General features: G+C 63.5%; 91 protein-coding genes and 2 pseudogenes (1 of these 93 cut by a window edge). 51 read left to right on the forward strand and 42 right to left on the reverse strand.

Features of this window, described 5'->3' with window-relative positions; translation table 11 throughout:
* Together HWY05_RS31970 and HWY05_RS31975 are read right to left on the reverse strand one after the other, a co-directional pair.
* Positions 1-345: the 5' portion of a phospholipase A gene (locus HWY05_RS31970; RefSeq protein WP_244146754.1), read on the reverse strand. 918 nt of this gene lie to the left of the window's left edge; the window shows 345 of its 1,263 coding nt (coding positions 1-345); it begins with the start codon at positions 343-345; the stop codon falls past the left edge of the window.
* Positions 346-556: 211 nt separating this feature from the next.
* On the reverse strand, positions 557-1,861 hold the full coding sequence (locus tag HWY05_RS31975) for an Nramp family divalent metal transporter (RefSeq protein ID WP_176060840.1): 1,305 nt from the start codon (positions 1,859-1,861) through the stop codon (positions 557-559).
* 502 nt (positions 1,862-2,363) lie between these two features.
* Here HWY05_RS31975 and HWY05_RS31980 point away from each other — a divergent pair.
* The 5 genes from HWY05_RS31980 (at position 2,364) to HWY05_RS32000 (ending at position 7,831) form a co-directional block, all read left to right on the forward strand.
* The gene (locus HWY05_RS31980) at positions 2,364-3,464 is read left to right on the forward strand and encodes a polyamine ABC transporter substrate-binding protein (RefSeq protein WP_035545938.1); all 1,101 of its coding nucleotides are present in this window, start codon (positions 2,364-2,366) and stop codon (positions 3,462-3,464) included.
* 147 nt (positions 3,465-3,611) lie between these two features.
* Positions 3,612-4,724: a polyamine ABC transporter ATP-binding protein gene (potA, locus tag HWY05_RS31985; protein ID WP_244146761.1), complete on the forward strand. Its 1,113-nt coding sequence runs from the start codon at positions 3,612-3,614 to the stop codon at positions 4,722-4,724.
* Positions 4,721-5,653, forward strand: coding sequence for an ABC transporter permease subunit (locus HWY05_RS31990; protein ID WP_176060842.1), 933 nt, complete (start codon positions 4,721-4,723; stop codon positions 5,651-5,653). Before potA ends, HWY05_RS31990 begins: the two co-directional genes overlap by 4 nt.
* A complete protein-coding gene (locus HWY05_RS31995) occupies positions 5,653-6,471 on the forward strand; it encodes an ABC transporter permease subunit (protein WP_176060843.1) in 819 nt (272 codons plus the stop codon). The genes HWY05_RS31990 and HWY05_RS31995 overlap by 1 nt, the downstream gene beginning before the upstream one ends.
* Before the next feature lie 385 nt (positions 6,472-6,856).
* On the forward strand, positions 6,857-7,831 hold the full coding sequence (locus HWY05_RS32000) for a LysR family transcriptional regulator (RefSeq protein WP_176060904.1): 975 nt from the start codon (positions 6,857-6,859) through the stop codon (positions 7,829-7,831).
* Here the strand turns inward: HWY05_RS32000 and asnB are convergent.
* From asnB to HWY05_RS32020, 4 genes are all read right to left on the reverse strand, one after another.
* Entirely contained in the window at positions 7,798-9,666 is a 1,869-nt protein-coding gene (asnB, locus tag HWY05_RS32005; RefSeq protein WP_176060844.1) for an asparagine synthase (glutamine-hydrolyzing), read from the reverse strand. The two genes, HWY05_RS32000 and asnB, sit on opposite strands and share 34 nt — an antisense overlap.
* A 122-nt stretch (positions 9,667-9,788) precedes the next feature.
* Positions 9,789-10,682, reverse strand: coding sequence for a TauD/TfdA family dioxygenase (locus HWY05_RS32010; RefSeq protein ID WP_176060845.1), 894 nt, complete (start codon positions 10,680-10,682; stop codon positions 9,789-9,791).
* Positions 10,679-11,740: an isocyanide synthase family protein gene (locus HWY05_RS32015; RefSeq protein WP_176060846.1), complete on the reverse strand. Its 1,062-nt coding sequence runs from the start codon at positions 11,738-11,740 to the stop codon at positions 10,679-10,681. Before HWY05_RS32015 ends, HWY05_RS32010 begins: the two co-directional genes overlap by 4 nt.
* A 767-nt stretch (positions 11,741-12,507) precedes the next feature.
* Positions 12,508-13,911, reverse strand: coding sequence for a methyl-accepting chemotaxis protein (locus HWY05_RS32020; RefSeq protein ID WP_176060847.1), 1,404 nt, complete (start codon positions 13,909-13,911; stop codon positions 12,508-12,510).
* Here HWY05_RS32020 and HWY05_RS32025 point away from each other — a divergent pair.
* Positions 13,898-14,209 carry a hypothetical protein gene (locus tag HWY05_RS32025; protein ID WP_176060789.1) on the forward strand — a complete coding sequence of 104 codons (312 nt, stop codon included), beginning with the start codon at positions 13,898-13,900 and terminating at the stop codon, positions 14,207-14,209. The two genes, HWY05_RS32020 and HWY05_RS32025, sit on opposite strands and share 14 nt — an antisense overlap.
* Positions 14,210-14,227: 18 nt before the next feature.
* Here the strand turns inward: HWY05_RS32025 and HWY05_RS32030 are convergent, their stop codons facing one another.
* Both HWY05_RS32030 and HWY05_RS32035 read right to left on the reverse strand, forming a co-directional pair.
* A complete protein-coding gene (locus HWY05_RS32030) occupies positions 14,228-15,214 on the reverse strand; it encodes an alpha/beta fold hydrolase (protein ID WP_176060848.1) in 987 nt (328 codons plus the stop codon).
* Positions 15,215-15,312: 98 nt separating this feature from the next.
* Positions 15,313-16,803, reverse strand: coding sequence for an NAD(P)/FAD-dependent oxidoreductase (locus HWY05_RS32035; protein ID WP_176060905.1), 1,491 nt, complete (start codon positions 16,801-16,803; stop codon positions 15,313-15,315).
* 145 nt (positions 16,804-16,948) lie between these two features.
* Between HWY05_RS32035 and HWY05_RS32040 the strand changes: the two genes are divergently transcribed.
* Complete coding sequence (locus HWY05_RS32040) at positions 16,949-17,644, forward strand: TetR family transcriptional regulator (protein ID WP_176060849.1); 696 nt, start codon at positions 16,949-16,951, stop codon at positions 17,642-17,644.
* 93 nt (positions 17,645-17,737) lie between these two features.
* Here HWY05_RS32040 and HWY05_RS32045 read toward each other — a convergent pair whose 3' ends face one another.
* The 3 genes from HWY05_RS32045 to HWY05_RS32055 all read right to left on the reverse strand — a co-directional run bounded on the left by HWY05_RS32045 (position 17,738) and on the right by HWY05_RS32055 (position 20,937).
* A complete protein-coding gene (locus HWY05_RS32045) occupies positions 17,738-18,913 on the reverse strand; it encodes a tetratricopeptide repeat protein (RefSeq protein WP_176060850.1) in 1,176 nt (391 codons plus the stop codon).
* A gap of 130 nt (positions 18,914-19,043) precedes the next feature.
* Complete coding sequence (locus tag HWY05_RS32050) at positions 19,044-19,724, reverse strand: PspA/IM30 family protein (RefSeq protein ID WP_035545919.1); 681 nt, start codon at positions 19,722-19,724, stop codon at positions 19,044-19,046.
* Between the two features lie 580 nt (positions 19,725-20,304).
* Positions 20,305-20,937: a hypothetical protein gene (locus HWY05_RS32055; RefSeq protein WP_176060851.1), complete on the reverse strand. Its 633-nt coding sequence runs from the start codon at positions 20,935-20,937 to the stop codon at positions 20,305-20,307.
* 522 nt (positions 20,938-21,459) lie between these two features.
* On the opposite strand from HWY05_RS32055, the gene HWY05_RS32060 reads away from it, so the two are divergent.
* Positions 21,460-23,970 (forward strand): penicillin-binding protein 1A, encoded by a 2,511-nt coding sequence (locus HWY05_RS32060; protein WP_176060852.1) that lies wholly within the window; start codon positions 21,460-21,462, stop codon positions 23,968-23,970.
* 21 nt (positions 23,971-23,991) lie between these two features.
* Here the strand turns inward: HWY05_RS32060 and HWY05_RS32065 are convergent, their stop codons facing one another.
* Positions 23,992-24,216, reverse strand: a complete 225-nt coding sequence (locus HWY05_RS32065) for a hypothetical protein (RefSeq protein WP_156126473.1) — start codon at positions 24,214-24,216, stop codon at positions 23,992-23,994.
* A gap of 155 nt (positions 24,217-24,371) precedes the next feature.
* Here HWY05_RS32065 and HWY05_RS32070 point away from each other — a divergent pair, with 155 nt between their 5' ends.
* The 3 genes from HWY05_RS32070 (at position 24,372) to HWY05_RS32080 (ending at position 28,236) form a co-directional block, all read left to right on the forward strand.
* Positions 24,372-25,250 carry a lipid A biosynthesis lauroyl acyltransferase gene (locus HWY05_RS32070; protein WP_176060853.1) on the forward strand — a complete coding sequence of 293 codons (879 nt, stop codon included), beginning with the start codon at positions 24,372-24,374 and terminating at the stop codon, positions 25,248-25,250.
* A 431-nt stretch (positions 25,251-25,681) separates the two neighbouring features.
* Entirely contained in the window at positions 25,682-27,817 is a 2,136-nt protein-coding gene (locus tag HWY05_RS32075) for a DUF6531 domain-containing protein (RefSeq protein ID WP_176060854.1), read from the forward strand.
* A 164-nt stretch (positions 27,818-27,981) separates the two neighbouring features.
* On the forward strand, positions 27,982-28,236 hold the full coding sequence (locus tag HWY05_RS32080; protein ID WP_176060855.1) for a hypothetical protein: 255 nt from the start codon (positions 27,982-27,984) through the stop codon (positions 28,234-28,236).
* Between the two features lie 399 nt (positions 28,237-28,635).
* Here HWY05_RS32080 and HWY05_RS32085 read toward each other — a convergent pair whose 3' ends face one another.
* Genes HWY05_RS32085 through HWY05_RS32095 form a run of 3 tightly spaced genes read right to left on the reverse strand, consistent with a single transcriptional unit; the run spans position 28,636 to position 34,438 of the window.
* Positions 28,636-30,165 (reverse strand): efflux transporter outer membrane subunit, encoded by a 1,530-nt coding sequence (locus tag HWY05_RS32085; RefSeq protein WP_176060856.1) that lies wholly within the window; start codon positions 30,163-30,165, stop codon positions 28,636-28,638.
* A gap of 2 nt (positions 30,166-30,167) precedes the next feature.
* Positions 30,168-33,290: an efflux RND transporter permease subunit gene (locus tag HWY05_RS32090; protein ID WP_176060857.1), complete on the reverse strand. Its 3,123-nt coding sequence runs from the start codon at positions 33,288-33,290 to the stop codon at positions 30,168-30,170.
* Complete coding sequence (locus HWY05_RS32095; RefSeq protein ID WP_176060906.1) at positions 33,287-34,438, reverse strand: efflux RND transporter periplasmic adaptor subunit; 1,152 nt, start codon at positions 34,436-34,438, stop codon at positions 33,287-33,289. The genes HWY05_RS32090 and HWY05_RS32095 overlap by 4 nt, the downstream gene beginning before the upstream one ends.
* A 219-nt stretch (positions 34,439-34,657) precedes the next feature.
* Between HWY05_RS32095 and HWY05_RS32100 the strand changes: the two genes are divergently transcribed.
* On the forward strand, positions 34,658-35,275 hold the full coding sequence (locus HWY05_RS32100) for a TetR/AcrR family transcriptional regulator (RefSeq protein WP_035545883.1): 618 nt from the start codon (positions 34,658-34,660) through the stop codon (positions 35,273-35,275).
* Positions 35,276-35,406: 131 nt separating this feature from the next.
* Here HWY05_RS32100 and HWY05_RS32105 read toward each other — a convergent pair whose 3' ends face one another.
* Positions 35,407-35,619: a hypothetical protein gene (locus HWY05_RS32105; RefSeq protein ID WP_035545882.1), complete on the reverse strand. Its 213-nt coding sequence runs from the start codon at positions 35,617-35,619 to the stop codon at positions 35,407-35,409.
* 261 nt (positions 35,620-35,880) lie between these two features.
* On the opposite strand from HWY05_RS32105, the gene HWY05_RS32110 reads away from it, so the two are divergent.
* Positions 35,881-36,933 carry a LysR family transcriptional regulator gene (locus HWY05_RS32110; protein ID WP_176060858.1) on the forward strand — a complete coding sequence of 351 codons (1,053 nt, stop codon included), beginning with the start codon at positions 35,881-35,883 and terminating at the stop codon, positions 36,931-36,933.
* Positions 36,934-37,013: 80 nt separating this feature from the next.
* Here HWY05_RS32110 and HWY05_RS32115 read toward each other — a convergent pair whose 3' ends face one another.
* The 9 genes from HWY05_RS32115 to HWY05_RS32155 all read right to left on the reverse strand — a co-directional run bounded on the left by HWY05_RS32115 (position 37,014) and on the right by HWY05_RS32155 (position 46,333).
* Positions 37,014-38,441, reverse strand: a complete 1,428-nt coding sequence (locus HWY05_RS32115) for a hypothetical protein (RefSeq protein ID WP_176060859.1) — start codon at positions 38,439-38,441, stop codon at positions 37,014-37,016.
* Positions 38,442-38,572: 131 nt separating this feature from the next.
* Positions 38,573-38,962 (reverse strand): cupin domain-containing protein, encoded by a 390-nt coding sequence (locus HWY05_RS32120; RefSeq protein ID WP_176060860.1) that lies wholly within the window; start codon positions 38,960-38,962, stop codon positions 38,573-38,575.
* A gap of 218 nt (positions 38,963-39,180) precedes the next feature.
* Positions 39,181-40,011, reverse strand: coding sequence for an AraC family transcriptional regulator (locus HWY05_RS32125; RefSeq protein WP_176060861.1), 831 nt, complete (start codon positions 40,009-40,011; stop codon positions 39,181-39,183).
* Positions 40,012-40,094: 83 nt separating this feature from the next.
* Positions 40,095-40,325 carry a DUF2795 domain-containing protein gene (locus HWY05_RS32130; RefSeq protein ID WP_035545870.1) on the reverse strand — a complete coding sequence of 77 codons (231 nt, stop codon included), beginning with the start codon at positions 40,323-40,325 and terminating at the stop codon, positions 40,095-40,097.
* Between the two features lie 99 nt (positions 40,326-40,424).
* On the reverse strand, positions 40,425-40,679 hold the full coding sequence (locus HWY05_RS32135) for a hypothetical protein (RefSeq protein ID WP_176060862.1): 255 nt from the start codon (positions 40,677-40,679) through the stop codon (positions 40,425-40,427).
* A 387-nt stretch (positions 40,680-41,066) separates the two neighbouring features.
* Entirely contained in the window at positions 41,067-42,404 is a 1,338-nt protein-coding gene (locus HWY05_RS32140) for a C45 family peptidase (protein WP_035545866.1), read from the reverse strand.
* A gap of 94 nt (positions 42,405-42,498) precedes the next feature.
* Positions 42,499-44,232, reverse strand: a complete 1,734-nt coding sequence (locus HWY05_RS32145) for a ClcB-like voltage-gated chloride channel protein (RefSeq protein ID WP_035545865.1) — start codon at positions 44,230-44,232, stop codon at positions 42,499-42,501.
* A 109-nt stretch (positions 44,233-44,341) separates the two neighbouring features.
* Positions 44,342-45,079, reverse strand: coding sequence for a glutathione S-transferase (locus HWY05_RS32150; RefSeq protein WP_176060863.1), 738 nt, complete (start codon positions 45,077-45,079; stop codon positions 44,342-44,344).
* A 171-nt stretch (positions 45,080-45,250) separates the two neighbouring features.
* Positions 45,251-46,333: a YeiH family protein gene (locus HWY05_RS32155; protein ID WP_035545860.1), complete on the reverse strand. Its 1,083-nt coding sequence runs from the start codon at positions 46,331-46,333 to the stop codon at positions 45,251-45,253.
* Between the two features lie 123 nt (positions 46,334-46,456).
* Between HWY05_RS32155 and HWY05_RS32160 the strand changes: the two genes are divergently transcribed.
* From HWY05_RS32160 to HWY05_RS32195, 8 genes are all read left to right on the forward strand, one after another.
* A complete protein-coding gene (locus tag HWY05_RS32160) occupies positions 46,457-47,368 on the forward strand; it encodes a LysR family transcriptional regulator (RefSeq protein ID WP_176060864.1) in 912 nt (303 codons plus the stop codon).
* A gap of 224 nt (positions 47,369-47,592) precedes the next feature.
* Positions 47,593-48,366, forward strand: a complete 774-nt coding sequence (locus HWY05_RS32165; RefSeq protein WP_176060865.1) for a TIM barrel protein — start codon at positions 47,593-47,595, stop codon at positions 48,364-48,366.
* 69 nt (positions 48,367-48,435) lie between these two features.
* Positions 48,436-49,425: a sugar kinase gene (locus HWY05_RS32170; RefSeq protein ID WP_176060866.1), complete on the forward strand. Its 990-nt coding sequence runs from the start codon at positions 48,436-48,438 to the stop codon at positions 49,423-49,425.
* Between the two features lie 128 nt (positions 49,426-49,553).
* Positions 49,554-50,849 carry an MFS transporter gene (locus HWY05_RS32175; protein WP_176060867.1) on the forward strand — a complete coding sequence of 432 codons (1,296 nt, stop codon included), beginning with the start codon at positions 49,554-49,556 and terminating at the stop codon, positions 50,847-50,849.
* 4 nt (positions 50,850-50,853) lie between these two features.
* Positions 50,854-51,819, forward strand: a complete 966-nt coding sequence (locus tag HWY05_RS32180) for a D-glycerate dehydrogenase (protein WP_176060868.1) — start codon at positions 50,854-50,856, stop codon at positions 51,817-51,819.
* Positions 51,820-51,850: 31 nt separating this feature from the next.
* Positions 51,851-53,014 carry a LacI family DNA-binding transcriptional regulator gene (locus HWY05_RS32185; RefSeq protein ID WP_176060869.1) on the forward strand — a complete coding sequence of 388 codons (1,164 nt, stop codon included), beginning with the start codon at positions 51,851-51,853 and terminating at the stop codon, positions 53,012-53,014.
* Positions 53,015-53,074: 60 nt separating this feature from the next.
* Complete coding sequence (locus HWY05_RS32190) at positions 53,075-53,911, forward strand: YhfC family intramembrane metalloprotease (RefSeq protein ID WP_176060870.1); 837 nt, start codon at positions 53,075-53,077, stop codon at positions 53,909-53,911.
* Positions 53,912-53,986: 75 nt separating this feature from the next.
* Positions 53,987-54,352 carry a DUF3022 domain-containing protein gene (locus HWY05_RS32195; RefSeq protein ID WP_035545844.1) on the forward strand — a complete coding sequence of 122 codons (366 nt, stop codon included), beginning with the start codon at positions 53,987-53,989 and terminating at the stop codon, positions 54,350-54,352.
* A 33-nt stretch (positions 54,353-54,385) separates the two neighbouring features.
* Here HWY05_RS32195 and HWY05_RS32200 read toward each other — a convergent pair whose 3' ends face one another.
* Complete coding sequence (locus HWY05_RS32200) at positions 54,386-54,823, reverse strand: PGDYG domain-containing protein (RefSeq protein ID WP_176060871.1); 438 nt, start codon at positions 54,821-54,823, stop codon at positions 54,386-54,388.
* Between the two features lie 267 nt (positions 54,824-55,090).
* A complete protein-coding gene (locus HWY05_RS32205) occupies positions 55,091-55,609 on the reverse strand; it encodes a Spy/CpxP family protein refolding chaperone (RefSeq protein ID WP_176060872.1) in 519 nt (172 codons plus the stop codon).
* Between the two features lie 173 nt (positions 55,610-55,782).
* Between HWY05_RS32205 and HWY05_RS32210 the strand changes: the two genes are divergently transcribed.
* The 3 genes from HWY05_RS32210 (at position 55,783) to HWY05_RS32220 (ending at position 58,547) form a co-directional block, all read left to right on the forward strand.
* Positions 55,783-56,667, forward strand: coding sequence for a LysR family transcriptional regulator (locus HWY05_RS32210; protein WP_176060873.1), 885 nt, complete (start codon positions 55,783-55,785; stop codon positions 56,665-56,667).
* A gap of 79 nt (positions 56,668-56,746) precedes the next feature.
* A complete protein-coding gene (locus tag HWY05_RS32215) occupies positions 56,747-57,205 on the forward strand; it encodes an Lrp/AsnC family transcriptional regulator (protein ID WP_035545836.1) in 459 nt (152 codons plus the stop codon).
* 244 nt (positions 57,206-57,449) lie between these two features.
* The gene (locus HWY05_RS32220) at positions 57,450-58,547 is read left to right on the forward strand and encodes a saccharopine dehydrogenase C-terminal domain-containing protein (RefSeq protein ID WP_035545833.1); all 1,098 of its coding nucleotides are present in this window, start codon (positions 57,450-57,452) and stop codon (positions 58,545-58,547) included.
* Between the two features lie 196 nt (positions 58,548-58,743).
* Here the strand turns inward: HWY05_RS32220 and HWY05_RS32225 are convergent, their stop codons facing one another.
* Positions 58,744-59,364 carry an ATP-binding protein gene (locus tag HWY05_RS32225; RefSeq protein ID WP_176060874.1) on the reverse strand — a complete coding sequence of 207 codons (621 nt, stop codon included), beginning with the start codon at positions 59,362-59,364 and terminating at the stop codon, positions 58,744-58,746.
* Positions 59,361-59,507 (reverse strand): cytochrome bd-I oxidase subunit CydX, encoded by a 147-nt coding sequence (cydX, locus tag HWY05_RS32230; RefSeq protein ID WP_176060875.1) that lies wholly within the window; start codon positions 59,505-59,507, stop codon positions 59,361-59,363. The genes HWY05_RS32225 and cydX overlap by 4 nt, the downstream gene beginning before the upstream one ends.
* Positions 59,508-59,864: 357 nt before the next feature.
* Here cydX and HWY05_RS32235 point away from each other — a divergent pair, with 357 nt between their 5' ends.
* From HWY05_RS32235 to HWY05_RS32290, 12 genes are all read left to right on the forward strand, one after another.
* Positions 59,865-60,350 (forward strand): hypothetical protein, encoded by a 486-nt coding sequence (locus HWY05_RS32235; protein WP_176060876.1) that lies wholly within the window; start codon positions 59,865-59,867, stop codon positions 60,348-60,350.
* Positions 60,351-60,519: 169 nt separating this feature from the next.
* On the forward strand, positions 60,520-61,497 hold the full coding sequence (gene corA, locus HWY05_RS32240; RefSeq protein WP_176060877.1) for a magnesium/cobalt transporter CorA: 978 nt from the start codon (positions 60,520-60,522) through the stop codon (positions 61,495-61,497).
* Between the two features lie 334 nt (positions 61,498-61,831).
* Positions 61,832-62,794 carry a sugar ABC transporter substrate-binding protein gene (locus HWY05_RS32245; RefSeq protein WP_035545824.1) on the forward strand — a complete coding sequence of 321 codons (963 nt, stop codon included), beginning with the start codon at positions 61,832-61,834 and terminating at the stop codon, positions 62,792-62,794.
* Positions 62,795-63,156: 362 nt separating this feature from the next.
* Positions 63,157-64,752, forward strand: coding sequence for a sugar ABC transporter ATP-binding protein (locus HWY05_RS32250; protein WP_176060878.1), 1,596 nt, complete (start codon positions 63,157-63,159; stop codon positions 64,750-64,752).
* Positions 64,749-65,804, forward strand: coding sequence for an ABC transporter permease (locus tag HWY05_RS32255; protein WP_176060879.1), 1,056 nt, complete (start codon positions 64,749-64,751; stop codon positions 65,802-65,804). The genes HWY05_RS32250 and HWY05_RS32255 overlap by 4 nt, the downstream gene beginning before the upstream one ends.
* Before the next feature lie 179 nt (positions 65,805-65,983).
* A complete protein-coding gene (locus HWY05_RS32260) occupies positions 65,984-67,024 on the forward strand; it encodes a LacI family DNA-binding transcriptional regulator (RefSeq protein ID WP_035545817.1) in 1,041 nt (346 codons plus the stop codon).
* A gap of 367 nt (positions 67,025-67,391) precedes the next feature.
* Positions 67,392-69,209, forward strand: coding sequence for a methyl-accepting chemotaxis protein (locus HWY05_RS32265; RefSeq protein WP_176060880.1), 1,818 nt, complete (start codon positions 67,392-67,394; stop codon positions 69,207-69,209).
* Between the two features lie 441 nt (positions 69,210-69,650).
* Positions 69,651-70,412 (forward strand): hydratase, encoded by a 762-nt coding sequence (locus HWY05_RS32270; protein WP_176060881.1) that lies wholly within the window; start codon positions 69,651-69,653, stop codon positions 70,410-70,412.
* A gap of 968 nt (positions 70,413-71,380) precedes the next feature.
* The gene (locus tag HWY05_RS32275) at positions 71,381-73,303 is read left to right on the forward strand and encodes a PrkA family serine protein kinase (RefSeq protein ID WP_035545810.1); all 1,923 of its coding nucleotides are present in this window, start codon (positions 71,381-71,383) and stop codon (positions 73,301-73,303) included.
* Positions 73,304-73,529: 226 nt separating this feature from the next.
* Positions 73,530-74,801: a YeaH/YhbH family protein gene (locus HWY05_RS32280; RefSeq protein ID WP_035545808.1), complete on the forward strand. Its 1,272-nt coding sequence runs from the start codon at positions 73,530-73,532 to the stop codon at positions 74,799-74,801.
* A complete protein-coding gene (locus HWY05_RS32285) occupies positions 74,798-76,519 on the forward strand; it encodes a SpoVR family protein (RefSeq protein WP_035545806.1) in 1,722 nt (573 codons plus the stop codon). The genes HWY05_RS32280 and HWY05_RS32285 overlap by 4 nt, the downstream gene beginning before the upstream one ends.
* Positions 76,520-76,832: 313 nt before the next feature.
* A complete protein-coding gene (locus tag HWY05_RS32290) occupies positions 76,833-78,137 on the forward strand; it encodes an MFS family transporter (protein ID WP_176060882.1) in 1,305 nt (434 codons plus the stop codon).
* Between the two features lie 44 nt (positions 78,138-78,181).
* Here the strand turns inward: HWY05_RS32290 and HWY05_RS32295 are convergent, their stop codons facing one another.
* The 3 genes from HWY05_RS32295 to HWY05_RS32305 form a co-directional block, all read right to left on the reverse strand.
* Positions 78,182-78,403, reverse strand: a complete 222-nt coding sequence (locus HWY05_RS32295; RefSeq protein ID WP_035545800.1) for a hypothetical protein — start codon at positions 78,401-78,403, stop codon at positions 78,182-78,184.
* Positions 78,404-78,573: 170 nt separating this feature from the next.
* Positions 78,574-79,653 carry a glycosyltransferase family 2 protein gene (locus HWY05_RS32300; RefSeq protein ID WP_176060883.1) on the reverse strand — a complete coding sequence of 360 codons (1,080 nt, stop codon included), beginning with the start codon at positions 79,651-79,653 and terminating at the stop codon, positions 78,574-78,576.
* Positions 79,654-79,868: 215 nt separating this feature from the next.
* Entirely contained in the window at positions 79,869-80,048 is a 180-nt protein-coding gene (locus tag HWY05_RS32305; RefSeq protein WP_035545796.1) for a hypothetical protein, read from the reverse strand.
* A gap of 270 nt (positions 80,049-80,318) precedes the next feature.
* On the opposite strand from HWY05_RS32305, the gene HWY05_RS32310 reads away from it, so the two are divergent.
* On the forward strand, positions 80,319-80,570 hold the full coding sequence (locus HWY05_RS32310) for a DUF1488 domain-containing protein (protein ID WP_035545794.1): 252 nt from the start codon (positions 80,319-80,321) through the stop codon (positions 80,568-80,570).
* Positions 80,571-80,764: 194 nt separating this feature from the next.
* On the opposite strand, the gene HWY05_RS32315 is transcribed toward HWY05_RS32310, so the two are convergent.
* Positions 80,765-81,694, reverse strand: coding sequence for a LysR family transcriptional regulator (locus HWY05_RS32315; protein WP_176060884.1), 930 nt, complete (start codon positions 81,692-81,694; stop codon positions 80,765-80,767).
* Between the two features lie 251 nt (positions 81,695-81,945).
* Here HWY05_RS32315 and HWY05_RS32320 point away from each other — a divergent pair, with 251 nt between their 5' ends.
* Positions 81,946-82,719 carry an SDR family NAD(P)-dependent oxidoreductase gene (locus HWY05_RS32320; protein WP_176060885.1) on the forward strand — a complete coding sequence of 258 codons (774 nt, stop codon included), beginning with the start codon at positions 81,946-81,948 and terminating at the stop codon, positions 82,717-82,719.
* Positions 82,720-82,753: 34 nt separating this feature from the next.
* Here the strand turns inward: HWY05_RS32320 and HWY05_RS32325 are convergent, their stop codons facing one another.
* Entirely contained in the window at positions 82,754-84,202 is a 1,449-nt protein-coding gene (locus HWY05_RS32325; RefSeq protein WP_176060886.1) for a DHA2 family efflux MFS transporter permease subunit, read from the reverse strand.
* 106 nt (positions 84,203-84,308) lie between these two features.
* Between HWY05_RS32325 and HWY05_RS32330 the strand changes: the two genes are divergently transcribed.
* Positions 84,309-85,169: a LysR family transcriptional regulator gene (locus HWY05_RS32330; RefSeq protein ID WP_035545785.1), complete on the forward strand. Its 861-nt coding sequence runs from the start codon at positions 84,309-84,311 to the stop codon at positions 85,167-85,169.
* Positions 85,170-85,180: 11 nt separating this feature from the next.
* On the opposite strand, the gene add is transcribed toward HWY05_RS32330, so the two are convergent.
* Positions 85,181-86,278, reverse strand: coding sequence for an adenosine deaminase (gene add / locus HWY05_RS32335; protein ID WP_176060887.1), 1,098 nt, complete (start codon positions 86,276-86,278; stop codon positions 85,181-85,183).
* A 114-nt stretch (positions 86,279-86,392) separates the two neighbouring features.
* A complete protein-coding gene (locus HWY05_RS32340; protein WP_176060888.1) occupies positions 86,393-87,739 on the reverse strand; it encodes an NCS2 family permease in 1,347 nt (448 codons plus the stop codon).
* A gap of 83 nt (positions 87,740-87,822) precedes the next feature.
* Between HWY05_RS32340 and HWY05_RS32345 the strand changes: the two genes are divergently transcribed.
* Positions 87,823-88,749 (forward strand): LysR family transcriptional regulator, encoded by a 927-nt coding sequence (locus tag HWY05_RS32345; RefSeq protein WP_035545781.1) that lies wholly within the window; start codon positions 87,823-87,825, stop codon positions 88,747-88,749.
* Between the two features lie 183 nt (positions 88,750-88,932).
* On the opposite strand, the gene HWY05_RS32350 is transcribed toward HWY05_RS32345, so the two are convergent.
* Positions 88,933-90,126, reverse strand: coding sequence for a nucleoside hydrolase (locus tag HWY05_RS32350; protein WP_244146756.1), 1,194 nt, complete (start codon positions 90,124-90,126; stop codon positions 88,933-88,935).
* A 14-nt stretch (positions 90,127-90,140) separates the two neighbouring features.
* Positions 90,141-91,250: a porin gene (locus tag HWY05_RS32355; RefSeq protein ID WP_176060889.1), complete on the reverse strand. Its 1,110-nt coding sequence runs from the start codon at positions 91,248-91,250 to the stop codon at positions 90,141-90,143.
* Between the two features lie 296 nt (positions 91,251-91,546).
* Between HWY05_RS32355 and HWY05_RS32360 the strand changes: the two genes are divergently transcribed.
* Positions 91,547-93,133, forward strand: a complete 1,587-nt coding sequence (locus HWY05_RS32360; RefSeq protein WP_176060890.1) for a methyl-accepting chemotaxis protein — start codon at positions 91,547-91,549, stop codon at positions 93,131-93,133.
* 94 nt (positions 93,134-93,227) lie between these two features.
* Here the strand turns inward: HWY05_RS32360 and HWY05_RS32365 are convergent, their stop codons facing one another.
* Complete coding sequence (locus HWY05_RS32365) at positions 93,228-93,665, reverse strand: carboxymuconolactone decarboxylase family protein (RefSeq protein ID WP_176060891.1); 438 nt, start codon at positions 93,663-93,665, stop codon at positions 93,228-93,230.
* 264 nt (positions 93,666-93,929) lie between these two features.
* On the opposite strand from HWY05_RS32365, the gene HWY05_RS32370 reads away from it, so the two are divergent.
* A complete protein-coding gene (locus tag HWY05_RS32370; RefSeq protein ID WP_176060892.1) occupies positions 93,930-94,979 on the forward strand; it encodes an NAD(P)/FAD-dependent oxidoreductase in 1,050 nt (349 codons plus the stop codon).
* 131 nt (positions 94,980-95,110) lie between these two features.
* Here HWY05_RS32370 and HWY05_RS32375 read toward each other — a convergent pair whose 3' ends face one another.
* Positions 95,111-95,308 (reverse strand): hypothetical protein, encoded by a 198-nt coding sequence (locus HWY05_RS32375; protein WP_051980241.1) that lies wholly within the window; start codon positions 95,306-95,308, stop codon positions 95,111-95,113.
* A gap of 208 nt (positions 95,309-95,516) precedes the next feature.
* Between HWY05_RS32375 and HWY05_RS32380 the strand changes: the two genes are divergently transcribed.
* From HWY05_RS32380 to HWY05_RS32395, 5 genes and pseudogenes are all read left to right on the forward strand, one after another.
* A complete protein-coding gene (locus tag HWY05_RS32380; protein WP_176060893.1) occupies positions 95,517-97,496 on the forward strand; it encodes a PAS domain S-box protein in 1,980 nt (659 codons plus the stop codon).
* A gap of 325 nt (positions 97,497-97,821) precedes the next feature.
* Positions 97,822-98,250 (forward strand): annotated as a pseudogene (locus tag HWY05_RS38500) (acyl-CoA dehydrogenase); the annotation flags it as partial.
* A 234-nt stretch (positions 98,251-98,484) separates the two neighbouring features.
* Positions 98,485-99,258, forward strand: a pseudogene (locus HWY05_RS32385) (acyl-CoA dehydrogenase); the annotation flags it as partial.
* The gene (locus HWY05_RS32390) at positions 99,246-99,911 is read left to right on the forward strand and encodes an SAM-dependent methyltransferase (RefSeq protein ID WP_176060894.1); all 666 of its coding nucleotides are present in this window, start codon (positions 99,246-99,248) and stop codon (positions 99,909-99,911) included. The pseudogene HWY05_RS32385 and the gene HWY05_RS32390, both read left to right, overlap by 13 nt.
* Positions 99,908-100,561 (forward strand): glycosyltransferase, encoded by a 654-nt coding sequence (locus tag HWY05_RS32395; RefSeq protein WP_176060895.1) that lies wholly within the window; start codon positions 99,908-99,910, stop codon positions 100,559-100,561. The genes HWY05_RS32390 and HWY05_RS32395 overlap by 4 nt, the downstream gene beginning before the upstream one ends.
* A 111-nt stretch (positions 100,562-100,672) precedes the next feature.
* On the opposite strand, the gene HWY05_RS32400 is transcribed toward HWY05_RS32395, so the two are convergent.
* A complete protein-coding gene (locus HWY05_RS32400) occupies positions 100,673-102,070 on the reverse strand; it encodes an MFS transporter (protein ID WP_035545768.1) in 1,398 nt (465 codons plus the stop codon).
* A gap of 229 nt (positions 102,071-102,299) precedes the next feature.
* Here HWY05_RS32400 and HWY05_RS32405 point away from each other — a divergent pair, with 229 nt between their 5' ends.
* The gene (locus tag HWY05_RS32405; protein ID WP_176060896.1) at positions 102,300-102,458 is read left to right on the forward strand and encodes a hypothetical protein; all 159 of its coding nucleotides are present in this window, start codon (positions 102,300-102,302) and stop codon (positions 102,456-102,458) included.
* Positions 102,459-102,636: 178 nt separating this feature from the next.
* Here the strand turns inward: HWY05_RS32405 and HWY05_RS32410 are convergent, their stop codons facing one another.
* Entirely contained in the window at positions 102,637-102,783 is a 147-nt protein-coding gene (locus HWY05_RS32410; RefSeq protein WP_176060897.1) for a hypothetical protein, read from the reverse strand.
* A 471-nt stretch (positions 102,784-103,254) separates the two neighbouring features.
* On the opposite strand from HWY05_RS32410, the gene mprF reads away from it, so the two are divergent.
* The 3 genes from mprF to HWY05_RS32425 form a co-directional block, all read left to right on the forward strand.
* Positions 103,255-105,849, forward strand: a complete 2,595-nt coding sequence (gene mprF / locus HWY05_RS32415; RefSeq protein ID WP_035545766.1) for a bifunctional lysylphosphatidylglycerol flippase/synthetase MprF — start codon at positions 103,255-103,257, stop codon at positions 105,847-105,849.
* Positions 105,846-107,111 carry a virulence factor family protein gene (locus tag HWY05_RS32420; RefSeq protein WP_176060898.1) on the forward strand — a complete coding sequence of 422 codons (1,266 nt, stop codon included), beginning with the start codon at positions 105,846-105,848 and terminating at the stop codon, positions 107,109-107,111. Before mprF ends, HWY05_RS32420 begins: the two co-directional genes overlap by 4 nt.
* Before the next feature lie 262 nt (positions 107,112-107,373).
* Positions 107,374-107,840: pyridoxal-phosphate dependent enzyme (locus tag HWY05_RS32425; RefSeq protein ID WP_176060899.1), on the forward strand; the 467-nt coding region annotated here is incomplete at its 3' end.

Below are 107,840 nucleotides of genomic sequence, written 5' to 3' on the forward strand. Positions count from 1 at the left end.
GATCCGGACCTCGCCGCGCGCGTATTGCGGCCACGGCGCGGAGAAGCGCACCTTGCGGAACTGGCCGGGCTGCAGATGCAGCGTATCGGGCACGCCGGGCTCGCGTTGCAGATCGAGCGGCTGGGGCGACTGTTCGGCCGCGCTCAGCGTCACGCGCAGCGTCGGCGGGACGGTGACGGTGAGCGGTTTGGCGTCGTCGGCGGAATAGAGCAGAGTGATCTGCAGCGGCTCGTTCGCCGCGGCCACGCGGGCCGGTTGCAGCATGGCGACCGTCGCGCGGGCGTCGCTGGACCAGCCGGCGGCGCACGCGATTAGCAGGAACAGCAGCGTGGCGGTAAAGCGCATAGGCGATTGTCCAAGGGGGAAACGGCAAGGTAGTGGGACGCTGGCGGCACAAAAACGGCTGCCGTAGAAACCCGGCAGCCGCGTCGAAACAGGATGCATAACCGGCGCACCGCCTCGAAGGGCCAGCAAACCGGTCACGACCACTCATTCGAGAATACTTACAAAATCACTTCATTACCAGGTAGATGCGACAACCTGCGACAAAAGATCGTCAGCCGCCCAACGCCAGCTGCCACAGCAACGCGACGTTGAGCACCACGATAAAAGCGGCGGACAACCACGCCAACGCAAGCCGCGTGCCGCGCACGTGCCAGCCGCGCATGAGTTCCGAATCCGACGTGTAGCGGATCAGCGGCACGACCGCGAGCGGCAATTGCAGGCTCAACACCACCTGGCTCGCCACCAGCAACTGATTCGAGCCATGCTGGCCGAACAGACCCACGGCCACGAGCGCCGGCCCGATTGCGAGCGCGCGGGTCAGCAACGCGCGCTTCCAGCGCGGCAGGCGGATCTGCAGGAAGCCTTCCATGACCGTCTGACCCGCCAGCGTGCCGGTGACGGTGGCGCTCAACCCGCACGCCAGCAGCGCCGCTGCGAACAGAATGCTGGCCCAGTGCGTGCCGACGAGCGGCGCGATCAGCCGGTGGGCATCCGCGAGATCCGTGACGTCGCGATGACCGCTCGAATAGAACACGGCGGCCGCCACGATCAGCAACGCCGCGTTGATCACGAACGCGAAGCTCAGCGAGCCGATGGTGTCGAGATTGACTACGTGCAGCGCGGCCTTGATCTGCGCGTCGCTGCTGTCGGGCGCGTGGTGCTTGACGAGCGCCGAATGCAGATAAAGGTTATGCGGCATGACCGTCGCGCCGACGATGCCCGCCGCCAGCCACACCATGCCGGCATTGCGCAGCAGTTCGAGACTCGGTGCGGTGCCGGCTAACGCGGCATGCCAGTCGGGCCGCGCGAGCGCCAGTTCGACCACGAAGCACAGCCCGACGAAACCAATCAGTGCGGCGATCACCGCTTCGAGTTTGCGGCCGCCTTTCTGCTGAATCGCGAGCAACGCGAACGTGCAGACCGCCGACATCAGCACGCCGACCGTCAGCGAGACGCCGAGCAGCAGTTGCAACGCCACGGCGCTGCCCACCACCTCGGCGACGTCGCAGGCAATGATCGCGATCTCGCTGGTCAGCCAGAGCAACAGCGTGCCGCGCGGGCTCGAGCGTTCGCGGCAGATCTGCGCGAGGTCGCGCCCGGTCACCACGCCAAGGCGCGACGACAGCCATTGCATCAGCATGCCGATCAGACTGGCCAGCAGCACAATACTGAGCAACTGGTAGCCGTAGCCCGCGCCGGCGCCCAGCGCGGTGGCCCAGTTGCCCGGATCGATATAGCCGACCGCGATCAGCGCGCCCGCGCCGACGAAAGAGAACCAGTGAGCGGGACGTACCGGCCCATCGCCCGGCAGACGCCGGCGGCGGTTTGGACGCAATGCGGACGGATTGGTGTTCATCGATACCCGAGGTTCAAGACTGCATGCCTGTGCAAGCCACGTGCCCGTTCGCTGGCGGCACGCGACGCGATCCTGCCGGAGCGCACATCGCGCGGTGCGCTGCGCTTCGACGCTTCGTCAGCTATTGTGCACCGTCGTACGCGCCGCGGCTGACGCTGGCCGCAACGTTAGCCGGACAGCATAGGATTCGCGCAAAACGGCCGTGCCTCGCCGCTGCCGATCCGCGCGCGGCGCAGGCCGGAAGCGCCAGTTTGACAACAAGCTGACAGCGCCCGGCCGACGGTGTTTTTTTCGGGTAGACAGGCGCGAATAACCCGCTAAAATTGCGGCCAATTTTCCAGCGGTACGGCTTGCGCTGTACCGTTTGCGCGACAGCCCGGGATTTTTTTTGGAGCGCGCAATAATTAATGGTAGTTTTCGGGTTTTTCAGGGGAGCCGTGCGCGCGGTGCCGCGGCGTGAGAGATGACGGTCGGCTCAGGCCGGTCAGGATCGGAGAACGGAATGAAAAGACGGGTAGTGGGGCAGGTGGCGGCGCTGGTCTTGTGCGCAACGCCGTGGTTGACGGCCGCTGCGAAAGATACGCAGTTGAACGTGTATAACTGGTCCGATTACATCGCCAAGGACACCATTCCGAACTTCAGCAAGCAGACCGGCGTTCAGGTCAAGTACGACAACTACGACAGCGACGACACGCTGCAAGCCAAGCTCCTCACCGGCAATTCCGGCTACGACATCGTCGTGCCGACCAGCAATTACGCCGGCAAGCAGATTGCTGCGGGCATCTTCGCCCCGCTCGACAAATCGAAACTGCCGAACCTCAAATACCTCGACCCGTCGCTGATGGCGCTCGTAGCCGGCGCGGATCCGGGCAACAAGTACACGGTGCCCTGGGCGTACGGCACGACCGGCCTTGGCTACAACGTCACGAAGGCGCAGCAGATTCTCGGCAAGAACGTGCCGCTGGATAGCTGGGACGTGCTCTTCAAACCCGAAAACATCTCGAAGCTGAAGGCTTGCGGCGTGTCCGTGCTCGACGCGCCGGACCAGATGTTCGCCGCCGCGCTGCACTACATCGGTAAAGATCCGATGAGCACGAACCCGGCCGACTATCGCGCCGCGCTCGAGATGATGAAGAAGATCCGTCCGTACATCACGCAGTTCAATTCGTCGGGCTATATCAACGACCTGGTCGGCGGCGACGTGTGCTTCGCGTACGGCTGGTCGGGCGACGTCGTGATCGCCAAGCATCGCGCGGTCGAAGCGAAGAAGGCGTTCAGGATCGAGTACTACATTCCGAAGGGCGGCGCGCCGGTGTGGTTCGACGTGATGGCGATTCCGAAAGACGCGAAGAACAAGGAAGCCGCGCTCGAGTGGATCAACTACATCGAAACGCCGCAGGTGCACGCCGCGATCACCAACGCCGTCTACTACCCGAGCGCCAACCTCGAAGCGCGCAAGTACGTGGATAAGGACGTGGCGAACGACCCGGCCGTGTATCCGTCGCCGGAAGTCATCAAGACCCTGTTCCTGCTGAAGCCGCTGCCGCCGGAAATCCAGCGTCTGCAAACGCGGCTGTGGACTGAATTCAAGTCCGGCCGCTAAAACGCCGTCAATGTGAACGGGTAATGCATCATCATGAAGCCCTCGGTATCCACCGGGGGCTTTGTACGTTAAACGCCGGAGTCAAGCATTGTGATGAGTAGTGATCAGTCGGGCGCAGCGGCGGGGAATGCCGCGCCGTCCCTCAGTATGAGCGCCGTGTCGGGCGACGCCGCGGACCAGTTCGTCCAGATCGTCGATGTCGTCAAGAAGTTCGGCGAATCCGTGGCGGTCAAAGGGGTCAACCTGTCGGTGAAGAAGGGCGAACTGTTCGCGCTGCTCGGCAGTTCCGGTTGCGGCAAGTCGACCTTGCTGCGCATGCTCGCCGGGCTCGAAACCATTACGTCGGGCAAGATCCTGATCGACGGCGAAGACCTCGCGCAATTGCCGCCGTACCGCCGGCCGGTCAACATGATGTTCCAGTCGTACGCGCTGTTTCCGCACATGAACGTGGAGACGAACGTCGCCTTCGGTCTGAAGCAGGAAGGCGTGCCGAAGGCCGAACTGAAAGACCGCGTGCAGAGCGCGCTCGATCTCGTGCAGATGGGCCGCTTCGCGAAGCGCAAGCCGAATCAACTGTCGGGTGGCCAGCAACAGCGCGTGGCGTTGGCGCGCTCGCTGGTCAAGCGGCCCAAGCTGCTGCTGCTCGACGAGCCGATGTCCGCGCTCGACAAGCAGATCCGTCAGCGCACGCAGATCGAACTGGTCAACATTCTCGACAAGGTCGGCGTGACCTGCATGATGGTCACGCACGATCAGGAAGAGGCGATGACCATGGCCAGCCGCCTCGCCGTGATGAGCGAAGGCGAGATCATCCAGCTCGGCACGCCGCATGAGGTGTACGAGTATCCGAACACGCGCTTTTCGGCGGAGTTTATCGGCTCGACCAATCTGTTCGACGGCCATGTCGTCGAAGACGAACCCGATCACGTGTTTATCGACACGCCGGATCTGCCGTGCCGTCTGTATGTGAACCACGGCATTACCGGCCCGCTCGGCATGCCGGTGACCATCTCGGTGCGGCCCGAACGGATCGCGCTGACGCGCAAGCCGCCCGAGGGCGCGTACAACTGGGGCAAGGGCGTCGTCACGAATATCGCTTATATGGGCGGCTACTCGCTCTATCACGTCAAGCTCGAAGCCGGCAAAACGGTGATCGCGAACGTGACTAGTCTCGCGTTGACCGAGATCGACACGCCCACGTGGGGCGACGAAGTGTACGTGCGCTGGAGCGCGTCGGCCGGTGTGGTGCTGACGTCATGAAGCGCGCCTCGTTCAGTTCCCTCGCCAACTGGCCGGTGCGGCGTTTCAATCTGACCGGCCGCACCGCGGTGGTGGCCGGGCCGTTCATCTGGCTGCTGCTGTTTTTCCTCGTGCCGTTCCTGCTGGTGGTGAAGATCAGCTTCGCCGATCTGCAACTCGGCATTCCGCCCTATACGGAGCTGAGCACTTTCGCGGATGGCGCGGTTCATATCACGCTCGACCTGTCGCATTACGCGTTTCTGCTGACGGACAGCCTGTATTTCGCGACCTATGTGAATTCGGTGGTGGTCGCCGCGATCTCGACCTTGCTGTGTCTGCTGATCGGTTATCCGATGGCGTATTACATCGCGCGATCGAATCCGGCGAGCCGCAACCTGCTGATGATGGCCGTGATGTTGCCGTTCTGGACGTCGTTTCTGATTCGCGTGTATGCGTGGATCGGGATTCTGAAGAACAACGGTTTGCTGAATAACTTCCTGATGTCGATCGGCCTGATTCATTCGCCGATCGAGCTGTATCACACGAATACGGCTGTCTACATCGGCATGGTGTATTCGTATCTGCCATTTCTCGTCATGCCGCTGTACGCGCATCTGGTGAAGATGGACATGACGCTGCTCGAGGCGGCCTACGATCTCGGCGCGAAGCCGTGGAAGGCGTTCTGGCAGATTACCTTGCCGCTGTCGAAGAACGGGATTATCGCGGGCTGTTTGCTGGTGTTCATTCCGGCGGTGGGGGAGTATGTGATTCCTGAACTGCTCGGTGGCGCGAACACGCTGATGATCGGGCGAGTGATGTGGAATGAGTTCTTCGACAATGCCGATTGGCCGATGGCGTCCGCTGTGACGTGTGCGATGGTGTTGTTGCTGCTGGTGCCGATGGCGTTCTTCCAATACGCGCAGGCGAAGGCGATGGAGGAAAGGCGCTGATGAAGCCGAACCGGATTTTGCAGTTTGTGTTCCTCGGGATTGGGTTTCTGTTTTTGTATATTCCGATTGTTAGTCTTGTCGTCTATTCGTTCAATGAGTCGCAGTTGGTCACCGTCTGGACGCGGTTTTCTACGCGGTGGTATGCGGCTTTGTTGCAGGACGATGAACTGATCGCGGCGGCGTGGTTGTCGTTGCGGGTGGCTTTGATGACGGCGTTTGCTTCGGTGGTTATTGGCACCTGGGCTGGGTTTGTGTTGGCCCGTATGGGGCGGTTTCGTGGGTTTACGCTCTATACCGGGATGATCAATGCGCCTCTGGTTATTCCTGAAGTCATTCAGGGTATCTCGCTGTTGTTGCTGTTCATCGAGATGGCCAAGTGGTTGGGGTGGCCCGCCGGGCGCGGGGTCTTCACCATCTGGATCGGCCATGTCATGCTGTGTATCTCCTATGTCGCGATCATCGTGCAGTCGCGGGTTAAGGAGTTGCATCCCTCTCTCGAAGAGGCCGCGCTTGATCTTGGGGCTACGCCGATTCGGGTGTTCTTTTTTATTACCCTGCCGTTGATCTCTCAGGCACTCGTTTCCGGGTGGTTGCTGTCCTTCACTCTCTCGATCGATGATCTCGTGCTGTCTGCTTTCTTGTCCGGGCCTGGGTCGACTACCTTGCCTCTCGTCGTTTTTTCGCGGGTTCGGCTTGGGCTTAATCCTGAGATGAATGCGCTGGCTACTCTGTTTATTGCTGTGGTTACGGTTGGGGTTGTTGTCGCTAACTATCTTATGCAGCGGGCTGAGAGGAAGAAGGCTGTTATGGCGGTTTAGCCTTTGCGGGGCTTTGGGGCTGTGATCGTGGGGTGTTGGCCTCTCCTTGATTTCACGGTGGTCTATTAGCGTTCCCCCTGTGCGGGGGGCACCTACTTCTCTTTGCCGCGGCAAAGAGAAGTAGGCAAGAGAAAGCCGCTCACACCGCTAATCCTTAAGCGGGTCCCCCGCACAGTCACGGTAGTGGCTCATCTGGAATCCGTGCCCTCACACATTCCGCTCTTGTGGCACAGCAGTCATTCTTCCGGCGGCGCTGCGCGCGCCGTCGTGGTTTTCTTTGACCGGTGCGGCGAATTGTGGCGGTACGGTTTGCAACGCTTGCTTGATGTCGGGGTCAATCTTTTATCAGTTTGATCCGGTTTTCTTTGACATCGACGAGGTGCGTATGGGCGAGGGGGGAATCAGGAATCTGAATTATCTTCGCGTCTTTGTCGCCGTCGTCGAACACGGGAGTTTTACCGCTGCGGCGGAGCGTCTCTGCATCTCTAAATCGCTCGTGAGCGAATATCTCAGTCGCCTCGAAACGGAAATCGATACCCAACTCGTCCTCCGTAGTACCCGCAAAATCGCCCCCACCGATGCCGGACTGACCCTCTACCTCGCAGCACAGGAATTCGTCAGCCATCTGCAGGAAACCGTCGGCAGCATCCGGAAACTCCGCCACAAATCAGCCGGGCTGCTGCGCGTCGCGGCGCCCAGCGCGTTCGCCACGGCGCTGCTGAGTCGCGTCGTCGCCCTGTTCGTTAATCAATATCCGCATATCGATGTGGAAGTTCTCTGCAATGACCTGGACGTCGATCTGATCGGGCAACGCATCGATCTCGCCTTCCAAACCGGCTGGCCTAAAAAGAAAGGCTTTCGCATGAAATCGCTCGGCTCCTTCGAGCAATTTCTCGTTGCGTCGCCCGACTTCGCGCGGCAACACGCCGCGCCATGTCATCCGAATGATATGCCCGGCGCGCACTGGATCACGCACGACGGTCAGGCCAATTCGGGTTATTCGCTGTTCGTCAACGACGGGCAGTCCGCCCGCATTGCCACCAATGGACGCCTCAAAGTACAAAGCGTCCTGCTCGCCCTTCAACTGGTACTGGCAGGCGCCGGCGTCGGCGTGTTCCCCGACTATCTCGTCGCCAAAGACCTGCGCGAAGGGCGTCTGTGCCGGTTGCTGCCGGCCTGGACTACACCGCCAGGGGGCATCTATGCGTTTCGTACCGCCGCCCGCCATGCGTCGATCCGGGAGCGTCTGTTTCTCGATGCCGTGCAGACGTATCTGTCGGATCTGGATCGCATCCATCGAGTCGGTTCTGGTGTCGATGCAAAAAATCAACCCGCCGGTACGCCGTCGAGGTCGACCTGATACAGCGCGAGCCAGCTATTGAGCCGGGTCGTCGACTCCACCAGAATCCGTTCCAGTTCGGCAAGGCCGCCGGCCGTGATGCGCGTCGCGAACCTGTTTAACGCGTCCCGGTCGATAAAGGGCTGCAGCGGCGCGCGTGGGTCATCGAGCGCGGTGTTCAGACGGGCGATGAGGCCGCGGTCGTAGGCGGGCGTCTGGATCGACGGATAAGCCGCCTTCTTGCGGCGCAATACCGATTCAGGGAGTAGATCGTCCGCGGCAGCCCGCAGCAGCGCTTTGTCGCGGCCGTCGAAGGTCTTCATCGCCCACGGAATGTTGAAGGCGTACTCGACGAGCCGGTGATCGCAGAACGGCACCCGTCCTTCGATCGCGTTGGCCATGCCCATGCGGTCTTTCTTGTCGAGCAGCAGCGGCAGCCAGCGCGTCAGCGTCAGATAGCTCACCTCGCGCGTGCGTCGCTGTTCCGGGCTCTCTCCGGCAAGGCGCGGCACTTCCGCGAGAGCCGCGCGATAGAGATCGGCTTCGTATTCGTCGAGTTTTAGTGCGTCGATGAAATCCGCGCGAAACAGCGCGCGGGGATCGAGGCCGCGATGCGCGCCGAGCTTGAGCCACGGAAAAGTGTGCGCGCGGCGCGCGGCCGGATCGGTAAACCACAGGTAACCGCCGAAAATTTCGTCGGCGGCTTCACCCGATAGCGCGACGGTCGCGTGCCGGCGTATTTCGGCGAACAACTGATGCAGCGACACATCGAGGTCGGCGAAGTTGAACGGTAGATCCCACGCGCGCAGCACCGCTTCGCGCACCTGAGGATCGAGCAGCGCGGCATCGTTCAGCTCGATCGTGTGATGGTCGCTGCCAATATGCCGCGCGACTTCGCGGGCGAACGGCGCGTCGGCCGTCGGACGAACCGGGTCGGCCCGAAAGTGTTGAGTGTGCCCGGTGAAGTCGACGCAGAAGGTCGGGAGCCGGCCGCCGCCGGACGCGTTGCGGTGTTTCTGCGCAAGTGCCGCGACGGTACTCGAATCCACGCCGCCGGACAGCAGCGCGCACAGCGGCACATCGGCGATCATCTGGTGCGACACGATGTCGTCGAGCAACGCGCGCAGCGTCGCGATGGTCGTCGGCAGATCGTCGGTGTGCGCGCGCGCCTCCAGCGCCCAGTAGCGCTCCTCCACGATGCGCCCGCGCCGCACCCGCAGCAGGTGGCCCGGCTTCAGCTCACGCATGCCGGAGAGCGGCACCCGTCCCGGTGTGCGCAGAAAGAGGAGTGCGTCGCAGAGCCCTTCGGACGAGGTGCGTGCCCGCACGTCGGGGTGGGCGAGAATCGCTTTCGGTTCGGAACCGAAGATCACGCCGTGTGCCGTCGGATAGTAGAACAACGGCTTCACGCCGAGGCGATCACGCACAAGCAGAAGCTCGTGCCGCACCGTATCCCACAGCGCAATCGCATACATTCCGTTCAGGCGTTCGACGAACTGCGCGCCCCACTGCAGATACGCGTGCAGCACGACTTCGGTATCGCACCGTGTATCAAAGCGGTGGCCGAGCGCGCCGAGTTCGGCCCGCAGCTCGCGAAAGTTGTAGGTTTCTCCGCCGTAGCAGATCACCGCGCGAGGCAGGCCGCGCGTATCGTACGCGGGGCTGCACATGGGTTGCGCGCCGTGTGCGGGATCGATGATCGCGAGCCGCCGGTGTCCCAGCGCCACGTGTGTATCGAGCCACAGGCCTCGCCCGTCCGGGCCGCGATGAGCCAGGCTGTCGGTCATCCCGTCGACGATGGCCGCGGTGCACCGCAAGTCGCGTTCGAAGTCGACCCATCCAGCGATCCCGCACATGGTAGCTCCCTTGAGTTGAACGAGTAGGAATGGGACGATTTAGACGCGGCCGTTGCGCAGCCTGTCGAAGTAATCGTCTCCGCTTATCGACGCCATGTCTTTTGCACCGCTGAAGAAGCGGCTCAGACGGCTGCGTCACGCGGCGGTTTCGATAGATGCGGGTTGTCCAGCGGTGGCTCGCTATGCACATGAACGCGGCGCAGATGTCGCCCGCTGTGGCTGACGAAGCGTTCGCGTCCGTGCAGCAAGGTGAAGTTGTCGGTCAGCACGACATCGCCCGTTTGCCATCTGTGCGCGTAGTGCGCGCGCGGATCGTAGAGCGCATGCCGCAAACTGGTGAGCAGCGCTTCCCGCTCGTGTGCGCCGATGCCGTCGAACGCGTAGATCGATGGATTGATAAAGGTGCTGTCGCCGTCGACCGGTGGTTCGCAAAACCGCAGCACCGGAAACGCGCGCCGTGGATGCCGGCCGACAATGGGCGCCGTCACCGTGGCGCTGTAGAGCTCGACCGTTCGTTGATAGATTCCGCTGGCCCGGCGCCACAGCGCATGGGCCTGCGGCGTCGCGATGCGCAGCGCCTCGGTCGTGCTCGAAAACGTGGTGCGTCCGCCTTGCGTGTCGTCCGGTGCGCGGACGCAATGAAATAGCTGGTATTCCGGCACGGTTTCCAGATACATCCCGTCCCAATGCAAAGGCACATAGCCGCTCGCAAAGATATGGTCCTGGGGATCGGCATGCTCGACCAGTTCGAGCACCGCGCCAAATGGCCACATCATGATTTCGCCGAACGTCGCGCAGAAACGGGTCAGGCTGTCGGCGTCGTCGAAGCTGTCGAAACCGCGCACGACAACCAGTTGATGGCTGTGCACCAGCGCGCGCAGCCATTCGATCCACAGTTCGTCGACGTGAAGATCCGCGCGGCGCGAGGTCACGAGGATGCCGAACGAACAGGCGTTGCCGGTGCTGCCGATCAACGGTTCGAGGGTCAGCGATCGTTGGACGAAGAGGTCGTTCATTGAACCTCCGGCTTGGCCGTCAGGATGACGTTAGCGCGCGCCCATGCCGGATGGCGACGGCTGTTTGTGGGCACGGGAGGATAGCGATTGGCGGGATGCGACGGATCGATCCGATAGTGGCTCGGTTGCTGATCGTGCATCACGATGCGGCCACCTAGCCGCTCGGCGTCGCGGCGTTTCATCAGCGTGAACTGTCCTTTGCGTTCGACTGCAACGCCGTGCCACGGCGTTAGCCAGTTGTCGTGCGTCGGCATCAGGTGAATACCGATCTTTGGGCTGGCTGCCGGCTGCGGATGGATCGACAGACGGATCGCGTCCGGGAACCGGTCGCCGAGCAGCGCGCCCCATGCCCAACTGCGTTGAATCACGCCGAGCGCGCGAGTTTTGGCGTCTTTCTGCAGAGCGGTTCGGGAGCCACGATAGTGAGCCGTCAGGCCGTCTTCGAACAGGAAGCGGGTGATGGCGCGATAGAGCTGCGTACCCGCTGGATCGTCGATGAGTTTCTGTTTGATCGTGTCGATCGGGTCGGCGTATTCGTCGACTAGCCGTTCGCGCATTTCATTGAAGTTTGTGGCGCTGGTGGCGTGTGGGCTGATGTGTTCCAGGTTGAAGAGGGTGAGATGGTCTGCGCGGCAGTCGGCGATGATGTGTTGCAAGGTCTTCTGATAAGCGCTGATGTCGTGATCGTCGACTCGAATCAGATCGCCGAAGACGCGGCCGTCCGAGCAGATTTTTATTTTGGCGCCGGGCGGGTGGTGGCGTTGAATGCGCTGGCAGAACGTATTGAGGAAGGAGAGCGAGAGCTTTTCCGCCATGTCGGGGAGGCGGCCGAGTACTTTCGCGGGGTTGGGGGATTTCGACGGGAAGGCGGGTAGTACGAATTCGATGGGTTGGTTGGCTTCGACGAAGGAGAGGATTTTGGGTAGGTGGGTGCTGGTGAGTATTTCGTTGTCGTGTTGTGTTTCGGATGCGGTTTTTTGTCCTGGGTGGTGGCGGTGGATGTGGGTTATCTCTTCGAGGATTAAGAGGGAGGTTTGGAGGTTCTGGTCGTGGGGCATGGGGTTTTGCGACCTTCGGTGGGGGCTGGTGTAGGGGAGTTTATTTTTTGCGGGGTGGGGGATAAAGGGGGTTTTGTTGAAAGGTGTGTTTGGGGGATTTTTGGGGTGTTGGTTTTTTTTGTGTTGGCCTTTCCTTGAATTCACGGTGGTCTATTAGCGATCCCCCTGTGCGGGGGGCACCTACTTTTCTTTGCCTGCCGCAAAGAAAAGTAGGCAAAAGAAAGCGGCTCACACCGCCAGCTCATAAGTGGGTTTGGTGGTTTACCACCGGTAGTGGTGCATCTGGAATCCGTGCCCTCGCACACTCGGCGGCAGTGACAAAGCCGTCATACATCCTGCCTCGCGCAATGCGCTCGTCAGAACGGTTTGCCTGAAACCAGGGGCTTCGTTTTTATGTGGGGAAGGCCATCGGCCTCGCGTCGGCGACGCTACGCCAACGGACCGGCATGGCCCGAAAAATACTGCTGGTTTTGTGAACGACCGGGACGGCGCGCGCAGCGCCGCCGGAAGAATGACGCCTTTGTCACCGGCGCGGAATGTGCGAGAGCACGGATTCCAGATGAGCCACTACCGTTGCTGTGCGAGGAACCCACTTCAGAATTAGCGGTGTGAGCGGCTTTCTCTTGCTTACTTCTCTTTGCCGCGGCAAAGAGAAGTAAGTGCCCCCCCCGCACAGGGGGATCGCTAATAGACCACTACCAACACAAGGAAAGGCCAACACCAAAAGAGCACACCCAAAACCGCACAGCACACCAAAACCAAAAAATTCAAACCCGATACCCCACCCGAACCCCACCCCAATGCCTCCCCCCCACAAAAACCGGCGCGGACGCATCCTTCATCAACACAAACTCCCCACCCCCCATATCCCGCCGATACGTCTGCAACAAAAACCGCTTCGTATGCGAAGCCGCAGCAATCCCGGTCCGATCATCGAACATCCGTCGATTCCGGCAATTCGCCATATTCCACACAACATCCTCCCGCTGCGCCAAAGAGAACTTCAGATTATGCGTAGGCAAATACCCGCGCAAATCGACTGCAGCACAAAACGCCACCCGCGAATCGAGCTTGAGCAAAGGCTCCTGAATCGCCGGCAACACCCGATCGGTAAACGAAGTAAACCGGGTAACGAACTGCGGAGGATTACTCCCGGCAACCGGCACATACCGCTGATCGAACAGATCCTCAATCGACACTTCACCTCGCGCGACAGCGCCCTCGAACACCTTGCTCACCGCCGCCGCGGCCCGTTGCACCGCATCGATAAAAAGCGTATCCGCCGTCTCGACGCCGGTCGCGGCCGTCAATTCGATCAACGTCTCCGACACCCCGAGCAGATTCCCCAACCGGTCCTTGGCCTGCGCAAAGTTCTCGCTGGAATCCTCGACGCCGCTCGCCATCTCCAGCACCTGCGCCTCGAGCCCGTCGCACTGCGTTTCGATCTCGCCGGTCAACGCGGCAATCTCGCCCGCCTCGTTGTTCAACTGCGCAATCGCGTCGCCCGTCGCATGCACGACGTCGCCGATCTTGCGCGTACCTTCACGCACCCGATGCGCCCGCGCGGTATTCACCGATCCCTCGCTAATCAGTTGCTCGGTCTGCTGCGTGAGTTGCGCGAGCGTCGTCTCGATCTGCCCGGTAGCTTGCGCGGTCTTCGCCGACAAATTCTTCACCTCGGCGGCCACCACCGCGAAACTCTTGCCGGATTCGCCCGCACGCGCCGCTTCGATCGCGGCGTTCAACGCTAGCAAATGCGTCTGCCGTGCGATCAGCGAGATTTCCTCGGACACCCGGCTCACATGCGCCAACGCGCTGCGTAACGCGCCGATCTGACTCTCGATCACCGTCACGCCTTCAACCAGTCCGTGAATGTCGGCGAGCGAGGCCAGCAAGGTCTCCTGCGACGCCTGCACACCCGTCGCGGCTTCGGCCGACACATTGCGCATTTCGCGCGCAGCCGTCGCAATGCGATGATTGCCCGCCAGCGTTTGCGCCGCCGATTCGCGCAGCGCGCGGCAGACCTGCGCCTGGCGTTGCACGCGCGCGGCGACTTCCTCGACGTGGCCCGACACGTCGCAGATTTCAATGCCCAGTTTGCCGGCTTGCGCCGCAATATCGCCGACCACACCCTGTGACTGAGTCCGTCTGCGGAATTTGAAACGCATCATTTACGTCTCCTCGATGGCGCGCGTGGCGCGCTCGGGTTGCGCTGTCATCCATGGCGGATGCAGCGTCTCCTCGATGCGTTTACGGCAGACTTTCAAGCGACTTGATACGGGCTATCCCGCAGTCGTTATGATGGGCGGTCAAACCGCCATCCGCAGCCCTAATATCTTGCCTTCGCCCATCATGATCGACTCCTTCGCGCGCGTTTCGGGCTGGCAACAGCTCTATCACCTGTGGGAGCTGATCGTGATGCTCTGCAAGTTCTTGTGGGGGCTGTTGCGTTTTCTCGGCGGCGGGTGACAGGGAAGGGGAGAAAGTTCAGGCCCGCGCGCGACGACTGTCTTCGTCAATCGAAACACCTGCGCCAGGCGTGCCGAGAAACGCGCGCAGATCGGTCATCACGCGCTCGGGCGCCTCTTCCATCGGAATGTGCCCGAGCCCCGGATACATCACCGATTTAGCGCCCGGAATACGGCTCGCGAACTCGCTCGCGTGTGCGGGCGGAATCCAGCGGTCCTTGGCGCCCCACAGCACCAGCGTGGGCACGTCGAGCGTTCTGAGCACCTCCGTGTCGACCTCGTTGAAGTCGAGTGTCGGCACCATCTTGCCGATCGCGGTGCGCGCGCCCTCGGCGTGAAAGAAATCGACGTAGCGCCGCATCGTCACCGCGTCGATCTTGCGCGGATCGCCGTACACGTTGCGCACCGCGCTTTTGACAATGGCTTCGGGCAGCCACCACGGCGAACTCAGCCGCACCAGCGCGTGATTGAACAGGTCGATGTAAATCGGCAGCTTCATCGGAAAGCCGGCGGAATCGATCAGCACCAGACGCTCGACGGCGTCGCGGTGGCGCACCGCGTAGTCCCACGAAATCAGCCCGCCGAGCGAGTTGCCGATCAAGGTCGCGCGCGCAATGCCGAGCGCCTGCATGAACGTGTCGATGAAGCGACGATAAGTCGGCAGGTTCATCGTCTCGATTTCGCCGCTGGTGGAACGCAGCGGGCCGGTGACGCCGAACGGCGGCAGATCGAGACGAATCACCCGATGCCCGAGCTTGAGTTCATCGGCGACACGGTTCCACGTATGCAGCGACGACGCGAAACCATGAATCATCACGATCGTGTCGCCGCTGCCTTCGTCGATGTAGTGCACGTCGGCGCCCATGATCTCGACGAACTGCGAGCCGCTTTGCGTGTAACGGCGGCGCAATTCATCGCGCGGCACGCTGGTCAAGCCGAGGCGCGCGGCGAGCGAGCGCGGCGGCAGCGGCGCGGTGGCGGGTGAGGTGGATTCGACGCTTGCCATGATGCTTGTCTCCCTTGTTGTTCGACTAGTCCCACTGGTTCGAATGCTTTGCTTGCTTCGAATGCTTCGAATGCGTTAAGCCGCCGCCGCCCGCAGCCTCACCGCGCGAAGCGATATTCGCCCGGCCGCACGCGCCGGGTACGCTTGCGGAAGCTGAACGTGAACCCCGGCCACAGCGCGGTCACCTTGCCGCTTTTCGTCTGATACCAGCTATGACAGCCGCTGACCCACACCGAGTGCTGCATCTCCTTCTGCAAGCGCGCATTGAAATCGCGCTGCACGTCGGACCGCAGATTCATCGTGCGTGCTTTGCGCCGGCGCAGTTCGCGCAGACAATCGGCGATGTATTGCACTTGCGACTCGATCATGTAGATCATCGAGTTATGACCGAGCCCGGTGTTCGGGCCGACGATCATGAAGAAGTTCGGGAAGTCCGCGACGCTCACGCCGAGGTACGCTTCCGGACCGTCGCGCAGCCACATCGCGCCGAGATCCGCGCCATCGAGACCGGTCACGTCGAACGGCGCGCCGACGTCGTTGACCTGGAAACCCGTGCCGCAGATGATCGCGTCGGCACGATGCAGCACACCGTCTTCGGTCACGATGCCGTCGGCGACGACTTCGCGGATGCCGGTCGTGACCACGTCGACATTCGGTTTGCCGAGCGCCGGGTAGTAATCGCTCGACAGCAGCACGCGCTTGCAGCCGAGTCGGTAGTTCGGCGTGAGTTTGGCGCGCAGCGTCGGGTCCGGCACGCGCCGTTCGAGATAGCTGAGGCCGAACTTCATCGGCATTTTCATCAGCTTCGGATTGACCACGAACGCAATGGCGCGCGATTCGAGTTGCCAGTAAATCGCGCTGCGCACGAATCGCTGCGTGAACGGCAGATGCCGGAACAGCCAGTGCGCGCGCGGGCCGACCGGCTTGTCCGGCTTCGGCATGATCCACGGCGCGGTGCGCTGGAAGAGTTCGAGTTGCGCAACGCGCGGCTGGATTCGCGGCACGAACTGGATCGCGCTCGCGCCGGTGCCGATCACGGCGACGCGTTTGCCTTCGAGCGGATACGCGTGGTCCCAGCGCGCCGAATGAAACAGCTTGCCTTCGAACTGGTCGAGCCCAGCGATCCGCGGCATCGCCGGACGCGAAAGCGGGCCGCTCGCGGCGATCACCACATCCGCTTCGATGGTTTCACGCGCGCCGTGCGCGTCGATCTCGACGTGCCACACCTGGCGCGTTGCATCGAAGCGGGCGGCGGCCACGGGCGCGTTGCAACGCACGTAGCGATCCACGCCGTACTTGCGCGCGCAATGCTTCAGATAGTCGAGAATTTCCGCCTGGCCGCCGAACGCGCGCGACCAGGCCGGGTTCGGCTCGAACGAAAACGAATAGAGATGCGACGGCACATCGCACGCCGCGCCGGGATAGGTGTTGTCACGCCACGTACCGCCTATGTCGGCGGCCGCTTCGTACACGGTGAACGACGTAATCCCCATTTGCAGCAGACGGATCGCCATGCCGATGCCGGCAAAGCCGCTGCCGACGATAGCAATGCGCGGCGCGGCGGAGGGAGTGGAAGAGGCGGGCGTCACGGTGATCTCCGGCATGGAACGAAGTTCGGGAGTCTACACATGTCTACTCCGGTATAACGCGCAGAGTAGACAACTGTACACTTGGCGTCAAGATCGTTTAGAGTGCTGCTATTAAACGCGCATGGCGCGCAGTGGTTGAACGCTTATGAACCCCGTCCCCGAAGCGGCGAACGCCGCCGACCCCGATCTCGCGGCCGCGCAGGAATTGCCGGCCGGCAAGCGCAAGCTGATTGAAGCCGCATTGCGGCTCACCGCGGGCGGCCGCAGCTTCGCGAGCCTGGGTTTGCGCGAACTGGCGCGCGAGGCGGGGCTGAATCCGAACACGTTCTACCGTCATTTCGACACGCTCGACGACCTCGCGCGCGAGGCGGTCGAATCGGTGAGCCGACGCTTGCGGCCGATGCTGCGGCGCGAGCGCTGGCTCGCCGCGCACGACGAGCCGCATAGCGTGCCGCGTCGCGCGTGCGTGGCGTTCTTCGAATTCGCACTGGAGAACCGCGAGGCCTTTCTGAGCGCGCTGGCCGAGTATCACGGCACGTCGCCGGCGTTGCGCGAGGCGGTGCGCGCGAACCTCCACGAGGTATCGGCGGAAATGGCCGACGACGTCGTGCAACTGGAACTGATGCCCACGCTCGGGCGCGACACCGTCGACGAAGTCTGCACGCAGATCGTGCTGCAACTGTTTCATCTGTCGGCGGAATATATCGGCGCGGATGCGGCGCGTCGCGATGCGCTGGTTGCGTACGCGGAGCGTTTCATCGTCAGGCTGTTTGCTGGGTCGATGTTGCTTGCGCAGCATGAACCGGGCAGGGCTTCGGCTTTAGCTTCAGTGCGCGTGTGAAATCCGCTAGCTGAATAAAACCGGCATAAAAAAACGGGCTCCCTCAAAAGAAGGAGCCCGTTCTTGTTTCAGCTTGCCGACTGGCTACGCCGCTCAGGTATCGTTCCAGCCGCCGGAGTCGTCGTTGCTGCCCATATCGACGCCACCGCCGCTGTTATCGTTCCAGTCGTTCGAGCCCTGACCGAAGTCGAGGCCGCCGCCGTTGCCGCGGCGGCGTGTTTCGTCGTCGACGATCACGTCGCGCTCGACCACCCGCTCACGCCCGGAGTTCAGCGCTTCGCCGAGCAGCACGCCGGTCAGCAGACCGCCCATGCCACCGCCGAAGCCGCCGCCGCCTTGCTGCACGATGACCTGCGGCTGCTGTTGATACGGGCCTTGCTGCGGATAGGGCGCTTGCGGCGGATTGCCGAAGCGGTCGGCTTCCTGCGCATACGGCGATTGTTGCGTGGCGGCCGCCGGCGCCGCATACGGATCGGGCCGGCCGTCGGCGCGTGCGCGCAGGCTGCCGATGCGTTGTTCGAGTTCGTCAAGCTGATACGGCGGCACCGGGTTCTTGCTGCTCGACAGCGTTTCGACGAGGCCGCGCAACTGGTCTTCGGTTGCTTCGACTTCTTTCTCCAGCGCCTCGTGACCTTGCACGGTGGAGAGTTTCACGTCGAGCTTGAGCGAACGCACGGCGTTGAGCATCTCGGTCGCGCGCTTCAACTGCACGCGACGATCGTCGTCGGCGCGCGTATCGTCCTGCGAGCGCGCGCGACGCAGCGTCCAGCGCAACACCAGCGCGATCGCGCCGATCAGCAGAATGATGCCGATCCACATGCCCATGCCCGGACCATGCCGTTGCGGCGCTTGCGACACCATCGCCGACTGCTGCTGCACGGCCGGCGTGTTCTGTTGCGCGAACGGATTCGGTGCGGTGGTGTTGCCCGAGTTGCCGCCCGCACGTTCCGCGTCTTTACGGATGCGCGCTTCGGTCTGCGCGAAACGGGTCGGGTCGGTGAAGCGGATTTGCGGGTCGAGCGTCTTGGCCTGTTGCACCTGGGCGAGCGCGTCGGCATAACGGCCTTCGCGATCCAGCACCTGGCTGTACAGATAGCGCGCGCGGGCATTGTTCGGATGCGCCTGCAGCACTTCGCTCAGGCCGGCGTCGGCCTGCTGCCAGTTGCCCTGCGACATGGCGGATTCGATCTGCTGAACCGTCGGCACCGCGAAGGCTGCGGCCGAGACGAACAGCAAGGAAGCAAAGGCGCCTGCGAGAAATTTTTTCATGGTCGGACCAGGCGCGTGGCGCCCGTCTCCTTCAGTCGTTTCTGGTGGCCGGCGGCCGGAAACCCGGCGACCGGCTACCAGGCGCTCCGACGGTTGCATGCGCAACCGCGAGGAGCTACTGCTGACGCAATTACTGAGCCGGCGTATTGATCTGCTTCTTCAATGCTTCGAGACGATCTTCGACGGACGGGCCGCGGTTCAGATCCGCGAGCTTGTCGTCGAGTGCCTTGCCGCTCGTTGCGTCGGCGGAATTCAGACGCGCGTCGGAACGGGCATTCGACAGCGCGACCTTGTCTTCCAGCTTCTGGAAATCCTGCGACAGGTTCTTGCCGCCGATGCCACCCAATGCGGTAGCCGCGACGTCTTTCGCCTGCGCGATCTGCTGCTTGGCTTGCAGAATGTTCGAGCGTGCGTTCAGGTCGTTACGACGGCTGCGCATGTCGTCGATCTGGCTCTTCAACTGCGCGACCGACGGTTCGAGCGTGGTCAGTTCTTTCGCCAGCGCGTCGCGTTCGGCTTCGGCCGTGGCTTGTGCGCCGAGGGCTTCGCGCGCGAGGGCTTCGTCGCCGGATTGCAGCGCGCGCTTCGCGCCGTCTTCGTACTTCTTCGCCTTGTCCGCGGCAACATCGCGCTTGCTTTGCTGCGTGGCCACTTGCGCCTGAATCTCGATCAGCGAGTTCTCGGCTTTGGCGATGCTCTCGTCGAGTTCGCGCACGATCTGGCGCGAGTCGCGCGACGGGTCTTGCACGGAATCGGCTGCGTCGTTAAGGAGACCTTTAAGCGTGCGCGAAATGCTGTCGAATAGCGACATGAAAACCTCCAGAGAATGGTGTCGGCGCTGAATAAATCCGCGCGTCCAACTGCTTTTAACTGCTACTTTACGCCGCTGCGCGTGAAGCTGCGCAACGTTCGGACCGGAGTTCGGGGCGTGCTCGCCAATTGCAATAGCAGCGCCGTAAATTGTTCGATCGATGGATCGAATGGCCGACACTAATAGTGATGACGGTTAGAACACGCGGCCAGTGATTCAGCCGCCCGCGGATATTACACCACGGGCTCGCTTAAATCCGCCTTAAAGGGCGCGATGACAGAATCGCGTAGTTTGCGCGCTTTGGGTGTCGTCGATGTGAAGCGCTGCGGCTTGTTTGTGCTGACTTGCAGAGTAGAAGTTTGTTCAGCCAGATGAGATTGGCGACGTGAAAGACGATGCGTATAAGCGGACATAAGCTGGGTCGAAGCTGGCCCAAAGCTTTTACCTCGCGCAAGGGTAGCCGGCACAAATCGTCAAGCTTGCAATATCGAAAGCTCGCGCGTTTCACCGCGCCGAGCATGACGTTGGATGACGCGCCAATGCGCGATTTGCGACGTCCATTTCACGCTAAGGCGCTTCGTCAGGCGAAGCGGCCGCCTTCGGTGCTCGGATCGGTGCGGGGATCGTCATCGTCGCGCGAACTGTCGACGCGCGGGCGCTTGAGCACGCTGCGCAGTTGCGCGTCAGCATCGGTCTGCGGCGTGCTCGCGCTTTCAACCGCGGCGGCTTTGGCGGCTGCCACGCGTGCCACGGCTTCCGCGGTGGCCACGGCTTCTTCGTCGATCTCGGCGGCCAGCGCGGCGGCGACCCCCGCCGGCAACAACGGCGCAGGCTCGGCCGCGGCGGGCTTGCGGGGCACCGCATTCGCATTCGACAGCGCGTCCGCTGCGCTCACTGAAGCCCCACCTTCCGCCGACGCACCGGTTTCGCTGCCGCCACGCGTCTGCAACGCCGCCGGCAGCGCCGCGCGCGCGTGGCGCGTGCCGCGCGCGACCCGCTGCAGCGCGGCGTCGAGTGCATCCGGCGCGCGCGGGGCGCGCAAGCGGTCGACGATACTGGCCGCCTTCACCTGTTCGCTGGTGGCGCCGAAGCTCAACACCGCGCGCCGCATCAACTCGCTGACGCTAATGCCCAGATTCTCGGCGGTGGCGGCGATCGCGCGTTTCTGCGCGGTCGTGACGAATACGACGATGCGTTCGCTGGGCTTGTTCATGATCGGCTCGCATACTTGTTGGCATGGGCGGGACGGCTTGGTGGTGCGTCTGATAGTGCGTCTGATAGTGCGCCTGCTGGTACTTCCGGCAGCGCGCGGGTTCGACGCACGCGCCGAACCCATCATATGACGAGTTGCAACGATGCGGAACGGGCGTGACATGAAAATCCCGTGACATCAACGGCTTGTAGGGTTGCCGGCGAACTTGTCCACAGGCCTTTCAACCGTTTCTGTTGATAACCCCGACTGTCCGCGCAAGGCGTGGCGGCATAGGGCGGCAGCGGCGGGCGCGCAAGGAACGCGAAGGGAATTCTTACAAAAAAACTCGCTTCGGCCTGTCTTGATTTCTTTAAAATGCGCTGTTACGTTGCGCCGGACACTGTCCCGGGCGCCGTGCGGCTGGCCGGGGGCAAAGGGCCGCGCGGCGGTGTGCGTCCGAGGCCACGGTGCTCGATCACGATCCATGCACGCGCTACGAGCGCGCGCAGAAAGGCGTTCAGTTACGCGCCCACTATTCCAGTCATGCCAATCATCAAACGACCGCATTCTTCCAATTCTCCGGCTGGCGAAGACCGGGACTCCTACCAACGCACTCCAGGACGCAATGCGGCTTCGCGCGAGGCCGAGGGCGACACGCGCGGCCGCCGTTCGATCGGCGTGACCCTCGTGATCTGGTTCGCCAGCCTGATGGGCACGCTCGCGGTGGTGGGCGCGCTGATCGTCGGCTATGCGCTGGTGGTGATGGGGCCGCAGTTGCCGTCGCTCGACGCGTTGACCGACTATCGTCCGAAAGTGCCGCTGCGGGTCTACACGGCCGACCACGTGCTGATCGGCGAATTCGGCGACGAGCGGCGCAGCATCGTGCGCTTCCAGGACATTCCCGACCAGATGAAGAAAGCGGTGCTCGCGATCGAAGACTATCGCTTCTACGAGCACGGCGGCGTCGACTTCCTGGGCATTCTGCGCGCCGGCTTTGCCGACCTCGCGCACGGCGGCGCCTCGCAGGGAGCTAGCACGATCACCATGCAGGTGGCGCGCAACTTCTTCCTGTCGAGCGAAAAGACCTACACCCGCAAGATCTACGAAATGCTGCTCGCGTACAAGATCGAGCGCGCGCTGACCAAAGATCAGATTCTCGAGTTGTACATGAATCAGATTTATCTGGGCGAGCGCGCTTATGGTTTTGCGTCGGCGGCGCGCGTGTACTTCGGCAAGGATCTGAAGGACATCACGCTGGCCGAGTCCGCGATGCTGGCCGGCCTGCCGAAAGCGCCGTCCGCCTATAACCCGGTGGTCAATCCGAAGCGCGCGAAGATCCGTCAGGAGTACATTCTGCGGCGCATGTTCGAGCTGAAATACATCAGCCAGGATCAGTACGACCAGGCGGTGAAGGAAGAGATTCACACCAAGAATCCGGGCAACGAGTACAGCGTGCACGCCGAGTACATCGCCGAAATGGTGCGGCAGATGATGTACGCGCAGTACAAGGACGAAACCTATACGCGCGGTCTGAACGTCACGACCACGATCGATTCGGCGGATCAGGACGCCGCGTATCAGGCGGTGCGTAAAGGCGTGATGGACTACGAGCGCCGGCACGGCTATCGCGGACCGGAAGGCTTCGTGCAATTGCCCTCACCGGGCGACGACCGCGATCAGGCGATCGACGACGCGCTCACCGATCACCCCGACAACGGCGAGATCATCGCCGCCGTGGTGACCGACGCGAATCCGAAGCTGGTGAAAGCGCAACTGGTGGACGGCACGCAGGTGGCGATCAGCGGCGACGGGCTGCGCTTCGTCGCGGGCGGGTTGAGCGCGCGCGCCACGGCGGCCACGAAGATCAAGCCGGGCTCGATCGTGCGTCTCATCGCCGACGATAAAGGCAACTGGCAGATCACGCAGTTGCCGCAGGTGGAAGGCGCGCTGGTGTCGCTCACGCCGCAGGACGGCGCGATCCGCGCGCTGGTGGGCGGCTTCGACTTCAACAAGAACAAGTTCAATCACGTCACCCAGGCGTGGCGTCAGCCGGGTTCGAGCTTCAAGCCGTTCATCTATTCGGCGGCGCTGGATAAAGGCCTCGGACCGGCTACGATCATCAACGACGCGCCGCTGTACTTCCCGTCGAGCACGCCGGGCGGCGACGCGTGGGAGCCGAAGGACGACGACCAGCCGGACGGTCCGATGCCGATGCGTCTCGCGCTGCAGAAATCGAAGAACCTGGTGTCGATCCGCATTCTGTCGTTCATCGGCACCAAGTACGCGCAGGACTTCGTCACGCAGCGTTTCGGTTTCGACGCCGACAAGACCCCGCCGTATCTGCCGATGGCGCTCGGCGCCGGTCTCGTCACGCCGTTGCAGTCGGCGGGGGCGTACTCGGTGTTCGCGAACGGCGGTTATCGGATCAATCCGTATCTGATCGCCGAGGTGACGGACGCACGCGGCCAGCCGCTCTCCAAAGCGCAGCCGCTGACGGCCGGCCGCGACGCGCCGCGCACGCTCGAACCGCGTAACGCCTACATCATGAACAGCCTGCTGCATTCGGTGGCGACGGCCGGTACGGGCGCGGGCACCAACGTGCTGCATCGCTCGGACCTGCAGGGCAAGACGGGTACGACCAACGACGCGAAAGACGGCTGGTTCGCGGGCTATCAGCAGTCGCTGGTGGCGGTGGCGTGGATGGGTTACGACCAGCCGAAGAGCCTCGGCAGCCGTGAATTCGGCGCGCAGCTCGCGTTGCCGATCTGGGTCGAGTACATGCAGCGCGCGCTGCGTGGCGTGCCGCAAGCCGAACCCGCGCAGCCTGACGGCGTGACCTCGGTCGACGGTGAGTTGTTCTATACCGACATGACGCCGGGCAACGGTTTCGTCGCCAGCATCGGTCTGGATTCGGCGAATCCGACTGCGGGCGCGAGCGACGCCGTGGGCGGCGTCGGACCGGCGGGCATGACGCCGCCGGCGGTGCCGCCGCCGAACGTGTCGTCGAACGAGAAGAAGCAGATTCTCGATCTGTTCGAATCGAACAAGCCTTGATGTCCCCCACGGGGATTTTCTTCAGGTTGCGTTAAGCGGGCGCGGTCCACACTGCGGTGGGTCGCGCACGAAAAATTTTGAAAGATCGACGAAGCGCCCGCCTGGCATGGGTTTCACGGCATGGGGCGGCGCCGCTTCCAGCAGTTTTTGTGCCCGGCATTCGCAGTATGTTTTAATCACGCCTGCGGTGCTTTCATACAGGGTCCTAACGGACACCCGATAACTGGCGGTTTCGATCTCCAGCACCTCTACGTTTCGCCACGGGCGAAGCGTCCACCTCAGAAAAAACGCGCGGCGCGGGACAGGGTTTGACGCACGCGCATGCCACTTCGATCGTCGCGCGCCGTGAGGCCGTGGCGGCCGGCGTGTTCGCCATTTAGCATCCACCGGGTCCACGCCGAGTGAAAAGTCGAATCCTCATCTTTCTGATGACAGGTCTGTTGCGCGCGTTTGCATTCCTGCCGTATGGCGCCGTCGCGCGGATCGGCACCGGTATCGGCGCCTTGCTGTACCGCATTCCGAGCGCCCGCCGGCGCGTCGTTCACACCAATCTGAAGCTGTGTTTTCCCGACATGAGCGACGAGGCGCGCGAACGGCTCGCGCGCGCGCATTTCTGTCACGTGATTCGCAGCTACGTGGAGCGCGGGCCGCAATGGTTCGGCAACGCGCAGGCGCTCGCGCGCCTCGTGGAAGTGGAGAGCGCGATCGATCTGTCCGACATGCAATCGCAGCCGACGATTTTCGTCGGCTTCCATTTCGTCGGCATCGAGGCGGGCTGCATGATGTATTCGACGCGGCATCCAGTGGCGTCGCTTTACACGCCGATGTCGAACCTGCTGCTCGATGCGATGGCGCGGCGTCAGCGGGGCCGTTTCGGCACGGAGATGATTCCGCGCAGCGACAGCGTGCGGCGCGCGTTGCGCGTGCTGCGCGAGGGCAAGCCGGTGATGCTGGCGGCGGATATGGACTTCGGTTTGCGCGACTCGGTGTTCGTGCCGTTCTTCGGCGTGCCGGCTTGCACGCTGACTTCCGTATCGCGCATGGCGCGCGCGGGCAATGCGCGCGTCGTGCCGTTCGTGACGGAAGTGCTGCCGGATTATCGCGGGTACAAGCTGACTATTTTCGAACCGCTAAGTAACTTTCCGTCAGACGACGTGGCCGTCGATGCACGCAGGATTACCGAGTTTCTGGAGACGCAGGTGCGGCGGATTCCTGATCAATATTATTGGGTGCATAAGCGGTTCAAGAACCGGCCGGCGGGAGAGGCGGGGGTTTATTGAGTGTTGGTGGTGAGGGGGCGGCAGCGACTGCGCTGCTGCCTGGGTGCCGCCTTGGTGCCGCTTGACGCGCCCGCGTCGGCAAATGGGTCTCGCACTGAATCCGTTGCGCGCTCAAGTACTTAGTTGGGATCTCCAGGCGTTATCAACAGGGCTGTCAACATTATCTGTGGATAAGTTGTGGGGCGTGCTGGACGGCGTGCGGGCTATCTTGCACGTACGTTTTCAATCGTTATTCTTCAATTGACATCGTCGTACCCAGTTCGCGGATGACATACCCGTGGGCAGTTTCCTAAGTCCGATGTAGGCACCGCGGGAAGCGTTCTGTCATCGATGAAATAACGGCAGAAGCTTAAGAATTTTCGCCGCCTCGCGCCTCACCGTTCCTTATAGCGTGCTTGTTCTCCGAACAGGTATGACTGATAGGAACGACGGTGAAAAACTACAGCATGACTGAGTGGCCGGTCGGCATAGTGGTTCGCCTGCTTGCCGCATTCATGTTGCTAACGGTGGCCTTCGGCGCGAATGCCGTCGACTGTCTCACGCTTTACGCGCAGTCCGGTGCAACGCCGGGATCGAAGACGTGTCGCCTCGATGTGGTGGGCAATACGCCCGGCGGGATGGGCAACTATGCGTGTATTAACGACCTTGCCCTGATCGATCAGTGGTGTTCCGCGCCGGTTGAGCCGGATGAATCATGCCCGGTCGCCGATCCCGTCTATCCCGCCAATGGCAAAGTGAGTCTGGTAGAAAGCGACTTCCGCAGTGGCGATGCGGTGCCCCTGACGTTTACGCGCAGCTACCTGTCGTCCCCGTTTTTGAAGTCGGCGACTGCCATGGGGCCGGTATGGCTGAACAACTGGCAACGGCAGTTGAACGTCGCTAGCGCGACCGGAAGCTCACCGAAGATCGTCGCCTACCGGGCAAATGGTCAACCTCTCACGTTTCAGTCAATCGGCGGTCAGTGGAGCACGGCGGCTTTCAGCGGGCTAGCGTTAGCTCAGGCCGGAGCGGGCTGGGTACTGAAGGATCTGACCACTGACACCGAGGAATTTTATTCGGCTCAAGGCGTCCTGCTGTCCGAGACGACGCATACGGGCTTCACCCGTACGCTCACTTACGACGGAGCGGGGCGGCTCACCGCGATTGAGCAACGAACTGCGGGTGCTGCAACCCGGTATGCATTGCTGACGATCCGGCTCGAGTACGACACGCAGGGTCGTCTCTATCGCATGACCGATCCGTCCGGTGGCCTCACGCAGTACGGGTACGACGCGAATGGCAACCTGGTCACCGCGACATGGCCTGATGGGTACATGCGTCGCTACGTGTACGACGATCCGCGATTCAGGAATGCGCTGACAGGCGTCATTGACGAAACCGGCGTGCGCATCGCGACATGGGTGTATGACGCGATGGGACGGGCTGTTTCGGCGACGCATCCCGATGTCACGCGGAACGTCCAGTTTGGGTATGGCAATGGTTCAACGACGATCACCGGGGCAGACATGTCCGGCACGATCAGGTTTGCGTCGATCGCTGGTATGTTGCGGCTCACCGGTGGTAGCACTGCAGAGGGCAGCGAAAACCGGACGCTGGATGCGCACGGCAACCTGCTGCAGAAGGCGGCGCCGGACGGAACCGCCACTTATTCTTACGACACGGCGGGCCGACCAGCCCGTGCGGCCGTCAACAGCGCAAGCGGCTCGGTGATCACGTCGGTGCGATATGCCGACACCACGACGCTACATCCATCACTAGTCGCAACGCCCGGAAAAATGCGCGCATTTGTGTACGACGTGAACGGTAACGTCACGGGATACAGTGAGTACGACACGTCCGACTCGACCGGCGCGAACGGTTTTGATGCAACCGCAACGGGGAGCAAGCTCACCGTTGGCGCCGTCTATGACGTCAACAATCGCCTGAAGCAGGCGACGGTCTACGTGAACGGAGTCAAAACCGAAGACTGGCTGTACACGATCGATGAAACCGGCAACCTGCAGATCGCTCAGGAATTGGTTTCACATTGGCTTCTCGGCGGATTTGACCGTGACACTTCGAATCGCGTGACGCGGGTCACGGGCAACAGTCGAGAGGCACGTTTCACTTACGACAAGCGTGGCCGGATAACCCGTTTCACTTACAACGAAGACGCGACCGTACTGACCGCCGGCTTGAAGCGTTTCCTGACGGTGGACTACAGTTACACGCCGGACGGCCGCGTTGCATCGCGTACGGGCAGCGTCGCCAGAAATGGCGGTACGGCTGAGCCGATATCAAGCGAGGAAGTCGATCAGTGGATCGGCAACTACGAGAACGGTGTCGACCCTGTTGGACCAACCGTGAATCCGTTGGGCTCGCCAAGGTCGCTGGAAGCTTTTCTATCGCGGGCTTACATTGACGCGGACAGGACAGCCGGTACAGGGCGACGTGCCCGAGTTACAGATCGCGGCGCAGGAGCAGGTGCCGTTTCCTGTGCTAGTGCCGGACCAGACCGACCCGTCGAAGCGCGCGGTTCTTTATGCTCAGCTGTTCCGAAGCAACGACAACGCCGATGCCGGTTTTAACAAATGTGCGTACGGCAAACCCATCACGAAGCGTTGCCGCGAAATTCATGAAAATTGCCAGGTTAGGTGTGCGGACACGACTTTTCCGACAGGTAACCATGGTGTAAGTTTTTTCAGATGTATGAACCAGTGCAAATCGGACCAGGACTGCTAGGGAGAGCACGATGGATAAGGAAATCGACAAACATGTCGCGTCAGAAGTCAGCAAGCAACTGATGGACGCTTACCTATCGGTCGAAAACGCTACGCGGATAATTCAGGAGCGGTGTTCAAAAGACGAATTCGAGGGGTTTCGCTCTGAGGCGGGGAAGGTCGCTGGAGGGCTATACCTTCTTCTTGAGCCATTGTGGAGAGCGTATCCAGACCTTGCGCCCGAAGGCCTGGACATGTCTGCCTCGAAGAAAAAGAAAAAGCCGTAGCAGCGCTGAAGGCGCATTCAACCCCGCCTTCGGTCTCGGCGCGATCTCGTCAGGAGGGCCGATCAACCCGCTCGCCGCGCGCAGATCGCGTCACAAATTGACCACCGTTGCCCCCATCCACACCGCGCCCAACAAAGCCATTCGCATCAAGCACTTAACCCGTTAGCCCAGGAGTTATCAACAACCCTGTCAACATAAACTGGGGATAACATTCAGGGCTGCCGATAGCTTGAGCGTCGTAACTATCCACCGCCGACACGCCACTGTCCTATTCCGCACCGCCCCCACAAATCCCAGCGCGTTCAACGTGTTAGCGAGCTTGTCAGAAGGTTGTCAACAGGTTCATCAACACAAACTGGGGATAACTCAGCGGATGTCAGTACGGAATCCCAGGTTTAGTCAGTTGACCACCGTCACGCTCGACGCGGGAACCAGCGCCGCCGCAGGCGCATTGGCAGAAGTCGCAGCGCCACCCGCCACTTCAACCGGCGGATTCCCCATCGCCTGAAACAACGCCGCCGTATCCGTCAACCTTGCGCTCGTATAGCGAATCTCATCGAGCTGCGCATTGCGGAACTGCTGCTCGCTGGATCGCGTCGACGCAATCGGCAACGCGCCCAGCCGATACCGTCCGGACGTCTCCTCGAAAATCCCCTGCGCCGAGCGCGCGGCGACGTTCGCCGAGTCCAGCGCCTGCGCGTCGTGTTCGAGCGCGGCGAGCGAATCGGCGACATTCTGGAAAGCCGCCAACACGGTCTGCTTGTACTGCAAGACCGTCGCGTCGTAGGTATCCACCGCCGCGCGTCGCTGCGCGAACAGCGCCCCGCCGTGGAACAGCGGCTGCGACAACGAAGCCCCCAGACTCCAGATCGCGCCCGCGCCCGACAGCGCTACCGGCCAGCTAAACCCGCCTTGTCCCATCGACGCGCTCAGCGACAGGCTAGGGAACATCTGCGCCGTCGCGACGCCGACATCGGCCGCGGCGGCCTTCAACGCGGCGTCGGCGGCCTGAATATCGGGCCGCGCGCGCAGCAACTCAGAAGGCACCACCACCGGCACCTGCTGGGGCAACTGCAACTGCGCGAGCACGAGATCGTCGGGCGCGGCGTCCGGCGTGCGGCCGAGCAGCACGGCCAGCGCATGACGCGTGGTCAACCACTGCTGCTGCAGACCCGGCAAGCTCGCCGACAGACTCGCCGCGCTTTGTTGCGCGCTCAACTGATCGGCATGCGAAACCGCACCGAGCACATAGCGCCGCTGCGTGTCGCGCGCCTGGTCGTTGGCGAGCGTCACGAGCCTTTCGGTTGTATCGATCTGCGCACGCAGCGCGGCGCTCGTGATAGCCGCCGTCACGATATTGGCAGCCAGCGCGCGCCGCGCCGCGTCGAACTGATACGCCTGCACATTCACGCGCGATGCAAGCGCCGCGTCGGCGAGCCGCGAGGCGCCGAACAGGTCGATCGTGTAGTGCGCCTCCAGTTGCCCGACGAAGACGTTGTACAGCATCGTGCCGGGCCCGAAGCCGGGAATCGTCAACGCACGATTGCGGGTCGCCTGGCCACCGGCGTCGATGGTCGGCAGCATCGAACTGCCGACCTGCGCACGCAACTGCTCGCGCGCGGCGGCCAGGCTCTTGTCGGTGGCGGCGAGCGTCGGGCTGTTGCGCAAGCCTTCGTCGACGAGCGCATTCAACGCGTCCGACTGATACTGCTTCCACCAGTCGGGCACCGGCTTCGCGCCGACCACGAATTGCTGTGTGACGCCTTGCGCGGCCACGGTCTGGGTCGGCTGTGAGGCGGCGCCGTAGTGAGCCGGCTGCGGCATCGCGGGCGGCTCGCCGTTGGGTCCGAACGAACAGGCGGCAAGCGCGAACGTAGCGCCGACCAGCGTGACGATGCGCGGATAGCGGGAGAGGGGGATCGTAGCCATGCTCAATTTCCCGAATGCGCCGTGCCGGACGGTGCCGGTGGCTCGCGCTCATCGCCGCGCACCCTGAACGAGGCGGCGTATAGCGCGGGCAGATAGAACAGCGTGAGGATGGTCGCGCTCGTAATGCCGCCCATCAGCGCGGTCGCCATCGGACCGAAGAAGTTCGAGCGCAACAGCGGAATCAGCGCGAGCACGGCCGCCGCGGCGGTCAGCGTGATCGGCCGGAAACGCCGCACGGTCGCGCCGACGATCGCGTCGAAACGCTTATGTCCAGCCGTAATGTCCTGCTCGATCTGATCGACCAGAATCACCGAATTGCGCATGATGATGCCGAACATCGCGATCACGCCGAGCATGGCGACGAAGCCGAACGGCTGGCCGAACAGCAGCAGCGTGAAGACCACGCCGATCAGCCCGAGCGGCGCGGTCAGCACCACCATCAGGACGCGCGCGAAGCTCTGCAGCTGGATCATCAGCAACACCAGCACGGCAATGATCATGATCGGCATTTGCGCGTTGATCGACGTCTGGCCCTTGCCGCTTTCCTCGACCGAACCGCCGATCTCGATCCGGTAGCCGACCGGCAGCGTCGCGCGAATCGAGCTCAACGCCTTGTCGACCGCATGCGTGACGTCGATGCCTTGCGCGCCCGGCGCCACGTCGGATTGCACGGTGATGGTCGGCTGGCGGTCGCGTTCCCAGATCACGCCGTATTCGAGATCGTTGCGCAGATGACCGAGCGTGCCGAGCGGCACCGGACCGTTCGGCGTCGGCATGGCCAGCGTGACGAGCTGCGAGGGATCGACGCGTTCCGCTTTCGGCGCGCGCAGATCGACGCTGATCAGCTTGTCACGTTCGCGATACTGCGTGACGGTGTAGCCGGACAAGGTCATCGCGAGGAAGCTGGAGATGTCGTCGGAGCTCACGCCGAGTTCGCGCGCTTTCTTCTGGTCGACTTCGAAGCGCACCGAGCGTTCGGCCGGTTCGTCCCAGTCGAACTGGACGTTGCGGGTGCCGCTGTCGGCGCGCAGCGTGGCCGCGACGCGCTCGGCGATCGAACGCACGGTGGCGATGTCGTCGCCGCTCACGCGGAACTGCACCGGATAACCGACCGGCGGCCCGTTCTCGAGACGCGACAGACGCGTGCGGATCGCCGGGAAGTTGTCGCGCAATTCCGGTTCGAGCCACTGCGCAAGCTTCTCGCGATCTTTCACGGATTTCGCGGTGATCACGAACTGCGCGAAATTCGGCGTCTGCAATTGCTGGTCGAGCGGCAGATAGAAGCGCGGCGCGCCGCTGCCGACGAAGTCCACCGTATGATCGATTTCAGGCCGGCCCACCAGCACTTTTTCGAGCCGTTGGGCTTCCCGCAGCGTCGCCTGGAACGACGCGCCTTCGGGTAGCCGCACGTCGACCAGCAACTCGGGACGGTCGGAGCTCGGGAAGAACTGTTGCGGCACCAGCGTGAAGCTCGCCATCGCCACCACGAACAGCACGACGGTGATCGCCAGCACGATGAAACGACGCTCGATGCACCAGCTGATCCAGCCGCGCAGCCGCTTGTAGAATCGCGTGTCGTAGATGTCGTGTTCGTGGTCCTCGGCTTCGTGCGCCTGGCGTTTGCGCTCGGGCAGCATGTGATAGCCGAGCAGCGGAATCAGCACGACCGCCGCGAGCCACGACGCGATCAACGCGATCGCCGACACTTCGAAAATGGACCGCGTGTATTCGCCGGTGCTCGACTTGGCGAGCGCGATCGGCAGGAAGCCGGACACGGTGACGAGCGTGCCGGTCAGCATCGGAAACGCGGTACTGGTGTACGCATACGCGGCCGAGCGCGTGCGGTTCCAGCCTTGCTCCAGCTTCACCGACATCATTTCGACGGCGATGATCGCGTCGTCGACCAGCAGCCCGAGCGCGAGCACCAGCGTGCCGAGCGACACCTTGTGCAAGCCGATATCGAACAGATACATGCACAGCGCGGTGACGGCGAGCACGACCGGAATCGAGATCACCACCACCATGCCGGTGCGCACGCCGAGCGACAGCAGACTCACCACCAGCACGATCGCAATCGCTTCGGCCACGGCTTCGAGGAAGTCGTCGACCGATTGCGCGACGGCGTGCGGCATGCTCGACACTTCGACGAGTTGCAGGCCGGTGGGCAGCGCGTGGCGCAACTGGACCATCTGGCTGTCGAGCGCCTTGCCGAGCTGGATCACGTCGCCGCCCGGCTGCATCGTCACGCCGATGCCGAGCACGGCCTTGCCGCCGGAGCGCATCTGGGTGACGACCGGATCGTCGTAGCCGCGTTTGATCGTGGCGATGTCGCCGAGACGGAACGAACGGTTGTTGATGCGGATCAGCGTGTCGGCGAGCGCGTTGACGTCCTTGAACTGGCCGGTGGGGCGCACGAACACGCGGTCGTCGGTGGTGGTCAGCGTGCCGGACGCCGAGACGCTGTTCTGCGAATTGATCGCCTGGCCGAGTTGCTGCGGCGAGATGCCCAGACGCGTGAGTTGCGTGTTGGTGATCTCGATGTAGATATGCTGATCCGGATCGCCGAAGTAATCGACCTTGCCGACGCCGGGCACGCGCAGCAGCACCGTGCGCAACTGGTCCGCGTAGTCGTGCAGTTGCGCGGCGGAAAAGCCATCGCCTTCGAGCGTGTAGATGTTGGTGTAGACGTCGCCGAACTCGTCGTTGAAGAACGGGCCTTGAATGCCCGGCGGCAACGTGGCCGCGATATCGCCGACTTTCTTGCGCACCTGATACCAGGTTTCGGGCACGTCCTTGACCGGCGCCGAGTCTTTCATCGAGAAGAACATCAGCGACTCGCCGGGGCGCGAGTAGCTGCGCACGAAGTCGATGGCCGGCGTTTCCTGCAATTTACGGCCGATGCGGTCCGTGACCTGTTCCTGCACCTGGCGCGCGGTGGCGCCGGGCCAGAAGGTGCGGATCACCATCACGCGGAACGTGAAGGGCGGGTCTTCGGATTGCGCGAGTTTCGTATAAGCGAGAATGCCGAACGCGGTGGCGAGCGCGATCAGGAAAACGACCAGCGCCTGATGGCGCAGCGCCCATGCGGACAGGTTGAAGCGTCCCTCTTCATGCGGGGTGCTCATGAAGCGAAGTCCTCGGGATGCAGCGGCGCGACCACCCGGACTTTTTCGCCGGCGCTCACGGTGTGCACGCCTTGCAGCACGATACGCTCGCCGTCCTTGAGCCCCTGGCCGATCACGATGGTGCGCTCGTTGTAACGCGTGACGGTGATGCGGCGCAGTTCCAGCGCGTTGTCCGCGGCGCGCACGACCCACACGGCCGGCTGTGTGCCGTCGTGGAACAGGGCCGTGGCGGCCACCGTGAAGGTGCTGTTCTGATTCGCGCTGCCGCTGCCATTGGCCGGCGCGGCGAGCGCGATATCCGCGGTCATGCCGAGGCGCACGTCCGGACCGGGATTCTCGAGCGTGAGTTTGGCGCGATAGGTGCGGCTTTGCGGGTCGGCGGCGGGCGACAGTTCGCGCACGCGCGCGCTGAACTTGCGGCCTGGCAGCGCGGCCAGCGTGACGCTCGCGGTTTGTCCGACCGACAGCGCGGCGAGCGCGCTTTCCGGCACGTCGCAGACCACGTCGACATCACCGCTCCACGCGAGGTTGTAGACGGCCTGACCGGCGGACACGTTCTGGCCGGTGTCGGCCTGCTCGGCGGTGATCACGCCCGCGTGATCCGCGCTCAATGTGGTGTACTGCAACTGATCTTTCGACAACGCGGCCTGCTGCGCGGCCTGATCGCGCTGCGCGGCCGCCGAGGCGTAAGCATTGGTGGTCTGTTCGAGCTGCGCGGGGGCGATCAGGTTTTCTTTCGCCTGCGCCTGGTCGCGATCGAGTTGCTGCTTCGCGTAGACGAGGCTGTGCTCCGCAGCGGCGAGTTGCGCCTGCGCGCTGGCCGCATTCTTCTGCTGATCGGCCGGGTCGAGCCGGGCGACGATCTGACCGTTCTTCACGACGTCGCCGAGGCGTACGAGCCGCTCGACGATCTTGCCGCTAACGCGAAACGACAGCGGCGTCGAATAACGCGCCTGGACTTCGCCGGGCAGCGACGCCGCCTGTTGGGCATTGCCATCGGCGTGAATCGCCACGGCAACCACCGGACGCGGCGTGCTTGCCGCCACTTCTTTCTTCGAGCACGCTGACAGCGTGACGACGCCGGCAAGCGCGAGCGCGATGGCGGCGCGCGGCACGCGCCGGCCATGCCGATGAGACTGCTGGCGCATCATTGACGATGCGGGAGGACCGGGACGCTTCACAATTACTCCAACAGGAGACAGCGTACGAACACGGCAAGCCGTAGCGGCCCGCCAGCGATAACGCCCATGCCGATTCATGCAACCAGCATACGCAGTTGACTTCGAATGAATGGGCGCATTCTAATACACGCCTGTATCTGAATGTGATGGTGAATCGAAATTCTTTTCGGTGCTAGACTTCCGCCCATGAAAAGGCAAAGACTCACTCGCGAGCAAAGCAAAGACCAGACGCGCCTGCGTCTGCTCGATGCCGCGCAAGCGATTTTTATGAAGAAAGGTTTTGTCGCGGCGAGTGTTGAAGACATCGCGGCGGCAGCGGGCTATACACGCGGTGCGTTCTATTCGAACTTCCGCGGCAAGAACGAGCTGTTTCTCGAGCTGCTTCGGCGCGATCACGAAGCCATGCAGGGCGGCCTGCGAGCGATCTTCGCGAGCGCGGCGTCGCGTGAGGAAATGGAGGCGCGCGTGCTGCGCTACTACAGCACGCTGCACTGCGAGAACAAGTGTTTCCTGCTGTGGGCGGAAGCCAAATTGCTGGCGGTGCGCGACGGCCGTTTCCGGATCCGCTTCAACGCGTTCATGCACGAGAAGCTGGAACAGTTGGGCGCGTATATTCGCGAGTTCTCGGCGCGGGTCGGCACGCCGATGCTGATGACGCCGGAAACGCTGGCGATCGGTTTGATGGGCTTGTGCGACGGCGTGCAGTTTTTCTACACGATCGATCCGCAGAACGTGCCGACGGAACTGGCGGAGAAGGTGCTGGCGGGATTCTTCGCGCGCGTGGTGTTCGGCCGCGACGCTTGATGGACCGGATGGGCGGCGCGCGACAGACGGCGCGTGATGAGAGCACGCGCTGACGTACGGGGAGGGTCAGTGCGCCCGCGCTACGAAGTCAGGCGGCGTGCCGGCAGCGTGGCTGCCGCCCGTTGCGTTGATCAGTTGGTCGGGAATTGCGCGCAGGCGTCGGCAACCGGCGACGAGCAGGCGAACGAATATTGCCCGCTGTAGCGCAGGGCTTCTTCGCCGACATGCAGGACGACCCTGATATCCGGGCAGCGCTCATACGCGATAAAGGCCGAACAGGCCGCCGCGGACCAGCAAACCAGCGAAAACGCGATTTTTTCCAGAAGCTGAAAACGATGTGTCATAGCGATTAATTTCCTTTCGGGCGCTATGTTACCAGCATCTAAGGGTTTCTACCTACTCCAAATCCGCAATAAACCTCGCAAAAAGTAGCGAGCGCGTCCGCGTCAACCTGACCGGATTGTCATGTTCGAGTCAGTGTTGGGACATGATCGGATCGATACAATCGGAAGCGTTGGGCAAACCCGCGCGCGCTTGGCCGCCCGGGTCGACACAGGCGGCCAGAGGTGGCGCCGGCCCGGCTTTACCGAGGCAGGAGTCGTCCCATGAATCAATTGCAATCCATGCGCGTGTTCGTCAAAGTGGCCGATCTCGGCAGTTTCGTCGGCGCGGCCGGCGCGCTGGATCTGTCCACCGCGGTCGTCACGCGTCACGTTGCCGATCTGGAAGCGCGCCTCGGCACGCGGCTGCTCAATCGCACCACGCGCCGTCTGTCGCTGACCGAGTCGGGCAGCACATATCTGGAGCGCGTGCGGCACATTCTCGACGACCTCGAAGGCGTCGAGCAGATGGTGGTGGCGCGCAATCACGAACCGGTCGGCACCTTGCGGATCGTGGCGCCCGTGGTGTTCGGGCTGCATAGTCTCGCGCCCGTGGTGCAGTCGTACGCGGCGCGCTATCCGGATGTGATGCCGGACGTCACGCTGGCGGATCGCCAGGTGGATCTGGTCGAAGAGGGTTACGACGTCGGCATCATGGTCACGCGGCACATGCGCAGCGCGAGCATCGTTACGCGGCGCCTGACCACCGGCTATATGACGGTTTGTGCAACGCCCGCCTATCTGGCGCAGCACGGCACGCCGACGCGCCCCGAGCATCTGCTCGAGCATCCGTGTCTGAGCCGGCCTTCGGAGCAGGGCGGCGACGAGCGGGTGTTCACCGGCCCGGACGGCGAGGTCCGCGTGCGGCCCAGCAATGCGATCGCCGCGAACAACACCGAAATGCTCAGGCAGTTCGCGCTGCTGGGCATGGGCGTCGCGATTCTGCCGAGTTACCTGATTGGCCGCGATCTGGCGTCCGGGCGGCTCGTGCCGTTGCTGGGCGACTACCGGTTGCCGCAGATCGAAATCACGATTGCGTATCCGAGCCGCTTGCACTTGCCGGCGAAGGTGCGAACCTTCATCGATCATCTGGTCGAGTATTTCCAGCCGGGTCAGCCGTCGTCGCGCGATCGGTCGGCGTCGGCGTTCGCTGTGACCGCGCTGGATCCCGCGCACGATCTGCCGGAAGCGGATTTGCACAGCGACACGGTGCGTCCGGTGCGCAGTGCGGTGCGGACGCGAAGCGCGGCTTCGGTGTCGGCTTCGTCGCCGATCTGATTGAAAATGGGGCGTTGCAGACGGGCATTCTTTTCATGCTCGCGTGCCGACGCCCCTTTTTATCGTCGCCGATCTGATATTCAGGCGCCGTATTTCTTCTTCAGATAGTCGATAAGATGGAACCCCACAATCCCTCCGGCCACGTTGACTTTCGACCAGTTCCAGAACTCTAGTTGCGCCTTGAGTTGTCGATCGCGGAAATAGCCGGAAACGTCATTGTCGAATTCGCTCTGAAGTCGCGACCTTTCTCTGATAACGCCCTGCATGCTATTGTCGCCGTTTCCGTACCTGTACAGCGCATCCTCGTAATACGCCTTCCTGCCTTCGATATACTTAATGGAGTCGTCGTTTTTTCTGTAAGGCATCAGCCTGGTGACGGCATTTCCTTCGCCCGCGAGCGGCCACTTGAAAGATATTTTTTTCAGGGATTTGAGTGCGCGATCGTCCAGTTTGAATATGGGGCTGTCGTCGTTGAGCGCCTCGCGCTGCAGGATATACAGATCCCGTTTGAAGTCCTGACGGGCAGTCAGTTCATTTCTATACGTGTTCGGGGTAATCTGGGGCATCGATTTTGTTGGGTCTGAAATTGTTTCGTGAAATTTCGAGTTGAACAAAACCAGATCCATGGTTTGATCGTCGATGTAATTTTTTAGATTGATTTGCTGATTTTTTATCAGAGCTTGCCAGATCTTTGAAAGATTTTTCCCTTTGGTTTCTTCGGTCCCCCACACTTCCTGCCATCGTTTCATGAAGGGCGAATTTTTTTCGTTTGAAAGCGGGCCGATGGTCGAGTTTTTATTTGCTCCAAAATAAGGCTCCTTCGTGCCCATGTTGAGCCATGCCGGATTCCGATCCATTTTTAAATGGCCGAGCTGGCGGTTGGCATCATCGATGGACTTGAATTTTGAGTAAAAGAACAACTCGCGGTCGCTCGGCGGCGGCGGCAGGGGCCGGTCCTGCCCCCTGAGGGGTCTGGGAGGCGCATGGGTTCCATTGGCTGCGCGTTCAGATCGTTCAGGCGCCGTTGATAATCTCCATTGCTCTCCACTCGCCTGGCGTGAAGTCGACGCAACAGGTGGCTCATCGCAAAAGCCTGACCGTGTTCCGGCTGCCGTGGACACGGATGCCTGATCGATGCCTGACGGCAGCTTCGAGTAATGGGCGCTTTCCGCCCTCGGATTGGCGATCACTTGCGCATCGGGTGGCGGGATTTGTTCAGTTGTTCCTGCTCGCAATCGCGGTGGTCGGGTCGGACCGAGCGGATAACCGAGTTGCCCGTTGACACGCTGTGGCGGATTAAAAAATGACTTGAACGCGGAGGTCGTCGTTGACTCCAACGCGGGCGCCTCGGCATAAATGCGCGGTTGGGTCGCTGACGACATCTCCTGTCGATTCGGCTGGGGAGTGGCCCCGGCGCCGTCATTCCCGAACGGGACAGACTGAGGTTTAAGCGGCGGCGGATCTTGCAAACCTGGCTGCGGCTGATCCTGGTTAGTCGCGATTTTCATAACTCCACTCCGTGGGCGGTAATGAGCCGTGCCGGCATCGGCAGGAGTGTTCAGTATTCGGGGAAATATTCTGGCCAGGTGGTACATAGGTGCGCCGACGCGGCGGCCGGCGCATCCGCGTTTCTTACCGGCTAGATCCACACGTCATTTTCGGCGGTGCGGTCGCTGGTTTCGTCGCCGGTATTTTTCACGCCGCGCGGCTCGATCAGCAGCATCTTGACCTCGCGTTCGGCGTACGGCTTGTGCTCGACACCCTTGGGCACCACGAACATTTCCCCCGCTGAAATCAGCACGAAACCGTCACGCATGTCGATCCGCAACTGGCCGTCGAGCACGATGAAGGTCTCGTCGGTATCGGCGTGTTCGTGCCAGATGAACTCGCCTTCGATCCGCACCACCTTGAACTGGTAGTCGTTCATTTCGGCGACCACGCGTGGCTGCCAATGATCGTGAATACGGCTGAGTTTGTCGGCGAAGTTGATGGGCTGGTAGGACGGTTGGGTCGTTTGATCGTTTGACATGGAAAGCGCCTCCTGAGCACGATGGGTCAGGCCGAAGCATAGAGCGCGATACGCTTCGGGGTCTTGCACGTTTGTGCGCGCTCAGGCGGCGCGACGCGGCGGGGTTTGGCTTATCAGCAAGGACGCACGCGCCTTCTCAGGCGTCGTGTCCGCCTTCGTCTTGGGCCTCGCCTTTGCCTGTGCCTGCGGCTGCGGCCAGTCCCGGTCTACGCCTTCGTTCAGCGCATACCCGGCGCCGGAGCACCCAGCATCTTCAGCCACTGCGCCGGCGCCACGCCCCACGCGCGTTTGAAATGCCGCGTCATATGGCTCTGATCGGTGAAGCCGCTGGCGGCGGCCGCATCGGCGAGCGACATGCCATGAACCACCAATTTCCGGACCCGATCGAGACGCCGCATGGTCAGATATCGATGCGGGCTGGTGCCGAATAGCGCGCGAAAATCCCGCGACAAACTCCAGCGGTCACGACCGGCCGCGGTAGCCAGTTCGTCGAGCGTGACTGCGCTTTCGAGCGAGGCGAGCAGATACTCGCGAGCGCGTGCCGCAGCCTGAAAATCCACCGGCCGGCGTGTGCCCGCGGCGCCGGCCACGGCGTCGAGCGCGATCGCCAGGTCGTAGAGCGCGTCGTCCTGTTCGAGCGGGTCGAGCGCGTTATCCATGGTGCGCAGCAGGTTCGCGGTGGCGTTGAAGAGACGCGGATCGTCCGACAGGCCGCCTTTGACGAACGGCAACGGCTTGCCGCCGAGCGCCTGCTGCAACAGCGCCGGGTCGACATAGACCATGCGGTAGCGGAAGCCGTCGCCGGTGCCGGCCTGGCCGTCATGCGGCTCGTCGGGGTGCAGCACCATCGTGCCGCCCGGCAGGCTGTTGCGGGAACCGCCGCGATAGCGAAAGTTCTGCACGCCGGCCAGCGTGTGGCCGATGGCGTAGGTATCGTGCCGGTGCATCGCGTAGGCGGTGTGATGAAAGAACGCCTCGATCCGCTCGATGCCGTTCGCGGCGTCCGAAAGCGGTGAGCGATAGATCCAGTCGGCGCCGGGTTTTTGCATGGAAGGCGGCCGCGCCGAAGCGCTTGGCTCAGACGCCGCCGCCCCTGGCGCAAGCAAACGCGGCAACACGTCCCGCGCTCGACTCACGCGCCGAGACCCGGGCCGAAACTACCGCCGATCAGCCGCGTCACGGAGTCGACGTCGGCGTAATCCTGTTCCGGCAAACCGTCGAGCATCGACAGCACTTCGTTGCTCGCACCGGCTTCGCGGGCGGCGTCGACGAGGGCATCTTTGTTCGCCGGGAAATGGACTTCGCCGAGCACGTCGGCGATTTGCAGATCAATCGATTCACCGGGAATGGCCGATGCGGTCATGCAAACGCTCCTGCGGATTCGTTGGAAGGATGAAGCCTGCGATTCGACTTAACGACAAAACACGCAACTTTAACAAGATCAAGCACGCGCGCGTCGCCGTCAGGTCTGAAGATGCTCGTTCTGGCCGGTAAAGCTGCGTTCGAGATGTCGGGATTTCGGCAGCGCAATATGTTGCCATTGTTGCGGACGGGTGTCGTCCGTGGCGGCGACGCCCGGCGCTGCGGGGGCAACCGGTGCGGCATTGGCGCGTTCGGCGAGGCCGCTCGCATCGGTGCCGTCGCGCGCGGTATGCACCGGCGCGGCGAAACACGAAGCTGACAGTGTCACCATGGTCAACAGTGTCGAGGTTTTCATCGCCCGACCTCCTAAGCTCATGCGGCGCTGTCAGTTGAGCAAGCGCTGTGCCGTCCCCGCGTCGAAAGGAAGGCGCAAGCTACGCGCGATGTCGTCGTATGCGAATCGCGTGCTTCTACCATCTTAGATGGCAAAACCTGCAACGCGCGCACATTTGCGACAAAACGGTATTGTAAATTTCAAATGATGGCAGCCAGAAGGCAAGTCCAGGTCAAGTCGGAAATAGTGCGGCGGCGAACTGGCCGCAAAGGCCTGGTGAGCGGCTCTGCTGCGGCGCGGCAAAGCATCAAAGCATCAAAGCGGTAAAGCGGTAAAGCATCAACGCGGCAAGTCTCGGCGGCCTTGCCTTACCGCAGGCCCTCGAATCCACGTGCTCCGGCAAGCCGCTCAGCGCAACACCTCGAACCGGGTCCACGGCCACGACGGCCGGTCGCGCATATACCCGTTCAGCCAGTTCCACTGCGGATGCCGCTTCATGAACGCCTGCGCATCGAACGGCCGTCCGCACGGATGCCCCCAACGCGCGGCGAACGCCATCGCGCTCGCCATTTCGCTATCGGCCACTTTGCCGTCATTCGCGCCCCACGGATTGAACGGCCCCTGATCGTTACCGCCGAAGCGCGCGTCGTCCAGTTCCAGATGCCCGCAGATGGTGCGCGAGCAGGGGTTGTCGTTACGGTCGAGATACACGTCGTGATGATCGGCGATCATCGCTTTGGCCAGTTCGACATCGATCTTGCCGTGATGCAGTTCCGCGAGTTGCATGAAGCGCAAACGCCGCGCGCCGTTCTTGCGCACGTCGGTGTAATCCTCGCCTTCGCCGATGCATTCCTGGTTGCGGATCTTCAGATCGGTCGCGGTGTTATAGCCGCTGTAGAACCCATCCTTCGTGCTTTCGAAGCCGGCGTAATGCAGCCCGAGTTCGTAGCGTGCGATCTCGCCGGTCCTGGTGTCGCCGAGCAGCCAGCTGTTCGCGTAGCCGCCGTTATTGGCGAGCGCGAACATCTCGCACCATTCGGCGATGCTGTTCGCGTATTGCGACGCGCGCCGCGAGCGGTAGAACTCGGGTGCGCCGGCCGCGTTATAGCCGACGAAGTTCGAGATCGTGGTTTCGGTCACCATCAGCCCGGCGGCGGTGATCCAGAAGTCGGTGAGGCTCGAAATGCAGCCCGGCAAGCCTTGCATGAGAATGCGGTTGCCGCGCTCCGGCACGATGTCGAACACCACGTTGAACGCGTCGCCGGCGGCGTAGCGGTCCCACGAGTTGTGGGCCATCACGATGCGGCCGTCGCGCGTGGCGCTGCCGGTCGCGATGAACGCGCTGCAATGATGGCCGCGCCGTCCGCGCCACGGTTTCAGACCCAGCTCGGGCTTCTGCTGCGCCGCATGAGCCGGCCACCAGCTTTGCAGCAGATCCATGTAGCCGTTCCACGCCAGCACTTCGGCGAACGGCAGCTTCGCGCCGTCGGCGATGCCCTGGATTTCGTCGGCGAATTCGGTGTCGAGCTGGTTGGCGAACTGCGACACGGCGGCGCCGACGAAGGTGTCGAAGTCTTCGCCGGTGTCCCATTTCGCGAGGTAGCGGGCCGTGTGGATCGCGTTGCGGATTTCGGCGGCGAGCAACTGGCCGTGCTGCTCGCCGCGATCGTACGGCTCGCCTTCGATATGCACGAAAATCCAGCCCGCCTGATCGCGGCGCGCGGCTTCGTGTGACGGTTCGCTCATCTTCGCTCCGGTGCTCACTTTTCGCTGCAGCGGTCTCCCTATTGTAGAAAATCTGCCGGGCTTTGCACGGCGCGCAAGGGCAACCGGGAGAAGCTCAGCGCGTCGGATTCATCCGGAAATAAGCATCGAGCAGCGAAGTTTTATATACGACGCCCGCGAGTTTCGGATGCGCGGCGCTCTCCACGACCGGCAGCCGTTCGCCCTGAAACGCCATGAAGTGCTGCAACGCGACGCCGAGCGGCATGTCGGGCGTGAGCACGTCGAAATGCGGCTGCAGATAATCGGCGGCGGTCTTCGCGGAAGTGTCGCGTTTCTCGAGCAGGTCGGAGGTAATGTCTTTCAGCGCGACCACGCCGAGAAACGCGCCGGACTCGTTGGCCACGTACAGATACTTCACCGGATACTCGAGAAACACGCGCGTCATGTCGTGCACGGTGGCGTTCGGCGGCACGACGGTTTCGGCCGGCCGGATCAGTTCGCGCATCTGCGTGGAGCGCAGCCGCGTGCGCTCCTGTTCCTCCTGATTACGGTGCAGCGTGATCTCGTACATCGACGTCTTGCCGATCGCGCGCGACACGAAATACGCGACCACGCACGACAGCATCAGCGGCAGCACCACCTGATAGCTGAGGGTCATCTCGAAGATCATCAGGATCGCCATCAGCGGCGCCTGGGTCGCGCCGGCCAGGAACGCGCCCATGCCGACCATCGCGTACGCGAACGGCGCCGAGGTGCCGTGCGGCCACAGCGCATGCATGCCCTGGCCGAACAGCGAGCCGACCACCGCGCCGACGAACAGCGTCGGCGTAAATACCCCGCCGACCGCGCCGGAACCCGCGGTCGCCGCGGTTGCGACGAGCTTGAACACCAGCACCAGCACGAGCGCGGTCCATGTCCACGGCGAATGCAGAATCGAGTTGACCACGCTATAGCCGTTGCCCCACACCTCGGGCGACCAGACCGACAGAATGCCGACCACCAGACCGCCGATCGCGAGCCTCACCGGCAGCGGCAACGGCAGCTTGCGAAAGCTCGCCTTCGAGACGTCGAGCAGCCGCAAAAACTGCGGCGCCGCCGCGCCGCACAGCGCGCCGAGCGCGACGAACAGCAGCACCTCGAGGCCGGCCACCGGCGGAAACACCGGCATCTCGTACGGCGGCCTGTAGCCGGCGAATTCACGCATCGTGATGTTGGCGACCACGGCCGCGACCACCACCGGCCCGAAGCTTTCCATGGCGATGGAACCGAGCACGATTTCGGTGACGAAAAACGCGCCGGCAATCGGCGCGCTATACGCGGACGTGATACCGGCCGCCGCGCCGCACGCCACCAGCAGACGCAGCCGCGGCGGATCGAGATGCACCCAGCGTCCGATCAGCGACGCGGCCAGCGCCGCCAGTTGCACCATCGGCCCTTCGCGGCCGATCGAGCCGCCGCTCGAAATCGTGAACAGCGACGACACGCTGCGCCAGAAGCTCAGCTTCACCGGCACCACGCCGTCGCCGATCGCGACCGCTTCCATGTAGTCGACGTGGCTGTTCTTGTCCGTATGACGCCGCGCGATCAGCAGGAAGAACCCGGCAATCAGACCGCCGGCAGCGGGCAGCCAGATCCGTACCGTCCACGGCAGGCTGCGGGCCATTTCGACGAAGCTGCCGGACTTGCCGACCGTCGCCAGTTGCAGCAACGCGATGGCCTCGCGAAAGGCGATCGTCGCGAAGGCGCCGGCGACGCCGACCACCACCGACCAGACCAGCATCGTGTGGGCTTCGGAAAGACGGAACAAATGTTGGGCGCGGGTGCGCAGCTTCAGCAGGAATGAAAGCACGTCGGCGTGACAGGGTGTGAGAGGTTGGACGGCATGCTGAGCCACCGCAGCGCGCCCGCAACGGACGGCGGGCGCGCTGCGACGGCTGGGCGGTGAAGGGCGGCGCGGCTCAAGCCGCCGCCTTGTCGAGTTCGGGATAGTGCCGGAAGATGCACGCCTCGTTATGCTCGATGCGGCGCTCCGACTGCAGATACGCGGCGATGTTCGGCCGCTCGATCACCGCGTCGTGCAACGCGGCGAGCCGCGGATAGTGTTCGCCGAAGCGCTTGAGCGCGCGCGGAAACGCGTACAGCAGGCCGTCGATCAACTGGAACATCGACAGGTCGACGTAGCTGAGCGCATCGCCGACCATCCAGGTGCCGCCGGCCGGATTCTGCTTCAGCACGCGCTCGAAGTACGTCATGAACTTCGGAATCCGGTTGTCGATGAAGTCATGCGCGCGCACCTTCGCGGCGTCTTTCTGGTCTTCGTAATACAGCGCGCTGGCGAGCGGATGATGCGTGTCGTGCGCTTCGGTAACCATGTCGGCGATGGTCAGTTGCAGGCCGTTGGCGACGTAGCGCAGGCTCTCCATCTGCGGCGCCAGATTGAGTCGCGGCCCCAGATAAAACAGAATGTTGGCGGTCTGAGCGATCACCAGATCGCCGTCTTTCAGAAACGGCGGCGCGTACGGCGGATAGGGCTCGTCGCGGCTTTTCATGAGGGCCATCATCGCGTTGGTGCCGAGGCCGTCCGACGGCTCGCCGCGCGCCACTTCCACATAGTCGGCGCCGGCTTCTTCCAGCGCCAGCCGCACGAATTCGCCGCGGCCCTGCAGGCCGTCCCAATAGTAAAGTTCCAGGCTCATCGATCGATCCTCATTCCGGTTGCCCATGCGTCTCTTGAACGGGCAGGTTGCACGACGGATTGCGTGAACTGACGACGTCAGCAACCAGTATGCCGTGCGCTCGGGCCGGATGGGGCGCCGGAATGCGCAAAACCCCGCACGCGGCGGGGTGGGTTCGAAGGCGGGCGGCGCTTAGCCGAACAGGCGCTGGACGGCCCATGTGATCCCGAGTCCGCCGGCAATCAGCCAGACGTACAGAATGAAGCCGGTGGTCAGCGCACGGGGCCCGGCCTGGCGAATCTGCGAGATCCGCGTTTCGATGCCGAGGGCGGTCATGGCCATGGTCAGCGCAAAGGTGTCGAGCATGTTCAGCGTGCTGGTCGCGGCTTCCGGCAGCACATGCAGCGAGTTGATCACGACGAACGCGAGGAAGCCGAGCGCGAACCAGGGAATCGCCAGCTTGCGCGGGGCATGCGAGGCAGCGCCTTCATGCGACGAAGCCGGGCGGGCCGAACGGTTCACCCACAAGCCGACCACCAGCAGCACCGGCACCAGCAGCATCACGCGGGTCATCTTGACGATGGTGGCGATATGCTCGGCTTCCGGGCTGACGTTGCTGGCCGCGCCGACCACCTGCGCCACTTCGTGAATCGTGCCGCCGAAGAAGAGGCCCGCGCCCACCGTGTCCAGATGCAGCCAGCCTGCCTTGAACAGCACCGGGTAGAGGAACATGGAGAGCGTGCCGAACAGCACCACGCTGCCCACGGCCATCGCGCTCTTGTGCGGCTTGGATTGCAGCGTCGATTCGAAGGCGAGCACGGCGGCCGCGCCGCAGATCGCGCTGCCGGCTGCCGTCAGCAGCGCGGTGTCGCGGTCGAGCTTCATGATTTTCATGCCGGCCCACGTGCCGATCACGAGCGTGCTGACGACGATCAGCACCGATTCCGCGAGGCCCGGCAAACCGACCTGGGCGATTTCCTGCAGGCTGACGCGCAGTCCGAAGAAGGCGACCGCGATGCGCAGCAGCTTGCGCGCCGAGAAGTTGACGCCGGCCGACCAGCTGGCGGGCATGCCGTCGCGCAACGCGTTGCCGTACAGCGCGCCGGCCACGATGCCGACGATCAGCGGGCTCAGGCCCAGTCCGGCAATCGCCGGAATCGCGGCGATCCGCGTGACGGCGGCGGCGAACAGCGCGACGAACAGAATGCCGTTGAGTTGGCCGCGAGTGGATGACTCGGCGGCGGGATGGGGGGCGGTGAGATGAGCGGTTGACATGGTTTGCAGCCCTTTTCTATGACTGACTAAGATTCGATAGGGCTTATCCTAAATTAGATATATCGATATGAAAAATCGTGATTTAGGATGTAAAGTATAGGTTGTGCTGATACTTTGGTTCCCATGACCCCCGATCAACTTATAACGTTCGCTGCCGTCGCCGAGCATCGCAACATCAGCCGGGCGGCGGTTGCGCTGCATTTGTCGCAGCCGGCGGTGTCCGGCCAGTTGCGGCAGTTGCAGGACGAATTCGGCGAACCGCTTTATCAGCGCGACGGCCGCGGCGTGCGTCTGACGCCTGCCGGCGAGCAGTTGGCGAGCTACGCGACGCGGCTGCGCGATACCTGGCGGCAGGCGCATGCGTACCGCGACGCGTTGCGCGGGTTGGAGCAGGGCACCTTGCGGATCGGCGCGAGCACCACGCCGGCGAGCTATCTGCTGCCGTATCTGATCGCCGAGTTTCATCGGCGCTTCCCTGAGGTCACGCTGCATGCCGCCGACGGCAACACCACGGAAATCGTCGGCGCGCTGGGTTCGGTCGACATCGCGATGATCGAAGGACCGGTCGGCGCGGATTTGCCGCCGGACACCGCGGTGCATGCGTGGCGCGAGGATGAGATCGTCGCGATCATGCCGAGCTCGCATCCGTTGGCGCGGTCGAGCGGGGCGGGTGGTGCGGGTGGTGAGGGCGGCCGTGTCGAACTGGCGGCGTTCGGTGACTATCCGCTGGTGTTGCGCGAGACCGGCTCGGGTGTGCGGCAGATCGTCGAGCGCGCGTTTGCCCGGGCAGGTGTGCCGATGCGCGTGGCGCTGGAGATTGCCGGCGTGGAAGGCGTGAAGGAGGCGGTGCGGGCTGGCATGGGCATCGGTTTCGTGTCGGCCATGTCGATGCGGCATGAAAACGGCGCGCTGCGTTTGTTCTCGCTGAGCCCGGAACCGCTGACGCGACGCTTGTCGATCCTCGTGCCGCACGCGAGTGCGCCGGCGCGGGTGGTGGAGCAGTTTCTCGCGTTGTGTCTGGCGGAGGGGGCTTGAGCGAGGGGCGCGGGGGACTTGCCGGCCGATCAGCCAACTCGCCAACTCGCCAACTCGCCGCCTCGCTAACACGCGAAGCCCACCCTTGGGGATTTCCACTATGGTGCATGACGCCGGCCCCGGCGCACTATTCGGGCATCGCAAGCGCCTCGGCGCTTTTTTTCGAAACGCATTTGGAACCGGTTCCAAATGCCGATTGGCAGACAGGATTGGGTAAATTCGACATGACTGACGCAGTGGACGTGGTGATCGTCGCCAGCGCGTTCGGGATGGACGCGGTACGTGCGCACGGTCATCTGAAGTGGGCGGAAGCGAGCCGGCAAGCCGGTGCGACGGGTTTCGAAGTGCGTCGCGAGTTGTTCGCCGAAGAAACCGACGCCGTCCCGCACAAGCTGCGCGAACTCGGTGAGCGGATCGCCGCGCTGGGTTTGTGGTGCGTGTACTCGACGCCGGCCTCGCTATACGCGGCAGACGGCACGCTAGACGCCGATGCGCTGCGTCTGTCGATCGAAGAAGCGTTGGCGCTCGGCGCGCGCTTCGTGAAGCTGCAACTGGGCGGTTTTGCCCGTGAGGCCAACGCGGCCGTGATCGCCGACCACCTGCGTTGCGCCGATCTGCGACTGGTCGTCGAAAACGGGCAACTGGCCGAGGGCGGTTCGCTCGACCAGTTCGTCGGCCTGTTCGACGCGCTGGCGCGCGAGGGCCACGCGGACCTGCTCGGCATGACCTTCGACATCGGCAACTGGGCCTGGCGCGATGTCGCGCCGCTCGACGCGGCCGGGCCGTTGGCGGCGCACGTCGACTATATCCATTGCAAGACGACGACGGGCGAGGGCGCGCGGCGTTTTTCCGCCGCCCCGGCCGCCGACGATGCGCAGTTCGCCGCGGTGCTCGACGCGCTGCCGCGGACTGTGCCGCGCGGTATTGAGTTTCCGTTCGAGACGAATCGTATCGATGCGGACGCGGCGCATTACGTCGCGTGGCTGGCGGCGGCGTAAGCGGTGCGCGGGACCTGAGAGAACGCGGTAGAGAAAACAGCACACAGCGAATCAATGCAGGAGCGAAGCATGAGCAACACCAACCCCCACGCAGCACTCGACGTCATCACCTACGGCGAAGCCATGGCCATGTTCGTAGCCGCCGAAACCGGCGCGCTCGCGGCGGTCGGGCAGTTCACCAAGCGCGTCGCCGGCGCCGATCTGAATGTGGCGATCGGCCTGTCGCGGCTCGGCTTCAAGGTGGGCTGGATGAGCCGCGTCGGCAGCGACTCGTTCGGCCAGTTCGTGCGCGATACGTTGACGAAAGAGGGCATCGATCAGCGCTGCGTGACGACCGACGAACACTATCCGACCGGCTTCCAGTTGAAGTCGAAAAACGACGACGGCAGCGACCCGGCGATCGAGTACTTCCGCAAAGGCTCGGCGGCGAGTCATCTGTCGTTGGCGGACTACGCGACGGACTATGTGCTGCCCGCGCGTCACCTGCACCTGACCGGCGTGGCCCCGGCGATCTCGGCGAGTTCGCGTGAACTCGCGTTTCATCTCGCGCGCGAAATGCGCACCGCCGGCAAGACGATTTCGTTCGACCCGAATCTGCGCCCGACCTTGTGGCCGTCACGCGCCGCGATGGTCGACGGTTTGAATGCGCTGGCCGCGCTGGCCGACTGGGTGCTGCCCGGCATTGGCGAGGGCGAAATTCTGACCGGCTACACGAAGCCGGACGACATCGCGAAGTTCTATCTCGACCAGGGCGCGCGCGGCGTGATCATCAAACTCGGCGCACAAGGCGCGTATTTCCGCACCGCCGACGATGCCGCGATGATTCCCGGCCGCCCGGTCGCGAAGGTGGTGGATACGGTCGGCGCGGGCGATGGTTTCGCGGTCGGCGTGGTCAGCGCGCTGCTCGAAGGCCGCACGCTGCCGCAAGCCGTGGCGCGCGGCAATCGCATCGGCGCGCTGGCGATTCAGGTGATCGGCGATTCGGAAGGCTTGCCGACCCGCGCCGAACTCGACGCGCTCGAACTGGCCGACGTGCCGTCGGTCGCGACCGCGTTGTGAACGACGAGCGGCAGCGTTAGGCCCCCAACCGCCGAGCCCCAACGCCCAACCCCCAACACCAAGAGCGCGCCGAACCGCGCCCCATGACCGTTCATCATTGTTTCGGGAAGCCGTCAAAGGAGACACCCATGACCTCATCGCTCGCGATTCGCCGCTGGTGGACGATCATGCCGATCGTATTCATCACCTACAGCCTCGCTTACCTGGACCGCGCGAACTTCGGCTTCGCGTCGGCGGCCGGCATCAACCAGGATCTCGGCATCAGCAAAGGGTTGGCGTCGCTGATTGGCGCGCTGTTCTTCCTCGGCTATTTCTTCTTCCAGATTCCCGGTGCGATCTACGCCGAACGCCGCAGCGTCAAGAAGCTCGTGTTCTGGAGCCTCGTGCTGTGGGGCGGCTGCGCGGCACTGACCGGCATGGTCAGCAATATTCCGTCGCTGATGGTGATCCGCTTCGCGCTCGGCGTGGTCGAGGCCGCGGTGATGCCGGCCATGCTGATCTTCATCAGCAACTGGTTCACCAAGGGTGAACGCTCGCGCGCCAACACCTTCCTGATTCTCGGCAATCCGGTCACCGTGCTGTGGATGTCGGTCGTGTCCGGCTATCTGGTGCATTCGTTCGGCTGGCGTCACATGTTCATCGCCGAGGGCGCGCCCGCGATCATCTGGGCAGTGTGCTGGTGGTTCATCGTGCAGGACAAGCCGCAACAGGTGTCGTGGCTGACCCAGCAGCAAAAGGACGATCTCGCGCAAACGCTGCGCGCCGAGCAGGCCGCGATCAAGCCGGTGCGCAACTATAGCGAGGCGTTTCGCAATCCCGCGGTGATCAAGCTGTGCGCGCAATATTTCTGCTGGAGTATCGGCGTGTACGGCTTCGTGCTGTGGCTGCCGTCGATCCTGAAGAACGGTTCGACGCTCGGCATGGTCGAAACCGGCTGGCTCTCGGCGCTGCCGTATCTGGCCGCGACCATCGCGATGCTTGCAGCTTCGTGGGCATCGGATAAACTCAATCGCCGCAAAGTGTTCGTGTGGCCGTTCCTGCTGGTCGGCGCGGTGGCGTTCGCGGCGTCGTACGCACTCGGTTCCACGCACTTCTGGCTCTCGTATGCGCTGCTGGTGATCGCCGGCGGTGCGATGTACGCGCCGTACGGGCCGTTCTTCGCGATCGTGCCGGAGTTGCTGCCGAAGAACGTCGCGGGCGGCGCCATGGCGCTGATCAACAGCATGGGCGCGCTCGGCTCGTTCGTCGGCTCGTATGTGGTCGGTTATCTGAACGGCGCCACCGGTTCACCGTCGGCGTCGTATGCATTCATGAGCGTGGCGCTGGTCGCCGCGGTGATCCTGACGCTGATCGTCAAGCCGCAGCCGCAGGATCAGACGCCGAACAACGCGGCCCCGCTCGCTACACCGTTGCAAGGAAAATAAGCTGATGAAGAAGATCGTCGCCTGGAAGCCGCTGCCCGAAGATGTGCTCGCGTATCTGCAGCAGCATGGGGAAGTCGTGCAGGTCGATGCAGCTCAGCACGACGCGTTCGTCGCGGCGCTGCGAGACGCGGACGGCGGCATCGGTTCGAGCGTGAAGATCACGCCGGCCATGCTCGAAGGCGCGACGCGGCTCAAGGCGCTGTCGACCATCTCGGTGGGCTTCGATCAGTTCGACGTCGCCGATCTGACGCGTCGTGGCATCGTGCTCGCGCACACGCCGGACGTGCTGACCGAATCCACGGCCGATACCGTGTTTTCGTTGATTCTCGCTTCGGCGCGCCGGGTGGTCGAACTCGCCGACTGGGTGAAAGCGGGCGAGTGGCGCCAGAGCATCGGGCCGGCTCAGTTCGGCGTCGACGTGCAGGGCAAGACGCTCGGCATCGTCGGCCTGGGGCGCATCGGCGGCGCGGTCGCGCGGCGCGCGGCGCTGGGCTTCAACATGAAGGTGCTGTACACCAACCGCAGCGCGAATCCGCAGGCCGAACAGGCTTACGGCGCGCGGCGCGTCGAGCTGGCGGAGCTGCTGGCCACGGCCGATTTCGTCTGCCTGCAAGTGCCGCTCACGGCTGAGACGAAGCATCTGATCGGCGCGGCCGAACTCAGGTCGATGAAGCCGGGCGCGATTCTGATCAACGCGTCGCGCGGTGCGACCGTCGACGAACCGGCGCTGATCGAGGCGCTGCAAAACGGCACGATTCGCGGCGCGGGACTCGACGTGTTCGAGACCGAACCGCTGCCGGCCGACTCGCCGCTGTTGAAGCTCGCGAACGTGGTCGCGCTGCCGCACATCGGCTCGGCGACCCATGAGACGCGTCACGCGATGGCGCGCAACGCGGCGGAAAATCTGGTCGCCGCGTTGCAAGGGACGCTCGCGAATAACATCGTCAATCGTGAGGTTCTGGGCCAGTGAGGCAACGCGTGAACGGCCTGGCGAGGCGCCGATGAGCACGACACCGCACACCGCGCCGCGCCGCGCGACGATTACCGACGTCGCGCGTGAAGCCGGCACCGGCAAGACCAGCATCTCGCGCTATCTGAACGGCGAGATGAGCGTGTTGTCGCCGGAGTTGCGCGCACGGATCGAGGCCGCGATCGCGCGGCTCGACTATCAGCCGAACCAGATGGCGCGCGGCCTCAAGCGCGGCCGCAACCGGTTGATCGGCATGCTGCTCGCCGACCTGACCAATCCCTACACGGTCGAAGTGCTGCAAGGCGTGGAAGCGGCCTGTCACGCGCTCGGTCTGATGCCGCTGATCTGCCATGCCGCCAACGAAGTCGAAATGGAGCGGCGCTATCTGCAACTGCTGACCACGTATCGGGTAGAAGGCGTGATCGTCAACGCGCTTGGCGTGCGTGAGGAGACGTTGCGGCCGGTGGTCGGCAGCGGGATTCCGGCGGTGCTGGTGGATCGTCTGGTCGATGGGCTGGTCGCCGATATGGTGGGGCTGGACAATCGCGCGGCGGCTGAGTTGGGCACACGGCATCTGCTCGAAAACGGCTTCGACGAAATCTGGTTTGCCGTTCAACCGTTCGAGCAGGTCAGCTCGCGGCAATTGCGCGAGGCGGCGTTTCGTGAGGCGATGAGCGCGCACGTTGGGCAAACGGGGCAAACGGGGCAAGTTGCTCCAGGCCAGCAGGGCGGTAAAGGCGGCGCGCGTGGGCATACGCTGGTGCTGAATCTCGCAGATACGGCCGAAGTCGAACGCAGCCTCGCCGAACTGGATCGCGCGATCGACGCCGCCACGAACGCGGGCCGTTCAGGCCGCGGCGGCAATCTGGCGAAGCCAGGGGAGGCAGCTATTCCCGTTGGCCCATACCCGCGCCGCATCGCGCTATTCGCCGCCAACGCGCCAGTCGCGCTGTGTCTCGCGCTGCACCTGAAAGCCCGCTACGGCGCCGACTGGCAAAGCCGCGTCGCGCTGCTTTCCATCGACGACCCCGACTGGGCCGAATTGACCGGCGTGACGACGATCCGCCAGCCGACCTACGAGATCGGCTACCGCGCGGTCGAGTTCCTGCACGAGCGCATCGAAGGCGTTCAGACCTCCGCGCGCGACTGTCTGCTGCCGGGAGAATTGATCGTTCGCGCGTCAACTTCGCGCTGATCTGCGATCATTCGGGCTGCGGCGCGCAGCGGGTGCGCGCCGGTCATTGCAAGGACACTCATGGTTGTAGCACCGCTTACCCTCTCCAGTCTCGCCGTCGCGACGCTGCTGGTCGCCGCCTTACCTTTCCTGATCTACCGTCGTCTGCGCCGGCCGCTCGCGCTGAGGCCGCGTGATGCGATCACCGGTATCGCGATCTTCGCGTTGTTCGCGATGGTGATCGAGCGGGCATTGAACGACTACGTGCTGCATCGGAACGAGGCGACCGCCACCTTCCTGGCCAATCCGCTGGTCTTCGTGGTGTACGGCGCGCTGGCCGCGGGTATCTGCGAAGAAGTGGGGCGTTTCATCGGTATGCGGCTGCTGCTCAAGCGCGCCGCTGCTAAAGCGGCGTCGACTACGTCGATCACGTCGGACAGCGCGGCCGCGCGCGGCGACGACGGTACCGCGCTGACCTACGGCTTGGGCCATGGCGGCGCGGAAGCATGGCTGGTCGGTGTGCTGGTACAGATTCAATGGATTCTGTTCGCGGTGTTCGAAAATCGCGGCGAACTGGACGGCTACCTGAGCAACCTGCCGACCGATTCGGTGATGCGCATCCATCTGATTCTCGCCAGTCTGACGCCGCAGACGGCCGGGATTTTCGCGCTCGAACGCGTGGCCGCGCTGATCTTCCAGATTGGTTTGTCGGTGCTGATGTGGCGCGGTCTGCGCGCCGGCTGGCGCGGCATCCTGCCGCTCGCGATCCTGCTGCATGCGCTGGTGGATGTGCCCGCCGCGCTGTTCCAGGCGCAACTGGTGCCGCTCGCCGCGGTGGATGGCGTGTATGCGCTGGGCGCGTTGATCGTCGTGGGGGTGTTGTTCAGAACGTACCGGCGGCCGGCGGTCGCGGCATAATCCGGCCGCGGTGTTATCTCGTCGGCGGCTCCGCGTGAGCGGCCGACCCTTCAGCATGACCTCTGGACCCTTCCCATGGAAGCTTACCAATACGACTGCGCGAATCCCGAGTTCGAGGAATTGGCGCGAGTCATCAGCGATCTGTTTCCCGAGCAGACGCAGTTCATCCAGCGCGCGGCGGAAGATGGCACGCCGACGCTGGCGATTCACTGGGTGGCGATGCGTTTCGGCGCGGCGGCGCGCCGCATCGTGATGACGGTGGCGATCACGCCGGCTGCGCTGGCGCGTTATCGCGCGACGCCGGCACGGTTGCGCGGCCGCAGCTTTGCTGTGTTGCGCGCGTATGTCGAAGCGAGTATCGGCTCGCTCGAAGAACAGTATGCGAACGGTGAGGCGGTGCCGCGTGACGTTACGGTGGATCTTGGCGACGAGTTTGCTTGAGGCCTGGGGCGTGAACTTCAGGCCCAAGCTCCCTCAATCGGCAAGCCGATAAACCTTCGCGAAGCGTGCGGCCTGGACCACGCCGTAATCGCCGGGCGCGTATTGCATGATCCAGTCGCCGGCGACACCGCGCAGCACGTCGCCGCCGGCGGCGGAGCGCGCGAGCGAGAACGCTTCGGTCATCTGCCTGGCGAGTACGACGGCCGGACGGTTGCGGTAGGCGCCCGCTTCGCCGTGCGCGAGCGCGGCGTCGGCGGGGACGTACTTGGCGTCGAAGCGTTCGCGCGAAACGACCCAGCGGTCGCCGGTCGATCCGGTGATCAGCGCGTCGCCCGGGACATAACGGTTCGGGCCTTCGAGGCTCATCAGTTCGCCTTCGACGGCGGCGAATTCGACGTTCACGGTTTCGTCTTTCACGACGCGACGGGCGTGCGGATCTTGACTCAGATCGAGATTTTTCAGTTCGTTCATGAAGCGGGCAGAGATAGAGATGGTGATGGCAGCGTGCGGGCAGGGGATCGCGACGAGGTGTCTCTGAACCCGTTGCCGGAGGCCGCGAACTCGCATCATGCCAGATGGATCCGGCGATCGGTTTGTTTTGGGTTGGGTAGCGCGATAAGCGCGCGACGAAGCACTCGCCGGTCCCCAAAAAAGAACAGGGCGAGCGGCACGAATGCTCGCGCCGCTCGCCCTTCTTACTGCTGAACGACCGAATTACCTAAGCATCGCTCCGCGCGATTACTGCGCCGCGTCGCTCGCCGGCGCCGGTGCAGCCTTGCCGGCCTTGCCCTTGCCGTGATGACGCGCAGCGGCGTTCGGACCGCCCGGCTGATGGAACGTCACGTCGGCCAGCTTCTTCTGCTCGGGCGAGAAGCTGCTATACAGCGGGTCGAACGCGTCGACCAGCTTCTTCATGCCATCCGCATGGGCTTGCGCGATCGAAGCGTATTGCTTCATGTCGTCGATCGCGGACAGATTGCCCGCGGCCTTGCGTTGCTGGAACAACTGGCCCATCGTCTCGCCGTTGCTGCGCATGACGTCGGCGAAAGCGTTCCATTGCGATTCCTGCGCCGAGGTGATCTTCAGTTGCGAGTGCAGGTAGGCGATCCGGTCTTCGACATTGCGCTCGTGGCCGGCTTTGCCGGCGGGGGCCGCCATGGCGCCGGCCGGTGCCGATGCCGATGCCGGCGCGGGGGTTTGTGCGAACGCGCCGCTCATGGCGACTGCGGTGGCCAGCATTACCAGTGCTTTTTTCATCGAAACTCCTGATGTCTATTCGAATTGGGACAAGGCGCGTGTGGCGAGCGGCCCGCCTCGCGTCGATGCGGCCGGCTGCCCATTTGCCGTCGCCGCTATTAGTATCACGATATCCCTACAATGCGCCGCTTATGCGACAAACGCTTACAACCGAAACCAACAGGAAATAGCGGGTGGATAAATTCGTCAGCATGGAAATCTTCGTCGCGGTGGTCGAGGCTGGCAGCCTGACGGCGGCGGCCGAGCGGTTTGACATTTCGTCGGCAATGGTTGGTAAACATATCCGCGCGCTCGAAACCCGGCTGGCCACGCGGCTGCTGACACGCACCACACGCCGGCAAAGTTTGACGGAGATCGGCCGCCAGTATTACGAGCAATGCCGGCGCATTCTGGCCGACGTGAAGAATGCCGAGTCACTCGCCGAGGCAATGGCCGCCGCGCCGCGCGGCGTGCTCAAGGTGACCGTGCCGCTGACCTATGGCGTCGAAGTCTTCGCGCCGGCCATGACCGACTACCTCACCGCGTGGCCGGACGTGATCCTCGAACTCGATCTGTCGAACCGCGTGATCGATCTGGTGGAAGAGGGCTTCGACGCGTCGGTGCGGATCGGTCATCTGGCGGATTCGAGTTTCGTCGCGCGGCCGCTGAAACCTTACCGGATGCGCGCGTGCGCGTCGCCGGCATATCTTGAGCGGGTCGGCACGCCGCGCACGCCGGCCGATCTGGTGGATCACGAATGTCTGGGTTTTCTGCACTGGGGCCGCGAAGGTTTGTGGCGGCTGGACGGCGAGACCGTCGCGGAAAACCAGCTGCGCGCCGGGCGATTCCGCGCGAACAACGGCCAGGCGCTGAAGGTGGCCGCGTTGCGCGGATTCGGCCTGGTGTTGCAGCCGGAGGCGCTGCTCGCGCGGGAGATTGCCAGCGGCGAGCTGGTGTCCGTGCTGGAGGATTATTTGCCCGACGGCGCACCGGTTCATCTGGTCTATCCGCGCGACCGGCGCGCCACGCCGAAGCTCACCAGTTTTATCGACTTCGTGATCGAGCGTTTCGGCGTGTGAACCATCGCACGACTTCACCGCCCGCCGCTCAAGACGCGCGATAATCCGCTCCACCTTTGACCTCCTTCTTTCGCCCGCGATGAGACCTCCGCGCCTCGACCAACTCGACGACCTCGACCGCAACCTCGTTGCGCTGCTGCAAGCCAACGCCCGCGAAAGCGTCGCCAATCTCGCGCGCCAGCTCGACGTGGCGCGCACCACCGTGATTGCGCGCATCGCGCGGCTCGAACGCAGCAACGTGATCGCCGGCTATAGCGTGCGGCTTGGGCAGGACGTGCTCGACTCGAGCATCGTCGCCTATGTCGGCATCATCATCGCGCCCAGGCACGGGCCAGCCGTGCAGAAGCGGCTCGGCAAGATGCCGGAAGTGCAACTGCTGTGCGCGGTGAGCGGCGAGTTCGATTACGTCGCATGGCTGCGCGCCGATTCGCCCGACCGTCTGAACGATCTGCTCGATCAGATCGGCGGGTTGGAGGGCGTGGAGCGCACGACGACCTCGATCATTCTGGCGCGCAAGATCGATCGCGGTACGGTGTGAGCGGGCGGCTCGTCGTCTCTTGTCGGCCCTTGCCGTTTACGCCGTTTTAACAACTTTTCGACATATCGACTGATCTGTTCGTCATAACGTCGAAGTTCATGGTCATATCGCAGCATTTTGCGCGTATGAAGTGTTTTTGCTTCTCCCTAAACTGTTGCTCAAGGGTTCAGCCCGCCGGGCGCCGCGCCACAGCGCAGCGCACTTCCCAAGCTGGAGACAGCAGTTAGAGAATCAGGAGAAGCGCATGAAAGTAGCCATCGTTGGCGCAGGTTTGATCGGTCACACCATCGCCCACATGTTGCGCGAGACCGGCGACTACGAAGTCGTCGCGTTCGACCGCGATCAGCACGCGCTCGACAAGCTCGCCGCCCAGGGGATTCCGACGCAGCGCGTCGACTCCGCCGATGCCGCCGCGCTGCGCGCCGCCGTGCATGGCTTCGACGCGCTTGTCAACGCGTTGCCGTATTACCTCGCGGTGAACGTGGCGTCGGCGGCCAAGGGCGCGGGCGTGCATTACTTCGACCTGACCGAAGACGTGCGCGCCACTTCGGCGATCCGTGAAATCGCGGAGACGGCCGATCACGCGTTCATGCCGCAGTGCGGTCTCGCGCCGGGCTTCATCGGCATCGCGGCGCACGAACTGGCGAACCGCTTTACCGAAATCCGCGACGTCAAGATGCGGGTCGGTGCGCTGCCGGAATTCCCGACCAATGCGCTGAAGTACAACCTGACGTGGAGCGTCGACGGTCTGATCAACGAGTACTGCCAGCCGTGCGAAGCGATTCGCGACAGCCGCACGCAGTGGGTGCAGCCGCTCGAAGGCCTCGAACATTTTTCGCTCGACGGCACCGAATACGAAGCCTTCAATACGTCCGGCGGCCTCGGCACGCTGTGCGAAACGCTGGCGGGCCGCGTCGAATCGCTCGACTACAAGTCGGTGCGCTATCCGGGCCACCGCAATCTGATGCAGTTCCTGCTCGAAGACCTGCGCCTCGCCACCGACCGCGACACGCTGAAGAACATCATGCGCCGTTCGGTGCCGTCGACCGCGCAGGACGTGGTGCTGGTGTTCATCACCGTGAGCGGCATGCGTGACGGTCAACTGGTGCAGGAAGTGTTCACCCGCAAGATCTTCGCGAAGACGGTGTGCGGCGTGCCGATGAGCGCGATCCAGATCACCACGGCCGGCGCGATGTGCGCGGTGCTCGACCTGTTCCGCGAGAAGAAGCTGCCGCAAAGCGGTTTCGTGCGCCAGGAGCAGGTGTCGCTGCGCGACTTCCTCGCGAACCGGTTTGGGCAGCTGTATGAAGGGCAGTCGCTGGATACGATGGCGACGGTTTAAGGCTGGGCTGCGTTGCGAGACGTGGGGAGGTTTTGAGCCCAGGGTCGTGGAAACGCTCCGCATTGACGGTGAGTCATGCGGGGCGTTTTTGTTTTTGCGGGAGGTTCGCGCGATGTCAGGCGATGTTGAGGGTGACGCTGAGGTGACTTTCAAACCGCGCTTGCTTGCGTAAGTGCAACGCCAACGCCAACGCCAGCTACACCGGCAACGGCGGTTGCATCGTAGCCGCCGGATAAGGCTCGACGATAATCCGCGCGAGCAAAGCCTCGTAATCCGCCGAAGTTGGCGCGGTATTGTCGAACGTCAACAGATCGTCGCACACTTCGCCGCCCGGCACGAAGCGGCGCTGCCGGTATTCGTCCCAATGCGCGAGCTTGTACGCGTCGTTCGGATTGCCGCGCTCGACGATACGCCGATGCGCGGTTTCTTCCTCCGTATCGACCCACACGACCCTGAGCGTGACCTTCTCGCCGACCCCCAGCCACGCGCGATCGAACAGGCGCCGTTCCCGCACTTCGCGCGACAGCGGGGCGACCACCAGCGCGCTTACGCCGAGTTCGAGGTTGTCGCGGGCCGTGTCGATCAGGCTGCGATATTCCGGGTCGCGCAGATGCTGCAGGAACAGCGGGCTGTCGCGGTCGTTCGGGTCGCCGGTCAGCATGGCCATCGCGGCCGCGCTATAGCCGCCGTAGAGCGTGTCCTTGTCGAGCAGGCAGAAGGGCGTGCCGCTCGCCTGCGTCAGCGGGCCGAACAGCTTTTTCGCGAGCGTGGTCTTGCCCGTGCCCGCGTGACCGCAAACGAACACCAGATAAGTCACGCAGACTTGTCCTCCGGCGTGGCCGAGGCGGCGCCGAGCTGCGGGTCACGCGCGAACTTGCCGCCGGCTTCCAGCCACATCACGTTGATGATGCCGAAGCCCAGCGCCACGCCAATGCCGAGAATCCAGGTGAAGTACCACATTGCAATCTCCTTGATCGACTATCCGCCGATGCGCATAGTGACGCATTGCGCATAGACGCGATGGCGAAGACCATGCTGACGAGCGAGGCTGGTGCGCCTTGCAACCGAGGGTAAATCCGTAACGCGCCGGACCTGCGCAAGCGTCCCTTTGCAGCGATCATGAAGAAGAATGCGGCGTCATGCAAGAGGGCGGGGTGAGGTCGGGCCGGGGTTGGCCATCCGGCCAGGGTGGCAGAACGGCCGCGCGTTGCTATCATGCCTGGCAATGTGTAAGCGGGAGCATTCAGGATGGCAAATCAACATCCAACATACCCATAACAAAACCCGGCACGACAACCGACCACCAGGGAGAACCACATGCCTCAGCGCCTGCATTGCCACTTCCGGGCTGCGTTGCTCGCGCTTGCCGCGTCGGCTGCCGCGTCCGCTGTCGTGCCGGCCGTCACGTTGAGCGTCGCGCTGCTTGCCGGTTGCGCCGCCGCGCCGGCCGAGCCGGTGCCGTTCAAGGCGGTGCCGGCCGCGCGCATCATCCAGCCCGGCTACACCGAGCGGGGCGACGGACTCGTCGCGGTCGACGTGCGGCGCGAACGTTCGCGCGACGTGATCGTGCGCTTTCGCGATGCGCTGGTGTATATCGACGGCGAGCAGGTCACCGATCTGATGAACGGCGAGCACGTGGTCTTCTATCTCAGCCCGGGCGTGCATCGCATCGGCGTGTCCACGCAGTTCGATCCGGTCGTCGAAATGCGCTTTACGGTGACGGCGGACACGCGCTACACGAACCGCGCGTCGATCGTCTTCAACGAAGAGCATCGCATCGCGCTGCGCCGGGTCGCCCAGTAACGACCGCCGTGCGCCAGGCCCGACAAGCCACGTTTAACAAATGAATACAAGACGTTCACGCTGCGCCTTTAACATGGCGGGTACGTCGACTCAACTCCCGCAGATCCCGACGCCAGGCACGCACCCTGCGAGCCCCGGCGGTCTGTTTCCGTTTTCAAGGTAATCCATCATGCTGATCAATTGCGCCGCCTATCAGGACGGCAGAAAGCTGGCCGATATCGACATCGATAGCATCAGCGACTACGTAGCGCGGCCCGAGTGTTTCGTCTGGGTCGCGCTGAAAGACCCGGAGCCGGCCGAACTGGCCGTGATGAAGCACGAATTCAACCTCCACGAACTCGCAATCGAAGACGCGCAGAACGGTCACCAGAGCCCCAAGATCGAGGAGTACGGCGAGTCGCTGTTCGCCGTCATGCACACCGTCGAAATGGACGAGGAGGGCGAACTGCTGATCGGCGAAGTCGACGTGTTCGTCGGCAAAAACTATGTGCTCTCCGTGCGTCGCGGCTCGCGTGCCGGTTTTCAGAACGTGCGCGCCCGCTGCGAGCGCGAGCCGCAACTGCTCAAGGAAGGTTCCGCGTTCGTGCTGTACGCGCTGGCCGACGACATCGTCGATCGTTACTTCCCGATCATCGAGGCGCTGAACACGGAGATCGAAGCGCTCGAAGACCGCATTTTCGAGCGCAACAATTCGGTGGCATCGCGTGAAATCATTCAGGAGCTGTATTCGCTCAAACGCCGCCTCGTGATCCTGCAACACCATATCGCGCCGTTGCAGGAAGCGATCAGCAAGCTGACCGGCGGACGCATTCCGAGCATTTGCGAAGGCATGCAGGCGTACTTTCGCGACGTCTACGATCACCTCGAACGGATCGTCAAGATCATCGACGGCCGCCGCGAACTGGTGGTCACCGCCGTGCAGGTCAATCTCGGCATGATCTCGCTGGCCGAGAGCGAGGTGACCAAGCGGCTCGGCTCGTTCGCGGCGCTGTTCGCGGTGCCGACCATGATCGCCGGCATCTACGGGATGAATTTTCAGAGCATCCCCGAACTGCACTACAAGTACGGCTATCCGCTGTGTCTGGCCGTGATGTTCGGGGTCGACTGCGTGCTGTACTGGCGGTTCCGCAAGGCGGGCTGGCTGTAACGCGTGCCTCTCGTTGTCCCCGCTTGCACCGCACGCAATAAAAGTCCAGCATAAGCGGCCCGCCGGCTGTCGATCTTGCAGCCGGCGGCAAAACGACTACGCGCGGACCGAGCGAGGGATCCTTGCCACACTCAGCCTGCCGGCGCGCTTACCCGGCGCGCCGGTTCGATTCGATCGACTGCAACGCACCGCCGCGCATGCGGCAACGCGGTGCGTTGCAACACCGTGAATCGTTGACATTCCGGAAAGACTACGCTGAGAATAGGCCTCGCAAACGTTTGCGCATTGCTAAAAATACGGCTCCTGTTAGAGCCCGACAACCCTGGAGATGTGCATGAACCAACGCATTCGCCGCCGCCTGTTGACGGCCGCCGTCCTCGTCACCGCTACCGCGGGCTTGCCGCTGTCGTCCGCGTACGCGCAGAGCGCGCCCGCGCACAAGCCGAGAGTCGCGCTGGTGATGAAGTCGCTCGCCAACGAGTTTTTCCTGACCATGGAAAACGGCGCGAAGGACTATCAGAAACACAACCCGTCCCAGTTCGACCTGATCACCAACGGTATCAAGGACGAGACCGATACCGCCAACCAGATCCGCATCGTCGAGCAGATGATCGTCTCGAAGGTCGACGCGATCGTGCTGGCGCCGGCTGATTCGAAAGCGCTGGTGCCGGTCGTCAAGAAGGCGGTGGACGCGGGCATCATCGTCGTGAACATCGACAACCGGCTCGACCCGGACGTGCTCAAGTCGAAGGACCTGAACGTGCCGTTCGTCGGTCCGGATAACCGCAAGGGCGCGCAGAAGGTCGGCGACTACCTGGCGAAGAAACTGAAGGCCGGCGACGAGGTCGGCATTATCGAAGGCGTATCGACCACCACCAATGCGCAACAGCGCACCGCGGGCTTCAAGGACGCGATGCAGACGGTCGGCGCGAAGGTCGTGTCGGTGCAATCGGGTGAATGGGAAATCGACAAGGGCAACGCGGTCGCGTCGGCCATGCTCAATGAATATCCGAACCTGAAGGCACTGCTCGCCGGTAACGACAACATGGCGATCGGCGCAGTCTCGGCGGTGCGCGCGGCCGGCAAGCAGGGCAAGGTGCTGGTGGTCGGCTACGACAACATCGGCGCGATCAAGCCGATGCTGAAAGACGGCCGTGTACTGGCTACGGCGGATCAATACGCCGCCAAGCAGGCCGTGTTCGGTATCGATACCGCGCTGAAGGCGATCAGCGAGCACAAGAAGCAATCGCAGTTGTCCGGCGTGGTGGAAACGCCGTGCGATCTGGTGACGAAGTAAGGGTCACGCCATCAGGCAGTCAGGCAGTCGAGTAATCGAGTAATCAGATAGTCAACCTCCCGGGCGACATCGCCCGGGAGGCCGTCTCAGCCACGCGAAATCGCGCCGGCGCCGCTGCATGCAGTCTGCATCGCACCAACGCGTGAATTCGCGTCTATTCAATAAACGCTCAAGAAACCTGCCGGGCCGCCGTTAAATCCAGAGGTAAGCGTCATGACGGTGGCTGCGCGGCGGGAGGGGGCGCGGCCGTTGGCGCCCGCGCATTCCGCGCATTGGGCCGGCATGACACGTGGCGGCCGGCGTCGGCTTCATGCGAGCGAAAGCGCGTGAGGCCGACCTGGCCGCCATGAACCAGGATTGCAATGGATTCAACCGACCACGACGCCTTGCCTGCCGTACTGTCCGTCAGCGGTATCGGCAAGACCTATGCCGAACCGGTGCTCGCCGATGTCTCGCTGTCGCTGCGCGCCGGCGAGGTATTGGCGCTGACCGGCGAGAACGGCGCGGGCAAGAGTACGCTGTCCAAAATTATCGGCGGGCTCGTGGACCCGACCGCCGGCACGATGCGCCTCGGCGGCGAGCCTTACGCGCCGTCGAGCCGCACCGACGCCGAGCGGCTCGGCGTGCGCATGGTGATGCAGGAGTTGAATCTGCTGCCGACCTTGTCGGTGGCCGAAAACCTGTTCCTGAACCGCTTGCCGCGCGCGGGTGCGTTCAGTTTCGGCTGGATCGACCGCCGCAAGCTGCGTGACGATGCGCGCATGGCGATGGCGCAGGTCGGGCTGGATGCGATCGACCCGGACACGCTGGTCGGCGAACTCGGTATCGGTCATCAGCAGATGGTGGAAATCGCGCGCAATCTGATCGACGACTGCCGCGTGCTGATCCTCGACGAACCGACCGCGATGCTGACCGCGCGCGAAGTCGATCTGCTGTTCGAACAGATCGACCGTCTCAAGGCGCGCGGCGTGGCGCTGGTCTACATCTCGCACCGGCTCGAAGAGCTGGCGCGGGTCGCCGAACAGATCGCGGTGTTGCGCGACGGCCGGCTGGTGCATGTCGACGCGATGGCCAACCTCACGAGCGACCAGATCGTCACGTGGATGGTGGGTCGCGAACTCGGCGAGCGGATCGATCTGGGCGTGCGCAACATCGGCGCGCCGTTGCTGAAAGTGGACCGGCTCGCGCGCGGCAAGGTGGTGCGCGACATGTCGTTCGAGGTACGCGCGGGTGAGATTTTCGGCATCAGCGGTCTGATCGGCGCGGGGCGCACCGAGCTGATGCGGCTGATCTACGGCGCCGATCAGAAAGACAGCGGCAGCGTGGCGCTGGCGGCGACGCCGGGCGCCGTGCCTACGCCGGTGCAGATCGACTCGCCGTCGGACGCGGTGCGCGCGGGGATCGCGCTGATCACCGAAGACCGCAAGGGCGAAGGCCTGCTGTTGCCGCAGCCGATCGCGGCCAATGTTTCGCTCGGCAACATCGGCAGCGTGGCGCGGCATGGCGTGGTCGACGCGAAGCGCGAGAACGCGCTTGCGCAGAGGCAGATCGACGCGATGCGGATTCGCAGTTCGGGCCCGGCGCAGATTGTCGGCGAGCTGTCGGGCGGCAATCAGCAGAAGGTCGTGATCGGCCGCTGGCTGGCGCGCGATTGCCGCGTGCTGTTATTCGACGAACCCACGCGCGGCATCGACGTCGGCGCGAAGTTCGATATTTATGGCTTGATGGGCGCGCTGGCGCGGGAAGGGCGCGCGCTCGTCGTGGTGTCGAGCGACCTGCGTGAGCTGATGCTGATCTGCGACCGGATCGGCGTGATGTCCGCGGGCAGCATGACGGGGGTGTTCGAGCGCGATAGCTGGTCGCAGGATGCGTTGCTGGCCGCGGCATTTGCCGGCTACCGCAGCCGCGAAGCGTTGCTGCACGCCCCCGATACCCACCAGGCAGGGAGTGGCTCATGAACGATCAATCGTTGCCGGACAAGAAGGGCGAAGGCCAGCAAGGCAAGCAGAGCCCGGCGAACGTGACGCCGCCGGCCGATCCGTCGGCGCCGCTCGCGAACGGCAAACCGGCCGGTACGCGGCTGGGCCTGTCGAACTATCTGGGTCTGGCCGGCGCGTTGCTGGCGATGATCGCGCTGTTTTCCGTACTGAGTTCGCACTTCTTCACGTACGACACGTTCAGCACGATCGCCAACCAGATTCCGGATCTGGTGGTGATGTCGGTGGGCATGACCTTCGTGCTGATCATCGCCGGGATCGATCTGTCGGTTGGCTCGGTGCTGGCGCTGGGCGCGTCGGTGGTGAGCGTGGCCGCGTTGAAGTGGGGCTGGGGGCCGTTTCCGTCGGCGTTGCTCGGCGTGGCCGCGGCCGCGCTGACCGGCACGATCACCGGCGCGGTGACGGTGGGCTGGCGGATTCCGTCGTTCATCGTGTCGCTCGGTGTGCTCGAAGCGGCGCGCGGCATGGCGTATCAGATGACGAACTCGCGCACCGCGTATATCGGCGACGCGTTCGATTTTCTGTCGAACCCGATCGCGCTCGGCATTTCGCCGGCCTTCCTGATCGCGGTGGCGGTGATGATCGTCGCGCAACTGGTGCTCACGCGCACGGTGTTCGGCCGCTATCTGGTCGGCATCGGCACGAATGAGGAAGCGGTGCGGCTCGCGGGCGTCAATCCGCGGCCCTACAAGGTCATCGTGTTCGCGCTGATGGGCGCGCTCGCGGGGCTCGCCGCGCTGTTCCAGATTTCGCGTCTGGAAGCGGCCGACCCGAACGCGGGCGTCGGCGTGGAGTTGCAGGTGATCGCGGCGGTGGTGATCGGCGGCACGAGTTTGATGGGCGGACGCGGCTCGGTGATCAGCACCTTTTTCGGCGTGTTGATCATTTCGGTGCTGGCGGCCGGTCTCGCGCAGATCGGCGCGAACGAGCCGACCAAGCGGATGATCACCGGCGCGGTGATCGTGGTGGCGGTGGTGCTGGATACCTACCGCAGCCGCCGCAAGCGGGCGTGAATTGCAGGAGTCGGATGGGCTGACGCTGCGGCGTGAGCCGGACAGCCGATGGGTCATGAGCGGTCAGGCAGCGGTTTTCATAGGTTGGGTCGGTCTTCGATGAGGACGTCCGGTGGGCCGCGAGGCGGCGTGGACGGCGGGAACGACCGCGGGAACTACAGGCAGGAGAGCAACAGGTTATGGCGACGATCAAGGATGTAGCGGCTGTGGCGGGCGTGTCTTTCACGACGGTATCGCACGTGGTGAACAACTCGCGCCCGGTGTCGGCCGACGTGCGCGCGAAGGTCGAACACGCGATCCGTCAGCTTCACTATGTTCCGTCGGCTGTGGCCCGTTCGCTGAAGGCGCGCGCCACGGCGACGATCGGACTGGTGGTGCCGAACAGCACGAACCCGTATTTCGCGGAAATGGCCCGCGGTATCGAAGACGGTTGCTCGCGCAACGGCTACTGCCTGTTCTTCTGCAATTCCGACGACGATCCGGCCAAGCAGCGTAACTATCTGCGCGTGCTGCAGGAGAAGCGCATCGACGGGCTGATCGTCGCGTCGGCCGGCGACGACGCCGTGCTCGCGCAGACGCTCGCCGACTCGCACGAGCCGCTGGTGATCGTGGACCGTAATATCGAAGGTCTGAACGCCGATCTGGTGCAGATCGACCATGAGAAGGGCGCGTATCTGGCCACCCGTCATTTGCTGGAACTGGGGCACGTGCGGATCGGGTGTATCACCGGGCCGGTGCAGACGGCGGTCAGCGCGATGCGGGTGCACGGCTTCATCCGCGCGATGACGGAGCGGGGCATCGAGATTCCGCCCGATGCGATCGTCGAAAGCGATTTTTCGGGCACCGGTGGCCATCGTGCGGCCGGGCAACTGTTCGATACCGTGCGGCCGTCGGCGATTTTCGCGGGTAACGACATGATGGGCATCGGCGCGTTGCGCGCCGCGGCGGAGCGCAATATCAGCGTGCCGCGCGATTGCTCGATCATCGGCTTCGACGATATCGAGTTGGGACGTTTCACCTACCCGGCGCTGTCGACGGTCGGGCAGTCGGTGCGCGCGCTCGGCGATATGGCCGCGCAGACGCTGATCGAACGCATTGCCGGGACCTCGGCGGGCAATCCGCGCGCGCCGGGCCGCCGGCGCGTGGTGTCGCCACGGCTGATCGTGCGCGAATCCACGGCGACGTGGGCCGGCGCGGCCACGCGCGATCTGGCGGCCTGAGGCTGAGCCGGCGTTAGCGTCGGCATTGGCGATAGCGCCACTTCAGGCATCGGAGCGAGGGCGGCGTCAGCCGCTCAACCTTCACCGCACGCTCAAAACCCGCCTATTTCTCCACAGCGACACACCTTCACGTGTTCTGCATTCCCTCCGTCACGCCGTGACACGCTGGCCGCTGTCAGCTTCTTGTAATTCCTTCCAATTCCTTTCATCTGCTTTCTTCATACTATATAAATCCTTCAAGTATGCAGTCGGAATGCCGTAAACGGGACTATTAGAGCGCTCTCTCAATAAGCGCCACACGCAGACGCCACACGCTACCCCGCGCTGCGTACGCAGCCTCTCATTTCGTCTAAGTACAGGATTAAGCATGTTGAACAAAGGCATCACGATCAAGGCGCGGATTGGCCTTACGATGGCTTTTCTCGCCGCGCTGCTGGTTGCCATCGGTGTTTTCGGTCTGTTCGGCATGAGCCGTTCGAACGACGCCTACAAGGACACCTTCACTAACGCCATGCCGAGCGCGGTCGATATCGGTAACGCCGAGCTGTTCGCGGCGCGTGAACGCCTCGCGCTCGATCGCGCCGCGTTCATGATCGGCACGCCCGACGCGGCGCCGACGCTGGAGCGGGCGCGCTCGATGCGCGCCACGTCCGACATGTGGTGGAAAAAGTATATGGACCTGCCGCGCGACCCCGACGAAGACCGGCTCGCGCAGGACGTGGTCAGCAAGCGCGATACGCTGCACCAGACCATGGACGGCTTCTCGGCGACGATCGCCGCGAGCGACCAGCCGAAGGTCGTGGCCAACGCCCAGCGCCTGCAGGCGACCTACAACGACCTCGCCAACGCCGACGACGCGCTGCGCAAATACCAGTTCACGTCGGCGAAGGCCGGTTACGACTCCGCGCAGGGCAGCTTCGAAACGTTCCGCCTCGTCAGCATCGGCGCGTTGCTGCTCGGCGTGGTCGCCGCCGCGTTCTCCTACCTGACGCTCAGCCGCGCGATCGCCCGGCCGCTCGGCGAAGCGCTCGGCCACTTCGACGCGATCGCCGGCGGCGATCTGCGCCGCCCGGTGATCGTCACGTCGCGTGACGAAATGGGGCAGTTGCTCGAAGGCATCGCGAAGATGCAGCGCAGCCTCACCGAAACGGTGCGTACGGTGCGCAGCGGCAGCGAATCGATCGCGACCGCCACTCGCCAGATCGCGGCCGGCAATATCGACCTGTCGTCGCGGACCGAAGAGCAGGCCTCGGCGCTGCAGGAAACCGCGTCGAGCATGGAACAGCTGACCGGCACGGTCAAACAGAACGCCGACAACGCGCGCCAGGCGAGTTCGCTCGCGGCCAATGCGTCGGAGATCGCCAACAAGGGCAGCGCGGTGGTCGGCCAGGTGGTCGGCACGATGGGCGATATCAATCAGAGTTCGGCGAAGATTGCCGACATCATCTCGATCATCGAAGGGATCGCGTTCCAGACCAACATCCTGGCCCTGAATGCGGCCGTGGAAGCGGCGCGGGCCGGCGAAGAAGGGCGCGGCTTCGCGGTCGTGGCAGGCGAAGTGCGCAGCCTCGCGCAGCGCTCGTCGGCGGCGGCGAAGGAAATCAAGGAACTGATCGACACCTCGGTCGAGCGTGTGCAGTCGGGCTCGGCGCTGGTGGACGAAGCCGGCCGCACGATGACCGAGATCATCAGTGCGGTGCAGCGCGTGACCGACATCATGGGCGAGATCGCCGCGGCGTCGGAAGAGCAGAGCAGCGGCATCGACCAGGTAGCGCGCGCCGTCACGCAGATGGACGAAGTGACGCAGCAGAACGCCGCGCTGGTGGAAGAGGCGGCGGCTGCCGCGTCGTCGCTCGAAGATCAGGCCGGCAAGCTGCGCACCGCCGTGTCGGTGTTCCAGGTCGACGAAGGCGGTTACAAGGCGCCGGTCAGCGCGCCGAAGCGGATGAGTGCGCCGGTGCGCTCGACGGCGGCGCGCAAGACGTCGCGTCCGGCGGCTGCGTCGCATTCGCCGTCGCATTCGACGTCACAGTCCGCCGCGCCGGCCGCTGCCCAGCAGCCCGCGCATGCGGCGCCGCAAGCCGCTACCGCACCCAAAGCGCCCGCCGCGGCACCCGCGCGCGCGCCCGCCAAGGCGATGACGACGGCCAGCGCCGGCAGCGACCAGGATTGGGAAACCTTCTGATCCGGCTCGATCCGGCGCGCGTTGCAACATTCATTGCCGGCGGCGCGTCAGATCGAAGCGTAGCGTCGCGGATGATCGCCACCCGTTGACCCCGAAACCGCGATTGCGCCTGCAGTCGCGGTTTTTTTCATGATGGGCGCATCAAATCAGGTCCGCGATCGCGAACCTGATGGCTACCCGACTGCGACACGATCACAACCCGACTGCAACCTGCACCCTGGCGGACGCCATGATCCGGTACATTGACGGGCGGGCTCGGCCACGAACTGCACCGCGCCGCGAGGGTAGCGTCGCCGCGAATCGTCAGCCGAAGTCAGCCGAAGTCAAACCGAACGGCACGCGCGCCGCTGGCCTCTGCCGCAGCGCCCGGCCTCCACTCAACCGCATGCCGCCGTCAACCGCTTAACGAACCGCTCAACGCGCCAGCCCTAAAGGACCGACATGACGCAATACGATCTTGCGCAACGCCTCGTCGAAGCACGCCGGCAGCATCGGCTGATCGAAGCGCCCGCACCCGACAGCCTGCCGCCCGACGCGGCCACCGCGTATGGGATCCAGCAGGCGGTTATCGCGGGCCTCGGCGACGTGACCGGCGCCTGGAAGATCGGCGCGAGAGCGCCGGGCGGCCCCGGCGCGGGCGCGCCGATTCCGGCTGCGCTGGTGCTGCCGTCGCCGGCGCGGGCCGCGCATGGCGCTTTCTTCCGCGTGCTGGTGGAACTGGAGATCGCGTTCCGTTTCGCCGAAGCGATCGAGCCGCGCGGCCGCGCCTATGCGCGCGACGAAGTGCTGTCGAAAGTCGGCGTCGTGCTGCCCGCCATCGAGATCGTCGATAGCCGCTTCGCGGAATGGCCGAATGTCGCACCGCTCGCACAACTGGCCGACGCGCAGAACAACGGCGCGCTGATCACCGGTCACGCGGTGGCCTATGCGGGCCTCGCGCGCGGCTTCGATTTCGTTTCGCCTGAACTGGCACTGAGCTTCAACGGCAACTCGCTGTTGCCGGAGGCCACCGGTAACCCGGCCGGCGACCCGCGCGAGCTGCTGGTGTGGTTCGTCAACCACTGCGCCGCAATGGGCATCACCATCGAGCCTGAATGGACGATCACGACGGGCTCGTACGTCGGCGGCATCAAGCTGGCCGAACCGGGACTCGTGCGCGGTTACATCGACGGCCTCGGAGAGGTGGAGATTGAACTGACCTGAGCAGGCCGCGGGTTTCCGCTCGTTGCGGTGACCTTTCACCCTGGCTTGTCATGGGGCAGCGGCGCTTGTCACATTCGCCCGTCACCTTTCCCTCTTCATGACCGCGCTTCAAACAAACGGCTGCCCACGGGCGGCCGTTTTACATTTGTCGCATCTGTCGCGGCGGCTTTGCCGTATACACCTATGAAAGCCGTTGGCCGCGTCGCCGTCATCCAGTTATAGAGGCATCGAGGCAGGGCAGCGGCTAACCCTGTTGACGACACGGTTAATACGAAACATGCAATGGACCGCGCGCAAAACATGCATGACGCGCGCGACGACACTTGGCGTGTTTGTCATGTAACACGGAAAGCGCGGAACAAAATGGGCCGCATGGTGACGAACAGCCTGACGACACGACCTGGTGTTCAATCGCGCTATCGACCGGAATGGCAAATGAACATGTAACAGGCAGCGTGCGTTGTAGTCGGAATGCCGATGTCGCGCGTTGTGGAAAAGAGGCGGATCGAGTTCGAGCGACGTGTCGAAAACGCGCATGCGGTCCACGCTTTCAGCAACAAAGTGTGCGCATGCAGACAGGGCGTCCGATATCGCAGTGCGATCGTTCGATGTAACGGGACGAGCGGCGCAATGGCACGTTGTACGCGCACTGAGCAGCAGTGCCAGGTGAGCGGTGTGACACGAGCCGGGCAGTGTGAACGTTGACGGCCAGGTCGCGAACCAGGTTGCGATTCAGGCCGTAAAACAGGCAGCAAGCGTGCGCATCGATTGCTACGATGTGAGCGCAAGATTGTAGGTGGTGGAAAGTGTGTTTCCAAGTGAGGAATGTCGGGAGGCGAATGCGGCGCGATTTTCGCAACGTAGTTCGTGAAAAAAAATTTAAAAGGGTTTAGGATGAATTCGAGCGATGTCGTTTCCGAATAGCGCGCCGCGCACGACATCGGTCTAGACTTCGGCGAGGAGGTAGCATGGATATCTACAGCAGTTTCGCGACCCGCTTCGAAAAAACGCGAGAAGATGAACTCTCGCTCGAGGAGTATCTCGCGCTCTGCAAAGACAATCCCGCCGCGTACGCCACTGCTGGCGAACGCATGTTGACGGCAATCGGGGAACCGGAACAGATTGACACTCGCAACGATCCGCGCACGTCGCGTATCTTCGCGAACAAGGTCATCAAGGTATACCCCGCGTTCCGTGAGTTCTACGGAATGGAGGACGTGATCGAGCAGGTGGTCGCGTACTTCCGGCACTCGGCCCAGGGGCTCGAGGAAAGGAAACAGATTCTGTATCTGTTAGGCCCGGTCGGCGGTGGTAAATCGTCGATCGCGGAGCGTTTGAAGCAGCTCATGGAGCGCGTGCCTTTTTACTCGATCAAGGGTTCGCCCGTCAACGAGTCGCCGCTCGGGTTGTTCGATTACGACGAGGACGGTCCGATCCTCGAAGAGCAGTTCGGCATTCCACGCCGCTACCTGAAAAGCATTCTGAGTCCGTGGGCGGTGAAGCGCCTGCACGAATACAACGGCGACATCCGCAAGTTCAAGGTGGTGCGCCGCTACCCGTCGATCCTTCGCCAGATCGGTATCGCCAAGACCGAGCCGGGCGACGAAAACAACCAGGACATTTCGTCGCTGGTCGGCAAGGTCGACATCCGCAAGCTCGAACAGTACGCACAAGACGACGCGGACGCGTACAGCTACTCCGGTGGCCTGTGTCTCGCCAATCAGGGGCTACTCGAGTTCGTCGAAATGTTCAAGGCGCCGATCAAGGTCCTGCACCCGTTGCTGACCGCCACCCAGGAAGGCAACTTCAAGGGCACGGAAGGGTTCGGTGCGATTCCGTTCGACGGCGTGATCCTCGCGCACTCGAACGAGTCGGAATGGAAGGCCTTCCGTAACAACCGCAACAACGAAGCACTGCTCGACCGGATCTTCGTCGTGAAGGTGCCGTATTGCCTGCGCTACGGTGAAGAGGTCAAGATCTACGAGAAGCTGCTGCGCAATTCGTCGCTGGCGAATGCGGTCTGCGCACCGGGCACGCTGAAGATGATGGCGCAGATGTCGGTGCTCACGCGCCTGCAGGAGCCGGAGAATTCGAGCCTGTTCTCGAAGATGCAGGTGTATGACGGCGAGAACCTGAAGGACACCGATCCGAAGGCCAAATCGTACCAGGAGTACCGCGATTTCGCGGGCGTGGACGAAGGCATGACTGGTGTGTCGACCCGCTTCGCGTTCAAGATCATGTCGCGGGTGTTCAACTTCGATTCGACCGAGGTCGCGGCCAATCCGGTGCATCTGATGTACGTGCTCGAACAGCAGATCGAACGCGAGCAGTTCCCGCCGGAAACCGAACAGAAGTATCTGTCGTTCATTAAAGACGTGCTCGCGTCGCGCTATGCCGAGTTCATCGGCAAGGAGATTCAGACCGCGTACCTGGAGTCGTATTCCGAGTATGGTCAGAACATCTTCGATCGCTATGTGACGTACGCGGACTTCTGGATTCAGGATCAGGAATTCCGCGACCACGACACCGGCGAGAGCTTCGACCGCGCGGCGTTGAACGCTGAGCTGGAGAAGATCGAGAAACCCGCGGGCATCAGCAACCCGAAGGACTTCCGCAACGAGATCGTGAACTTCGTGCTGCGTGCGCGTGCTGCGAATGCGGGGAAGAATCCCGCGTGGATCAGCTACGAGAAGCTGCGCGTCGTGATCGAAAAGAAGATGTTCTCGAACACGGAAGAGTTGTTGCCGGTGATCTCGTTCAACGCCAAGGGTTCGGCGGAAGAGCAACGCAAGCACGAAGACTTCGTCAATCGCATGGTGACGAAGGGCTATACGCCGAAGCAGGTGCGCTTGCTGTGTGACTGGTATCTGCGCGTGCGCAAGTCGTCATGAAATGCACCGCGTGCCGCCCGCGTGGTCCGACCGCGCGGGCACCCTGCGAGGCGCAAGCTGCATGGACATAGCGTTGCATCAGGCAGCGTGCGTCTCGCGCACCGGAAATTAGTGCGGCGTGTGTGGGTAAGTCATTGGCACCAGGCGCCAATGCCGGCCGACATGCTCTGCATGGGGTCCAGGTCAACGCTAAAGCGCTAACCTGGACCGACAAGGGAGACCGGGCGTGCTTCATCAAATTATCGACCGCAGGTTAGCTGGCAAAAACAAGAGCATTGCGAATCGCGAGCGGTTTTTGCGTCGCGTCAAGAACTACATTCGTCGCGCCGTTTCGGAAGCGGTACGCGACCGCAGCATCAAAGACATCCAGAACACCCAGAGCATCACGATCCCGCGCAAGGACATTGCGGAGCCGTCGTTCCGTCATGGTCCTGGCGGCAAGCGGGAGATGGTGCACCCGGGTAACGCCGACTACATTCGCGGCGACAAGATCCAGCGCCCGCAGGGCGGCGGCGGTGGAGGCGGCGGCAATCAGGCCAGCAACGAAGGCGACGGGCAGGACGACTTCGTGTTCGAGCTGAGCCGCGAAGAATTCATGCAGTATTTCTTCGACGATCTCGAACTGCCGCGACTCGTCAAAACTCATCTGATGGCTGTGCCGACGTGGAAAAGCATCCGCGCGGGCTGGGCCGCGGAAGGCACGCCGAACAATATCGACGTGGTCCGTTCGCTGCGCAGCGCGCTCGGCCGCCGCATCGCGCTCGGCGCGCCGCTCGTCAACCAGTTGCACGAGATGGAACGGCAACTGGACGTCATGAAGGCCGACCCCGACGACCGCCGCGACGAGATCAAACTGCTCGAAGAGGAAATCCACCATTTGCGCGGGCGCATCTGGCGGATTCCGTTTATCGATCCGTTCGATCTGCGCTATGTGAATCGCGTGAAGCAGCCCACGCCGTCCAGCCAGGCCGTGATGTTCTGTCTGATGGATGTGTCCGGCTCGATGGACGAGCAGCGCAAGGACCTCGCCAAGCGCTTTTTCATTCTGCTGTATCTGTTCCTCAAGCGGAACTACGAGAAGATCGAAGTCGTGTTCATTCGCCACCACACGCGCGCCGAAGAGGTCGACGAAGACACGTTCTTCCATTCGACCGAAAGCGGCGGCACGGTGGTGTCGAGCGCGCTGGAGCTGATGCAGAAGGTGATGGACGAGCGCTACTCGCCGACTGAATGGAATATTTACGGCGCCCAGGCGTCGGACGGCGACAACTGGACCGACGACTCGCCGAAGTGCCGCAAGATACTGTCGGATGACATCCTGGAGAAGGTGCGCTATTTTGCGTATATTCAGGTGACGCCCGAAGAGCAGAATCTGTGGCTCGAATATGCGCAACTGGCGTTAAGCCAACCGCATATGGCGATGAAGAAGGTCGAAACCGCGGCTGATATCTATCCGGTGTTTCGTGAGCTGTTTGAAAAGCAGGTTGCGTCGTCGTGACGTCGAAGCGCCTGCACAACGAAGCGCGCGGCGATCAGCCGGCGCGCGGGAAAGGCGTGCCGCAGCAGCAATCGTCGGGGCATGCCGAGGCAGCAGCGCAGCCGCCGGGCTCCGCTACTGCCGGAGCAGCAGTCGATACCGCTGCAGCACGGGGACACACCGGAACGCCCACTGAGGGGCAAAGGGAAGTCCGTATGAACGTAGCCGATAGACGGCCTCTGCCGTGCCCGTCCGACTGGACCTTCGAATTGATCGAAGAGTACGACTCGCATATTGCCCGTGTTGCAGAGCAATATGAACTCGACGTGTATCCGATCCAGCTCGAACTCATCAGCGCCGAACAGATGATGGACGCGTACGCGTCCGTCGGGATGCCGGTGAACTACCGTCACTGGTCGTTCGGCAAACACTTTCTCTCCACCGAAAAAAGCTACCGTCGCGGGCAGATGGGGCTGGCGTACGAGATCGTCATCAATTCGAACCCTTGCATCGCGTATCTGATGGAAGAGAACACGATGACGATGCAGGCGCTCGTTATCGCGCATGCGGCCTACGGGCACAACTCGTTCTTCAAGGGCAACTATCTGTTCAAGCTCTGGACGGATGCGCACGCGATCATCGACTACCTCGTCTACGCGAAGAATTACATCGCCGAGTGCGAGGAGCGTTTCGGGCTCGATCGGGTCGAGGAGTTGCTCGACTCGTGCCACGCGCTGATGAATTACGGCGTGGACCGTTACAAGCGTCCGCAGAAGCTGTCGCTCGAAAAGGAATTCGCGGCGCGGCGCGAACGCGAGGCGTATCTGCAGTCGCAGGTGAATGAACTGTGGCGCACCTTGCCGACCCGGCATACGCCGTTGCCGGAGGAAATCGAGGAGCGCTACCCGCCCGAGCCGCAGGAAAACCTGCTGTATTTCGCGGAGAAAAACGCACCGCTGCTGGAGCCGTGGGAGCGGGAAGTGATCCGCATCGTGCGCAAGGTCGGGCAGTATTTCTACCCGCAGCGGCAGACCCAGGTGATGAACGAAGGCTGGGCGACGTTCTGGCACTACACGTTGCTCAACACCATGTACGCGCAGGGCAAGCTGGAAGACGGCTTCATGATGGAGTTTCTCCATTCGCACAGCAATGTGGTCTACCAGCCGCCGGTCACCAAACAGTATTACAGCGGCATCAACCCGTACGCGCTCGGTTTTTCGATGATGAGCGACATTCGCCGCATCTGCGAAGCGCCCACCGAAGAAGACCGCCGCTGGTTTCCGGAGCTGGCGGGCAGTCCGTGGCTGCCGGCCATGCACTACGCGATGCGCAACTTCAAGGACGAGAGTTTCGTCGCGCAGTATCTGTCGCCGCATCTGATTCGGGAAATGCGTTTGTTCTCGGTGCTCGACGACGACATGCGCGATTCGCTCGAAGTCTCGGCGATTCACGACGACAGTGGTTATCAGTATGTGCGTCAGGCGTTGTCGCGGCAGTACGACATGCACCACCGGGAGCCGAATATTCAGGTGTGGGCGGTTAATACGCGCGGCGACCGGAGTCTGACGCTGCGGCACTTCATGAGCGACAACCGGCATCTGTCGGGGGATAGCGAGGAAGTGCTCAAGCACATGGCGCGGCTGTGGCAATTCGATGTCTATCTGGAGAGCGTCGATGAAAACGGCACGGTGCGTAAGCGCTATGAGTGCCGCTATGTGCCGCCGGCGGTGCGGGTGTGAGGGTTTGCGCCTTTGAGTGTTGCTGAAGACAAAGCCAGCTTTCGAGCTGGCTTTGTTTTTGGAGGGCGACGACTCAGCAGGAACGCTATGCCAGTTACCGGAAACCGGTACTAAGGTACCGGTTTCCGGTAATCCGCATTCGCGATGGCGCGTAGCGTCGCCGCAGGCAGGCATTTCGAACCTGACAAACCCCCATCTCCTCCTTGCATTTCTGTAAAATTCGCGCACGCACGCGATGAGCACCTCGCCACGCGCGTTGTGAAGGCGGCGCTACGACCGCCTCTTCCGCTTACAGACAAGGAAAGACAACAGCATGACCGACCTGACCGACCAAACCGTAGCCTCGGCTCACGACACGCGTCGCCGCATCCTCGCGATCGTTGGCGCTTCATCGGGCAATCTCGTCGAGTGGTTCGACTTTTACGTGTACTCGTTCTGCGCGCTGTATTTCGCGCCGGCGTTTTTCCCGAGCGGCAACACCACCACGCAGTTGCTCAACACGGCGGGTGTGTTCGCCGCGGGCTTCCTGATGCGGCCGATCGGCGGCTGGTTCTTCGGCCGCCTCGCCGACAAGCGTGGTCGCCGCACTGCGATGATGGTCTCGGTGTTCATGATGTGCGGCGGCTCGCTGGTGATCGCCGTGCTGCCCACCTATGCACAGATCGGCGCGCTGGCGCCGGCCTTGCTGCTGGTCGCGCGACTCTTCCAGGGCTTGTCCGTCGGAGGCGAATACGGCACCAGCGCGACCTATATGAGTGAGGTCGCGCTGAAAGGCCGGCGCGGTTTCTTCGCATCGTTCCAGTACGTCACGCTGATCGGCGGCCAGTTGTGCGCGCTGCTGGTGCTGGTGATCCTGCAACAAACGCTGTCCACTGAAGAGCTGAAGGCGTGGGGCTGGCGCGTGCCGTTCGTGATCGGCGCGCTGGCGGCGCTGGTCGCGCTGTACCTGCGCAAGTCGCTCGAGGAAACCACTACGGCCGCCACGCGTCAGCGCAAGGAAGCCGGCACGCTGCGCGGCTTATGGCTGCACAAGGGCGCCTTTATGACGGTGCTCGGCTTCACGGCCGGCGGCTCGCTGATCTTCTATACGTTCACCACGTATATGCAGAAGTACCTGGTCAACACGGCCGGCATGCACGCGAAAACCGCCAGCAATGTGATGACCGCGGCGCTGTTCGTCTACATGCTGATGCAGCCCGCGTTCGGCGCATTGTCGGATCGGATCGGCCGGCGTCGTTCCATGCTGTTCTTCGGCTTCTTCGCGACCATCGGCACGGTGCCGCTGCTGCATGCGCTGAAAGACGTGACGAGCCCGTACGCGGCGTTTGGTCTGGTGGTGGTGGCGCTGGCGATCGTCAGCTTCTACACGTCGATCAGCGGGCTGATCAAGGCCGAGATGTTCCCGCCGGAAGTGCGCGCGCTCGGCGTCGGCTTATCGTACGCGGTGGCCAATGCGATCTTCGGCGGCTCGGCGGAATATGTGGCGCTGTGGCTGAAGTCGATCGGCAGCGAGACGACCTTCTTCTGGTACGTCACCGCGTTGTGCGCGATCGCCGGGATTGTTTCGCTGCGCATGCGCGATCCGTCGAAAGAGGGCTATTTGCGCCACGAGCCGTGAAGCGTCACAGGCTTCTACCGCACGACGTTTGATGAGCCGCGTGCTCAGGCCACCACGATATCCGTGCCCAATGCATGCAGCAGATCGCGCAGCGCCTCGGCCTGCGCCATCTTCGCATCGCTGCGTAAATGAATCTGCAGCGCTCGCCCTGCGATGCCATCAACAGGATGGGCGAGCCACAACTCCACGGCGAGCCCCAATCCTTCCGGCTGGTTGACGACGACCGGCTCGATCACACGCGGCTTGAAACAGGCACTATCGGACATGGCGGATCACCTCGGCTGATGATGATGGATCGGGTTCATCGTAATCAACGCGGCATCCCACACCAAGCAACAAATACGCGTTTGCTAAGCAGAGGGATGCTTGGCAGGAAACGCGCATGACCGACATGCCGGCATGCCGGCTAGCGCCGGTTAGCGCCAGCAATCCAGCCTCACACCGGTTCGGACCGGTCCGCGACCAATTCGGAAACGAGCTCCTTCACCGCGGCCACCGGTTCGGCGGCAACGGCGGGCGCAGCCGCCACCGCGGCGACTGCGGCCGCCGCAACAGCCTGCGGCCGCACGCTGAACCCCGCGCGTGCGAGCATCGCGAGATGGTAGTAAAAGCGCTTGCTCAGCCCATAACGGTAGGCGAACAGATGCCCGAACAGGATCTTCAGACCCGCCCGCACCTGGCGATTGCGCGCGTGCACGGACACCACGATCGGCGCGAGGCGGCGCAACGCCAGCCTGCGTGACGGCTCCAGCGACGGCGGTAAGGACAGCGCCTTGACGAACGCATACGCGCTCACCGTCGCGGCGATCGCCGTGCCGCGCGTGCTATGCGAGATCGATGTCGCCGTCTTGCGATACACCGACACATAGTCGTGCAGGTAAAACACCTCGCGCGCCGCGAGGCACAACTCGGCGCCGAACACGAAATCGCAGCACATGCCGTACTGCTCCGAATACCCGATGCGCTTCACGAGTTGCGCGTCGGCCATCCAGCCGTTGTTCGGGAACATCTGGATCAAACCGGTTCTGCCCGGCAACGGCTGCAGGCCTTCTGCGTCTCGGGTTCGGCGGAAATCGATATTCAATTGCCGGCTGCCGTCGAAGCCGATCGCGCCCGCGTGATCGGCTTCGTATTGATCGCCGAACGCGGCGTCGAGTTGCGGATGCTGCTTCCATAACGACACGAGTTTCTCGACGCCGTCCGTGGTGAGCAGGTCGTCGTCGTGAATCAGCAGGATCTTGTCGCCCGTCGCGCGCTCGAACAGACTCGCGACGTTGCGCGCCTGACCAAGCGGCGGCCGGTTCAGCGTATAGCGCACGCGCGGCTCGTCGCGATAACGCGCCTCGATCAACTGCTGGGTGCGTGTGTCGTTCGAATCGTCGCCGATCACGATTTCCAGATTGCCGTAGCTCTGCGCGAGGCACGAATCGATGCACTGCACCACCAGTTCAGGACGGTGGCAGGTGGGCAGGCAGACGGAGACGGTGGAAAGAAGGGAGCCTGATGAGATGGACATGATGGACGTCGCCGTTGTTATTCAGTAAGGGGCGGCAGCCGATTCGCCTGGCGCGCTCAGCGTTGCAGGCAGAAAAATAGTCCATTGCGGCGAAAAAATATTCGGTAAAAATCAGGAAGAAATGTTTGGCTTATGAAAGCGGGTGTTAGGGAAAAATTCATGCGGCTTTGCCGCCAAAACGCAGCAAAGCCGCCCGCAGCTTGATGCTCAATATTTCAACTCACTGACGGCTCACCCTCGCCGGGTTGCTTTCCGGGACGGTCGGCGGGCGACTGATCGCGATCCTGATCGCCGCGCTCGGGGAGCTTGCTCTTCTCGTTATCGCTATGAACAGCCGGTTGCGGATGCTCGATGTCGGCCGGTTTGTCGTTGGTATGCTCTTGAGTTGCACTCATGGCTTTCTCCTCGGTTGGAAAACATCTTCTATTCAGCAAGGCGCAGACCCGGTGCGGGGAGTCGGCGCGCTCATGCAGGTCTCATGCCGCTCTCACACGATCCGCGTGCAGCGCAAGCGCAGGATTTTCAGCGCGAACTGATTCGGTATCCGTATGAGGTGCGCTGCATCAAACGGCGCTGAAAAGCGTCCGCTACGACCGACAAAAACCTTGACCGTCGACGGCAGAAAGCGCACCGTGAGGAAGTTCGACCCGCCCGAGGAGCACAACATGAAACTCAACTTCCCGAATCCGAGTCGCAGCTATGACGCGAGCCATCATTGCGTCAATTTCTGGGGATACGACAACGCGCGCGAGATCGCCTTCGCGGTCAACGATTCGGTGATTTCGAATCTGAGTCCCGAGGCCGGTTCCGACGAACGGGCGGTATTAGCGGCCTTCGATCTGCATCGCGAGCAGATCCTGATGCTGGCGCGCGGCGTGTATGTCGCCGGGCCACAGACGCGCTATACGATTTCCTGATTGATCGATTGATCGATTGATCGATTGATCGATTGATCGGGCGAGCTGGCGATATTGAGCTGGCAACCGAGCGAGTGGTAACGCGCGGCCGTGCGAGTGACGCATGAAGCGTGAAGCATGACGCTCGCCACGTCCTATCGGACTCGCCACACACCACACACCACCCATCAAGCCGCACGCCGCTCCTCACAAACTCAACCCGCCGGCTCCCGCGCCGCGCCACCCGTCAGCGACACCACGAAGTCGAAGAACGCCCGCACCTTGGCCGGCGGATGATGCCGCGAAGGATAAAGCGCATACAGCGGATAAAGCTCATCGCCCCAATCGGGAAAAAGTTCGACGAGCTTGCCGCTAGACAGCAGCGGTTCCGCACCGAGCGCCAGAATCTGCGCGACGCCCTGGCCTGCCGCGCACGCGCTGTGCATGGTGCCCACGTCGTTCACCGTCAGCGGACCTTGCGGCGTCAGCATCACCTTCTTGCGCCCGCGGTGAAACTCCCAACCGAACGGATAACCGGTGAGCGGATCACGGAATTTGATGCAGATGTGCTGGCCCGTCTCGAGGTCCGTGGGCGTAGCCGGATGCCCGTGTTTCTTCAGATACGACGGCGCGGCCACCGTCAGAATCCGCGTATCCAGCAGCTTGCGCGCGATCAGCGACGACACCGGCGGATCGCCGAAACGGATCGCGATATCGAAACCGTCGCTGACCATATCGCCCAATTGATCGCGCGTGATCAACTCGAGTTGCAGATCGGGATGCCTGTCGATGAACCCGCCTAGCCGGGCCCCGAGCACCAGCCGCGAAAAGAACGGATCCATATTCACGCGCAGTCGGCCGCGCACGGCCGTCGCGCCTTGCGCCGCCGACGAGGCCGCTTCTTCGAGGCCGCCCAGCAGCGGCACGATCTGTTCATAGAAGCGCCGGCCTTCGTCGGTCAGCGTGACCGAGCGCGTGGTGCGGTCGAACAGCCGGATTCCGAGCCGCGCTTCGAGCCGCGCGACCGAACGGCTCACTCCGGATTGCGACATGTCGAGTGCTTCGCCCGCCGCCGCAAAACTGCCGCAATCGACGATCGCCGTCAACACGCCCATGCCGTTCAGCATGCGCTCGTCAAATGGCATCTGTTATTCCTTTCTTATGCATTAATGCACGACATGCTAACGCGAAAATCTGTTTGAATTCACATGACAGGTTGTGCAAAGGCCGCCCAGCAAGGCCGATCAATGATGTCTTGTCATGACTGGAATGACAGCGAAGCTATCGCGTCAATCGCGGGGTGGGCGTTAATCTTCGTGAACTCGCTCGAATGACGAAGGCATGCGATTCTCGTCATGCACAGGGCATATTCGAGTGGAATAACGGAGAACGCGTCATGTCGAGAATATTTATTACCGGTTCCGCCGATGGCCTCGGTCAAATGGCTGCGCGACGGCTTGTCGATGCCGGACACCAGGTGGTTTTGCACGCCCGCAACGCGGCGCGCGCCGAAGAAGCTTTGAAAGCCGTGCCGCAAGCGGAGCACGCATTGGCCGGCGATCTGTCGAGCCTCGCTGAAACGATGGCGCTCGCGGAGCAGGTGAACCGGCTGGGCCGTTTCGACGCGATCATCCACAACGCGGCGGTCGGTTATCAGGAGCCGCGCCGGATCGCCACGGTCGATGGTTTACCGCATGTGTTCGCGGTCAATACGCTGGCGCCGTATGTCCTGACCGCGCTGATCGGGAAGCCGCAGCGGCTCGTCTATCTCAGCTCGGGCCTGCATCGCAGCGGCGACGCGAGCCTCGACGATCTCGCCTGGGAGCGTCGGCCGTGGCAAGGCACGGCCGCGTATTCGGATTCGAAATTGCACGACGCGTTGCTGGCGTTCGCGATGGCGCGCCGCTGGCCGCAGGTGTTGTCGAATGCGTTGGAGCCGGGCTGGGTCGCGACCAAAATGGGCGGGGCGGGTGCGCCGGACGATCTGACGGCCGCGCCGACCACGCAGGTGTGGCTCGCTGTCAGCGATGAACCGGCGGCCACCGTCAGCGGCGCGTACTTTTATCACATGAAGCCGCGCGAAACGCATCCGGCGGTACATGACGTTGCGGTTCAGGAGCGCCTGATCGAAGCGTGCGCGGGGTTGTCCGGCATCCGTTTGCCGGATTGATGGCGGATACAGCCGATACCGCCGATACCGTCGTTCAGCGTCCCGCGCTGTGCGTTGCCGGCGCGCGCACTTTGGGTTGCGCCGGTGCGACGTCGAGCTGACGAAAGATCCACGCGGACACCAGCGTGATTACGCCCACGCACGCGAAGCTGAGGCGAAAGCCGAGCGCCGCCGAGCCCCATTGCGCCGAAAACAGATTCACGAGCCCACCGCCGATCGACACGCCCAGCCCGATCGCCAGCATCTGCACCATTGAAAACAGGCTGTTGCCGCTGCCCGCATCTTCATGCGAGAGGTCCTTGAGCGTGACGCTGTTCATTGCCGCGAACTGCATGGAGTTGGCCGCACCGAACACCGCGAGGATCGCGATTTCGATGGCGAGCGGTGTGCCGCGCGTGATCAATGCAAACGCAACGATCGACGAACCAACGATCAGCGTGTTCACGAGCAGAAACGTGTCGTAGCCATAGCGGCGGATCAGCGGCGCGATCCAGCGTTTGGCGACGGTGCCGGCGAGCGCCGCGGGCAGCATCATCAGACCGGAGTGCAGCGGCGAATAGCCGAGTTGCAATTGCAGCAGCAAGGGCACGAGAAACGGCACCGCGCTGGAGCCGATACGGCACACCAGATTGCCGATCAGACCGACGCTGAAATTCGGCTCGCTGAACAGCGCCAGTTTGAACAACGGATTGCGACGACGCCGCGCGTACGGAATATAGGCGAGGGCGCTGACCACGGCGAGCACGAACAGCCCCGCCGCCCAGGCCGCCCGATGCGTGGAGAACGGCGCTTCGATCGACAGCGAAAACGCGATCATGCACAGCGACAGCAGCCCGCAACCCACGAAGTCGAACGGCGGCGCCTGGGTCTCGCCATGCGCCGGCAGAAAGCGCTGCACCGCGTAGAGGCCCACCGCGCCGATCGGCACATTGATCAGAAAGATCCAGTGCCACGTCATGTCCTGCACGAACCAGCCGCCGAGCGTCGGACCGGCGATCGGTCCCAACTGACCCGCGACCGAAATGAACGCCAGCGCCGACACGTACTGTTCGCCCGACACGCTGCGCAACACCGCGAGCCGGCCGATCGGCAGCAGCATCGAACCGCCGACGCCTTGCAGTACCCGCGCGATCACCAGCTGGCCGAGCGTATGCGCGCTCGCGCAGCAGATCGAGCCCAGCACGAAGATGAGGATCGCCACGAAGTACACGCGACGCGTGCCGAAGCGGTCCGCAAGCCAGCCGGACGCGGGCGTCAGCATCGCCATGGTCAGCGTGTACGCGATGATGATCGGCTGCATGGCGAGCGGCGCCACGTGCAGGCTGTTCGCGATCGACGGCAACGCGGTGTTGACGATGGTCGTGTCGAGCGACTGCATGAAAAAGCCGGCGGCGACGATCCACAGCAGCGCGGTTTGGGCGGAATCCTTGTTCATTTTTACGGGGCGGCAAGGCGGGCGGCTAGGCGCCCGAACTCGGGGCATTCATTGGGGGAGTGCAGTCATGATATTGACATACCCGTCAATCGGGAACCCCACTAAGAACGCTGACTGTTATCGACAATGCCGATAAGCAGCGCGACAATGCAGCATGCTCAACCCCATCTGGCTCAAGACCTTCGCGACGGTCGCCGCCTGCCACAGCTTCACCGAGGCGGGGCGGCGGCTCGACCTGACGCAGTCGAGCGTCAGCGAACACATCCGGCGGCTCGAAGAGAGCGTGGGCCGCCGTCTGTTCGTGCGCGATACCCATTCACTGGCCATGACCGCCGACGGTGAGGCCATGCTCGCGCACGCCAGCGTGATCTTGCAGGCGCTTGCGCGGGCCGAATCGCAGTTTCGCGCGCCACGCCTGAAAGGGCGCGTGCGGCTCGGTTCATCGGACGACGTCGCGCTCGGGCCGCTGCCCAATGTGCTGGCGGCGTTTCGCGACGCCCATCCGGACGTCGAGCTCGAAATCACCATCGGCATGACCGGCAAGCTTTACGAATTGCTGGAAGCAGGGTCGATCGATCTGCTGGTGGGTAAGCGCCGGCTCGGGGATCGTCGCGGCGTGCCGCTCTTCACGGGCCGGCTCGAATGGCTCGCGCGTCCCGGCACGATGGTCGATCTGAGTCAGCCGCTGCCGCTGATTCTGGTCGCCGAGCCGAGCGTGACGCGCGCGGTCGTGCTCGATGCGCTCGCCGAGGCGGGTTTTAGCTGGCAACTGGTGTGCACGAGCAGCAGCCATTCGGGTTGTATCGCGGCGGCGCGCGGTGGGCTGGGGATTACGGTGCGGCCGCAGTATCTGGCGGCGCGCGGGTTGGCGCCGCCGTTGAATGCCGCGGCGCTGCCGGCGTTGCCGTCGGTAGAATTTATCGCGCTGGCGGCCCGGCGGCTGAGTCGGCCGGCGGGCACGCTGATGCAGCTTTTACACGACAGCGATCTGCGTGGGTCGTGGATCGGAGAGTGAGGCGAGTCCGCTCAACCCGGCAACGCCGCCGCCAGCCGATCGAACTCCACCGCCCACGCCGCACGCCACGCATTGCGCGTGGCGTCATCCACCCACGCACCATCGATCCCGTTCAGCATGAACTGCCGCAATTCGGCAATGCTGAAGCCGAAGTGACTGAACATCACCTGCCACGCTTCGCTCGGATTCACCTTGTGCAGGGTGGGGTCGTCGGTATTCGGATGGATTTTCAGGCCGAGGCCCGGCATGCGCCGCATGGGATGCTGTTCGGCCCACACGTCCGGCGCGAGCGTGCGCAGGTAGTAGGAATTGGTCGGCACGACGGTGAAGACAATGCCGCGCTCCGCATAGCGCGCGGCCAGCTCCGGGTTGTCGACGATCGTGTAGCCATGATCGATACGGTCGCATTGCAGTAGGTCCACAGCAGTCTCGACATTGCGCCACGGCATGCCGAATTCGCCCGCGTGCGCGGTGGTTTTAAAGCCCGCGTTGCGCGCGTCGCGATACGCTTTCCAGAATAGTTCGGGCGGCCGGTCGTTCTCGCGATAGTCGATACCTAGACCCGCCACTTCCTCCGCCCGGTGCGCGCGCATCCAGTCCACCAGCGCGACGGCTTCGTCCGGATCGGCTTCGCGGTCGATGCTCGGAATCAGCCGCGCGCTGATGCCGAAGTCGCGCGCGGCGTCGCGAATCGCGGTGACGATCGCGGCTTGCGCGTCCGCATACGGAATCTTCGAGACGCGCACCGTGCCGGTCGGATTCCAGAAAAACTCGCTATGACGTACCTGATGCGCGGCGGCGTCGGCGAGATATTCGTAGGCGATGCGATGCAGGTCGTCGGCTTGCGTGAGCAGGTAGTCGTCCAGTGCGCGCAATACGCGCAGCACGCCGACCGGTTTCTCGCCGCGCGTATAGAACGAGTCGATTTCCGCGCGGCTGATCGGCGCCTGGCTTTTCTCGGCCAGCGCGATAAATGTCTCATGACGTACCGCGCCCAGCAGATGGCAATGCAACTCGACCTTCGGCAGCGCGGTGAAGAACGCGTGATGCGCGTCGGTGAGCGTGATGCCGAGGCGCGATGCGGGCACGTTGCCCAATGTCTCTTTCATGTCGGTATGGTTTTTGGTAGTGCGCAAAACTCAGTGTAGTGCGAATGCAAAGGCTGGAAAACGTACGGCGATCGGTGGCGCTTCAAGGCAGCTTCAGCGCAAAGTCAAAGCGCCTTAGTGCGGCTTCACCACGGTATAGAAGTAGTAACCCAGCGGTACGGCCAGCACATACAAACCCCACGGCACTTCGCGGAACCGTCCGGCGAGCAGCTTGACGAGCACGTAGCACAGCAGGCCGCCCGCAATGCCGGTGCCGAAACTGTTCGACATCAGCGTGAGCAGAACCATCGACAGCACCGGCAACGAGTCGGTGAAGTCGTCGAAATGCGCGTGACGGATCGTGCTGAACATCGACAGGCCGATCAGGATCAGCGCCGGTGCGGTCGCTTCTTTCGGAATCGCCAGCGCGACCGGCACGAACAGCAACATCAGCGCGAACATCGCGGCGGCGGCAAGCGATGACAAGCCGCTGCGGCCGCCCGCTTCGACACCCGCCGCCGATTCCACCAGCGCGGTCAGCGCCGGAATACCGAACACGGGCCCGAGCGTCGCGGCGATCGAGTCGACCAGAAACGGCCGGTTGATGTTGGGCAGATTGGCGTTTTCGTCGAGCAGATTGGCCTTCGCGCCGACTGCGAGCGTGGTGCCGAGCGTCGAGAAAAACTCCGCGGCGAAGAACACGAACAGATACGGAATCGACGCCACGCTCAGCGCGCTGACCAGGTCGACCTTGAACGCGATCGGCGCGATGCTGTGCGGCCACGCGAGGAACGACGCCGGCAGATGCGTGACGCCGAGCGGCACGCCTGCGCCGGCCGCGATCAGGATCGCCCACAGAATCGCGCCGGGCACGCGGCGGCCTTGCAGCACCACGGCCGCGCCGAGTCCGATCAGCGCGACCAGCGTGCCCGGCCGCGAGAAATCGCCGAGCGCGAGCGCGTTGGTTTTCGCGTTGGCGATCACCATGCCCGCATTGCGGAAGCCGAGCACCGCGATGAACAGGCCGATCGACGCGCCGAGCCCGAGCTTGATCTGCGCCGGAATCAATCGCATCACGAGACTGCGAGCGCCGACGAGGGTCAGCATCAGGAACAGCACACCGGACACGCACGCAATGCCGAGCCCCGTTTGCCATGCGACATGCTCGCCCGCGAGCGTGACGCCAAGAATCACCGAGCCGCCGATGCCGGGTCCAACCAGAAACGGCAGGTTCGCATACAGCGCCATCAGCACCGTGCTGAGCACGAACACGAGAATCGTCGCGGTGGTGGCGGCGCCGCGATCCATGCCGCCCGCCGCCAGCAGCGAAGGGATCACGACCAGCAGATAAGCGGCCGCGAGAAACGACGTGATACCGGCGATGGTTTCGATACGTACGCTGGTCTTGCGTTCGCTGAGCGCGAAACGCCGCTCGAGCCAACTGCTGCTCGCCGGTGCTGCGGCGGACGCTGCTTTGGGCATTGAAGATTCGTTATTGATCAATTGATTCATCCTGTAATCGTGCCATTTATACTGCTGCGCATTGCGTCGATGCTTCGCTCACCATGACCGACCGTTCGTCCCTGCTGCCCGCGCTCACGCTGCGGCAAATCCAGTACTTCGTGACGCTCGCGCATGCGCGCAGCTTCACGCAGGCCGCGCAATCGCTCGCGTTGACGCAGCCGGCGCTGACCGCCGCGATCCGGCAGATCGAGTTCCTGCTCGGCGGGCCGCTGTTCGCGCGGTCCGCGCATCGCCTGACGCTCACGCACGCGGGCGCCAGCGTGCTGCCGCTCGCCGAACGCCTGCTCAACCAGGCGCGCGGCACCTTCGACGACATGGCGAGCACCTTCGCCGAACGCGTGCAGACGGTGCGCATCGGGCTGATTCCGTCGGCCGCGGCGCGTCTGCTGCCCGCGCTCGCTTCGTTGCGCGCGCAACAGCCGTCGCTGCGCTTCACGCTGAACGACATGCCGAACACCGCGTTGCTCGACGCGGTGCGTCAGGGTGCGGCCGACTTCGGCGTCGGCGTGCATGAGCCCGACGCGCCCGCCACCGAACGCGACGGCGACGCCGCGTTGCGCTATCAGGATCTGTTCGAGGATCAGATCGTGGTGGTGGTGCGGCGCGACGATCCGCTCGCGCAGAAGAAAAGCCTGGCCTGGGCGAAGCTGGTGGGGCGCGACCTCGCCGCGTTCGTGCGCGGCAGCGTCAGCGAGGCGTTGCAGCGCACCGGCGGCGCGGAAGGCTTGCAGCTCAACGTGGCCTATCGCGTCGAATACACCGAACCCTTGTACGAACTGGTGCGCAACCGTCTGGCGATTGCCGTGCTGCCGAGTCTTTACACCATGCATCTGCACGATGCCGAACTGGTCGCGCTGCGTCTGGACAAACCGCGCGTGACCCGCTCGATCGCCCTGATCTCGCTCGACGGCGACGATCGCGGCCCGCACGTGCGGGCTTGCCGCGAGTGGATCGTCGCGCATATTTGAGGGCGGGTGGAGGGGCTGCATCGGTTTGCGGATCGCGTGCTTGTTGCCGGGTTGTTGCTCGTTGTTTGCTGCCTGCTTGTCGCTTATCAGTCGCTCGCAATTTCGACTTGCGCCGGTCAGGGCAACGTTGCGATGTCGACTTACGCCGGTCAAGGCAACGTTGCGATCCCGACTTGCGCCCGCTCAGGGCAGCGTCGCGAGCCGTGAGCGCAGCGCGGCGTAGAAACCGTCCGCGTCCACCTCGGTGATCCACGTTGCGTTCGGCTTGCGTCCGCTGTGGCCGCTCCAGTCCACCACGGTCTCGCCGAGCGTCCATTCGCCGACGGTCTCGATCATTACGTTGACCTCGCGTCCCTTGAACAACGACGGGTCGATCAGATAACCGGTCGCGCACGGGTCGTACATCGGCGCGGATTCGACGCCGCGGCGGCCCTTCTGATACGCGACTTCCGCAGCCATGATGTCGGCCGCCATCGTTCCGCAACGGTTGCCGAGTGCGCGAATCGGTGCGATGCGCGCGGGCGTGATCGGCGCTTTCACGGCGACGTCGCGCGGCAGCACCACGATCGGTACGCCGCTCGCGAACACCACCTGCGCGGCTTGCGGATCGACATAGATATTGAATTCGGCGGCCGGCGTGATGTTGCCGCGTTCGAAGAACGCGCCGCCCATCAGCACGATGTCGCGAATGCCGTTGCGGATCTCGGGCGCTTCGATCAATGCGGTGGCCAGGTTGGTCAGCGGGCCGAGCGCGCAGAGCGTCACGCTGTGCGGCGCCGCCGCGCGCAGCGTCTCGATCAGGAACGCCACCGCGTGTTGCGGCGCGAGCGGCGCCAGCGGTTCGTGCAAAGGCACGCCGTCGAGCCCGGTCTTGCCGTGGACGTTCGCGGCCGTGATCAGTTCGCGCGTGAGCGGCCGCGGGCAGCCGGCATAGACCGGCAGCGAATGCGTAAGCCCAGCCCAGTCGCGGACGATGCGCGCGTTGCGTTCGGTCAGATCGAGCGGCACGTTGCCGGCCACCGTGGTGATCGCGCGTAGGTCGAGCCGGTCGCTGGCGCCGAGCGCGAACAGGATCGCGATCGCGTCGTCCTGGCCCGGATCGCAGTCGATGATCACGCTGCGGCGCGCGTTGTCCTGCGTCATGGCGGCGTTGGACGAGGCAGCGGCCGCATTCTCATTGGCGCCTTGATTTGCGGGCGTCGTCTGCGCGGTCATCGCCGCCAGAGTCGTCGGAGTCGTCGCGCCCGCCAGCATCGGCCACGAAGACGCGCCTGCGGCCAGCCCCATCGCCGTGCGCAAAAACTTACGGCGCGGCTGTGCCGGAGCGATCGGATCAGATAAAGCGACCGGGGCGGCCGGATCAAAGAATGTCGTCATGGTCAGCTCTGGCGTCAAAACACGTGGCGCATGCCGACCGTGGTAATCATCTGCCGGATGCCGGTGGATTGCGCGTAAGCAAAGATCTGCGCGTGTTGCGCATCGCCCGCCGCCTGCTGCGCGATCACCGTCAGCGCGATGTCCGTGCGTTTCGACAGGAAGTAATCGGCCTGCAGATTGACCTGATGCCATTTGGGCCTCGTGTTGATCACATCGTATTTGCCGTCGGTGAAGGCGTACGCGGCGCCGAGAATGAACGCGGGCGTCACGTGATAGTTCACGTTCAGGTTGTAGTTCTGCAAACGCAGATGCGAACCGTCGAGATAATCGTAGCGGACATCCGTGAACAGCGCGGCGAATTGCGCAGCGCCTACAGTGTAGAAACCGCCCGTGCCGAAGATGCGCTGTTTGCTCGCGAAGGCGGCCGGATGCAGCGCGCTCTTCGCGAAGATCAGCAGCGACGAGGCGTAGTCGTTCGAGATCGCGCCGTCCTGATTGGTGGCGCTATACGGATTGTTGTACTGCGCGTAGACCACGCTCCATTTCAGCGGACCGTGCTCGTAACCGACGCCGAAGCTGTAGGCGTTGTTATTGGCGAAACCGGTGGCGTTGCTGAAGCCGTATTCGGCGGTGGCCTTCAGGCCGCGATAGTCGGGCGTCACATATTTCGCCGCGTTCTGCACGCGAATGTCGTTATAGCCGTTGTCGTTATCGCCGATGTTCACGCCGTTGCTCGCAATGATCACCGGGCCGATATAGTCGTGCACCGTGTCGTACTGACGGCCGAAAGTCAGCGTGCCGTAGCGTTTGCTGGCGAGTCCCACGAACGCCTGGCGGCCGAATTCGCGGCCGTTTTGCGACGCGGTGCCGGTCATCACGTTGAAGCCGTTTTCCAGCTGGAAAATCGCGCTCGTACCGCCGCCCAGATCTTCCACGCCTTTCAGGCCCCAGCGCGGATTCTGGTTGGTGCCCGACAGCGCCTGCCACGCGTTCTTGCCGCCCTGGTTCGTCGCATAGCCGACGCCCGCCGAAATCAGGCCATACAGCGTGACGCTGCTTTGCGCATGCGCGGCGCTGGAGAGCGCGCCGACAATCGCGAGAGGGGCGAACTTGAGTAGTTTCATCGTGGTCCAGTAGCGGAAAGAGAGGGCGCCGAGCGTGCGGCGCATTCGAACTGGGCTCGACTATACGAAGCCGTCGGCTATAAAAATAATGTTGTTTTCTTATGGTTCTATAAATTAAATCTATTCAACGCGTTGGTGGCGGACCGGCGGCGCGACGCGGGTTCGTTGCCGTGTTGCGCGTTTGCCGCGCCGGCCAAATTTTATTTTTTCGACCTGATCCAACTCGCTATACTTTCCATATGTGGTTACAGGTTCCGTATATGGAACAAAAACAAGCCAAAGCGACGAGACCCTTCATGACCAGGAACCTGACCATCAATCTGCGGATCGCGATCACCATCGCGTTTCTCGGCGCACTGCTGATCGCGACCGGCGCGCTCGGCATTCTCGGCATGAACGAAAGCAACGAAGCGCAGCGCGACGCGTACACGGTGCATTTCGCGTCGGTGGTGGCGCTCGGCAAGTCGGGCACGGCGATGTCGCGAGCGCGCTTCGGGCTCGACTGGGCGATGAGCAATCCGCACTCGCCGCAACTGAACGCGCAACTCGAACGCGCGCGCATGCTGCTCGGCGATTCGGACAAGTGGTGGAACACGTTCCGCGAGCTGCCGAAAACGCCTGAATTGCAGCGCCTCACCGACGACCTCGACGCCAAACGCACCGCCGTGCGGCGCGACGGCATCGACCAGTTGATCGCGGCGATCCGCGGCGGCGACGCGAGCTGGATGGACGAAAGCCGCGCGGCGCATCTGATCGGCCTCTACACTGCGATGAACACGAGCCAGGGCGCGCTGGAGGACTATCTGAACCAGCAGGCGAGCGACGCGAGCGAGCGCTCGGCGGCGCTGTTTCACACGCTGCTGGTGGCGTGCCTCGGCAGCATTCTGGTGGGCCTGACGGTCGCGTTGATCAGTTGGCGCACGTTGCGGCGCGCGATCATGGCGCCGCTGCATGACGCGCTGCGCCAGTTCGACGCGATCGCCGCCGGCGAACTCACCACGCACGTGACGATCCGCTCGAACGACGAAATGGCGACGCTGCTGCGCGGCGTCGCGTCGATGCAGGACAAGCTCGGCGCGACCGTCACGACAGTGCGGGCCGGTTCGCATTCGATCGCGTCGTCCACGCAGCAGATCGCCGCCGGCAATCTCGATCTGTCGCAGCGCACCGAGGAACAGGCGGCTTCGCTCGAACAGACCGCGGCGGCGATGGAGCAGTTGACGTCGACGGTGCAGTTGAATGCGCAGAACGCGTATCACGCCAGCGAACTGGCTTCGCGGGCGTCGGCCATGGCGGCGCGCGGGCGAGATTCAGTCGGCAGCATGGTCGAGACGATGCGGGTGATTCACGCGGGTTCGTCGAAGATGACCGGCATCATTACCGCGATCGAAGGGATCGCGTTCCAGACCAATATCCTTGCGCTGAACGCGGCCGTCGAAGCGGCGCGCGCCGGCGAGGAAGGGCGCGGCTTCGCGGTGGTGGCCGGCGAAGTGCGCAGTCTCGCGCAACGCTCCGCCGCGGCGGCGAAGGAAATCGGCGCCCTGATCGCGGAGTCGACCGCGCGCGTGGAGAGCGGCGCGGGCCTCGTCAATGAAGCGGGCGCGACGATGCAGGAGATCGAGGCGGAGATTGGCCGGGTGGCGAAGATCGTCGGCGAGATCGCGGCGGCGTCGAAAGAGCAGAGCGACGGCATCCAGCAGGTGAGCCTCGCCGTCACGCAGATGGACGAGGTCACGCAGCACAACGCCGCGCTCGTCGAGGAGAGCGCGGCGACCGCGAATTCGCTCGCGGATCAGGCGCGGCAATTGAGCGAATTGACCGCGGCGTTCAAGGTGGCGGGTGATCGAACGGCGCGACCCACGCGAACCATGCAAGCGGCGTAAATCACGAAACGGCGTAGAGCGGGTTGCCCGCCTGACGATCCGCGCCGGTCCGAGCAGCGCTTTGCGCGCCGCTCGGTTTGTTACAGCACCACGCTCAAGCCGGCATCTTGCGGAACGCGATCGCAAAGCGATTCCATGCATTGATCGCGGACACCAGCAGCGTCAGATCGACCAGTTCTTCGTCGCTGAAGTGCGGGCGTACCGCTTCCCACACCGCGTTGGGCACATGCTCGTGCGACACCAGCGTCACCGCTTCGGTCCATTCGAGCGCGGCGCGTTCGCGATCGGTGAAGAACGGCGTTTCGCGCCATACCACCACGGTCGCGAGACGGCGTTCGGTTTCGCCGCCCTTGCGGGCGTCGGCCACATGCATGTCGACGCAGTACGCGCAGCCGTTGATCTGCGACGCGCGCAGCCGCCCCAGTTCGGCCAGCGGCTTTTCGAGCGCCGATTTGCCGATGCGTTCTTCGACGCCGAGCAGGGCTTTGACGGCGGCGGGGTTGGCTTTGTAGAAGTCGAGACGTTGTTCCATGATTCACTCCTGAGTCGGGTTGGACGCATGCGGTGATGCGATGAGTGAAGATTAGGCGCTCGATTGGCTTTGTAAAATGACCGATTTTGTGTATTTCAAGGTAACCACTTTGGCGGCCTTCGAGGCGGCTGTTTTGCCGCCTGATAACACAGGTCGATCAGGCGCAGCGCCCTGCGCCGAGCGTCCTTACCGCGCGTAATGGCATCGTTGCCGCGCTTCGGGCGATTCTGTATGGTGAGCCATCGCCTTCCACAGAGAGACCGCATGACTTCCGCTGCAGACCAACCCACGCCGCCTGCCCGCACCGACGTTCTGATCGTCGGCGCCGGCCCGGTGGGACTTTTTGCCGCTTTCGAAGCGGGCGTGCTCGGCCTCACCTGCGAGATCGTCGACGGTCTCGACAAGATCGGCGGTCAATGCATCGAGCTGTATCCGGACAAGCCGATCTACGATATTCCCGCGATCCCGTCGTGCACCGCACGCGAGCTGGTGGAGCGTCTGATGGCGCAATGCAAGCCGTTCAATGCGCCGATTCATCTGGAGCAGCGCGTCGAGTCGGTGGAGCAGCGCGCCGATGGACGCTGGACCGTGCGCACCGAGCGCGGCCTTGTATTCGACGTCGCCGCGATTCTGCTGGCTGCGGGCAACGGCGCTTTCGTGCCGCAGAAGCTCGCGCTCGCCGAAGCCGTGCCGCTGGAATCGCGCCATGTGCACTACAGCGTGCCGCGCCTCGCCGATTTCGCGGACAAGAACGTCGTCGTGGCCGGCGGCGGCGACTCCGCGCTCGACTGGGTGCTGGCGCTGCGCAAGGTCGCACGGCACGTCACGCTGGTGCATCGGCGCAATGGGTTCAGCGCGGCCGATTCGAGCGTCGAGTTGATGCGGCGCGCGGTCGAGGCGGGCGAGATGGACTTCGTGATCGGCGCGATTGCCGGGCTCACGGTTGAAGACGATGCGTTGAAGGCGATCACGTTGCGCGGCCTCGACGGCGAGACGCAACTCGAGGCGGAGCATCTGGTCGCGCTCTACGGACTCGTCGCTGACCTCGGACCGATCGCGCAGTGGGGACTGTCGATTCACGGCGGCCGCATCGACGTGGATACGTCGAACTATGAAAGCTCGCGGCCCGGTATTTTCGCGGCCGGCGACATCGCCAACTATCCGAACAAGCAGAAGCTGATTCTGTCCGGCTTCCACGAGGCGTCGCTGGCGCTGCGCAAGGCGTATTCGTATGCGTACCCGGAAAAAAAGCGCATGCACGTGCATTCCAGCTACGACGCAAAGCTCGCGGAAAAGCTCGGCGCGGCGGGTTGAGCGTCGCGATGGCGCCATGCCGTTCGGCGGCTTCCGCGCAGTCAATCTGAAAGAGCCGGTAGGGAACGAAACGTCCCTACCGGCTCTTTTTTACCTGCGAACTATGGCGTGGGGCGACGCGTTACGTCGCTTCATTTCCCCGCCGGTTGGCTAGCGGCGGCTGCCGCGCTGGCTGCCTTGTCCTTTTTCTTTGCTTCGTGATGGCCGATCGCGCAGCCTGCCGCCGCACCGGCTACGCCGTGGTCGCCAGCCACATGGCCGGCCACGCCGCCCACGACGGCGCCCTTGGTACAGCCCTCGGCGTGCGCGGCGGTGTGAGCGAGCGCCATGACGGCGGCGAGGGCAACGGTGGTAAAGACTCGTTTCAATTGATGCTCCTGGTTTTCATGAGAGTGCGGACAGGACCAGCAATTGCGAGGCCTGAGCACGACAGCGTTGGTGCTGTCGAACGCGCGTCAGGTGAAACCATGAGCCCGGCGGCGACCGCCTGCCGGTGTATGCTTTTGGACGGTCACCCACTTCCCCTTCCTCACCGCGATGAACCAGCTCAACGTCCCTCCCGCCGATGACAATGACGAACCCGCACCGGCCGGGATCCCTTTCCCAGCCTCGAAGCGCGTGCCCGTCGGCGTCGATTACGGCATGCTGGTCCAGGCGATCGAAGATTATGCGATCTTCCTGCTGGACGCGACCGGCCACATCGTCAGTTGGAGCGCCGGCGCGCAGAAGCTGAAGGGGTACACGGAAACGGAGATCATCGGCGAACACTTTTCGCGCTTCTACACCGCCGAAGCCGTAGCGCGCGGCTGGCCCGCGTACGAACTGCAGCAGGCGTCGCTAACCGGCCGTTTCGAGGACGAAGGCTGGCGCGTGCGCAAGGACGGCACGACCTTCTGGTCGAACGTCGTAATTACGGCGATCCGCGATCAGCACGGCAAAGTCACGGGCTTCGCCAAGATCACGCGCGACCTGACCGCGCAACGCGCGTATCTGGAAGCGTTGCGGCAAAGCGAAGAGCGTTTCCGGCTGCTGGTGGATAGCGTGAAGGACTACGCGATCTTCATGCTCGATCCGGACGGCAACGTGATCAGCTGGAACGCTGGCGCGGCGCGGATCAAAGGCTATTCGCGCGACGATATCGTCGGTCGGCATTTCTCGACCTTCTACCCGCCGGAGGATGTCGCGGCGGGCAAGCCGGCGCGCGAGCTGGCGATCGCCCGGCAGATCGGTCACGTCGAGGACGAAGGCTGGCGCGTGCGCAAGGATGGCACGACCTTCTGGGCCAACGTCAACATTACCGCCGTGTACGACGAGACAAAGCGCTTGCGCGGCTTCGCCAAGGTCACGCGCGATCTGACCGAACGGCGTCAACGCGAAGAGCTGGAGCGCTCGGGCGACCGCATGCGCACGTTTCTCGCGACCCTTGCGCATGAGTTGCGCAATCCGCTCGCGCCGGTGCGCAACGCGCTCGGTGTGATGCAACTGGAGACCGGCGTGAGTCCCACGCTGGCGCGTTCGCGCGATCTGATCGACCGCCAGGTGACGCATCTCACGCGACTGGTCGACGATCTGCTCGACGTCGGGCGGATCATGTCGGACAAGGTCGAGTTGCGCGTGACCGATGTCGATCTGGCCGAAGTGGTGGCGCGCGGCATCGAAGCGGCGCGGCCGTTTACCGACGCGCATGAGCAGCGTGTCGTCGTGCATTTGCCGCGCGATCCGGTGGTGGTGCGTGGCGACATGACGCGTCTCGTGCAGGTGCTGCAGAACCTGCTGCACAACGCGTCGAAATTCTCGCCGGTGGGCAGCAGCGTCGACGTGCAGGGGCGCATCGAGCATCGCATGGCGGTGCTTGAAGTGCGTGATCAGGGATGCGGGATTCCCGTGCGTTCGCTCGACCGGATTTTCGAACTGTTCGCGCAGGAGAAGGACGGTCAGACCGTGGGCGCGGGTGGCCTTGGTATCGGCCTGACGCTGTGCAAATCGCTGGTCGAGATGCATGGCGGCAGTATTCTCGCGACCAGCGAAGGCGTGGGATGCGGCAGCAGCTTCACGGTGAGTCTGCCGCTGGCCGCCGCGCCGTCCACGACGGCGGACGACGCGCCGAACGCGGCGGACGGTGAAGTTGCGCCGCTGCGTATTCTGCTGGTCGACGACAATCGCGATTCGGCCGACAGTCTCGCCATGCTGCTCGAACTCAAGGGCCACACGGTGCGGATCGCCTACGAAGGGCAGCAGGCGCTCGACGTCGCACCGCGTTTCGCGCCGCATCTCGCGGTGATCGATCTGGCGATGCCGAAAATGGACGGTTTCGCGACGATCGCCGGATTGCATGCCATGCCGGAACTCGGTAACACGATGTTTGCGGCGATGACCGGGTTTGGTCATGCGAGCGATCGTGAACGTACGCGCGAAGCCGGGTTCGATGCGCATCTGGTGAAGCCGGTAGAACTGGCGCTGTTCGATGATCTGCTGGCGCAGGTCGAGGCGCGGCGTGGCGGGCGGGGTGCGGGGTAGGCGTGCTGTAGCGTGGCGCGTGCTTCGTGCGAGTGCTTCGTTTGTGGCGGGATGTGCTTCGTGCGTAGCGGAGTTTGCCTCGCTTGTAACGGTGCGCGCTTCGCTCGAAGCGGAAGTGCTTCGCTCATAGTTGCGCGTGCTTTGCACACTGACAATGCGCCTTGCTCGTAACGTTGCGTCTCCGGGCACGTGCTGCCCAGACTATCCCCTGAAGACCCTGTCCGCACGGCTGTGATGCGTGCGGCACGTCGCTTGCTGAATGTCTGCATGCGCGGCGGCGCGTGAAACTCCGCCGGCACCCATTCGACAGCTTCAGGGAGGCACGATGCTCGATACGCGAGATCGTGCGGCCGGCGTCAGCGCGCGGCCGCCGCAAAGGTCTGACATGGTTCATCGCGAGCGTGAGACAGCGCGCGCGCAACCCATGGTGGCGCCTTCCGCGGCATTGGAAGATTTTTTGCGCAACACGCGTTTCGATCCTCACGATTCTGCTTCGCTCGGTGACGTGTTGCGCGCGCTGGTCGAATACGGCTGTGATCGTGCGCCGTTTGTTCCGCTGCCGGGCCATGGTCAGACTTTGGCGCGATGGCGCGCGTTGGCGGCGGTGGCCGCATGCGATCTCGGGCTCGTCAAACTCTTCGAAGGCCATACGGATGCGCTGGCAATCCTTGCTGAGGTGGGCGGACACACGGTGACGTCGGGGAGTCGCTGGGCAGTTTGGGCGGCGGAGCCGCCGGATGCGCGGGTACTGGCGACGAGGGTGGGAAATACTCAAAGGGTTGCCGAACAAGCGGGACACGCGGGGCAAGCGGGACAACCAGAGCAAGCGGGACAACCAGAGCAAGCGGGACAACCAGAGCAAGCGGGACAACCAGAGCAAGCGGGACAACCAGAGCAAGCGGGACAAGCCGGGCAAGTGGGACAAGCCGCGCAAGCAGATCAAGTGGGGCTACGGAGTTTCACGGGGCGGATCGCTCAAGACACCCAAGTGCATCTCACCGGCACGAAGGCTTGGTGTTCGGGCGCGGCCGTCGTCAGTCATGCGCTCGTGACTGCGTGGCTGGACGACGAACCCGTGCTCGTAGCCGTCGCGATGGATCAGCCGACAATCGCGATCGATTCGTCGAAGTGGCAGGCCATCGGCATGCAGGCCACGGCCAGCGCGGACGTCCGCTTCGCGCAGACGCCCGCAACGTTGATCGGCACAGCGCACGCCTATGTGCGCCGGCCAGGTTTCTGGCAGGGCGGAGCGGGTATCGCCGCGTGTTGGTACGGTGCCGCGGCGCGGATCGGTCAACGGGTGCGCGAGACGTCGTCGCCGCAAGCGGACGCGCATCGTCTGGCGCATCTGGGCGCGATTGAAGTCGCGTTGGCATCGGCCGCTGCCGTGTTGCGTGAAACCGCTGCGTGGATCGATGCAAACCCGCTCGCCGACGCGCAACGCGTGGCGCTGCGCGCACGCCTCGTCGTGGAGGAGGCGGCGACTCAAGTCATGCACCACGCGACCCGCGCGCTTGGCGCGGGTCCGTTGTGCCGTGACGCACGTTTTGCGCGCGCGCTGGCGGATTTGCCGGTGTTTCTGCGGCAAAGCCACGCGGAGCGTGATCTTGCCGCGCTTGGGGCACTGATGACAGCCGCGCATAGCAACACGGGCATCGATGCGCACGCCAACGCCAACCCGAACACCAACTCGAACACCAATTCGAACCCACCCGCCAGCGTCGCCCCCAACGATCCCGGAACCGCGCCATGGACGCTCTAACGCCCCGCACCGAGGAACGGGCCGCCGACACGACATCGGCCTCACCATCGACCTCATCAGCAACCTATTTCGACGACCTCTACCGCCACAGCGACGACCCCTGGAACCTGCGCGAAGGCTGGTACGAAAGCCGCAAACGCTCGCTTACCCTCGCGCTATTGCCGCGTCCGCGCTACCGCAATGCATTCGAACCCGGCTGTGCCAACGGCGAGCTGACCTTCGAACTGGCCAAACGCTGCGACGCGCTACTCGCCGCCGATCTCCACGAACGCGCCGTGCAACTCGCCGGCGAACGCATGGCCGCCGCCCCCCAAGTGCGGATCGAACGACGCACCGTGCCGCGCGACTGGCCTACCGAGGCCGGCCCCTTCGATCTGATCGTGATCAGCGAATTCGCCTATTACCTGCATGCGGCCGAGCTCGACGCGCTCGCCGGATGCATCGCCGCGTCGCTCACGCCGGACGGCACGCTGCTCGCGTGTCACTGGCGCCGGCCCTTCGCCGAGGCGCTCGAATCCGCCGACACCGCGCATGCGTTGTTCGATGCGCGTTGCGGCCTGACGCGTCTCGCGCATCACGACGAAGCCGATCTGCTGATCGACGTCTGGTCGCGCGACGCACGTTCGGTGGCGCAACGCGAGGGGCTTCTATGATCGGCGTGATCGTTCCGGCGCATAACGAAGAGGCGTTGCTGGCGCCTTGCCTCGCGGCCTTGCTCGGCGCAGCGCGGCACGAGGAACTGGCGGGCGAGACCGTGCGTATCGTCGTCGTGCTCGATACCTGCGACGACTTCAGCGGCGCGATCGCGCGCGCGTACGGCGTCGAGACCTTGACGTTGAAGGCGCGCAACGTCGGCATCGCGCGCGCGACGGGCGCGGATTTTTTACTCGCCGACGGCGCCCGCTGGCTCGCGTTCACCGACGCCGACAGCCGCGTGTCGGCGGGCTGGCTGGTCGCGCAACTCTCGCTGGAGGCGGATGCCGTGTGCGGCTCGATTGCGGTCGACGACTGGACCACGCATCCGCTCAGCGTGCGCGAGTATTTTCGCAAGACGTATGTGGACGCCGATGGTCATCGGCATATTCACGGCGCCAACCTGGGCGTGTCCGCGGACGCATACCGTCGCGCGGGCGGGTTTCCGCCGCTGACCTGCAGCGAGGACGTCGCGCTGGTCGACCGGTTGATCGCGACTGGCGCGCGCATTGCGTGGAGCGCCGCGCCGCGCGTGATCACCAGTGCGCGTGCGGTCGCCCGCGCACGCGGCGGCTTCGGCGATACGCTCGCGGCGTGGGCGGCGGGATGACTCAGCGAATGACCGGGTGGCTCGCCGGGTAAAGCACCTGGTAAATCACCGGAAAGAGGGCGCCTTTTCTGGCCGCCCATTCCGCTACGTGCCGCCACTTCCGCTCCCTCATTAACCACGCCCGCCGCGTGCAATTTCCTCACCCGCGCGATGCGGCATGCGCAGCGTGACCGGAATCGACGCGAGCGAGCACAGCCCCACCACCAGAAACGCCGGCCAGAAATCCGACCACATGATGCTCGGATGTCCATGCAGCGCGCGCGAAATCTGCAGCACGATGCCGCCTATCGTCACGCCGAGACCGAGCGACATCTGCTGCACGACGCTGCCGAGGCTCGTCGCGCGGCCCACGTCGCGGCTGGCGATTTCGGCGTAGGTCAGCGAATTCAGACTCGTGAACTGCAAGGCCGGGAAGAAGCCGCCGAGCAGCACGACGACCCAGATGATCCAGACCGGCGAGCCGGGGAAAAACAGGCCGCAGGCCGCGATCGAGACGCCCGACAACACGGCGTTGACCACCAGCACCGAACGGAAGCCGAAGCGATGCAACACGTTCGATGCGATCACCCGCATGAACATGCCGCCGAATGCCGACGCGCAGGTAATCAACCCGGATTCGAACGCGCTCATGCCGTGGCCTTCCTGCAGCATCAGCGGCAACAGAAACGGCAGCGCGCCGAGGCCGATGCGAAACAGCGAGCCGCCCAGCACGCTCGCCTGAAACGTCGGCACCTTGAAAAAGCGCAGATCCAGCAGCGGATGCTCGACACGTTGCGCGTAGGCGATGTAGCCGAGCAGCAGCACCGCGCCGCTCGCGCACATGCCGAACGCGTTCTGATTCGATATCAGCTCGCCGCCCACCAGCGAAAGCCCGAGCAGAAGCAGGACCGCGCCCGCCGCCGAGAGCACGAAACCGATCCAGTCGAGCGGGCCGGGGTCAGGCTCGCGCGTATTGGCGATATGCCGGTTGGTCAGATAAATGCCAAGAATGCCGATCGGCACGTTGATGAAGAAAATCAGCCGCCAGTGCAGATACGTGGTGATGAAGCCGCCGAGCAGCGGGCCGGCGGCAGGGCCGAGCAGGGCGGGCACGCTCAGATAATTCATCGCGCGAATAAAGTCGGCTTTGTGGACCACGCGAAAAATGATGATCCGCCCGACCGGCACCATCATCGCGCCGCCGACGCCTTGCACGAAGCGCGCGAGCGTGAAGGTGGCGAGCGAATTCGAGGCCGCGCACAGCAGCGAGCCGGCCACGAAAATGCCGATCGCCGTGCGAAAGATGGTGCGCGCGCCGAACCGGTCGGCCAGCCAGCCGCACACGGGGATGAACACGCCGAGGCCCAGCACATAGCTCGTCACGGCGATTTTCAGGGTGACCGGATCGCGCCCGAAGTCGCGCGCCATGGCCGGCAGCGCGGTGACGATCACGTTCGCGTCGACGCTCTCCATGAACATCGCACAAGCGACGATGAGAGGCGCGATCATGGCTTTCTGAACGACGGTCATGGGGCGATGCTGCGGCGGACGGTCGCAGGCAAAGGGGTCATTATTGCACCTGTACGGTGCGGTTTGTTAACAGCGGACGACCTTGTCGTGACCCTTTTTGAGATTTGCCATTACCGCGTGGAATCGACGCCAGAAGGCGCGCGACTATTATTGATATTTGTTGCGGTGCGGCACGGGTGGACTATAATCGGGTTATTGCCTAGGTATAAACCCTATACAGGAGTCCACCATGAACACCGCTTCCAACACCGCCGCCGCCCGTGCTACTGCAACTGCAACCACCAGCAACAGCTGGCTCGGCAAGCTGCGCGCTTTGGCGCTGCAGGCGCTGAACATCCATCTGCAAACGTGCGCGATCATGGCCGAAGCGCATCGCCGTCCGCAGTAAGGCGGCAATAAGGCGGCACTACCGCCTGTAACGCCGCAGTCAGTCAGGTCAGCGTCACGCGTAGTAAAGCAGGACCACAGAACGGGGCGCATGAACGCGCCGCGCGTTAACCGCGCGGGGCGACGCGCTTTCAAAAGCGTCGAAGCGCCGCGCCGCCGCGCACCGGTTGCGCGTTACCTTAGTCGCGGTGGGTCTGCGCCCGCACCGTCGATACCGCCGGGCGCTCCCTGGTTGCGCGCGCGGATAGCGCGCTCATCAGCAGTGCCATCGACACCAGTCCGACCAGATAGATCCCCGCCATCACCCAATCCTGTTCCGCCATCATCGTTCTCCCTCTAGTGCCTCAAGTGCCGTAGTTCACTCGGTGCGTGCAGTGCATTGCACGTCGCCCTTAATCTCGATTACGGCACGGGCCGCGCGAATCTTGATGCCGCGCGCTCAGGTTTAATGCGGACGCGATCACGCCATGCAGGCCGCATGAAGATTGAATCTTTCGGCGCGTCGCGCCGATTAGCGTTTAAACTTCAGCCCCTTTCGGCCGCAGGGTGTTCGTCAGCCGCCATCAGCATTCGGCAAGATCGACCGGTTTGACCGCCTCACCCGCGTTGAGGCGTACCCGGCCGCTCATGAGCGCCCCTCATTTCGATCCGCGACCCAGGTTAAATCCCTGCGAACTGGCTGACGCTGTCAACCTTTTCAGTTCGGTGCCGTTATCCATTTGTAATCGCCAGAGTAAGGCGACGCCGCGACCGACGATCCGTCGTCGCGACTGCTCCACGCAAGGCCCGCATTGACCATGTTCCACCGATATAACAAGAAATTCGACCGGCTCGGCGCGCTGCTGATCCGTGCATCGAAGACGCTCGGCAGCCGGGGCATGCTCTCGCCCGTGCTTGCGCTCGTCATTTGCGGGCTGCTGCTGGTCGTCTTGCAACATCTGTCGCAAGCGGTCGACTACCGGTCGGTGATGCGTCAGTTGCGTCATCTGAGCGGCGGCGAGTGGAGCGCCGCGCTCGGCGCGACCGCGCTCAGCTACGTCGCACTGGTCGGCCGCGATGCGGTCGGCTTGCGCTATCTCGGCACGGCGGTGCCGCGTGTGGCGCTGTGGGTCGGCGCCACCGCCGGTTCCGCGCTCGGCAACGCCACCGGTTTCGGCGCGCTGACGGGCGGCGCGGTGCGCGCGCGCGTCTATGGCGTGACGGGTGTCACGCCGGCGCAGATCGGTCGTATGACGGTGTTCACGAGCGTCTCGCTGGCGCTCGCGCTGGTATTGATGACGGCGCTCGGCATGGTGGGCGCGGCCGATACGCTCGCGCCGATGCTGCATCTCGCGCCGTTCACGTTGCGCTGGATCGGCGCAGCGCTGCTGATCGCGCTCGCACTGGCGGCGGCTGCCTGCCGCCGTGAAACCCGGCCGGTGCGCACGCGCTGGCAGTGGTTGTCGTTCGATATTCCGGCGCGCCGCGATCTGCTCGCGCAAATCGCCCTGGCCGTGCTCGACGTGGTGGCCGCGGGCCTCGCGCTGTGGGCACTGCTGCCGCATGCGGACGTGAGCTTCGTGAGCTTCGTCACGATTTACGCCGCGGCCATGCTGCTCGGCATGATCGGTCATACGCCGGGCGGCGTCGGGGTGTTCGAAGCAGCCATGGTGTTCGCGCTGAACGGCAGCGTGCAAACGCATCAGATGGTCGCCGCGCTGCTCGCCTATCGCGCGATTTACTTCGGCGTGCCGCTGATCGTGTCGGCGGCCTTGCTCGCGGGCTTCGAAGGCCGCGCGCTAAAAAGCCGTCTGCCGTTGCGGCATGCGGCGGGCGTGTCGAAACTCGCGCCGCTGTTTCTGAGCCTCGTCACGTTTCTGGTCGGCGGCATGCTGGTGATTTCCAGCGCGACGCCCGCGTTCTGGCAACGCATCCTGATTCTGCGCGACGTGCTGCCGCTGTGGGTGCTCGAAAGTTCGCAGATGCTGTGCAGCGTGCTCGGCGTGCTGCTGCTGTTCGTCGCACGCGGATTGCTGCGGCGTCTGGACGCCGCCTGGTGGATGACGCTGCTGCTGGCCGTGCTGAGCCTCGGGCTGTCGTTGACCAAGGGTCTCGCGTTCGTCGAAGCGGGCGTGCTCGGCACGCTGATCGCGCTGCTCCTGTCCACGCGGCGGCGCTTCAACCGCCATTCGTCGCTGTTCGCCGAACGCTTTACGTCGGGCTGGCTGGTGTCGATCGCGATGGTGCTGATGCTGGCCGTCTGGGTCATGCTGTTCGCCTTCCGCGACGTGCCGTACACGCGCGACCTGTGGTGGCAATTCGCCTTCGACGAACGCGCGCCGCGCGCGCTGCGCGCGACGCTGGCCGCGAGTCTGTTCGCAGCGATCTTCGCGTTCTGGCAGTTGTTGCGCCCGGCCGCCGGCCGCTTCGTCAAACCGGCGCCGGAAGATCTGCACGACGCGGCGCGCATTGTGCGCGCGCAGGAGCGCAGCGACGCCGGTCTCGCGCTGATGGGCGACAAGAGCTTTCTGTTTTCCGAGTCGCGCGAAGCCTTCCTGATGTACGCGAAATACGGCCGTACGTGGGCCGCGCTGCACGATCCGGTGGGACCGCGCGAAGAGTGGGCGGGGCTGATCAGCAAGTTCGTTGCGCTCGCCCATACTCACGGCGGCCGCGCGGCGTTTTATCAGGTACGCGCCAATGCGTTGCCGCTGTATCTCGACGCCGGCCTCACGCTGATGAAGCTCGGCGAGGAAGCGCACGTGGTACTCGACGATTTCGATCTGAAGGGCTCGCATCGCGCGCATCTTCGCTATGCGTTGAAGCGCGGCGAGCGCGACGGCTTCAGCGTCGAAGTGATCGATCAGGCCAACGTGCCGGCGTCGCTCGAAACGCTGCGCGAGATTTCCGACGGTTGGCTCGACAGCCGCGACGCGCGCGAGAAAAGCTTCTCGGTGGCCGCGTTCACCGACGAATACCTCGCCGCGCAATCGGTGATGCTGGTGCGCCAGAACGGCGAACCGGCCGCCTTCGTGACCTACATGACGACGGATATGAACACCGAGGCGACGGTCGGCGTGATGCGTCACGTGGAAAGCGCGTCGTCGTATGCGATGGAATATCTGTTCACGCAACTCGCGCTGCATCTGAAGCAGGCGGGTTTCCGCTCGCTGAGTCTGGGCATCGCGCCGCTTTCCGGCATGCAGCCGACGCCGCTCGCGTCGCGCTGGCACCGGTTTGCCGGCATCGTGTGGCGCTTCGGCGGCCGCTTCTATAACTTCCGCGGTCTGCGAGCTTTCAAGAGCAAGTTCCAGCCGCATTGGGAGCCGCGCTATCTCGCGGCGTCGGGTTCGGTGGGCGTGTTCTTCACGCTCGCGGACCTGTCATTGCTGGCAGGAGGCCGGCGTTCATGACCTTGCAATCGTTTTTCCGGCTCGCCGTTGCGGCGAGCCTCGTCACGGGCAGCGCGTTCGCGCATGCGGCAACTACAACCGTGCCGGGCGGCCGTTTCGGCGACGTGACGGTGACGCAACCCACGGGTCCATTGCGCGGCTTCGTCGTGCTCTATTCGCAGGCGAGCGGCTGGAGCGCGGCGGATCAGCAAAGCGCTGAGGCGCTCGCCAAGGCCGGCGCGTTGACCGTCGGCGTGGATAGCGCGCGCTATGCGGCGAATCTGGCCGCGACGAAAGAGACCTGCCACAAGCTGGTGGGCGACGCGGAATCGTTGAGTCATCAACTTGAGCGGCAATCGCAGTCGGCCCGTTATTTCGCGCCGATCGTCGCCGGTACGGGGCAGGGCGCGACGCTCGCGATGCACGTGCTCGAACAGGCACCGTCGAATACGATTGCCGGCGCCGTTTCCGTGGATGCCGAGCGCACGCTCGACGCGCGCTTTCAGCCGTGCCCGCCCGACCCCACGGTGATTCGCGACAAGGTGCCGGGCTTCGTCGAAAAAGCGACCACGGGGACGGCGGATCGCGCGCGCCTCGTCGCGCTGCTCACGCCGCATCTGCAAGTGCTGCCGACCAGCGACGACGACGTCTCCGATCTGCCGCTGATCGAGTTGCCGGCGGCGCACCCGAACGGCCTGATGGCGATCGTGATTTCCGGCGACGGCGGCTGGCGCGATCTCGACAAGACCATCGCGCTGGCGTTGCAGAAGGACGGCGTGTCGGTGATCGGCATGGACAGCCTGCGTTACTTCTGGAGTGAGAAGTCGCCCGCGCAAACCAGCCGCGACCTCGCGCGCATCATGCAAACCTATGGCGCGCGCTGGCACGCGCAGCACATCGCGCTGGTCGGCTATTCGTTCGGCGCGGACGTGATGCCGTTCGCCTATAACCGCTTGCCCGATACGCTGAAGTCGAAGGTGTCGCTGATCGCGTTGCTCGGCTTCGCGCCGGACGCCGATTTCCAGATTCGCGTGGGCGGCTGGCTCGGCATGCCGGCGAGCGACAAGGCGTTGAAGGTGCAGCCGGAGCTGGCTCACGTACCGCCTTCGCTGATGCAATGCTTCTATGGCGAGGACGAGAAGGACACGTTGTGTCCGGCGCTCGGCAAGACCGGCGTCGAGGTGATTCGCACCTCGGGCGATCATCATTTCGGCCGCGACTACAACGCGCTCGAACAACGCATTCTCAGTTCGTTCAAGAAGCAGAGCGGCGTGCGCGATTGATCGCCGCGACGCTCGACGCAGGCCGTCGAGCGTCGTGACGAGGGATTGACAAAGCGTGCCAGGTCAACGAAGATCAACCACATGAACTGCCTCGACATCCGTATTGCGCTGATTATTAGCATCATTCATCGAATGGTGGGTTAGCGCACGTCGGTCTGCAGTGACAAACTAACCCGCCCCACGAGGCGGGTTTTTTTATGTCCGCTGGCCTGCCTCCTGGTGCATTTCCCGCTGATTCGTTATTGCCGCACAGGAGCTTGCCTTGCCGTTACACGAACTCACCCAGGTGGCCGAAGCTGCTGAAAGCGTCGCGCTGCGTCACGACTATCTGAAGAAAACTTTAACCGCGCGTGTTTATGACGTGGCCCGCGAGACCGAACTCGAACACGCGCCGAACCTATCGGCGCGTCTGCGCAATCCGGTCTATCTGAAGCGCGAGGACAACCAGCCGGTGTTCTCGTTCAAGGTGCGCGGCGCGTACAACAAGATGGCGCACATTCCGGCGGAAGCGCTGGAGCGTGGGGTGATTACCGCGTCGGCGGGCAATCATGCGCAGGGTGTGGCGCTGTCGGCGGCACGCATGGGCGTGAAGGCGATCATCGTCGTGCCGGTGACCACGCCGCAACTGAAGGTCGACGCAGTGCGCTCGCATGGCGGCCCGACCGTCGAGATCGTGCAGTTCGGCGAGTCGTACAGCGACGCCTATGGCCACGCGGTGAAGTTGCAGGA

The sequence above is a fragment of the Paraburkholderia sp. BCC1876 genome, assembly GCF_902833695.1.
GTDB lineage: Bacteria > Pseudomonadota > Gammaproteobacteria > Burkholderiales > Burkholderiaceae > Paraburkholderia.

Coding starts and splice junctions, on each gene's coding strand:
- HWY05_RS31975 (WP_176060840.1), bottom strand. CDS start 1,861: ATGAACACCAATCCGTCCGCATTGCGTCCAAACCGCCGCCGGCGTCTG.
- HWY05_RS31980 (WP_035545938.1), top strand. CDS start 2,364: ATGAAAAGACGGGTAGTGGGGCAGGTGGCGGCGCTGGTCTTGTGCGCA.
- potA (WP_244146761.1), top strand. CDS start 3,612: ATGAGCGCCGTGTCGGGCGACGCCGCGGACCAGTTCGTCCAGATCGTC.
- HWY05_RS31990 (WP_176060842.1), top strand. CDS start 4,721: ATGAAGCGCGCCTCGTTCAGTTCCCTCGCCAACTGGCCGGTGCGGCGT.
- HWY05_RS31995 (WP_176060843.1), top strand. CDS start 5,653: ATGAAGCCGAACCGGATTTTGCAGTTTGTGTTCCTCGGGATTGGGTTT.
- HWY05_RS32000 (WP_176060904.1), top strand. CDS start 6,857: ATGGGCGAGGGGGGAATCAGGAATCTGAATTATCTTCGCGTCTTTGTC.
- asnB (WP_176060844.1), bottom strand. CDS start 9,666: ATGTGCGGGATCGCTGGATGGGTCGACTTCGAACGCGACTTGCGGTGC.
- HWY05_RS32010 (WP_176060845.1), bottom strand. CDS start 10,682: ATGAACGACCTCTTCGTCCAACGATCGCTGACCCTCGAACCGTTGATC.
- HWY05_RS32015 (WP_176060846.1), bottom strand. CDS start 11,740: ATGCCCCACGACCAGAACCTCCAAACCTCCCTCTTAATCCTCGAAGAG.
- HWY05_RS32020 (WP_176060847.1), bottom strand. CDS start 13,911: ATGATGCGTTTCAAATTCCGCAGACGGACTCAGTCACAGGGTGTGGTC.
- HWY05_RS32030 (WP_176060848.1), bottom strand. CDS start 15,214: ATGGCAAGCGTCGAATCCACCTCACCCGCCACCGCGCCGCTGCCGCCG.
- HWY05_RS32040 (WP_176060849.1), top strand. CDS start 16,949: ATGAACCCCGTCCCCGAAGCGGCGAACGCCGCCGACCCCGATCTCGCG.
- HWY05_RS32045 (WP_176060850.1), bottom strand. CDS start 18,913: ATGAAAAAATTTCTCGCAGGCGCCTTTGCTTCCTTGCTGTTCGTCTCG.
- HWY05_RS32050 (WP_035545919.1), bottom strand. CDS start 19,724: ATGTCGCTATTCGACAGCATTTCGCGCACGCTTAAAGGTCTCCTTAAC.
- HWY05_RS32055 (WP_176060851.1), bottom strand. CDS start 20,937: ATGAACAAGCCCAGCGAACGCATCGTCGTATTCGTCACGACCGCGCAG.
- HWY05_RS32060 (WP_176060852.1), top strand. CDS start 21,460: ATGCCAATCATCAAACGACCGCATTCTTCCAATTCTCCGGCTGGCGAA.
- HWY05_RS32080 (WP_176060855.1), top strand. CDS start 27,982: ATGGATAAGGAAATCGACAAACATGTCGCGTCAGAAGTCAGCAAGCAA.
- HWY05_RS32085 (WP_176060856.1), bottom strand. CDS start 30,165: ATGGCTACGATCCCCCTCTCCCGCTATCCGCGCATCGTCACGCTGGTC.
- HWY05_RS32090 (WP_176060857.1), bottom strand. CDS start 33,290: ATGAGCACCCCGCATGAAGAGGGACGCTTCAACCTGTCCGCATGGGCG.
- HWY05_RS32095 (WP_176060906.1), bottom strand. CDS start 34,438: ATGCGCCAGCAGTCTCATCGGCATGGCCGGCGCGTGCCGCGCGCCGCC.
- HWY05_RS32100 (WP_035545883.1), top strand. CDS start 34,658: ATGAAAAGGCAAAGACTCACTCGCGAGCAAAGCAAAGACCAGACGCGC.
- HWY05_RS32105 (WP_035545882.1), bottom strand. CDS start 35,619: ATGACACATCGTTTTCAGCTTCTGGAAAAAATCGCGTTTTCGCTGGTT.
- HWY05_RS32110 (WP_176060858.1), top strand. CDS start 35,881: ATGAATCAATTGCAATCCATGCGCGTGTTCGTCAAAGTGGCCGATCTC.
- HWY05_RS32115 (WP_176060859.1), bottom strand. CDS start 38,441: ATGAAAATCGCGACTAACCAGGATCAGCCGCAGCCAGGTTTGCAAGAT.
- HWY05_RS32120 (WP_176060860.1), bottom strand. CDS start 38,962: ATGTCAAACGATCAAACGACCCAACCGTCCTACCAGCCCATCAACTTC.
- HWY05_RS32125 (WP_176060861.1), bottom strand. CDS start 40,011: ATGCAAAAACCCGGCGCCGACTGGATCTATCGCTCACCGCTTTCGGAC.
- HWY05_RS32130 (WP_035545870.1), bottom strand. CDS start 40,325: ATGACCGCATCGGCCATTCCCGGTGAATCGATTGATCTGCAAATCGCC.
- HWY05_RS32135 (WP_176060862.1), bottom strand. CDS start 40,679: ATGAAAACCTCGACACTGTTGACCATGGTGACACTGTCAGCTTCGTGT.
- HWY05_RS32140 (WP_035545866.1), bottom strand. CDS start 42,404: ATGAGCGAACCGTCACACGAAGCCGCGCGCCGCGATCAGGCGGGCTGG.
- HWY05_RS32150 (WP_176060863.1), bottom strand. CDS start 45,079: ATGAGCCTGGAACTTTACTATTGGGACGGCCTGCAGGGCCGCGGCGAA.
- HWY05_RS32155 (WP_035545860.1), bottom strand. CDS start 46,333: ATGTCAACCGCTCATCTCACCGCCCCCCATCCCGCCGCCGAGTCATCC.
- HWY05_RS32160 (WP_176060864.1), top strand. CDS start 46,457: ATGACCCCCGATCAACTTATAACGTTCGCTGCCGTCGCCGAGCATCGC.
- HWY05_RS32165 (WP_176060865.1), top strand. CDS start 47,593: ATGACTGACGCAGTGGACGTGGTGATCGTCGCCAGCGCGTTCGGGATG.
- HWY05_RS32170 (WP_176060866.1), top strand. CDS start 48,436: ATGAGCAACACCAACCCCCACGCAGCACTCGACGTCATCACCTACGGC.
- HWY05_RS32175 (WP_176060867.1), top strand. CDS start 49,554: ATGACCTCATCGCTCGCGATTCGCCGCTGGTGGACGATCATGCCGATC.
- HWY05_RS32180 (WP_176060868.1), top strand. CDS start 50,854: ATGAAGAAGATCGTCGCCTGGAAGCCGCTGCCCGAAGATGTGCTCGCG.
- HWY05_RS32185 (WP_176060869.1), top strand. CDS start 51,851: ATGAGCACGACACCGCACACCGCGCCGCGCCGCGCGACGATTACCGAC.
- HWY05_RS32190 (WP_176060870.1), top strand. CDS start 53,075: ATGGTTGTAGCACCGCTTACCCTCTCCAGTCTCGCCGTCGCGACGCTG.
- HWY05_RS32195 (WP_035545844.1), top strand. CDS start 53,987: ATGGAAGCTTACCAATACGACTGCGCGAATCCCGAGTTCGAGGAATTG.
- HWY05_RS32200 (WP_176060871.1), bottom strand. CDS start 54,823: ATGAACGAACTGAAAAATCTCGATCTGAGTCAAGATCCGCACGCCCGT.
- HWY05_RS32205 (WP_176060872.1), bottom strand. CDS start 55,609: ATGAAAAAAGCACTGGTAATGCTGGCCACCGCAGTCGCCATGAGCGGC.
- HWY05_RS32215 (WP_035545836.1), top strand. CDS start 56,747: ATGAGACCTCCGCGCCTCGACCAACTCGACGACCTCGACCGCAACCTC.
- HWY05_RS32220 (WP_035545833.1), top strand. CDS start 57,450: ATGAAAGTAGCCATCGTTGGCGCAGGTTTGATCGGTCACACCATCGCC.
- cydX (WP_176060875.1), bottom strand. CDS start 59,507: ATGTGGTACTTCACCTGGATTCTCGGCATTGGCGTGGCGCTGGGCTTC.
- HWY05_RS32235 (WP_176060876.1), top strand. CDS start 59,865: ATGCCTCAGCGCCTGCATTGCCACTTCCGGGCTGCGTTGCTCGCGCTT.
- corA (WP_176060877.1), top strand. CDS start 60,520: ATGCTGATCAATTGCGCCGCCTATCAGGACGGCAGAAAGCTGGCCGAT.
- HWY05_RS32245 (WP_035545824.1), top strand. CDS start 61,832: ATGAACCAACGCATTCGCCGCCGCCTGTTGACGGCCGCCGTCCTCGTC.
- HWY05_RS32250 (WP_176060878.1), top strand. CDS start 63,157: ATGGATTCAACCGACCACGACGCCTTGCCTGCCGTACTGTCCGTCAGC.
- HWY05_RS32255 (WP_176060879.1), top strand. CDS start 64,749: ATGAACGATCAATCGTTGCCGGACAAGAAGGGCGAAGGCCAGCAAGGC.
- HWY05_RS32260 (WP_035545817.1), top strand. CDS start 65,984: ATGGCGACGATCAAGGATGTAGCGGCTGTGGCGGGCGTGTCTTTCACG.
- HWY05_RS32265 (WP_176060880.1), top strand. CDS start 67,392: ATGTTGAACAAAGGCATCACGATCAAGGCGCGGATTGGCCTTACGATG.
- HWY05_RS32270 (WP_176060881.1), top strand. CDS start 69,651: ATGACGCAATACGATCTTGCGCAACGCCTCGTCGAAGCACGCCGGCAG.
- HWY05_RS32275 (WP_035545810.1), top strand. CDS start 71,381: ATGGATATCTACAGCAGTTTCGCGACCCGCTTCGAAAAAACGCGAGAA.
- HWY05_RS32290 (WP_176060882.1), top strand. CDS start 76,833: ATGACCGACCTGACCGACCAAACCGTAGCCTCGGCTCACGACACGCGT.
- HWY05_RS32295 (WP_035545800.1), bottom strand. CDS start 78,403: ATGTCCGATAGTGCCTGTTTCAAGCCGCGTGTGATCGAGCCGGTCGTC.
- HWY05_RS32300 (WP_176060883.1), bottom strand. CDS start 79,653: ATGTCCATCTCATCAGGCTCCCTTCTTTCCACCGTCTCCGTCTGCCTG.
- HWY05_RS32305 (WP_035545796.1), bottom strand. CDS start 80,048: ATGAGTGCAACTCAAGAGCATACCAACGACAAACCGGCCGACATCGAG.
- HWY05_RS32310 (WP_035545794.1), top strand. CDS start 80,319: ATGAAACTCAACTTCCCGAATCCGAGTCGCAGCTATGACGCGAGCCAT.
- HWY05_RS32315 (WP_176060884.1), bottom strand. CDS start 81,694: ATGCCATTTGACGAGCGCATGCTGAACGGCATGGGCGTGTTGACGGCG.
- HWY05_RS32320 (WP_176060885.1), top strand. CDS start 81,946: ATGTCGAGAATATTTATTACCGGTTCCGCCGATGGCCTCGGTCAAATG.
- HWY05_RS32325 (WP_176060886.1), bottom strand. CDS start 84,202: ATGCCCCGAGTTCGGGCGCCTAGCCGCCCGCCTTGCCGCCCCGTAAAA.
- HWY05_RS32330 (WP_035545785.1), top strand. CDS start 84,309: ATGCTCAACCCCATCTGGCTCAAGACCTTCGCGACGGTCGCCGCCTGC.
- add (WP_176060887.1), bottom strand. CDS start 86,278: ATGAAAGAGACATTGGGCAACGTGCCCGCATCGCGCCTCGGCATCACG.
- HWY05_RS32340 (WP_176060888.1), bottom strand. CDS start 87,739: ATGCCCAAAGCAGCGTCCGCCGCAGCACCGGCGAGCAGCAGTTGGCTC.
- HWY05_RS32345 (WP_035545781.1), top strand. CDS start 87,823: ATGACCGACCGTTCGTCCCTGCTGCCCGCGCTCACGCTGCGGCAAATC.
- HWY05_RS32350 (WP_244146756.1), bottom strand. CDS start 90,126: ATGACGACATTCTTTGATCCGGCCGCCCCGGTCGCTTTATCTGATCCG.
- HWY05_RS32355 (WP_176060889.1), bottom strand. CDS start 91,250: ATGAAACTACTCAAGTTCGCCCCTCTCGCGATTGTCGGCGCGCTCTCC.
- HWY05_RS32360 (WP_176060890.1), top strand. CDS start 91,547: ATGACCAGGAACCTGACCATCAATCTGCGGATCGCGATCACCATCGCG.
- HWY05_RS32365 (WP_176060891.1), bottom strand. CDS start 93,665: ATGGAACAACGTCTCGACTTCTACAAAGCCAACCCCGCCGCCGTCAAA.
- HWY05_RS32370 (WP_176060892.1), top strand. CDS start 93,930: ATGACTTCCGCTGCAGACCAACCCACGCCGCCTGCCCGCACCGACGTT.
- HWY05_RS32375 (WP_051980241.1), bottom strand. CDS start 95,308: ATGGCGCTCGCTCACACCGCCGCGCACGCCGAGGGCTGTACCAAGGGC.
- HWY05_RS32380 (WP_176060893.1), top strand. CDS start 95,517: ATGAACCAGCTCAACGTCCCTCCCGCCGATGACAATGACGAACCCGCA.
- HWY05_RS32390 (WP_176060894.1), top strand. CDS start 99,246: ATGGACGCTCTAACGCCCCGCACCGAGGAACGGGCCGCCGACACGACA.
- HWY05_RS32395 (WP_176060895.1), top strand. CDS start 99,908: ATGATCGGCGTGATCGTTCCGGCGCATAACGAAGAGGCGTTGCTGGCG.
- HWY05_RS32400 (WP_035545768.1), bottom strand. CDS start 102,070: ATGACCGTCGTTCAGAAAGCCATGATCGCGCCTCTCATCGTCGCTTGT.
- HWY05_RS32405 (WP_176060896.1), top strand. CDS start 102,300: ATGAACACCGCTTCCAACACCGCCGCCGCCCGTGCTACTGCAACTGCA.
- HWY05_RS32410 (WP_176060897.1), bottom strand. CDS start 102,783: ATGATGGCGGAACAGGATTGGGTGATGGCGGGGATCTATCTGGTCGGA.
- mprF (WP_035545766.1), top strand. CDS start 103,255: ATGTTCCACCGATATAACAAGAAATTCGACCGGCTCGGCGCGCTGCTG.
- HWY05_RS32420 (WP_176060898.1), top strand. CDS start 105,846: ATGACCTTGCAATCGTTTTTCCGGCTCGCCGTTGCGGCGAGCCTCGTC.